Here is a 113,157-nt window from a genome sequence, read left to right as displayed (position 1 = left end):
ACAGGCCGGACAGGAACGTCGAGTGGGCGAGCCAGCTGCCGGCGCCCGTCACGGGCGACCTGAGCCAGCCGCTGCGCGCCGCGAAACCGGCCGCCTTGAGCCGGGCGTTCCCCTCGGCGAGCGTCGCGTCGATCTGCGGCGCCATCGCCGGATCGTCGATGGCCACCCGGCCGTAGCTCTCGATGAAGGTGAACATCACGTCCTTGCCGCGCAGCCCGGTCAGCAACTGGTCGGACGGGGTCTGGGCGAACTTGTCGACGTGCATCTGCTGGGCGAAGACCTTGGCGTCGCCCAGCCCGTCACGGACGTACTGCACACGGTGGGCGAGGAAGTCGCTGTAGCCCTTGGTCGCGAACGGGACACTGGCGAACTGCACGCTCAGCGAGAAGCAGGTGATCCACACCGTACCGAGGGCGAGCGTGGTGCCCGCCGCCACGGGGCGGTGCCGGGCCATGAGGTCGGCCAGCCGCAGCACCGCGAGCGCGCTCACCGCGATCACGGCGACGAGCAGGACCAGCACCCCGACCACCGCGAGCACCTCGCCGGCGCGCCCGAAGGAGTCCTTCATCCAGTCCGCCGCGTCGGTCAGCAGGGGCCAGTCGAAGACCAGGTCGAACGGCCGGGCCAGGGTCTGGTAGAAGCCCATGTCGACGAGCTTCAGGACGGTGGACAGCCCGAGGAACGTGCCCGCGACGACGGCCGCGATCCGCCGCGCCTTCGACGGCAGTGCGAGCAGCACGATCGCGAGGAAGATCGCCTCGACGGGAAGGCGGAGGACCGACTGCACGGTGAGCCGGTCGAGGCGGTCGGGCACGACGATCGCGACGATCACGAACGCACCGGCCAGGACACTGGTGCCCACCCGCACGGCGGCCGCGGTGCGGGGGTAACGACGGCGCCAGCCGAACCAGCCGGGTCGGCCGGATATGACGGCCTGGTCGGTGGGCCCGGTCTCGTCCCCGACCGCGGCGGGGTCCGCGTGCGACTCGTCGGCCTCGGCGTCTGTGTCGGTGTCGGCCTTCGCGTCGGCGTCGGCCTTGGCCTTGGCGTCGGTCTCGGCTTCGGCTTCGGCCTCGGCCTTGGTGTCGGTCTCGGCTTCGGCTTCGGCCTTGGTGTCGGTCTCGGCCTTCACGTCGGCGTCGTTCTCGGCGTCGGTGTCGTTCCCGGTGTCGGCCTTGGCGTCGTTCTCGGCATCGGCATCGGCCTTGGCGGCGCCGTCGGAGTCGTTCTCGGCCTCGGGCTTGGCGTCGGCGTCGGTGTCCTGGGGGCGGGCCCCTGCTGACGCCGGGGCCGGGGCGGTGTGTGGGGCGGCGGCCTCCGGGGTGCCTTCGTTGTCGGCGGCACCAGTGTGCGGGGCGGTGGACTCCTCGGCCGCCAGGCCGCGTTCCTCGTCGCCGGTCGCCTCGTCCGCCTGCTCCTCGGTGCCGGGGTTCGGGCTCGAGCCGGCCTCTTCGGCCGCCTCGGGACCTCTCCCCGGCTCGTTCGTCTCGGCCTCGTCGTCCGTCGGGCGTGCATCCGCCTCGGTGTTCGACCCGGCGCCGGGTTCCGCTGTTGCGGCCGATGCTCCCTCCGTCCGGTCCGCGGCCGGCGCGTCCGCGTCCGTGTCCAGCAGTTGGCGAGGGGGCGGGAGGTGCGACACCCGTACGTCCTTCCATGCGAAGCCCGGTGATGGCACGGCGACCGGACCCGCAGGCCAGGACCGCCAACCTCGCGTACGGCCCCACGTAACCCCACGTTCAACAGCCCAGGTCAACCGCGCGCAAAGAGTACGCCCGGCCGGTCCCGTGCTGCTCGCGAGGCCGCCCCTACCGGTCGGCGGCCACCGCCACCGCCCGCGCCCACCGGTAGTCCGCCTTCCCGCTCGGCGACCGCTGGACGGCCTCGGCGATCACCAGTTGACGGGGGACCTTGTACCCGGCCAGCCGGGAACGGCAGTGCGTCTGGACGTCGGAGAGGGAGAGCGGTGCAGCGCCCTCGCGCAGCTGCACCACGGCCGCCACATGGTTGCCCCACCTGGCGTCCGGCACCCCGGCCACCAGTGCGTCGTAGACGTCCGGGTGCGACTTCAGCGCCTGCTCGACCTCCTCCGGATACACCTTCTCGCCCCCGGTGTTGATGCACTGCGAGCCCCGCCCGAGCACGGTCACCACACCGTCCTCGTCGACGGTCGCCATGTCGCCGAGAAGGACCCAGCGGCGGCCGTCCTTCTCGAAGAAGGTCTCGGCGGTTTTCCCCGGGTCGTTGTAGTAGCCGAGCGGTACGTGTCCGCTCTGCGCGACCCGGCCGATCTCGCCCGTCGTCACCGGTTCATGGGTCGCCGGATCGACCACCTGCGTACGGGAGTTGACGCGGACGCGGAAGCCGCTGCCGGCCCCGGAGTCGTCGGTCGCGGTGCCGTTGAAGCCGGACTCGGAGGACCCGAAGTTGTTCAGCAGCATGGCGTTCGGGACGAGTTCGCTGAACTCGCGGCGGACGGTCTCGGAGAGGATCGCGCCCGAGGAGGAGACACTGAACATGGCGGAGCAGTCGGTGCCCTTCATCGGCCCCTTCAGGGCGTCGATCAGCGGACGCAGCATCGCGTCGCCGACCAGCGACATGCTGGTGACCCTCTCCTTCTCGACGGTCCGCAGTACTTCCTCGGGCACGAACTTGCGGTGGATCACCACGCGTTGCCCGAAGTTGAAACCGATGAGGGAGGTGAGCGTCGACGTGCCGTGCATCAGCGGGGGAGTGGGGAAGAAGGTGATCCCGGTCCCGCCCGCGGCCACCCGCTCGGCCAGCTCCGCCGGCCGCTTCACCGGCTCACCGGTCGGTGCGCCGCCGCCCAGCCCGGCGAAGAACAGGTCCTCCTGACGCCACATCACACCCTTGGGCATCCCCGTGGTGCCGCCGGTGTAGATGATGAACTGGTCGTCGCCCGAGCGCGCCGGGAACCCGCGCCCGGGTGACCCGGCGGCCTCGGCCTCCGCGAAGGACAGGGCTTTGAGGCCCGAGGCCGGCTCACCCACCCGCACCAGGTGCCGCAACTTCGTTGCCCTGGGCAGCGCCGCCGCCACCCGGTCGTCGAACTCCGCGTCGAAGACCAGCGCGACCAGGTCCGCGTCCCGGTAGAGGTACACCAACTCCTCTTCTACATAGCGGTAGTTGACGTTGACCGGCACGACCCGTGCCTTCAGGCAGCCGAACACGGTCTGGAGGTACTCGACCCCGTTGTAGAGGTGCAGCCCGAGATGCTCGCCGGGGCGGATCCCGCTGTCGATCAGGTGATGGCCGATCCGGTTGGCGGCGGCGTCCAGCTCCGCGTACGTCAGCCGGCGCTCCGCACCCGTGCCGGGGTGGTCGATGTACACGAGCGCCTCGCGGTCCGAGGCCACGTCGACGACCGACTCGAACAGATCGGCAAGGTTGTACTCCACCGCTCCTCCTGACCCCGGCAACCATGACGAAGAAAGGCGCAACTGTCGGTTCGCCGGTCATCAGAGCAAAGGGCGCGGCAAGTGGGAAGGGTTCGCGCGAAGAAATCTGACTGTCTGTCAGAAAACCCTTGAAGTGCCTCCCGCCCTACTGCAACCTGTTCTCGTTCTTTCAGAGGGGAGACGGTCCATGGGTGGGACAGAACACCTCACCGTGCGGCGCGAAGGCGCCACACTGGTGCTCACGCTCAACAGGCCCGAGGCCAAGAACGCGCTCTCGATCTCCATGCTCGTCGGCCTGTACGACGGCTGGATCGAGGCCGACGAGGACGACGGCATCCGCTCGATCGTGCTCACCGGGGCCGGGGGTGCCTTCTGCGCCGGGATGGACCTCAAGGCGCTGGCCGGAAAAGGCATGGAGGGAGAGCACCTGCGCGACCGGCTGAAGGCCGACCCGGATCTGCACTGGAAGGCGATGCTCCGCCACCATCGCCCGCGCAAACCGGTGATCGCCGCCGTCGAGGGGTACTGCGTCGCGGGTGGCACGGAGATCCTCCAGGGCACCGACATCCGGGTCGCCGGCGAGTCCGCGACGTTCGGTCTCTTCGAGGTCAGGCGCGGGCTGTTCCCGATCGGCGGCTCCACGGTCCGGCTGCAACGCCAGATCCCGCGCACCCATGCGCTGGAGATGTTGCTGACCGGGCGGCCGTACAGCGCGCGCGAGGCCGCCGACATCGGGCTGGTCGGGCATGTCGTCCCCGACGGTGGTGCGCTCGACAGGGCGCTGGAGATCGCCGAACAGATCAACGCGTGCGGGCCGCTGGCGGTCGAGGCGGTCAAGGCGTCGGTGTACGAGGCCGCGGAGCTGACGGAGACCGAAGGGCTTGCCGCTGAGCTGAAGAGGGGGTGGCCGATCTTCGATACGGCCGATGCGAAGGAAGGTGCTCGTGCCTTCGCGGAGAAGCGGGCGCCTGTCTACAAGCGTGCGTAGAGCTGCACCGGCCCAGGGCGGTCCGTTCGGTGCGGGTCGTAGGTGGGTGGTCGCGCCCACGCGGCGGTAGCCGCATATCCAACACAGCCCCGCGCCCCTTACAGGGCGCTACACACCGACCTTGCTCAGGAGGCAGCGCGGATGCCCGAAGTGCTCAAAGCCCCCCTCGTCGTCGAGTTCCCCTTCACCCGGTCCCTCGGCCCCGTCCAGAGCGCGTTCCTCACCGGGCTGCGCGAACGCGTCGTCCTCGGGGTGAAGACCGGCGACGGCCGTACCCTCGTCCCGCCCGTCGAGTACGACCCCGTCAGTGCCGAGGAGATCCGCGACCTCGTCGAGGTCGCCCCCACCGGCACGGTCACCACCTGGGCCTGGAACCACGACCCCCGCCGCGGCCAGCCACTCGACACCCCGTTCGCCTGGATCCTGGTCCGCCTCGACGGTGCCGACACCGCCCTGCTGCACGCCCTCGACGCACCCGGACCCGACGCCGTGCACACCGGCATGCGGGTCCGCATCCGCTGGGCCGAGGAGCGCACCGGCGCCATCACCGACATCGCCTGCTTCGAGCCCTACGACGGCGAAACCGTCGAACCCGGCGGGCACGACGGCGCGTTCGAGGACGCCGTCCACGGCATCGTCGCCCACGCCCGTCTCGACTACACCTACTCGCCCGGCCGCGCCCAGACCGCGTACATCAACGCCCTGTCGTCCCGGCGGACGTTCGGCGAGCGCTGCCCCTCCTGCCGGAAGGTGTACGTCCCGCCGAGGGGTGCGTGCCCCACATGTGGGGTGGCCACATCCGAACAGGTCGAGGTGGGGCCCGCGGGCACGGTCACCACCTTCTGCATCGTCAACATCAAGGCGAAGAACCTCGACATCGAGGTGCCGTACGTCTACGCCCACATCGCCCTCGACGGCGCCGGCCTCGCCCTGCACGGCCGGATCGGCGGCATCCCCTACGACCAGGTGCGGATGGGGCTGCGGGTGGAGCCGGTGTGGACCGAGGGGGCCCGCTACCCCGACCACTACCGGCCCACCGGCGAACCCGACGCGGACTACGACATGTACAAGGAGCTGCTGTGATGCGGGACATAGCACTGGTCGCCTTCGCGCAGACCGACCACCGGCGCACCAGCGAGGAGCTCTCCGAGGTGGAGATGCTCATGCCGGTGCTGCACGACGTGCTCGGACAGACCGGACTGAAGACCGCCGACATCGGCTTCACCTGCTCCGGCTCCAGCGACTACCTGGCCGGCCGCGCGTTCTCCTTCACCCTCGCCCTCGACGGCGTCGGCGCCTGGCCGCCGATCTCCGAGTCGCATGTCGAGATGGACGGCGCCTGGGCGCTGTACGAGGCCTGGACCAAGCTGCTCGCCGGGGACGCCGACACCGCGCTCGTCTACTCCTACGGCAAGTCCTCACCCGGCTCGGTGCGGGACGTGCTGACGCGGCAGCTCGACCCGTACTACGTGGCGCCCCTCTGGCCGGACTCCGTCGCCCTCGCCGCGCTCCAGGCGCAGGCCCTCGTCGACGCCGGGGAGACCGACGAGCCCGCGCTGGCCGCCGTCGGCGCCCGCAGCAGGGCGGATGCCGACTCCAACCCCCATGCACAGCTCAGGGGTTCGGTGGCGCAGGGGGACTACGTCGTACGTCCGCTCCGTACCGGTGACTGCCCGCCCATCGGGGACGGCGCCGCCGCCGTGATCCTCGCGGCGGGGGAGCGGGCCAGGGAACTGTGTGACCGCCCGGCCTGGATCCGGGGCATCGACCACCGTATCGAGGCGCACAGCCTGGGCGTCCGGGACCTCACCGACTCACCGTCCGCCCGGCTCGCGGCCGAGAAGGCCGGTGCCTTCGAACAGCCCGTCGACACGGCCGAGTTGCACGCGCCGTTCAGCTCCCAGGAGGTCGTGCTGCGCAAGGCGCTCCGGCTCGGCGACGAGGTCCGCGTGAACCCGTCCGGCGGGGCCCTCGCCGCCAACCCGATCATGGCCGCCGGGCTCATCCGCATCGGCGAGGCCGCCGCCCGTATCCACCGGGGCGAGTCCGACCGCGCCCTCGCCCACGCCACCTCAGGGCCCTGTCTGCAGCAGAACCTGGTCGCCGTACTCGAAGGGGATCCGCGATGAGCAAGGAGCCCGTGGCCGTCGTAGGGATCGGCCAGACCAAGCACGTGGCGGCCCGGCGGGACGTGTCGATCGCGGGGCTCGTGCGCGAGGCCGCGCGACGCGCGCTCGACGACGCCGAGTTGGGCTGGGCCGACATCGACGCCGTCGTCATCGGCAAGGCGCCCGACTTCTTCGAGGGCGTGATGATGCCCGAGCTCTACCTGGCGGACGCGCTGGGGGCGGTGGGCAAGCCCATGTTGCGGGTCCACACGGCGGGCTCGGTGGGCGGGTCGACCGCACTGGTCGCCGCCAACCTCGTCGCCTCCCGGGTCCACTCCACCGTGCTGACCCTCGCCTTCGAAAAGCAGTCCGAGTCCAACGCCATGTGGGGGCTGTCCCTGCCCATCCCCTTCCAGCAGCCGCTGCTGGCCGGCGCGGGCGGATTCTTCGCACCCCATGTGCGGGCCTACATGCGGCGCAGCGGCGCCCCCGACACGGTCGGCTCGCTCGTCGCCTACAAGGACCGGCGCAACGCGCTGAAGAACCCCTACGCCCACCTCCACGAGCACGACATCACCCTGGAGAAGGTCCAGGCGTCCCCCATGCTGTGGGACCCCATCCGCTACTCGGAGACCTGCCCCTCCTCCGACGGCGCCTGTGCCATGGTCCTCACCGACCGGGCGGGAGCCGCGCGCTCCCCGAAGCCCCCGGCCTGGATGCTGGGCGGTGCCATGCGCAGCGAGCCGACCCTGTTCGCCGGCAAGGACGCCGTGTCACCGCAGGCCGGAAAGGACTGTGCGGCGGACGTCTACCGGCAGGCCGGAATCGCCGACCCGCGCCGCGACATCGACGCGGTCGAGATGTATGTGCCGTTCTCCTGGTACGAGCCCATGTGGCTGGAGAACCTCGGCTTCGCCGAGGAGGGCGAGGGCTGGAAACTCACCGAATCGGGTGTCACCGAACTCGACGGTGACCTCCCCGTCAACATGTCGGGCGGAGTGCTCTCCACCAATCCGATCGGTGCCTCCGGGATGATCCGCTTCGCCGAGGCGGCCCTCCAGGTGCGCGGCCAGGCCGGAGAACACCAGGTGGACGGGGCCAGGAAGGTCCTCGGACACGCCTACGGCGGCGGTTCCCAGTTCTTCTCGATGTGGCTCGTCGGCGCCGCGGCCCCGGACTCCTGAAAGGACCGCTTCACGTGGCCTGTCGAGTGCCGTGACCGATCGCTAGGCTGGCCGCGGACGACGAGTCGGGAGGAGCACGGACGTGGCCGAGAGCACCATCCAGCAGCAGCCGGTACGGGGCTGGGAGAAGCCGGAGCTGGACCTCAGCGGGGCCGAGTGGCAGTCCAGCAGCCGTGGCCTGGGGGATGTCCAGATCGCCTTTGTCGAGGGATTCATCGCGATGCGCAACAGCGGCCGCGAGGAGAGCCCTTCCCTGATCTTCACCCCCGCCGAATGGGGTGCCTTCGTGTCGGGGGCCCGGGAGGGCGAGTTCGATCTGACCTGAGAGTTTCCCCGGTTCCGCGGCAGAGTGGTGAACCGGGGGGTGTTCCACAAGGATTTCCGGACACGTGACCAGCAGCGCCCTTCCGGGGCCGCCGCCTGAGACAGGCTGGCCCCGGACAGGGAAGGTCGTATTCCGGAGGTGAGCAACGATGAGCACTGCGCCGGTCATCGCCGCGGTGGACGGTTCGGACGACAGCCTGCGCGCCCTGGACTGGGCCGCCGACGCGGCCCGGCGCAGGGCCGCGACGCTGCGCGTGGTCCATGTGCGCCAGTACGCCGCCTGGGGACAGCCCGACGTCCTGGTCGCCGGGGAGCAGGCCCCCGCGGGTGACCCCGTGCTCGACGAGGTCCGCGACCGGCTGCACGCCGGTGAGGGCGGACTGACCGTCGAGTACGTCGCCCTGGAGGGCGCTCCGTCCGCGCTCCTGCCCGAACTGGGCTCCGACGCCCAGCTGCTGGTGCTCGGCTCCCGGGGCCGCGGCGGCTTCGCCAGCCTTCTGCTCGGGTCCAACGGGATGACCGCAGCTCGCGACGCCCGCTGCCCGGTGGTCGTCGTACCCCGGCCCGGCCGCCAGGTCGACGACGGGTTCCCCGCCGGGCCCGGGCCGCGGGTCGTCGTCGGGCTGGACGTGGACAGCCCCGACGAGGCGACCCTCACCTTCGCCTTCGCGCAGGCCGCGTCGCGCGGTGCCCGGCTCCAGGCGATCGCGGCCTACCCCTGGCCGCTGCAGTCCTGGGTCGCGGCCGGGGAGACGGTCCCGCCGGTCATCGACCAGGACGAGGTCGAGCAGGAGACCCGCACCCTCGCCGAGGGCTTCCTGGCCCCGCACCTCAAGGATCACCCGAACGTGCGAGCCGACGCCCTCGCGCTGCCCGGCGACGCGGCCGGTCTGCTGGTCGCCGCCTCCAAAGGCGCCGAGCTCGTCGTCGTCGGCCGGCACCGCCGGAGCCTGCTCGCCCCCGCCCGGATGCTGGGCTCCGTCACCCACGCCGTACTGCTGCACGCGGCCGCCCCGATCGCGGTGGTCCCGCCGACACCGTCCGAGGAGTGATGTCAAGGCCCTTGGACCAGTAACCCACAGTAGAGAGCGGATCACCCGCGTGGGGCGTACGCTGAGCTGCCTGCAAGCCACGGTGCGCGCCCGCTCCCCGCGCTCGCGCATCACCGTGGCAGGGGGTGGTCATGGGACAGCGGGTCCTGCGGAACCGACGGACACTGTACGAGCGCGAGAGTGAACTCACTGCCGTCGACGAGGCGTTGGACGAACTCACCGGCCTGAGCGCGGACGGGACGGTACCGGCCGACCGGCCGCTCGGCGCGCTGCTCGCCTTCGCCGGCCGCGCCGGAATCGGCAAGACCACCCTGCTCGCCGAGGTCCGACGCCGGGCCGCCGCCCTGGGCTGCACGGTGCTCTCCGCACGCGGCGGCGACCAGGAACAGCGCGTCGCCTTCCATGTCGCCCGCCAGCTCCTGCAACCCCGCCTCGCCGGCGCACCCGAGGCCGAACTCCGCGCCTCACTGGGCAGTTGGTACGACATCGTCGGCCCCGCCCTCGGCCTGTGCGCCCCCACCGAGGGCGCCCCGCCCGACCAGCAGGGCCTGCGCGACGGCCTCGACTGGGTACTCACCCACCTCGCCGTGCGCCGCGCCCCGATGGTCCTCGCCCTCGACGACGCCCACTGGGCCGACCCCGAATCCCTCGGCTGGCTCGCCGCGTTCGCACCCCGCGCCGAGCAACTCCCGCTGCTCATCGTCGTCGCGTACCGTCCCGACGAACTCCCTGACCACGCCGAGTCGTTGCGCGGACTGCCCGGCCGGGCCGGCGGCCGCCCGCACGACCTCGAACCGCTCAGCGCCGACGCCGTCGCCGGCCTGGTCCGCGAGAGCCTCGGCGAACACGCCGACGACGCCTTCTGCCACGAGTCCTGGGCCGTCACCTCCGGCAACCCCTTCGAGATCGTCGAACTCACCGCCAAGGTCCACGACCGGGGCCTGGACCCCACCGAGGCCGGCGCACCCCTGCTGCGCGACCTCGCCGCCGCCGTCAAGGGCAGCGGACTGATCGCCCGGCTCGAACGCCTCGGCCCCTCCGCCGTACGGTTCGCCTGGGCCTGCGCCGTCCTCGGCACCGAGATCCATCCCGCGCTCGCCGCCGCCGTCGCCGGTCTCGGCCACGAGGAGGCCGCCGACGCCGCCGACGCCCTGCGCGGCGCCCGCATCCTCACCGGGGCCGAGACCCTGGAGTTCGTCCACCCCCTGATCGCCACCGCCGTCTACCGGGCCATCCCGCCCGCCACCCGCGTCGCCCTGCACGGCCAGGCCGCCTGGTGCGTGATCGACGACGGGCAGGGTGCCACGGCCGCCGCCCGCCACCTCCTGGAGACCCACCCCGAGGGCGACGCCTGGGTCGTACAGCAGCTGCGCGCCGCCGCCGGCGAGACCCTCCGGGCCGGCGCCCCCGACACCGCCCGCAGCTACCTCGCCCGCGCCCTGCGCGAACCCCCGCCCGCCAGGGAACGCGCCGCCGTCCTCCACGAACTCGGCAGCGCCTCCCTGCTCACCGAACCCGCCACCACCGTCAACCATCTCCGCGCGGCCCTCCAGGAGCCCATCGCCGAGCCCGCCCTGCGCCACCACATCGTCTACCGGCTCTCCCAGGTCCTGGCCCACAGCGACCGCCTCGCCGAGGCCTCCGAGACCCTCGCCCACGAGATCCGGGTGACCGGCGACGCCCGGGTCCGGTTGCGGATGCTCTCCGAACAGTTCATGTGGGACGCGTTCCGCGCCGACGAACCCGACCACCCCTCCCGCTCCCGCCGGCTGGCCAGGCTCGCCGACCGCCTGCACGGCCGCGACCTCACCGAGCGGTACATCATCGGCCTGCGCACCTGGGACGCGATCCAGCGTGGCGAACCCGCCGACGTCGCCCTCTACCACGCCGAACGCGCCCTCGCCGGGGGGCTCGGCTGGGCCGAGGCCGACCGCGGTTTCGAGGTGCCCGTCCTGGTGTCCCTCGCGTTCATGTACGCCGACCGGCCCGACCGCACCGAGGAACTCTTCGCCGCCGGGATCGCCGACTACGAACGCCAGGGCTGGCGCGGTGGGCACCTCTCCTTCGCCTACACGCTCCTCGGCTACGTCCGCTACCGGCGCGGCCGGCTCGCCGAGGCGGAGGACCTGGTCCGCTCCGGACTGCGCCTCGCCGAACGCGTCGGACCCGGGACTCCCGCCTACTGGTACGCCCTCGGCACCCTCATCCAGACCCTCATCGCCCGCGGCCGCACCGAGGAGGCCACCCGGCTGGCCGAGGACCACTCCTTCCGTGAACCCTTCCCGGCGGCCGTGGTCTTCCCGGACGCCCAGACGGTCTACGGCGAACTGCTCCTCTCCCGCGGGCTCGCCAAGGCCGCGGCGGCCGAGCTCTCCGCGGCCGGCCGCCGCCTCGAACCACGCGGCATCCGCAACCCCGCGTGGTGCCCCTGGCAGCTCCACCTGGCCCGGGCCGAAGCCCACGACGCACCGGAACGCGCCCTGACGACGGCCCTGGAGGCGGTGACCCGCGCCCGCCAGTTCGGAGCCCCGTCGACGATCGGCCAGGCGCTGCGTACTGCGGCCGAAGTCTCGACGGGGTCGGCACGCGTGTCGTACCTGGAGGAGGCCGTGGCCCACCTGGACCGTTCCCCCGCGGCCTACGAACTGGCATGCGCGCTGGTGGCCCTGGGCACGGAACTCCACGACCCCGCCCACCTCCGCAGGGGCCTCGAAACGGCCGAGAAATGCGCGGCGGACGGCCTGGCGGCACAGGCCCGCGCCGAACTGGCCGCCACCGCGAAGCAAGCCGAGGGCGCAACCCCCTAGGGGCGCGGGGAACTGCGCGACGAGCCACACGGCGCCGCACCCGCCGAACAACCGCCACCCGCCACGGCGACATCCGCCCGGCAGGGCACCGCCGGACTCCACCGCCCGTGGCCGAGCGCCGTCGCGGCGGAGAAGAGCCGGACGGCGGAGAAAAGGGCGGCCGCAAGGAAGTCCGCCACGGAAAGAAGAAGCGGAGGGACGAAGGGGGCGCGAGAGGCGGACGGTGGAGAAGAGGGCGACTGCTCGGAAGCAGCCCGGCGTGGCAAGAAGAGGCGGAGTGAAGAGGCGGAGAAGGGGTGGGCGCGCGGTTGGTGCGGTGGCGGAAGAGCGTCGTCCCGCACTTGTCCGCCGGCGCTCACCCACACCCCGCGCTCACCCACACCGGCACTGATCCCCGCCCCACCACCGCGGCCCCGTACCATGGAGCGCATGTCGTTCCTCCGTCGCCGCAGCGCCACTCCCGCCGGCCCCGAATTCGACGTACTGGCCATGGACCCGGGTGACTGGCCCGGCAACCTCGGCGCCGGGCTGCTGCCCGCCCCCGACGGGACCTGCCAGGGCGTTTTCCTGCGCTACGACCTCTTCGGCGGCCGCGGCCCCGCGATGATCATCGGTAATCTCCCCGAGGGCTCTCCGGCCCGCGACGTGGAGGAGGGCGAGATCCCGTTCGAGGTCGGCCAGCTCCTCCTCGCGCTGGAGAACAACGAGGACGTCACCGTCGTGGGAACCGAGGACATGCCAGTCCTGCAGGGCGACAACCTGCTGATCGTGCGCCGGCTCAAGCTCTCCGAGAGCCGGATCTCCTGCGTCCAGTTCGACCGCAGCGACGGCGTCCTCGTGACCATCGCCGCCTGGGACCGCCCCATCACCGACGACCTGTACGCCCTGCTGAAGCCGCTCCCGGCGGAGCTTTTCCAGCAGGGCTGAGACCGGCTACCTCCGGTGGTGCCGTCCGCCCTTCGAGGACGGCACCACATCCACGTCCGCCGCGCGGACGAACTCGACCCGGTGGCCGTACTGGATCTCGTAGTACATGTCCTTGCCCACCACGACCCGGTGCGAGCCGGTGTCGAAGGTGACCGCGTAGAAGTACTCGCCCGGCACCTCGTCACCGACCACGTACTGCTGGCCCGCGGGGATCGTGTACGGCAGCGGGGAGATCGACTGCGCCGGTACTCCGGAGGGGTAGGCGGCTGCCTCGGGATAGGCGCGGCCGTACACCGGAATGCTGGTCAGGCCCGCCTTGGGCGTGATCACCAGCCCGGCCGCGCTCACCGCCGTCGGTGCCGTCGCCGGGTTCTTGAACCAGGCCTTCTGCCCCAGGTACCAGATCGCCGTCCAGTCGCCCCAGGTGTCCGCCACCGCGTACTGCTGACCGGTGGAGGCCCGCGAGGAGAGATCGTTCACGTCGGTCGTCGGGGCCGTACCGAGGCCGATGTCCTTGATCAGGGCCGAGCTCTCGTCGTGGTCGGAGTACAGCCGCACCTCGTCGGAACCGTGCGCGGCACACGGCTGCCCCTTGGTGACACAGCCGGTGTACGCCGGCTGGTTCGTGGCGTAGTCCGGCAGGATCGTGACCAGGCCGCCCTTCTTGCCCGCCGTGCGCTTGAGAGGGTGGTCCAGCAGCTCGAAGTAGTGCCGCCAGTCCCAGTACGGGCCCGGATCGGTGTGCATCCCGGGGATCGTGGAGGTGGTCGGGCCGGGCACGGTGTCGTGACCGAGGATGTGCTGCCGGTCCAGCGGGATGCCGTACTGGTCGGAGAGGTACTTCACCAGCCGGGCCGAGGACCGGTACATCGCCTCCGTGTACCAGGCGTCCGGCGAGGCGAGGAAGCCCTCGTGCTCGATGCCGATCGACTTGGAGTTGATGTACCAGTTGCCGGCATGCCAGGCCACGTCCTTCGCCTTGACATGCTGGGCGATCAGACCGTCGGTCGAGCGGATGGTGTAGTTCCAGGACACATAGGTCGGGTCCTGGACCAGCTTGATCGTCGTGTCCCAGGAACCCTCCGTGTCATGGATGACGATGTACTTGATGCTCTGGGAGGCCGGCCGGTCGCCGAGGTCGTGGTTGCCGTAGTCGTTGGTCCCGAACTGTGAGTACGGTGCCGGGATCCACTCGCACGACACCGTTGTCGGGCATTCGGTGTCGTTTGCCGCCACCGTGTGCAGCCCGGTGAGCTTCAGCTGCGCGGTGTCGGCCTTGAGGCCCGGCTGGGCGGCGAGCGCGACGAACTGTCCCTCGTCGGTGGTGCGCTCCTCGCCTGTGTGGAGGACGTCGAACACGTCGTTCGCGTACGCCGCCGCGGTCGCCGCGTCGTCGGCGCCGGAGAAGCGGGCGATCGCGCCGTACCAGTTGGCCGGCTCGGCGCTGAGGGGCTCGCCCAGGTCCTTCTGTGCTGCCGCGAGCAGGGCGGCGCCGCCGGCCACGTTGGCCGTCGCGTCGGTGCGCAGCTCCTCGGCCGGGATGCCGGTCAGCTCGGCGGCCTTCGGAAGCGTCCTGAGACGGGCCGGGAGCGCGGAGTCCGCCGGCACCTTGACACTGGGGTGCAGGGCGGGGCGGGCGCTGTCGCCGCGGGCGTCCTCGGTGCCGTCGGCGAAGTGCTCGGTCGCGGTGGCCAGCGCGGTGCGCGCGTCGGTCAGGTGCATCGGGCCGTAGCCGCCGGAGACGCTAGGCGCGCCGCCGTGCGTGTCCCAGCGGGACTGGAGATAGGAGACGGCCAGCAGAACGCTCTGCGGCACGTGGTACTCGGTGGCGGCGGACGCGAACGCGCGCTGGAGCAGTCCGGCGGAGGACTCGGTGGCGTTCGGGGGCGGAGCCGCGCCCAGCAACGGCAGCAACAGGGCCGCGGAGGCGACGGCACCGGCCGTCCTGCGCGTACGTCTGCCGCGGTGGGCGAAAGCCGGCTCGGTGACGGGTCCTCGCAATGCGGCCTCCTGGGGCGTTTTGAGCGCGGCGGGGCGTGCGGGGCTGAGCGTGGCTCAGTGGTACCCGGTTGCCGACGATCCGTCAATCATGCCCAGAAGGGGGTGTTTTCCTATGTCATACGATGATCGTGGGAGTTTCGCGCCGTAGGCGTCGGGCCCACGTGGACACACAAGAAATCCGCGGTGCGCTCATGCCCAGAGCGCACCGCGGATTCTCTGTCCCCGTCAGCGAGTGCCGACCGCCGCGCGTACGGCCCGGCGGGCCAGCTGGCAGTCGTCGTGCAGCCGCCGGAGCAGCAGCCGCTGTTCCTCGCCGGTCGGCGCGGCGCCCGGGTGGGCCGTACCCGGTGCCGCCGGGGTCGCGTCGTGCATCGAACGCTGCACGGCGGTCTCGTACGTCCGGATCTCCCGGGTGAGGACCAGCATCAGGTTCACCAGGAACGCGTCACGGGACGCGGGCCCCGCCGACTGCGCGATCTGGCTGATCTGACGGCGCGCCACCGGGGCGTCGCCGAGGACCGACCAGAGCGTGGCCAGGTCGTACCCCGGCAGATACCAGCCCGCGTGCTCCCAGTCCACCAGCACTGGACCGGCCGGTGACAACAGGATGTTCGAGAGCAGGGCGTCTCCGTGGCAGAACTGGCCCATCCCCTGGCGTCCCGCCGCGACCGCGATGCCGTGCAGCAGCTTCTGCAGGTCACCCATGTCCCGGTCGGTGAGCAGACCCAGCTCGTGGTAGCGGGAGATCCGGGCCGCGTAGTCGACCGGCGCGTCGAAGGTGCCCGCCGGTGGCCGCCATGCGTTCAGCCTGCAGATCGCGCCCAGGGCGGCCCGGATGTCCGCCCGGGGCGGGGCCTCCACCGGATGGCGCTGTATCGCCGCCACCCGGCCGGGCATCCGCTCGATCACCAGTGTGCAGTTGTCCGGATCCGCCGCGATCAGCCTCGGCACCCGGATCGGCGGCCGGTGCCGGACGAACGAGCGGTATGCGGCTATTTCGTGGCGGGTCCGCTCCGCCCAGGCGGGGGAGTGGTCCAGTAGACACTTCGCCACGGCCGTGCTGCGCCCCGTCGTCCCGACGAGGATCACGGACCGCCCGGTGCGGCGCAGCACCTGCACCGGAGCGAACTCCGGGCAGATCCGGTGCACCGACGCGATGGCGGTGCGCAACTGCGCGCCCTGGGGGCCGGAGAGGTCGAGTCTCCCGCTGAGGGGCTGGGTGCCGAGACCCGCGCCGCGCCGCTGCCGGCCCACGACCGGAACGGCGGCCCCCGTACGGGCGGGGTCTAGATAGGGTCCGCTGCCCGCCGGACGGGGGCGCAGCGGCCGGGGCGGGGCGGACACGGAGGACGATGCTGCGTACATGGGCGATACAGATCCCTTCGTGTACCTGCGGTGCCTGCCTGAGAAGTCCTGTGGAGAGGTTCTCGTGGCCAACCCGTCCCGGCCGCCCGGGCACACCCTGGGGAGTGTGCCCGTTCCGTGGCGACCGGGTCGGGGTGGCGCGTTCCTACCTGACACCCGTCGCCCAGTGGCACACCATCTGGCGCACCCTGGCGAACCGTGGCGAATAGTCGCCCGGCAACCGTCACGGGTCTACTGTCAACTCAGCCGAGAACCTGGGGGCTTGACGTGAGCGGACAACCCAACACCCGCCTCTCGGACCTGTTCGGCCTGGCCGGCTGGTCCAAAGGCGAACTCGCGAGGCTGGTCAACCGGCAGGCGGCGGCCATGGGCCACCCCCAGCTGTCGACCGACACCTCCCGGGTGCGGCGTTGGATCGACACGGGAGAGATCCCGCGCGATCCGGTGCCGCGGGTGCTGGCGGCCCTGTTCACCGAGCGTCTCGGCCGTGTCGTGACCATCGAGGACCTCGGTCTGGTACGGCACGGGCGTACGGGAAAACGGCCGGACGACGGGAACGTGGAACATCCCGACGGCATGCCGTGGGCGCCCGAACGAACCGCCGCGGTCCTCACCGAATTCACGGGAATGGACCTCATGCTCAACCGACGCGGCTTGGTGGGCGCGGGTGCCGCGCTCACCGCGGGATCCGTACTCAGCAGCGCCATGTACGACTGGCTGCACACCGACCCCACGCTCAAGGCCGACGCCCCCGTCCTCGACGACCCTCTGCACGCCGACCCCGCCGGGTTCGACCGCTATGAGGCCGCCCCCATCGGGTCCGAGGAGATCGAGGAACTGGAGCGCTCCGTCGAGGTGTTCCGCGCCTGGGACGCGGCCCGCGGCGGTGGGCTGCAGCGCAAGGCCGTGGTGGGACAGCTCAACGAAGTGGGCGGCATGCTCGCCTACCGCCACCCCGACCACCTCCAGCGGCGCCTGTGGGGCGTCGCCGCCAACCTCGCCGTCCTCGCGGGCTGGATGTCGCACGACGTCGGCCTGGAGCCCACGGCCCAGAAGTACTTCGTCATCGCCGCCCACGCGGCCCGTGAGGGCGGCGACCGGCCGCGTGCCGGGGAGGCGCTCTCACGGGCGGCTCGCCAGATGGTGCACCTCGGCCGGCCCGACGACGCGCTCGATCTGATGAAGCTCGCCAAGTCCGGTTCGGGCGACGAGGTGCTGCCGCGCACCAGGGCGATGCTGCACACCATCGAGGCCTGGGCACAGGCGTCGATGGGCAGGGGCCAGGCGATGCGCCGTACCCTCGGCCAGGCGGAGGACCTCTTCGTCTCCGACCGGGGCGACGTGCCGCCGCCGAGCTGGATGCAGATGTTCAAGGAAGAGGATCTGTACGGCATGCAGGCCCTGGCCTACCGCACCCTGGCCGAGCACGACCCGAGCGCGGCCACGCACGCCCAGCACTACGCGGAGAAGGCCCTGGCGCTGCGGGTCGACGGCCGGCAGCGGTCGAAGATCTTCGACTTCCTGTCCATGGCGTCCGCCTGCTTCATCGCGGACGACCCCGAACAGGCGGACCGGTACGCGCGGTTGGCACTGATGTCGATGGGGTCGAACTCGTCCCACCGCACCTGGGACCGGCTGCGCGAGATGTACCGGCTCACCGCCGAGTACGCCGGCTATCCGAGGATCCAGGAACTGCGGGAGGAGATCCAGCTCGCCCTGCCCAGGCCCAAGAGCAGGGGCGGCAGCAACAGCGCACAGGCCTAGGGGGCCCGTGCGCTCGACGTGCGCCGAACCGTCCGGCGAACGTTCCCGTCATGCGGGCCGTCCGGCGATGTCGGCTGCCCTTATTCACTCACCCTGGCGATGAGCACGCAGGCCTCGTCCTCGCGCCCGTTCTCGCCGAACTCCTCGACCACCGCCCGTACGCAGTCCTGAGCGGTGCCCGCCGTCCCGAACCGCGGGGCCAGGCCGAGGAGGCGGTCCAGGGAGTCCGCTCCGCTGTGCCCGGGCACCAGTCCGTCGGTGTGCAGCAGGAGCAGGTCGCCCGGTTCCAGGGTCAGTTCGGCCTGCCCGTAACCGGCTCCCGAGGTGGCGCCGAGCAGCACACCGTCCGGCGCGCTGAGCACGCACCCCGTCCCGTCGCGGTACAGCAGCGGGGCGGGGTGTCCTGCCTGCGCCCAGGTCAGGGTGCGGGTGGCGGGCCGGTAGCGGCAGCAGACGGCGCTGCCCAGCGCGGGTTGCACGGTGGCGTCGAGTAACTGGTTGAGCAGGGACATGAGATGCCCCGGCTGGGCACCGGCCATCGCCATCCCGCGTACGGCGCCCAGCAGCATCGTCATGCCCGAGGTGACGCCGACACCGTGCCCGGTGAGATCGCCGACGCTCAGCAGCGTGTCGCCGTCGGACAGCTCCAGCGCGTCGTACCAGTCGCCGCCGAGCAGGGTGTCGTTCCCGGACGGGAGATGGCGGGCGGCGAGCTCGAGCGTGCCCGGGCCCCGGTGCGGGAGCCGTAGCGCACCCCGCCCCGACGGCAGCACGGCCTCCTGCAGCTCGACGGCGAGCCGTTGCTCGGCCCGGGTCTGCCGGCGGTGGAGCTGCAGCGAGTCACGGCTCTCGCGCACCGTGTGCTGGCTGCGCCGCAGTTCGCTGACGTCCCGCAGCACGGCCCACATCGACGCGGTGCTGCCGTCGCCGCCGAGCACGGGCTCGCCCATCATGTGCACGGTCCGTACCCGCCCGTCGGGCCGTACGACGCGGAACTCGCCGTCGATCGGTCTGGCGTCGACCAGGCAGTCGGTGACCATCGTGGTCAGCCTGGGCCGGTCCTCGTCCAGTACCAGGGAAGGCATTTCGTCGAGCGTGAGCGCGGGAGTGGCCGGGTCGCGGCCGAGGATCTGGTAGAGCTCGCCGGACCAACCGGCCTCGTCCGTCAGGAGGTTCCACTCCGCGCTGCCGACCCGGCTGAGCAGCGAGTCGCGCGGGACGCCGGCCGGCTCCGGGCGGAGCTCCGCCGGGGACTCACCGTCGTCGGACGCGGCCGACAGCGGCGCCGGTCCGTCCCGGAGCTGGGCCAAGTGCTCGTCGAGGTCGTTGAGTTGATGCAGCGCCAGGTCGTAGAGCGCCCGCTGCCACCGCTCCTGGGGGTCCGAACCGTCGCTCCGGGTGTCCCGTCGTACGGCGTCCACGTCACCCTTGAGCCGTCGCGTCTGCGATATCAACGCCTCGACCGAGCCGCGTCCGGGCGGCTGGGCCGCGGGGTGGTCCGCGGAGACATGGGACGGCATGACGCACTCCGATGGGGACTGTACGGCCAAGGCGGACGGTGGGACCGGTTACGACTGTTGCACAGCCCGCGACGCCCTGTAAGGGATTTGGCAACACACGATACGGTGGTGCTTCTGGCATATGCCAGAGTCTTCACGGGCTGGTCGACCGCTATGAAAGACGTACGCGGCCGGGTGTGGCAAGTCGTAGGCGGACTACGCGACTTGGCCTACTTTTCGAGCTGTTCGTGTCGCGCTCGGGCGACTGTTCGACGTGCTCGTGTTCGCAGTGTGGTGGTCTCGGCCAACCGTGGCAACTCTGTCCGGATTTCGCGTCATGCGAAGCGGCCGAACGGAGTCCTACAGGCATGGACATCACCTTCGAGCAACCCGCACGCGCCCGGCTGATCACCGCCGAGGACCAGGAGGTCCCGGTTCCCGCCACGCTCCGCTACACGTCCGGCGATCCGCTGGCCGTGTTCGTCGACTTCCCCGCCGAGGTCACCCTGGGCGGCGAGGAGGTCACCTGGACCTTCGCCCGCTCCCTGCTGGACCAGGGTATCGGTGCCCCGGCCGGGCGCGGGGACGTGCACATCTGGCCCTGCGACCGGGGCCGTACGGCCGTGGAGTTCCACTCGCCGCACGGGCTGGCGCTGCTCCAGTTCGACACCCAGGCGCTGTTCCGCTTTCTGCAGCGCACCTACGAAGTCGTCTCCCCCGGGGAGGAGGACGTCGAGGCGGTCGTGGAGCGTGGCCTGAGCTCGCTGTTCGGGGGCGTGTGAGGCCGGCGGGGCGACCTGCCCGAACTTCGGCCTTTGTTCACTCGCGCCTCATCGCTTCGGCCCGGACTCCGATGACAGTCCTGGGCACCCTCTCGCGCGGTGTGTCACAGCGGCACACCGGTGACGAGGACGGGGCGAATGACACCGATCAGCCGAAGAGGCTTTGTGGGACTGGGCGCTTCCGTGGCGGCGGGCATGGCGGCGGGCGCCGCCGGCCCACGGCCGGTGGCCGCGGTCCGGAGCACGGCAGCCGCGGTGCAGAGCGCTGCGACCGGCACGATCTCGGACGTCAGGCACGTGGTGATCCTCATGCAGGAGAACCGCAGTTTCGACCACTACTTCGGGCGCCTCAAGGGCGTCCGCGGCTTCGCCGACCGCAGCGGAATCACCCTCGACGGCGGGTACCCGGTCTTCAACCAGCCCAACGGCTCCGGCCGGCAGTACCCGTGGAAGCTCAGCGCCACCCCCGACGCGGCAGGCAAGGACGGCGAGACCCTCGCCCAGTGCGACGGTGACCTGCCGCACTCCTGGTCCTCCCAGCACTCCGCCTGGAACAAGGGCCGCCTCGACAACTGGGTCGCGGGCGTCGGCAACGTCCGGTCCCTCGGCTACCTGGACCGCACCGACATCCCCTTCCACTACGCGCTCGCCGACAACTACACGATCTGCGACGCCTACTTCTGCTCCACCCTCAGCGCCACCGGCCCCAACCGCACCTATCTGTGGAGCGGCAAGGTCGACCCCGCCAGCTACGACGGCGGTGACGAGTCCGGCCTGACCTGGCAGAACTACGCCGAGGCGCTGCAGAACGCCGGAGTGACCTGGAAGGTCTACCAGAACGCCCAGGACAACTACGGGGACAACGGCTGCGCCTACTTCAAGAACTTCGCCGGTGCCAAGGCGGGCAACCCCCTGTACGACCGGGGCATGTCCTCCGTCCCGGCGGTGACCGGCTCCACCCCCGACGACATCGCGGCCGCCATCAGGGCCGACGTCGTCGCCGGCACGCTCCCGCAGGTCTCCTGGGTGGTCCCCGACCAGGCCTTCTCCGAACACCCCTACGCCCCGCCCGGCGACGGCGCGCACTTCGTCAACCTGGTCTACCAGGCCCTCGCCGCCGACCCCGACGTCTTCGACTCCACCGTCCTGTTCCTCAACTACGACGAGAACGACGGCTACTTCGACCACGTCCCGCCTCCGGCCCCGCCCGCCGGCACGGCCGGGGAGTTCCTGAACGGCGTACCCTACGGCTTCGGCTTCCGCGTCCCGATGATCGTCGTCTCGCCCTGGACACGCGGCGGCTGGGTCTCCTCGGAGGTCTTCGAACACACCTCGGTGCTGCGCTTCCTGGAGACCTGGACCGCGGCGCTGGGCACGCCGGCGAAGTGCCCCAACATCAGCGACTGGCGGCGCAGGGTCAGCGGCGACCTGACCGGCGTCTTCGACTTCGCCAACCCGGTCCACGGCGCCGTCCCCCTGCCCGCGACGAGCGTCATCGGTATCGCCACCTGCGGCCCGCTGCCCAACCCGGTGCCCACCACCAACACCCTGCCCGCACAGGAGACCGGCACCCGCCCGGCCCGCGCGCTGCCCTACCAGCCCAACGGCTACCTGGACCACCTGGAGTTCGGGACGGCCGGCGCGATCCGCGCCTGGTTCACCATGGCCAACCAGGGCACCCCGGCGACCCGGGCGGCGCACCTCTCCATCCACCCGGGCGCCTACCGGGACACCACCCCCTGGCAGTACACGGTCGACGCCGGGGGCACCGCCTCCGACTACTTCGACATCGGCACCGGGTACGGCAACGGAAAGTACGACCTCACCATGGTCGGCCCCAACCGCTTCCTGCGCCGCTTCCAGGGCGACGCCACCAAGGCCGGCAAGTCGGCCGAGGTGAGCACCCGTTACGCCGTGGAGCCGGGCACCGGCAAGCTCGCCGTCTGGTTCAGGATGGCCAACTCGGGCTCGGCGTCCGTGAAGTTCACCATCACCTCGAACAACTACCGCACCGACGGGCCCTGGACGTACACCGTCGCGGCCGGTGCCGCCAGCGAGGACTACTTCAACGCCGTTGCCTATCAGAGCGGCTGGTACGACTTCACGGTGGCGGTGGACTCCGACGCGACCTGGTCGCGCCGGTTCACCGGCCATCTGGAGACGGCCTCCGCGAGCGTCAGCGGCTGACGTCCGCGTACAGGTCCGGGCGCGGGGCGAGTCCGACGGTCATGCGGCCGCCGGACTCCAGCGCCCGGACCCCGGCCTCGGCGACGACGGAGGACGCGTAGCCGTCCCAGACGCTCGGCCCGGTGACCCGGCCCTGCCGGGTGGCGTCGACCCAGGACTGCACCTCGCGGTCGTAGGCGTCGGCGAACCGCACCAGATAGTCCTGGGCCACCTCCTCGCGGGCGCCGCCGGCCGTGGTGACCAGCATGCCGCGGTCCTCGCCGATCCGGGCGCTGCCCCGCTCGCAGACGGCCTCGCAGCGCACCTGGTAGCCGAAGCCGCAGTTGACGAAGACCTCGACGTCGACGAGGGCGCCGCCGTCGGTCTCGAAGAGCACGAACTGGGGGTCGAGCAGCCCCTCGGGGGCGTCCGAGGACGGCCGTGGCCGCAGCACGGTCACCGCGGTCAGCTCCTGGCCGAGCAGCCAGCGGGCCGCGTCGATCTCGTGCGAGACCGAGCTGTTGACCAGCATGGCACTGGTGAAGCCGGGCGGTGAGGAGACGTTGCGGTGGACGCAGTGCAGCATCAGCGGGCGGCCCAGGCCGCCGCCGTCCAGCAGGGACTTCAGACGCCGGTACTCGGCGTCGTAGCGCCGCATGAAACCGATCTGGGCCAGCCGCCGCCCGAGCCGGGCCTCGGCCTCCACCACCCGGAGCGCACCGGTGGAGTCCGGCACCATGGGTTTCTCGCACAGCACCGGCAGCCCGCGCTCGAAGGCCGCGAGCAGCGGCTCCTCGTGCGCCGGGCCGGGGGAGGCGATCAGCACGGCCTCGACACCGGGCGCGTCCAGCGCGGCCGACGGATCGGCGTGGACGGTGACGCCGTCCAGCCCCGCCACCGCCTCCTTGGCGCGGTCGAGGTCGAGGTCGGCCACGGCCGCCACCCGCGCACCGCTCACCACCTGGTCGAGCCGTCGTATGTGGTCGGCGCCCATGTGTCCGGCACCCAGTACCGCAACGCCCAGCAGCTCAGCCACGCTCGCACTCCCTCTCAGCCGACGCCGACGATCACTGCGTAGCGTAGACGTCGGCCGAGAGCGGTCTCATCAGTAGCGCAGCACGCCGGCGATGCCGTTCTCGTCGCCCAGGGTGCCGTCCGGGACGAAGCGGACCTCGGCCCCGGTCTCCAGGCACTGCTCGACGATCTCGTCCACGATGTCGTCGCGGGAGTCCAGGTCGCCGCTCACGGCCGGGACCAGGTGGTCGCCGTCGTCGCGGACCGTGGTGCGGTAGTTCTCCTCGACGGCCAGCAGCCGGACGCGGCCCTCACGGGCGTTCTGCCAGACCTCGTCGACACCGGCCGCGAACGTCTTGTGACCGCGCGCGGATTCGAGCTCGCGGGTCACCGACGAGGTGCTCCGGCGGGACTCCGCGTCGAGATGCGGCCGGATCGCCTGCCACACGGCCTCCGGACCGGACTGCGCGAGCCCGCCGTGCCGCACGGGAATGCTCTCCCTGGCGACGTTGCCGAGTTCGTCCCACAGGGCCAGGGCCGCCTGCTCGCCCGTGACGTAGAGCGGCCGCGGATCCTCGCGCAGCAGCGCGGCCATCGCCGTGTCGGCGTCCCGCAGGAAGTGCTTGGTGTCCTCGTCGCGGAAGGTGCTGGGCATGTCGCCGATCTGTTCCCGGCGCTCGGCGTCGAAGTTCTGCTGGCTGCGCGTCAGCGGGAACCCGCCGGCCCGGCTCTCGGTGACCCGGTCGACACCGCCGTTCCACAGCGTGATGCGGTCGGCCGACACCGACAGCACCCAGAACGGCCGCTCGGCCGCGTGCGCCGAGACCAGGTTCCGGGTCAGGAAGGTGTCCGAGAGCACCACGCGCTCGGGCACGCTGCGGGCCAGTGACCACACCTGGTGCTCGCCCGGCGCGGCGAAGATCACCAGACCGTCCTCGGCATGGGCCAGATCGACCTCGGCGAGGGCCCGGTCGAGCTGGTCGACGACATCGGAACGCCGCTCCCGGGTGACCGAGGGATCGGCTTCCAGTTGCTTCTTCGCCTCGGCCACGACATTGCGCAGCCGGACGGGATCCTGGGCGTTGTCCGGCTCGCGGCGGTGCGTCGGCGTCAGCACGGAGACGGCCGGGTAGAGACGCGGGCGGCGCAGCTCGGCGAGGGACGTTGGACTGAGTGCGTGCTCCATATCAGCACCATAGGGCCGATTCACGACGGGGGCATTTGGGGTAATTCTCTTGCGAGTGGAGGAGGTGGCTGCGATGGCCCGGCTGACCGTGGACGACGGCGAGGTCGTCGTCCGTCTGAGCGGGCCGGAGATGCTGCTCGCCCACCGCCGCCGGGTGCGGGTGCCGCTCGCACAGGTGCGCTCGGCCTCGGTGGAGCCCGACTGGTGGCGGGTGCTGCGCGGCGAGCCGCACCACGGCCACTGGCTGCCCGACCGGTTCTGCGTCGGCGCGTGGGAGTACCCCGGCGGCCGGGACTTCGTCGCCGTCCATGAACACGGCCCGGTCGTCCTGGTCGACCTGGCGAGGTCCGCGCCCTTCGCCCGGCTCGCGGTGTCCGACGACGACGCCGAGGCCGCCGTACAGGCCATCCGGCGCACTCTGTAACCCTGTTGAGGCCGACTTCCCGGTGACGGCAGGCGATGCGGCCGGTTAGCGTACCCGGCAGTAACCGGATCGTGCCCCAGGAGGCCCCCATGCCGCAGCTCGAAGTCGACGGAGCGGCGCTGACCTACGACGACGAGGGTCCCCGTGACGGTGCTGCCGCGCCCCTGGTGTTCATCCACGGCTGGACCGCGAACCGGCACCGCTGGGACCACCAGATCGCGCACTTCGCCGGGCACCGCCGGGTGATCCGCCTCGACCTGCGCGGCCACGGCGAGAGCACCGGGGCCGGCGTGAAGACGGTCGCCGAGCTGGCCCGGGACGTCGTCGCCCTCCTCGATCATCTGGAGGTGGATCGTTTCGTCCCCGTCGGTCACTCCATGGGCGGCATGATCTCCCAGACCCTCGCGCTCACCCACCCCGAGCGGGTCGAGCGGATGGTGCTGGTCAACTCCATCGGCCGGATGACATACAGCCGCGGCCGCGGTCTGCTGATGGCCGCCTCGACCCTGGTGCCGTACAAGATGTTCGTCGCCACCAACATCCAGCGGGCCTTCGCCCCCGGACATCCCCGCGAGGAGATACGCGAGTACATCCGCGCCTCCGCCGCCACCCCGCGCGAGGTCGTCATGACGCTGTACGGCGCCATGCGGGCCTTCGACGTCCTCGACAGGGCCGCTGAGATCACCGCCCCGACCCTGATGGTGCACGGTTACCACGACATCCAGCTGCCGGTGGGGCAGATGCTGCGGATGGCCAAGGCCTACCCGGACGCGGAGGTCCGGATCATCGACGCGGGACACGAGCTCCCGGTGGAGCGGCCGGCCGAGCTGACGGCGACGATCGACCGGTTCGTGACGGCGAAGTGACGGCGAGTTACAGCGAAGTGACGGGGGAAGCGTAGGGCGAGGCGGTGGCAGCGGCAGGTGACCGGCGCCGGGCGGAAAGCCCGGCGCCGGTTTGCTTGGGGAACATTTTGCGCTTGGCCGGTTCCGGGCGGGCCGGGCCCGATGCGGAGCACGGCCGTGGCCCTCGCGCATGCAAAGCGCGGCCGAAAGAGTGAGGGGGATCGGCCGTCCGTGTTACGTCCAGGTTGACCGGCCGGGGTCCCGGGCGCACGCTCGATATATAGGTGCCGAATACAAGTGGTTAGCTCGGGCAATCGAACTCCCGGTGGAAGCCCAGGTGACGTCCGCGCCCGGCCGACCGGCAGCAGGAGGTAACGCATGTGTGGCATCACCGGCTGGGTCTCCTTCGACCGTGACCTCACCACCGAGACACGCGCATTGGATGCGATGACCGAGACCATGGCCTACCGCGGCCCCGACGACCGGGGCACCTGGAGCGAGGGGCCCGCCGCCCTCGGGCACCGCCGGCTCGCGATCATCGACCTGCCCGGCGGCCGCCAGCCCATGAGCGTGCGCACCCCGGACGGCTCCGTCGCGATGGTCTACTCCGGCGAGGCGTACAACTTCACCGAACTGCGCCGCGAACTCGCCGACCGCGGCCATGGGTTCACCACCGACTCCGACACCGAGGTGGTGCTGCACGGCTATCTGGAGTGGGGCGACACCGTCGCCGAGCGACTCAACGGCATGTACGCGTTCGCCGTCTGGGACGGCCGCCACGACAAGCTCGTGATGATCCGCGACCGCATGGGCATCAAGCCCTTCTACATGTACCCGACCCCCGACGGCGTCCTGTTCGGCTCCGAACCCAAGGCGATCCTGGCGAACCCGCTGGTCCGTCCCAGGGTCGGTCTGGACGGCCTGCGCGAGCTGTTCACCATGGTCAAGACCCCGGGCAGCGCCGTGTGGGAGGGCATGCGCGAGGTCGAGCCCGGCACGGTCGTCACCGTCGACCGCTCCGGTCTGCACACCCGCGTCTACTGGCGCCTGGAGACCCGCCCGCACCCCGACGACCGCGACACCACGGTCGCCACCGTCCGCGAGCTCCTCGACGACATCGTGCGCCGCCAGCTGGTCGCCGACGTGCCCCGCTGCACCCTGCTCTCCGGCGGCCTCGACTCCTCCGCGATGACCGCCCTGGCCGCCCAGCAGCTCGCCGCACAGGGCGAGAAGGTCCGCAGCTTCGCCGTCGACTTCGTCGGCCAGACCGACAACTTCGTCGCCGACGAACTGCGCGGCACCCCCGACACGCCCTTCGTGCACGACGTGGCCCGGCTCGCCCGCACCGACCACCAGGACATCGTCCTCGACTCGGGCAGCCTCGCCGACCCCGCCGTCCGCGAGCGAGTGATCCGGGCCCGCGACCTGCCGACCGGGTTCGGCGACATGGACGCCTCGCTGCTGCTGCTGTTCCGGGCCGTCCGCGACCAGTCCACCGTCGCGCTCTCCGGCGAGTCCGCCGACGAAGTGTTCGGCGGCTACCTGCAGTTCTTCGACGAGCAGGCCCGCAACGCCGACACCTTTCCCTGGCTGGTCCAGTTCGCCCGGCACTTCGGCGACGACGCCGACGTACTGCGCGCGGACCTCGCCAAGAACCTCGACCTGGAGTCGTACATCTCCGAGTCCTACCGCTCCGCCCTCACCGGCCTCCGGCGCCTCGACGGCGAGAGCGACTTCGAGTACCGCATGCGCCGCATGAGCTATCTGCACCTCACCCGGTTCGTACGCATCCTGCTCGACCGCAAGGACCGGACGAGCATGGCCGTCGGCCTGGAGGTCCGGGTGCCGTTCTGCGACCACCGGCTCGTCGAGTACGTCTACAACGCGCCCTGGGCCCTCAAGTCCTTCGACGGCCGCGAGAAGACCCTGCTGCGGGAGGCCGCCAAGGACGTCCTCCCGCAGTCCGTGTACGACCGGGTCAAGAGCCCCTACCCGTCCACCCAGGACCCGGAGTACGGCCGCGCCCTCCAAGTGCAGGTCAAGGACCTGCTGGCCCGACCCGACCACCGGGTCTTCGACATCGTCGACCGGGAGAAGGTGAACCGGGCCGCCCACCGGACCGAGCTGAGCACCCAGGCCGCCCGGCGCGGCCTGGAACGCACCCTCGACCTGGCCCACTGGCTCGACCTCTACACCCCCGAACTGACCCTCGCCTGAACCTCAGTCCGGCGAGTCGGTGACGGAGCCGCGGTCGTCGTCCGCCGGACAGGAGCTGCCGTCGGCCGGCAGCGTGCCGTACAGCAGGAAGTCGTCGACCTTGCCGTGCACGCACCTGGAGGACGAGTACCCGGTGTGGCCGTCGCCCCTGTTGTCCAGCACCACGGCCGACGGCCCGAGCCGCTTCGCCGTCTCGATCGTCCAGGCGTACGGCGTCGCAGGGTCCCCGCGCGTGCCCACCAGGAGCATCCGCGCGGAGTCCACGTCCTTCACCTTGTCGCGGATGAAGTCCGTGCCGCGCGGCCGGCCGTAACAGAGCATCACCTGGGTGAGCCGGAGCCGGCCGAAGACCGGCGACGCCCGCTGGTACGCCTCGTTCAGCCGGGCGACGTCCCGGGTGAGCTGCTCCGCACTCGGCCGGTCCGGGTCGTCGGCGCAGTTGATCGCCATCAGGGCCGCCGACAGGTTGTCCGCGGGGATGTCCGCGCTGCCGACCAGGCCGCCGTTGTGCGGCGGCCCGAGCGGGACGGCGTAGCCGCCGGACGCGAAGTTCTGCACCCCCCGGGTGTCCCCGTCCTCGATCAGCGAGGCCAGCGCCCGTTCCAGCCGGGGCCACAGCTCCTTGCCGTACAGCCCCTGCCCGAGGGCACCCACCAGGTCCTGACCGGAGAAGGGGCCGCCGAAGTCCGACACGACCGGGTGCTCGTCGAGCGAGCGCACCAGCCGGACGACGGCGTCCCCGGCCTTGCGCCGGTCCTGCCCGAACGGACATGCCACGTCGGTGACACACCAGTCCAGGAAGTCGTCCAGCGCCGTCTGCTGTCCGCGGGCGCCCGCCATCCCCTGCTCGGCCGGCGACTCGGTCAGCGTGTCCACGCCGTCCAGCGCCATCCGGCCCACCTTGTGGGGGAACTGCGCCGCGTACACCGCGCCGAGCCTGGTGCCGTAGGAGAAACCCAGGTAGTTCAGCTTCTCGTCACCGAGGGCCTGGCGGATGACGTCCAGGTCCCGGGAGGCGTTCACGGTGCCTATGTGGGAGAGCACGGGGCCGGAGTGTGCGGCGCACCGGACCGTCAGCTGCTTCAGCGCCTTCAGCAGGGCCTGCGGACGGCCGGCGTCGGGTATGTCGTCCGCGCTCCCGCCGTCGTCCGTGCTTCCAGCGTCCGTGCTTCCGTCGTCCGCGCCCCCGCCGGTGCCCTCTCCGCAGCTCACGGGGGAGGAGCGGCCGACCCCGCGCGGGTCGAAGCCGACCACGTCGTAGCCGTTGGTCAGGCTCATGAAGTCCTTGCCGGCCAGCCCGAGCTGGCTGACGCCCGAGCCGCCGGGGCCGCCGAAGTTCAGCAGCACCGAGCCCCGTGACCTCCCGGTCGCCCGGTAGCGGGACAGCGCGAGGTCGATGGTGCCCTCGGCGGGTCTCGCGTAGTCGAGCGGGACGGTCACCTTGGCGCACTGCATGTCCTTGGGCAGCTCCACGTCCTTGCACACCACCCACCGGGCCTTCTGCCGGTAGAACCGGGTCAGGTCCGGCTCACCGCCGCCGGCCGCCGCGGCCGCGGGCAGCCCCGCGCCGAGCAGGGTCAGGGCGACGGCTCCGGCACCGGCACAGCGTCGCACGGCGGGCCGGGTTCGGGGATTGGCCGGCATCGAGGGCCTCCATGGACGCTCCGTGACCGGGGCTTTCGATCACCATAAGCGGGCCCCGGGGAGCACGCCTCCCGGCGAGCGGACCGGGCCGGGGCGCCATACTGAGCCGCCGGTCACCCGCTCGGTCAACCCCTCGGTCAACCCCTCGGTCAACCGCTTCGGATCCCTTGCACAGTTTTGCTCCCGGTTCGAGAACAGTGTCGCTCGATGGGGTGAAAGAGGGACAAGCCATAACTCAGATGGTTCGTCTGCGTTTTAACCGTTGCGGGCGAGCGCCCGCAATCATGTCTGGAAGGCAGGGAACCTATGAAACGGGTTACCCGAAACGGTGTGATCGCCGTAGCCGCCGCCTCCGGGGCGATGGCCGTGGCGGTCCCGGCCTGGGCCGACTCCGGCGCGAACGGCATCGCGGCCGGTTCGCCCGGGGTGATCTCCGGCAACGGCATCCAGTTGCCGGTGCACGTCCCGGTGAACGTGTGCGGTAACACCGTGAACGTGGTGGGGCTGCTCAACCCGGCGGCCGGCAACACCTGTGTGAACAAGGGCGGCGGCGCCGCTCACGACACGTCCGGCTACGGGTCCACGCCCGGTGACTCGGCCGTGTCCGGTGACTCGGCCGTGTCCGGTGGCTCGGCCACGTCCGGCGGCGCGTCCGCGCAGGGCGTCGAGAAGGACTCGCCAGGGGTGCTCTCCGGCAACGGCATCCAGTTGCCGGTACAGGTCCCGGTGAACGTGTGCGGTAACACCGTGAACGCGCCGGGGCTGCTCAACCCGGCGGCCGGCAACACCTGCGTGAACACCTCCGGCGACCACCCGAGTCCGCCGGAGACCCATGTCCCGCAGCCGCCTCCCGTGCAGCCGCCCCCCTCCCAGCCGCCCGCTCCCGAGCCGCCGGCCCCGGTCAGGACCCACCCCGGGCCGAAGACCCAGCCCCCCGCCGCACCGCCCACCACGTCCACCCTCGCCCACACCGGCACGGACCTCGCGGGTCCCGCCGTCGCGGGCAGCGCGGCACTCCTGCTCACCGGGACCGCCCTGCACCGGCGCTTCCGGCCCGGCCGGAAGCGCTGACCGGCAGCCGTGATAGCCGAGGCGGGGCGCCGCCGTTCTCATGGACAAGGCCCCATCGGACCCCGACCGGTGGGGCCTTCGCCATGTCCGGGTCCGGCAGCCCTGGGCCGTGTCGGGTCAACGAGCGCCCTGAAACAGCTTGTTGGGCACACCGGCGGCTTGATCCAGGCGTGGCGCCGCGCCCGGTGATCGGGAAGGATGCTGCGGGCGCGGTGCCGGTCGCCGCGCCGCCCGACCCAGCCACACAAGGGAGCGCATCGATGACCTCTCCGGCCCCCGCGGACCTCGTCGTCACCCGGGCCACGCTCGACGACTGGCCGGTGATCAGCGGCTGGGCCGCGGACGAGGGCTGGAATCCGGGTGTGTCGGACGGCCCCGCCTTCTTCGCGCAGGATCCCGACGGGTTCTTCATCGGCCGTGTCGACGGGGAACCGGTCTCGGCGATCTCCGTCGTCAACTACGGCGCCGACTACGCCTTTCTGGGCTGCTACCTGGTCCGCCCCGACCTGCGCGGCCACGGCCACGGGCTGACCACCTGGAAGACCGCCCTCGCCCACGCCGGCAACCGCACCGTGGGCCTGGACGGCGTGGTGGCCCAGCAGGACAACTACCGCCAGTCCGGCTTCGAACTCGCCTACCGCACGATACGGTTCACGGGCGCCGCGCCGGCCGTCGAGCCCCCGTCGGGCATCCGCCCGGTGCATCCCGCCGACGTCGCGGACATCACGGCGTACGACAGCGCCTGCCACCCGGCCGACCGGCCGCGCTTTCTCGCCGCCTGGCTGACCGGCACCGGTCACAAGGCGTTCGTACGCCACGACGGCGACCGCCTCACCGGCTACGGCGTGCTCCGCCCCGGCCGCGACACCCTGCGCATCGGCCCCCTCTTCGCCGACACCGCAGAGGACGCCCGCGCCCTGTTCGCCGCCCTCACCGCCGAGGCGGCCGACGGTCAGGTCGCCATCGACGTGCCCGAGACCAGCGCGGCGGGTGTCGCCCTCGCCGAAGAGGCCGGATTCACCGCCTCGTTCGAGACCGCCCGTATGTACACCGGCCCGGTCCGCGACCACGCCCGCGAGCGGGTCTTCGGGGTCACGACACTCGAACTCGGCTGACCCTTCGTAAATGCGTTGCCGCCGCGGGGCGGGGATGCTGAAGTGCCGGTATGGATCATCAAGCAGTGCTCGCCCTGTACGACCGTGACATGCGCGAGGGCGCCCGGCCCGACGGCCCCGGTGCCCGTGTGGAACGCGTCGGCGGGGTGGTGCGACAGGTCGCGGACGCCGAAGGGTGGAACGGGGTCCTCTGGTCGGGCCTGGACGAGACGACCGCGGATGGTGCCATCGCCGAGCAGATCGACCACTTCGGCGGGCTGGGCCTCGAGTTCGAGTGGAAGCTCTACGGCCATGATCTCCCGTATGACCTCGGCGCGCGGCTCGTCGCGGCAGGGCTGCGGCCGGAGCCCGAGGAGACGCTGATGATCGCCGAGGCCGCCGGGCAGACCGTCGACAGGGCTGAACTTCCCAACGGCGTACGGGTGGTAGCCGCCACGGATGCGGCAGGCGTCGATCTCGTGGTGGACGTCCACGAGAAGGCCTTCGGCACCGACGGGTCCGGGCTGCGGCACCGGTTGCTGGCGCAGCTGGCCGAGCGGCCCGACACCGTCGTCGCCGTCGTGGCGCTGGCCGGGGACGAGCCGGTGAGCGCCGCGCGTATGGAGCTGGTGCCGGGGACGCGGTTCGCCGGCCTGTGGGGCGGCGGCACGGTGGAGGGGTGGCGGGGGCGCGGGGTGTACCGCGCCCTGGTCGCTCACCGTGCGCGTGTCGCCGCGGACCACGGGTACCGGTATCTGCAGGTGGATGCGTTGCCGATGAGCCGGCCGATTCTCGAGCGGCTCGGTTTCCATGCGTTGAGTACGACCACGCCGTACATCTACGCCGTGTGAGCGGCCGCGGGTCGTGGGTGGTTGCTCGCGCAGTTCCTCCCCCGGCCTTCGGCCGGGGGTACCCCCAGCGCCCCTGACGGGGCGCTCTGAAGTCACCGGCGTGATTTGGCCCGGTCCAGGGCCGACACGCCTACCGCCGCCAGCGCGATCTGGATGAACCACTCGATCCAGTCGGGGCCCTTCGTGTCGGCCACGCCGAAGCCCGCCGCTATCGCCGAGCCCAGCAGCGCCGCCACGATGCCGACGACGATCGTCCACAGCAGGCCGATGTGCTGGCGGCCGGGGACGACCAGGCGCCCCAGGACACCGATGATGGCGCCGATGATGATGGCACTGATGATGCCCGAGATCTCCATTTCCGCCCCTCTTCGTCGGTACCCCGCTGCAGTCCAATCTGCCCGCTCAGGCCGGAGCCAGTCCCGTCCGGTTGTTACGGCGGTTTTCTGTTCACCGACCGGACATGCCATGTACCTTTCAATGAGTTGACGCGTGTAGAAATCTCAAGCCTGTTCTACGCGCGCAGAGTTGGCGCCCGCACCGCCTCTTCCCCACCCCTCATGGAGGTTCGCCGGATGCTTGGATCCAGCAGATCCCGCCACAGACTCACCACCGCCCTGGCCGGGTTCGCACTGCTCTTCTCGGGAGCCGCCCTCCAGGTCGGCACCGCCGCCACGCCCGCTCACGCGGCCACCACCTACCGTGTCCTGTTCGACGACGGCCATGCCGAGGAGGCAGGCAACGCGGACTGGATCATCTCCACCAGCAAGCCCGACCCGCTGGCCGAGAACTCCTCCCCGTCCGCGGAGACGGACTGGACCGGTGCGCTGTCGTCGTGGGGCGTCGCCCTGCAGAAGACCGGCAGCTACAGTCTGAAGACCGCCACCAGCGCCCTCACGTACGGCGGTTCGTCCACGACCGACCTGTCGAACTTCGACGCGCTGGTCCTGCCCGAGCCCAACACGCTGTTCACGACGGCCGAGAAGACGGCCATCATGAACTTCGTGAACAACGGCGGCGGGCTGTTCATGATCTCCGACCACACCGGCGCCGACCGCAACAACGACGGCTACGACGCGGTCGAGATCCTCAACGACCTGATGACCAACAACAGCGTCGACTCGTCCGACCCGTTCGGCTTCTCCATCGACTCGCTGAACATCAGCTCCGGTTACCCGGCCGCCATCAGCGACAGCACCGACCCGGTGCTGAACGGCTCCTTCGGCACCGTCACCAAGAGCCTGATCGCCAACGGCACGACCGCGACCCTCACGCCCTCCGACAACTCGAACGTCAAGGGGCTGCTGTACCGCAGCGGTTACTCCGGCAACACCGGCGCCTTCTTCCTGACCAGCACCTTCGGCAGCGGGCGGGTCGCCTTCTGGGGCGACAGCTCGCCGATCGACGACGGCACCGGCCAGTCCGGCAACACCCTGTACGACGGCTGGAACGACTCCGGCGCCACCAACGCCGCCCTCGCCCTCAACGCCACCGCCTGGCTCGCCGGTGCGAGCGGCAGCAGCAGCGGAGGCGGCGGTGGCGGCACCGGTACCTGCACCTCCGCCCAACTCCTCGGCAACAACGGCTTCGAGTCCGGCAACACCACCTGGAGCGCTACCAGCGGTGTCATCACCAACTCCAGCAGTGAGTCGGCCCGTACCGGTTCGTACTACGCCTGGCTGGACGGCTACGGCTCCTCCCACACCGACACGCTCTCCCAGTCGGTGACCATCCCGTCCGCCTGCACCACCGCCGCACTGAGCTTCTATCTGCACATCGACACGGCGGAGACCTCCACCAGCACGGCGTACGACACGCTCAAGGTCCAGGTCCTCAACAGCTCGGGCACCGTACTGGGCACCCTGGCGACCTACTCCAACCTCAACGCCGCCAGCGGCTACACCCAGCGCAGCTTCAGCCTGGCGAGCTACGCGGGCCAGACCGTGACGCTCAAGTTCACCGGCGCCGAGGGATCCACCCTGCAGACGTCCTTCGTGATCGACGACACGGCCCTCAACGTGAGCTGAGGGATAGGGGCCCGGCCGGATCTCTCGGCCGGGCCCGTCCGCTCATCGGGCCGCGTACGTCCGCTCCCGCGCGTTCCAGCCGGAGACCCGCACCCGGGGTGCGGAGCCGTGCAGGTCGGCGGTGCGGTAGGTGGCCGTCAGGGTCGCGGACTCGCCCGGCCACAGACTGACCTCGTTGTCCGACCAGCGCACCGGCAGCACTGGCCTGCCCTGCGCGTCGACGAGATGGACGTCCGTCAGCAGGGACGGGGTCCTGCCCGTGCCCGTGTTGCGGATCGTGACCGTGGTCGTGGACGTGCCGTCCGAGTCCGTCGTCGAGGCCGTCGCCGTGACCGGGACCTCGGCCATCGACGACAGCCCCGTCAGGTCCGCGAAGCCCGTCGTCGGTGTGTGGTACCAGTCGCTCTTCGCCCAGTCCAGGGTGTCGGGCCTGGTGGAGAGCCAGTAGACGTTGCGGCTCACCTCCCTGCCGTCCGCGTCGGTCAGGACCAGTCGCGCCAGATACGTCGACGACAGCCCGCTCACCGACGCCGGCAGCGTGAGAGCGGTGGTGTGCGCTCCGCCGCCGGTGACGGAGAGGCCCGAGACGCTCCTGTCGTACAGCTGGGTGCCGTCCGGGTTGAACAGGGTCGCCCGTGCGGTGAGCCCGGACGCCGGGGCGGGCCGGTTGCCGACCACCTCGACCGCGCGGTTGTCGTAGGAGTACTGGATGTGCAGGGGCTCGTTGGCCTTCTTCGCGCCGAAGTAGGCGCCGCCCTGGTCGAGGTAACGGTCCATCAGCTGCCAGTGCAGGGACGTCCAGCCGCTGTTGAACATCCAGTAGACGACCCCGGTGGACGGCTTCGAGGCGTCGGTCTGGTTGCGTCCGTACGCCTCGTACTGGGCGCGGACGTTCTCGTACTGGGCGAGCTGCGCCTTGCGGACGTAGTCGGTCAGGCCCGTCGGGGCGCCGTAGCGGCCGGTGAGCGCGGCGTCGTAGATCTTCAGGGTGCCGAAGGTCGCGGACGGCGAGCGGTGGTACTGCTTGGCGTCCGGGTCCTTCCAGAGGGTGTCGAGTTCGGCCGGGGTCATCATCCGGCGCAGGGTGTCGAGGGTGGGGATGTCCGGGCCCGCGCTGGTCTCGGAGTTGAAGCCGGTGGCGCCGCCCTCGCGCTTGGCGTACCAGTAGCCCGGCGGGACCCAGTCGTAGGGGCCGGTCATCTTCATGCCCGAACTGCCGAGCTGGGGAGCCGACTTGTCGGAGGCGGCGGGGACCACCGGGACGGCCCAGTCGGCGGCGTCCAGGGCGTCCAGATAGTTCTTCTCGATCTTCGCGTCGGGCGCGGCGTCGCTGCCGATCAGGAAGGAGACCACGCTCGGGTGGTCACGCAGCCGGGCGGCCTCGGCGGCCATCGAGTCCTGGGCGACCGGGTAGTCGGCGGCGGTCCACTTCTGGCCGCTCTCGCCGGGGTTGGTCTGCCCCTCCCACTTGTCGCAGCACTCCCAGCCGGGCAGGGTGAGGACGCCGAGGCGGTCGGCGAGGCCGAAGAACTCGTCGGGCTCGATGTGGCCTTCCAGCCGGATGGCGTTCAGGCCCAGGTCGAGGGCGTACTTCAGGCGGTCCTCGGCATAGGTGCGGTCCCAGCGCAGGAACTCGTCCGGTGACCAGCCGCCGCCCTTGATCAGCAGCCGGCGGCCGTTGATCGAGTACTGGCGGGCGCCGTCGGAGTTCAGGGGGGCCCGGACGTCCCGGACGCCGAAGCTCTCGTGGGCGGTGTCCGAGGCCGTGCCGGCGACGGACGCGGTGAGGTCGAGGTCGTAGAGGGGCTGGCCGCCCATACCCGCGGGCCACCACACCTTCGGGGAGGTCAGGTGCAGACCGGGGGTGTCGGCGGGGGTGAAGGTGACGGTCTTGGTCTGGTGGGCGGCGAGCGCGACCGACCTGGTGAGGGTGACCCCGGCGACGGTGCCGGAGACCTCGGCGGCGACCGGCGTGTCCGAGTCGTTGCGGACCCGCGCCTTCACCGCCAGGTCGGCCGTCGCCAGGGACGGCACCGCGAGCTTCGTCACCACGTGCGCGTCGCGCAGCGCGACCGGGCCGCCGCGCCGGACCAGGACGTCACGGACGATGCCCATGTTCTGGTCGGGCGGCGGCTGCAGCCAGTCGAGCCAGCCCATGGTGAGGTTCTTGTTCGGATCGTTCGGCTGGATGCGGAAGGCGACCGTGTTCGTCCCGGACCTCACCAGTGAGGTGACGTCCAGTTCGTGGTGGGTGTAGCCGCCGGCGATGTCCGCGGCCGTCGCGACCCGGTGGCCGTTGACGTACACGTCGGCCGCCGAGATCACCCCGCTGAAGTCCAGGTAGGTGCGCTGCGCGGTGTCCTTCACCGTGAAGTCGCTGCGGTACCACCACGGCACCTGGAAGGGGGACTTGGGGATCTTCTGCAGATTGGTGGAGACGAACGGGTCGTCGTACACCCCGTCGGCGAGGAGCGCGGCCAGGACCGTGGAGCGGGACCCGGCCGGATACCAGCCCTTCGCCGGATAGCCGGGGGAGGAGACCGCCGACGCGGAGTCGCCCACCTTCGCCGTCGACTGGATCGCGAAGCCCGACAGCGGGGTCCCGGACCCGGCGACCGACGGCACACGGGTGATCCGGGCGTGCCCGTGGGCCGGGTCGCGGGCACCTGCCCAGGCGCTGGTGTTGAGTGAACCGAGCAGGCCGAGGGTCACGGCGGCCGCGCCGAGGCGGTATCCGGGGGCGGGGCGAGGGAACACGATGGTCTCCAGGCTCGTAAAGTTAGGAAACTTTACTAACCTGGCTCAAGCTAGGGTCCCGAGAGGGACGTGTCAATCACCGTGGCGCCCGGGCGAGTTGGCGGCGCCGGATTCAGGAGGCGGCCGACCGGCGCTCGAAGACCAGGTCACGGGCGGTCCCCAGGGCCGTGGCCACCGCGCCGAGCAGCACCGCGTCCTCCCCCAGCCGGCTGGGCGCGAGCTTCGGGCGCAGCGGGGTGAGAGTGCGCAGGTGATCCCGTACCGGGCGCAGCAGCAGGTCGACGCTGTGGCCGACCCCGCCGCCCAGCACCACCAGGTCCGGATCGAGCACGGCCGCGGCCGCCGCCACCGTGTGCGCGATCCGCTCGCCCTCAAGGCGTACCGCCTCGACAGCCGCCTGATCACCCTGACGTGCCGCGTCGAACACGGACTTCGCGGTGAGCTGCCCGGTCATCCCGAGCCGCCGCGCCGTCTCGACCACGGCCACCCCCGACACGGCGTCCTCCAGCCGCTCGGGTTTGCGCTGCTGTCCGGGCCAGGGCAGGAAGCCGATCTCCCCGGCGAGCCCGTGAGCCCCGGTGAACAGCCGGCCCTCGCTGACCACCCCCATCCCCAGACCGGTGCCGATCATGATGTACGCGAACAGCCGACTGCCCGCACCGACGCCGTACGTGTACTCGCCCAGCGCCGCGAGATTGGCGTCGTTGTGCACCTCCAGCGGAACGCCCAGCTCCGCGCGCATCCGGTCGAACAGCCCCGCCCGGCCCCAGCCCGGCAGATGCATGGCGTACCGCACCCGCCGCTGCCGCTCGTCGTACACCCCCGGCGTGCCCACCACCCCGTGCACCACCTCGGCCGGGTCCACCCCCGAGTTGGCGACGACCTGCCGTGCGGTGCCGACCAGCAGGTCGGCCATGGCACCCGAGCCGCGGGCCCGGTTGCGCACGTCGGAGCGGGCGACCAGGGTGCCGTCCAGGTCGGCGACCGCCACCCGCAGCCAGCCGCGGCCGACGTCGATGCCGAGTGCGTACCCAGCCGCCGGGTCCGGCGCGTACAGCACGGCCGTGCGGCCGCGCTCCGGGGCGTGGGTGCCGACCTCGTGGACCAGCCCCGCCGACTCCAGTGACGCCAGCGCACTCGACACGGTCGGCTTCGACAGCCCTGTCTCGCGGGCCAGTTGGGCCCGGGACGCGGAGCCGAGCGCGCGCAGCCGGTCCAGCAGCAGCCGCTCGTTGGTGCTGCGCAGGCGCTGCCGGCTCCAGGGCTGTTCCTGCTGCTCTACGACATCGCTGGCGGCCATCGGACCATTCTCACCGATTCCTGTCGCATACTTGACGCATCTAGTAAGGCTCCTTAACTTTATCGGCCATCCCGCCCTGTCGGCCGACGCCTGCTCCTCCTCGTTCTCCTTGTCCTTGTCGTCCTTCTCGTCCGTCTCGTCCTCCTCGCCCCGTCCCTGCCTCAGGAGCCCCGCCATGTCCGGTAGCCCTGGTAGTCCCGGTAGTCCCGGTAGTCCCGGTAGTCCCGGTAGTCCCCTCGGTCCTGGTAGTCCGCCGTCCGAAGGCGGCTTCGTCCGGCGCGTCGGCCTGTTCCAGGCCACCGCCATCAACATGAGCCAGATGTGCGGCATCGGCCCGTTCGTGACCATCCCGCTGATGGTCGCCGCGTTCGGCGGCCCCCAGGCGGTGATCGGGTTCGTCGCGGGCGCGGTGCTCGCCCTCTGCGACGGCCTGGTCTGGGCCGAACTCGGCGCCGCGATGCCCGGGTCCGGCGGCAGTTACGTCTATCTGCGCCAGGCCTTCCAGTACCGCACCGGACGCCTGATGCCGTTCCTGTTCGTGTGGACGGCGATGCTCTTCATCCCGCTGATCATGTCCACCGGTGTGGTCGGCTTCGTGCAGTACCTGGGCTACCTAGCCCCCGGCCTCGGCCAGACCTCCGGCGACCTGATCGGGCTCGGCGTCATCGCCCTGGTGGTGCTCCTGCTCTGGCGCGGTATCGAGCACATCGCCCGGATCACCGCCGTGATGTGGGCGGTGATGATCGCCTCGGTGCTGCTGGTGATCGTCGCCGCCGCGAGCGACTTCAGCCCGCACCTGGCCTTCACCTACCCGGCGCACGCCTTCGACCTGACCAGCGACCACTTCTGGCTCGGCTTCGCCGCGGGCCTGACCATCGGCATCTACGACTACCTCGGCTACAACACCACCGCCTACATGGGCGCCGAGATCAAGGACCCCGGCCGTGTCCTGCCGCGGTCCATCCTCTTCTCGATCCTCGGCATCATGGCGATCTACCTGCTGCTCCAGATCGGCACCCTCGGTGTCATCGACTGGCACCGTATGACGAACCCGGCCGACATCGCGTCGACTTCCGTGGCCTCGGCGGTCCTCGAGAAGACCTGGGGCAAGGGGGCCGCCGACACGGTCACCGTCCTGATCCTGATCACGGCCTTCGCCTCGGTCTTCACCGGCCTGCTCGGCGGCTCCCGGGTGCCCTACGACGCGGCCCGCGACCGGGTCTTCTTCCGGCCGTACGAGAAGCTCCACCCCAAGCACCGCTTCCCCATGCTGGGCCTCGCGACCATGGGCGTGATCACCGCCGTCGGCTTCCTGATCGGCCGTCACACCGACCTGGCCACGCTCATCCAGCTCCTCACCACCGTGATGGTGATCGTCCAGGCGCTGGCCCAGATCGTGGCGCTCACGGTGCTGCGCCGCCGGCAGTCGGAGCTGAAGCGGCCGTACCGGATGTGGCTCTACCCCGTGCCGAGCATCCTGGCCTTCGCCGGCTGGTGCGTGATCTACGGCTACGCCGACAAGAACTCCCCGGGCCGCCATCCCATCGAGTGGTCCCTGGCCTGGCTCGCCCTCGGCTGCGTGGCGTTCTTCATCTGGGCGCGGCTGGAGAAGGTGTGGCCGTTCGGGGAGCGGGAGATCGAGGAGGACTATCTGACACCCGAGAGCGCTGTTGTGGGGTAAGCTCACCGGCACACGTCCGCCTCGTCCGGCGCGGTCAACTCCCGCTGGACGAGGCTTTTTTCATGACCGAGATCACTGCGTCGGACGTGTCCGTCCGCCCCGCCGTCCCCGAGGACCGCCCTGCCGTCGAACGGCTGTGGCTCATGTTCCGTCACGACCTGTCGGAGTTCCGGGACATCCTGCCGAACCCCGACGGGACCTTCCGTAACGAGCGCGTCCAGGACGCCTTCTCCTCACCGGACTCGGCCTGCTACCTGCTCGTCAGCGGCGAGCGCCCGGTCGGCCTCGCGTTCGTCCGCGGGCTGACCGGGCCGGTGCGGGTGCTCAACAGCTTCTTCGTGGTGCGCGGCGCCCGACGGGCCGGCATCGGGCTGCGCGGGGTCCGCGAGGTCCTCGCTCGGCATCCGGGCCACTGGGAGATCGCGTTCCAGTACGAGAACCCCGGCGCGGTCGCCTTCTGGCGACGCGTCGCGGCGGAGGTCGCCGGGGACGCCTGGACCGAGGAGCCCCGCCCGGTGCCGGACCGGCCGGAGCTGCCGCCGGACGTGTGGATCTCCTTCGAGGTGACGGGCTGAGGACCGGCCGTCGAGGTGAGGGCCGGGCGCGCTAGGCGTCGCGCAGGCGCAGCGCCAGCCCGCCGGTCAGGAGTGCCGCGGTGGCCCATCCGGCGGTGACGCCGAGGCCGGGCCAGGGGCCGATGGGCAGGCTGTGGATGTCGGTGGTGGCCTGGACGGCCAGCCCGGCGCTCATCGGCCCGATCCGCTGGAGCAGGCGCTGCCAGTGCGGATCACCGATCGTCGCGGAGACGACGGGGACCGGGTGGAGCAGGCCGAGGACGATTCCGATACCGGCCGCCGAGTCACGTACGACGGTGTCGATGCCGAGGCTGAGCAGGGCGATCAGGGTCAGGTAGAGGACCGACCCGACGGCCGCACGGAGCGTGGGGCCGTCGGTCGGGGACAGGGGCGGGTGGCCGGGGGCGGCCGTGAAGGCACGGCCGGGCAGGAGGAGCCGCCCGGCCGCCAGCGAGCCGAGAACCGCGACGGTCCCGGCCGCGGCCACGATCCCGGTGAGCGTGACGGCCTTGGCCGCCAGGACGGTGGCGCGACGCGGCATCGCCGTCAGGGTGGTGTGGATCATGCCCGTGCCGTACTCACCCGCGACGACCAGTACGGCCAGGACGACGACCGGCGCCTGGCCCAGTCGGACGCCGACGAGGCTGAGCCTGGTCATGTCACCGCAGCCGGCGGACCCGCAGCTCACCACCGAGCATGCGCAGGCGCTCAGGGCCACGGTCGCCGCGACCGTACCGAGCAGCAGCCACAGCGGGCCGCTGACGGTCCGTGTCTTCGTCCATTCCGCACGCAGGGCCTGTCTCATGCGTCCCTCCGCCGGAGAAGGAGGGCGGCCGCGGCCAGGCTCGCCACCGTGTAGCCGGCCGGGACGGCGAGCCCGGCCCACGGGGCCAGCGGGTAATAGCCGTCGTACGGCGTGTAGTTGCTCGTGACCTGGTGATACCGCACGAGCGTCTGCTGTACGGCGAAGGCCGCGACCGGGGGCACCCGGGCCAGCCAGTTCGCCACGCTCGCGGGCATGAACGGGTTGGCGATCAGGACGTAGGGCAGTACGACGGCCACGGTCACCGTGGTCACCGCGCCGGCGCTGTGCCGGAAGAGAGTTCCGACGGCGAGGGCCGGCACCGAGGCGGCCGCGAGCAGCGCCGCCACCCCGAACTCCACCCGCAGTTCGGCCGAAGTCGTCACCGGGAAGACGTACCCGCCGTGGGACCGGGCGAGCCGTTCGCCGAGCGGAACCTCGACGGCCGCTCCCGCCAGCCCGGCGACGAAGGTGACGCCCCCCAGCACCGCCGCCTTGGCCAGCAGCACCCGGCTCCGTGCGGGGGCGGCGGCGAGCGTCACCCGGATCAGGTTCTCCCGGTATCCCGTGGCGATGAACAGCGCCCCGACGACGACCACCACGATCAGCGCGGCGAACGTGCCGGTGAGGAGGTCGCCGAGGGTGCCACCGGTGGGCAGGGTCTCGCGAACGGCGGGTGCCATGTCGCGGCGCCGGTCACCGTGAGACGGCCGGCGGATCCCGTGAACGAACCCGATGTGTTGCGCGGGTACCCGGCGAAGGCGGGGGATTCGGGCCCCACCTGGGTGCCGGCCCAGTCACCACCGGCCCAGTTCCCCCGGACCCGGAGATCCCCGAAGACGGCCGTGGACACACTGCCGCGGGTGCCCCTGCCGTCCACGGCGGGCGGGGACGCGACGAACAGCCCGCCTTGCACGGTCGGTCCGAGCCCGCTCATGTGCACGGTGCCCACCTTGGTCCAGTGCGTGCCGTCGGCGGAGGCGTAGCCGGTGATCGCGTCTCCCGAGCGGTCCAGCCGCAGCCGGCGGACGGTCGCGGCGGAGGCGGGGCCGGGAGGACCGGCCGTGTCGTCGACGTAGTCGTGCTGCATCCGTACGCCGTGGCCGCTGGTCACCATGATCGCCGCATAGGGCGATCCCTGACGGGTGCTCTGCCTGATGACGAGCCCGGCCTTCGCCCACGGCACGGTGCCGGGTTCCAGGTCCGCCGGTCCGCTCGGGATGCTGCTGCTGAGCGCGGAGACGGAGACGGTGATACCGCCGTCTCCCGTCAGCGGCCGGTGCACGAAGTAGAAGCTGTCGGTGACCGGCTCGCCGCCCGGTCCGACCGGAACGGTCTGCGATCCTCTCTGATCGCTGCTGACCCCGGTCAGCACGGCCACCAGCACCGGCAACAGCGCCGCGACCACCGTGCCGATCACCCAGCCGCGGACGGTCCTCGCGCAGTTCGCCCTCGTCGTTGAGGTCCTCGTGGGTGACGGTGAGCTTGACGATGTCGGCGTGCGGCCGGATGTCGAAGGTGACCCGGGAGTGCTTTTGCCGGTCGCCCTCGTTCTCGGGCGCGGCCCAGGTGGTGACCAGGCGGGTCGGGCGCTCGCTCTCGACGACGGTGCCGACCACGTCGGCGATGCCGGAGCCGTCGGTGCGCCGGTGCTCCCAGCGGGAGCCGGGCCGCCAGTCGGAGACATTGGCGTGGCCCCAGTAGGCGGCGGTCAGGTCGGCGTCCGTGAGAGCGTCCCAGACCTTCTCCGGGGTGCCGGCGATATAGGTGACGTAGACATAGCTGGGCTGGTCGGCCATGGCTTCCTCGGCTCGTCGCTTCAGGTCGCCGAGCGCGCGCAGGCGCGGGCGCTCGAACTTGTCGATCCACCGCTCCTGGACCTCGTGGAGCGGCACGACCGGCAGCCCGCTCCCGCAGGAGCCCTGGCTGGTGCCCGGCCGCTGACCGTGCGGCGGGGCCGGTCCGTCGTCACCGGACCGGCCCCGCGTCCTCCCTTCAAGGGGGCGCTCGATGTGCCTACGTCATGGGCGTTCGCCTGGCCGTCGTGACGGCGCACAGCAGCCCGAGGCAGAGGGCGATGGCGCCGATGACGATGTTGTTGATGATGACGCCCTTGTCCGGGCTGCTGCCGACGATCCAGGGCGCGATGATCAGCCAGACACCCATGGCGCACATGGCCCAGCTCAGGCCGTACATGCGCTCCGGGGCCCTGCTGAACCCGAGTGCCAGCAGGCCGATCGCTATGCCCATGATCAGGTTGTGGGTCGTGAGCGCGGGCTGGCTCGCCGCGTAGTGGACGATCCACGGGGACGCCGCGCAGTACAGACCGAGCAGGAACACCGGTCCGTCCACGAGTGCCACATCGCGACCGCCGAGCATGCGGGCGTAGCGTTCCCGCATTTCGGTCACATCAGGGTGGCTTGTTATGTCACTTCTGCCGTGCGAGACGTTGGCCATGACTCGTCTCCTTTGACTTGCAGGCCTGACCGCGTCTGAAGCGTGCGGTATGCGCCGCTTACTATCATTCTGCTCTTATTTCCTCTTTATGTGTAGCTCTGTGCGTGGCTCGCAGGTGTGCTCAGCCGCGTTCCCGAGCCCGTCGGAAGCGGTCCAGACCGTCCGCCAGGTCGATGATCGGCTCCGGGTATCCGAGCTCCGCCCGCTCCGGGGCGGGCGCCTTCCACGGCTCATGGACCGCCGAGCCCGCCAGCCGCTCCAGCTCGGGTACCCAGCGCCGCACATACGTACCGTCGGGGTCGTACCGCTTCGCCTGGACGAGCGGATTGAGGACGCGGTTGGGGCGGGTGTCCGTGCCGGTGCCCGCCACCCACTGCCAGTTCAGCTGGTTGTTGGCCACGTCCCCGTCGACCAGCTGCTCCAGGAAGTGCCGGGCGCCCACCCGCCAGTCGACGTACAGCGTCTTGGCCAGGAAGCTCGCCGTCAGCAGCCGGCCGCGGTTGTGCATCCAGCCCTCGTGGAGCAGCTGGCGCATCGCCGCGTCGACGACCGGATAGCCGGTACGGCCCGTGCACCACGCCTCGATGTCCTCGGCGGCGGTCTGCTCGGTGCGCCAACGGTCGTGCTTCGTACGGTAGTCGGCCGTGGCCGCCGCCGGCCGTGCGGCGAGCACCTGCCGGTGGAAGTCCCGCCAGGCGAGCTGCCGTACGAACGCCTCGGCACCCGGGCCGCCCGCCCGCCGGGCCCTGTGCGCCAGCTCGATCGGGGAGAGCGTGCCGAAGTGCAGATGCGGCGAGAGCCGGGACGTCGCGTCCCCGGCCAGATCGTCGTGACGCTCCTCGTACGAGGCGATGCCCGTCCGCAGCCAGGCCGCGAGCCGCCTGCGGCCCTCCGTCTCGCCCCCGGCGGCCAGGCCCCGCGAGACCCCGGACAGCCGGTCGCGGCCGGGCAGCGGCTCGGATCCGACGCCGTCCGGGACCCGTACCGTGCGTGGCGCGGCCACCGCATCCCGCAGCGGCTGCCGCGACCACTGCCGGAAGTACGGCGTGAACACCGCGTAGTGGTCCGACGCGGCAGGCGTCACCGCACCCGCCGGGACCGCCGCGGTCACCGCGTCGTGCACCTGCAGCCGCCGGCCGTCCGCCTCCAGGGCCCGCCGCAGCCGCTCCTCCCGGCGCTGCGCAAGCCCGCTGACATCCGCCGCCAGATGCACGGCACCGGCGTCCGCCTCGGCGGCCACCTTGCACACCTCCTCCACCAGGTCGCCCGAGCGGATCACCAGCCGGCCGCCGCGCTCGCGCAGCCCCGCGTCCAGGTCGCGCAGACAGTCGGCGAGGAACGCCAGCCGGTTCGGCACGGCGAATCCGGCCCGGTCCACCGCACGGTCCCGTACGAACAGCGGCACGATCTCGCGCGCGCCGTCGAGGGCCGCCCGCAGCGGCGGATGGTCGTGCAGGCGCAGATCGGCGGTGAACAGGACGACCGAGGCGTTCATGATGTGACTCCGGGAGCGGTACGGCGGGGTACGACCCCCCACGCTCCCACTCCGCCGGGTCCGTGCCACGGACCGGCCACCGGCGCTCTTCCCGCGTTTCGGGCATGTCCGCGTCGATGCGGGGCAGCCGCAGGATACGACGGACACCGATCCGGGAGGTGACGGGCCACTATGGGCGCGAGGGTGCTGGAGCGATTTCCCGCCGGGGCTCCCCGGGGGTCCTGGCCTGCCGAGGAGTACGCGGCGAAGCGCCGTGCCGAGGGCGAGTCGGCGACCGTGGTGATGGACCTGAACACGGACGCCTTCCTGGTCGTGGTCCCCGGCCCGGACGACGACTGACCCCTCGTCGGCCCGGCCGTGCGCGCGTCAGCCGGACAGCGGCTGCTCGGCCCAGATGGTCTTGCCCCGTTCGCCGTACCGCGTCCCCCAGTTCTGGGCGAGCTGGGTGATGAGGTAGAGGCCGCGTCCGCCCTCGTCCGTGTCCTGGGCGCGCCGCACGTGCGGGGAGGTGCTGCTGCCGTCCGACACCTCGCAGATCAGGTTCCGGTCCCGGATCAGGCGCAGGGTGATCGGCTCGCCGCCGTAGCGCAGCGCGTTCGTCACCAGCTCGCTGACGATCAGCTCGGTGGTGAAGGACTCCTCCGCCAGCCCCCACGACGCCAGCTGCCGTGCCGTCAGCTCCCGCGCCCGGCCGACCATCCGCTCCTGCGCCTCGATCTCCCAGGTCACATACGAGTCCGGGGCCAGGCCGCTCACCCGGGCCACCAGCACGGCCACGTCGTCCTGGCGCCCCGGCGGCAGCAGCTCGCGGACCAGCATGTCGCACACCTCCTGCGGGGCGGCCGACGCGGGGGTGCGGGAGAGGGCGCCGCGCAGCCGGCGCAGCCCGGTGTCGACGTCCTGCGCGCGTGACTCCAGCAGTCCGTCGGTGTAGAGGACCAGCAGATCCCCGTCGTCCAGGGCGATCTCGCGCTCCTCGAACATGACACCGCCCAGGCCGAGGGGCGGACCGCCGGCCAGGTCGACGAAGTCGACACCGCCGTCCGCCGACACCACCGCCGGGGGCGGATGACCGGCGCGGGCCAGCCGGCAGCGGCGCGACACCGGGTCGTACACCGCGTACAGACAGGTCGCTCCCGTCACCAGGGACACTTCGTCGGCGCGCTCGTCGAGGGCGCGGTTCATCTGGTCGTCCAGGTGGGTCAGGAGCTCGCCGGGGGAGAGATCGAGATCCGCGAGGGTGCGTACGGCGCCGCGCAGCCGGCCCATGACCACGGCCGACTGCAGACCGTGTCCGACCACGTCGCCCACCACCAGCGCCACCCGGGTACCGGACAGCGGGATCACGTCGAACCAGTCCCCGCCCAGCCCGGTGTGCTCGCTGGCCGGCTGATAGCTGGACGCCGTCCGAACCGCCGAGGGCGACGGCAGTCGCTGGGGGAGCAGGCTGCGCCGCAGGGTCCGTGCCGTCGTCCGCTCCCGGTGGTACCGGCTGGCGTTGTCGACGCACGCCGCCGTGCGGTTCACGATCTGCTCGGCCAGCAGCACGTCGTCGGGCTCGAACCGGCGGGGAGAGCGGGAGCGCATGAAGACGGCGGTGCCGAGCACGGCACCCCGGGCGAGCATGGGGACGAGAAGCCAGGAGTGGACGTCCGGCCCGCCGTCGCGCAGGGCGTCCGGACAGGCACGCACCCCCTCGTCCGTGAGGAGGACGGACTCGCCCTTCTCCAGGGCGTCGAGGAACGGCGAGCCGGGCGCCGTCGCCGCCGTGTCGAGGTCGCCGACCCGCACCGTCCCGGCTCCGCCCGGACCCGGGTCGGCGGCCGGCCCGCTGGACGCCGCCCGGCGCAGCAGCGGGGTCCGCGGCTGTGCGTCCTCGGTCGGCTCGTCGTCGGAGAAGACCGAGTCCAGCAGGTCGACCCGGCAGCTGTCGGCGAAGCCCGGCACCGCGACCTCGGCCAGCTCACGGGCCGTCTGCCAGAGGTCCAGGGTGGTGCCGATGCGGGCGCCGGCCTGGTTCGCCAGGACCAGCCGCTCGCGCGAGCGCACCTGCTGGGTCACGTCGGAGACCACATGGGCCAGGGCGATCAGCGTCCCGGACGGGTCCCTGAGGGGCAGGATGGACTCCGACCACACGTACTCATCCGGCGAACCGGGTACGGGGTGCCCGTCGACCTCGGTGTTGATCAGGGCCCGGCCCGTCTCCAGCACCCGCCGCTGCCGTGCCTCCAGGGCGTCGAGGTCCAGCAGTCCGGGCGGCGCCATCTCGCGCATCGTGTGCCCGGCGTATCCGGTCCCCCGGAACACCCCGGCGCGGCGCTCCGTGAGGTTCTGGGCGATGAACCGCATCCGCGTGTCGAAGAGGTCGATGTGGAAGGGGGTGTCGGTGAACAGCGCCTGCAACAGGGCACGCCCGAATGCGTAGGTGTGGTACGTCCGTGCGGCGGACGCCTGCACGAGCCACTGGCGTTCACCGCGCTCCGAGGTGAGGGGGCGCGCCCAGACCTCGGCCTCCAGGGGTTCCCCGGCACGCCGTCGCAGCAGCAGTGATGCCTGACGCGTGCCTTCTTCCCAGCGCCGCAGGAGATCCGCCGTGTCGGCGGAGCCGTGCAGCAGTTCGTCCGCGCGACGGCCGAGGACCTCCCGCGCCGGGTGGCCGAGCAGCCGCTGGGCTCCCGGCCCCCAGGCGACCACTCGGGCGTGGGCGTCCAGCAGCGCCTCCGCCTCGCCCCCGGGATCCGGGAGCTCACCGCCGCCGCGGAAGGTGATGTCGCGCATCCTCACCTCGAGCACATCCGTGCCGGACTAGGGATGTGGGAGCTATGTGATATTTGCGTAATAAATGATACCTACGTCAGTGCGACCACAAGCGGATCGGTGATGCGACAGATTCTTGACCGGCGCTTCGGCCTCCGCGATGCTGTGTTGCGTTACACGAGATGCGTGTCATATTGGGCAACATCTCGCCACCTCTGTCAGCCGAGGAGTGGCCATGTCTCAGCAGGTCCGTGCTGTCGTCGCGCGGAGCAAGGGCGCCCCCGTCAGTCTGGAAACGATCGTCGTGCCCGATCCCGGGCCGGGCGAGGCAGTGGTCAAGATAGAGGCCTGCGGGGTCTGCCACACCGACCTTCACTACCGCGAGGGCGGGATCAGCGACGACTTCCCCTTCCTGCTGGGGCATGAGGCCGCGGGAGTGGTCGAGGCGGTCGGCGACGGAGTCACCGACGTGGCACCCGGTGACTTCGTGATCCTCAACTGGCGTGCCGTGTGCGGGAACTGCCGGGCCTGTCTGCGCGGACGGCCGTGGTACTGCTTCAACACCCACAACGCCAAGCAGAAGATGACCCTGGCCGACGGCACGGAACTCTCCCCGGCTCTCGGTATCGGCGCCTTCGCGGAGAAGACGCTGGTCGCCGCCGGGCAGTGCACCAAGGTCGACCGGGCCGCGTCGGCGGCCGCCGCCGGACTGCTGGGCTGCGGGGTGATGGCCGGCCTGGGCGCCGCCATCAACACCGGCAACGTGGGGCGCGGGGACAGTGTCGCCGTCATCGGCTGCGGAGGCGTGGGCGCCGCGGCGATCCTCGGCTCGAACCTGGCCGGCGCGGCGAAGATCGTCGCGGTGGACATCGACGACCGCAAGCTGGAGACGGCGCGCAAGCTCGGCGCGACGCACACGGTCAACTCCAAGGAGACCGACGCGGTCGACGCGGTGCGCGAACTCACCGGCGGCTTCGGCGCCGACGTCGTCATCGAGGCCGTGGGCCGCCCGGAGACCTACAAGCAGGCCTTCTACGCCCGGGATCTCGCCGGCACGGTCGTCCTGGTCGGCGTGCCGACCCCCGAGATGAAGCTGGAGCTGCCGCTCCTGGACGTCTTCGGCCGGGGCGGGGCGCTCAAGTCCTCCTGGTACGGCGACTGTCTGCCCTCCCGCGACTTCCCGATGCTCATCGACCTCCATCTCCAGGGCCGCCTCGACCTGGACGCCTTCGTCACCGAGACCATCGCCCTGGACGAGGTCGAGAAGGCCTTCGAGCGCATGCACCACGGAGACGTCCTGCGCTCGGTGGTGATCCTGTGACGGGTGGCGCCCGCATCGAACACCTCGTCACCTCGGGGACGTTCTCGCTGGACGGCGGCACCTGGGACGTCGACAACAACGTGTGGATCGTGGGCGACGACCACGAAGCCGTCGTCATCGACGCCGCCCATGACGCCGACGCGATCCTCGCGGCCCTCGGTGGACGTCGGCTGCGCGCGATCGTGTGCACCCACGCGCACAACGACCACATCGACGCCGCGCCCGATCTCGCCGCCCGCACCGGCGCCCCGATCCTGCTGCACCCCGACGACCTGCCGCTGTGGAAGCAGACCCACCCCGACCGACTGCCCGACGCCGAACTGGCCGACGGGCAGCGCATCGAGGTGGCGGGCACCGAGCTGACCGTGCTGCACACCCCGGGCCATGCCCCCGGAGCCGTCTGCCTCCACGCCCCGCACCTCTCCGCGCTCTTCAGCGGCGACACGCTGTTCGCCGGCGGGCCGGGGGCGACGGGACGCTCGTACAGCGACTTCCCCACCATCGTCGAGTCGATCCGGGAACGCCTCCTCACACTCCCGGAGGACACCGTCGTACACACCGGACACGGGGACACCACCACCGTCGGCGCCGAGGCGCCGCATCTCCAGGAGTGGCTCGACCGCGGTTTCTGACCGCCCCGCGACGCAGCGGCCCTGCCCCGGTGACACCACCGGGGCAGGGCCGTCGCGGCATCCGAAGAGAGGTCGTTTCCCCTGTTCACCGGCGCTGTAGTGGGCAGTTCGGCGTGCCCGGACGACCCCCGTCGCGGCCCGCGTAAACCGGCGGGTGAACTCCTTGACAACGCTTCGGAGCGGCCCCCAAACTGACGTTGCGCTAATCGCAATCCGTTTCGCTATACGCACCGAGGTGTCATGATGATTCCCGCGTGCCGTCTCTCGGATCTGCCGAGAGGCGAGGCCCACCGGCTCGACATCGACCCGCCCGTGTCGGTGTTCCACACCGACGACGGCGAGCTCTTCGCCATCGACGACACCTGCACCCACCAGGACGCCTCGCTCGCCGACGGCTGGCTGGAGGGCTGCGAGGTGGAATGCCCCCTGCACGCCTCCAAGTTCGACCTCAGGACCGGTGCCGTGGACGCACCCCCGGCCAAGCTCCCGGTCCGCACCCACGAGGTCGTTGTCGAGGACGGCATGGTCTACGTCCGGCTCTCCGCCGACGCCCCCAACCTGCCGCCGTGCATCAGCGCCCGCCTCGCCGGAGGCGCCGCGTGAGGACCGTGGCCGTGGTGGGCGCCTCGCTGGCCGGGCTGTCGGCCGCGCGCTCGCTGCGGCAGCGCGGGTACGACGGCCGACTGGTCGTCATCGGCGAGGAGTCCCACCGCCCTTACGACAGGCCGCCGCTGTCCAAGGAGTTCCTGGCCGGCACCATCGGCGAGGCGGACCTCGCGCTGGAGCGGGACGAGGAGGAACTCCACGTGGAGTGGCTGCTCGGCGCCCGCGCCACCGGGCTCGACCGCACCGCGCGGGCGATCCGGCTCGCCGACGGCCGGGAGGTCGGCGCCGACGGCGTGGTCATCGCGACCGGCGCCGCCGCCCGTACCCTGCCCGGCGCCGACGGCCTCGCCGGGGTCCATGTGCTGCGCACCCTCGACGACGCCCGCGCCCTGCGCGAGGACCTCGCCCGGGGCGGCCGTCTGGTGGTGATCGGCGGCGGGTTCGTCGGCGCCGAGGTCGCCTCCACGGCGTACGCGCTCGGCCTCGACGTCACCGTGATCGAGGCGGCGCCGACGCCGCTGGCCGGACCGCTCGGCGAGACCATGGGCGCCGTCGTCTCCGCCCTCCACACCGACCACGGCGTACGGCTGTTGTGCGGGGTGGGGGTCAAGGGGCTGAGCGGTGAGCGCCAGGTGGAGGCCGTGCTGCTGGAGGACGGCCGCAGCGTGCCCGCAGACACCGTCGTCGTCGGCGTGGGCGCGCGCCCCTGTGTCGACTGGCTCGAAGGTTCCGGCATCGCGCTCGACAACGGCGTGAAGTGCGGCGCCGACGGCCGTACCAGCCTGGCCGGGGTGGTCGCCGTCGGCGACTGCGCCAACTGGTACGACCCGCACACCGGGACCCACCGCAGGGTCGAGCACTGGACCGGCGCGCTGGAACGGCCGGCCGCAGCCGTCGCCGCCCTGCTCGCCCACGGTGCGACCGAACCCGGCGTCCCCAAGGCCCCGTACTTCTGGTCCGACCAGTACGGCGTGAAGATCCAGTTCGTCGGCCAGGCCGCCGGGGCCGACAGCGTGACGGTCGAGGAGGGCTCCACCGACGACCGCAGCTTCCTCGCCGTCTACCGGCGGGCAGGCCGGCAGGTCGCCGTGCTCGGCATGAACCAGCCGCGGCTGTTCACCCGCGCGCGCAAGCAGTTCGGCACCGCCGCGTCCTGACCCGGCGTCCGCGCCACCCCACCGATCCACGACGTTCTCCGAGGAGTGCACCGTGACCTCGACCAGCCTGCCGGACAGCCTGATCGCCACCCTGCCCGGTTCCGCCTACACGGACCCCGGGATCTTCGCGCAGGAACAGGAGCGCATCTTCGAGACGATGTGGTTCTGCGTCGCCCGCGCCGCCGACCTGCCGAAGCCGGGTGCGTTCCGCACGGTCGACGTGGGCCGCGAGTCCATCCTCGTCACCCGAGCCCGGGACCACTCGATCCGCGCCTACTTCAACGTCTGCCGGCACCGCGGCGCCAAGCTCTGCACCGAGGAGACCGGCGAGGTCAGGCGCGCCTTCCAGTGCCCGTACCACGCCTGGACCTACGACCTGGAAGGCAAACTGGTCGCGGCCCCCAACCTCACCAAGATGCCCGACGTCGGCCGCACCGAGTACGGCCTGGTGGGCGTGGCCGTGCGCGAGTGGCTCGGCTATGTGTGGGTGTGCCTCGCCGAGAACCCGCCCTCCTTCGAGGAGGACGTGATCGGGGCGGCGGTCGAACGCCTCGGCGACGTCGAGTCGATCGAGCGCTACGGCGTCGAGAACCTCTCCGTCGGCAAGCGGATCGTCTATGACGTCAAGGCGAACTGGAAGCTCATCATCGAGAACTTCATGGAGTGCTACCACTGCGCCACGATCCACCCCGAACTGACCGAGGTGCTGCCCGAGTTCGCCGACGGCTACGCCGCCCAGTACTACGTGGGCCACGGCGCCGAGTTCGGCACGGACATCCAGGGCTTCACCGTCGACGGCTCCGAGGGCCTCGACCGCATCCCCGGAGTCTCCGAGGACCAGGACCGGCGTTACTACGCGATCACCGTCAAACCGCAGGTGTTCATCAACCTGGTGCCCGACCACGTGATCTTCCACCGGATGTACCCGGTGGCCGCCGACCGGACCATCGTCGAGTGCGACTGGCTCTACCTTCCGCACGTCGTGGAGAGCGGCAAGGACGTCAGCCGGTCCGTGGAGCTCTTCGACCGGGTCAACCGGCAGGACTTCGACGCCTGCGAGCGCACTCAGCCCGGGATGAGCTCACGGCTGTACGCCAAGGGCGGGGTGCTGGTGCCCAGCGAGCACCACATCGGTGCCTTCCACGACTGGGTGCACGAGCGGCTCGGTACCCGGCAGCCGGAGTGACGCGGGGGAGGGGCGCCCGTGGCCCGCGCGGGATGCGGACGCGGGCCCTACGGCGGTCGTCCTGCGGGCGCTCGGCCCACGCACTGCTCAGCCCAGGTATCCCATGCGGTGGCTGATCTCCTCCGCGCCCTTGACCAGCACCGGAGCCAGCTCGTGCATACGCTCCTCGGTGAACCGGTAGGAGGGCCCGGAGGCGCTGATCGACGCGATGACCACGCCGTCCCGGTCGCGGATCGGCGCGGCCATGGCGTGCAGCCCGATCTCCAGCTCCTCCAGAGTCCAGGCGTACCCGCGCTCCCGGGCCTCGGCGAGGTTCTTCTCCAGCTTCGCCTTCGTGGAGATGGTGTGCGGGGTGAGCTTCTTCAGACCGCCGTCCGAGATCAGCGCGGCGCGCTCCGTGGCGGGCAGGTGGGCCAGCATGATCTTGCCGCTGGAGGTCGCGTGCAGCGGGGTCAGCTGGCCGACCCAGTTGTGCGCGGTGACGGCGGCCGTACCCCGCACCTGGTACAGGTTGATCGCGTAGTGCTCCTGCATCACCGCGATGTTGACCGTCTCGCCGATCTCCTCGGCCAGTCGCTCGCACACCTGCCGGCCCTGCTGGGTGACATCGATGCGTCCCGTGACGGCGCCGGCCAGGCGTACGATGCCGAAGCCGAGCATGTACTTGCCCCGCTCGCCCGACTGCTCCACGAGACCGCGCGCCTCCAGGGCGCCGAGCAGGCGGAACGCGGTCGACTTGTGAACATCGATCTCGGCGGCCACCTCGCTCACGCCCGCCTCGCCGCGCTGGGCGAGGATCTCCAGGACGCTGATGGCGCGGTCGACGGACTGCACGCCGCCAGAAGATGAGCCGTTAGTTTCGGTATCCGGACTGTAGTTGCTCATAGCGAAACTATACGCGCAGTAAACAACGCACTCCAAGTAACGCGATGTGAACAAAGATCTTACAGGTTGCGTTGTTCGCAACCTGGTGCGTATAGCGATACCCGTACTAGCATGCCGCGCACATCGACGGCGCGAGCGAGACGAGGCACCATGGCTCCCTTGCAGTACGACTTCGTCATCGTCGGCGGCGGATCGGCCGGCAGTGCACTGGCGAACCGGCTCTCGGCCGACCCCGGCAACCGGGTCCTGGTACTGGAGGCGGGCCGCCCCGACTACCCGTGGGACGTCTTCATCCACATGCCCGCGGCGCTGACCTACCCCATCGGCAGCCGGTTCTACGACTGGAAGTACGAGTCCGAGCCCGAGCCCCACATGGGCGGCCGCCGGGTCTACCACGCCCGCGGCAAGGTGCTCGGCGGTTCCAGCAGCATCAACGGCATGATCTTCCAGCGCGGCAACCCGATGGACTACGAGCGCTGGGCCGCCGATCCCGGCATGGAGAGCTGGGACTACGCCCACTGCCTGCCGTACTTCCGCCGGATGGAGAACTGCCTCGCGGCCGACCCGGACGACGAGTTCCGCGGCCACGACGGCCCCCTCGTCCTGGAGCGCGGCCCGGCCGCCAACCCGCTCTTCTCCGCCTTCCTGAAGGCGACCGAGGAGGCGGGCTACGCGCCCACCGACGACGTCAACGGCTTCCGGCAGGAGGGCTTCGCCAAGTTCGACCGCAACGTCCACCGCGGCCGGCGCCTGTCGGCGTCCAAGGCGTACCTCAAGCCCGCCCGGAAGCGCCCCAACCTCACCGTGAAGACCCGCGCCCTGGTCACCCGCGTCCTCTTCGAGGGCAAGAAGGCCGTCGGCGTCGAGTACCGGCGCGGCAGGGGCGCCCTCCAGCAGGTCCACGCCAAGGAGGTCATCCTCTGTGGCGGCGCGATCAACTCACCGCAGCTGCTCCAGCTCTCCGGCGTCGGCAACGCCGAGGAACTGCGCGCCCTCGGCATCGACGTCGTCCACGACCTGCCTGGCGTCGGCGAGAACCTCCAGGACCACCTTGAGGTGTACATCCAGTACGGCTGCAAGCAGCCCGTCTCGATGCAGCCGTACCTGGCGAAGTGGCGGGCCCCCTTCATCGGCCTGCAGTGGCTCTTCCGCAAGGGGCCGGCCGCCACGAACCACTTCGAGGCCGGCGGCTTCTGCCGCAGCAACGAGGACGTCGACTACCCCAACCTGATGTTCCACTTCCTGCCCATCGCGGTCCGCTACGACGGCTCGGTGCCCGCCGGCGGCCACGGCTACCAGGTCCACGTGGGCCCCATGTACTCCGACGCCCTCGGCTCGGTGAAGATCAAGAGCAAGGACCCGGACGAACACCCGGCACTGCGCTTCAACTACCTCTCCACCGAGCAGGACCGCCGGGAGTGGGTCGAGGCGATCCGGGTCGCCCGCAACCTCCTCAACCAGCCCGCGCTCGCCCCCTACAACGACGGCGAGATCTCGCCCGGCCCGTCCGTCGCGACGGACGAGGAGATCCTCGACTGGGTCGCCAAGGACGGCGAGACCGCCCTGCACCCCTCCTGCACCTGCAAGATGGGCACCGACGAGATGTCCGTCGTCGACCCGGCGAGCATGCGTGTGCACGGCGTGGACGGGCTGCGGGTCGTCGACGCGTCGGTGATGCCGTACGTCACCAACGGCAACATCTACGCGCCGGTGATGATGATCGCCGAGAAGGCCGCCGACCTGATCCTCGGCAAGGAGCCGCTGGAGCCCTCCAAGGCCGTCTACTACCGGCACCGCGACGCCCAGAAGCAGGCCGGGTAGCGGACATGGGGGCCGAGGCCCTGCGGGCGCTGCTCGCCCGCGTCCGCTACGAGGTGCTGCCGGCGAAGGCGACCGAGGAGAAGGTCCTCGCCCAGGTGCCCCGCGACGTCGTGGTCACGGTCACGGCATCGCCGGCCAAGGGCCTGGAACCGACGCTCGCGCTCACCGAGCGGCTCACTGCGCACGGGTACCGGGTCGTCCCGCACGTCCCCGCCCGCCTGTTGCGGGACGACACCCACCTGAAGGACGTCACCGAGCGGCTGCTCACGGCGGGCGTCGACGACGTCTTCGTCCCGGCGGGCGACGCCGATCCGCCCGCCGGGCCGTACGACGGGGCGCTGCCGGTGCTGCGCCGGCTGACCGAACTGGGCAGCCCCTTCGCCGAGACGGGCATCACCGGCTATCCGGAGAGCCATCCGCTCATCCATGACGACCTCACCATCCAGGCGATGTGGGACAAGCGGGCGCACGCCACCTACATCGTCAGCAACCTCTGCTTCGACGCGCGCGTGCTCGGCGACTGGATCACCCGGATCCGGGCCCGTGACGTCACCCTGCCCGTATACATCGGCGTCGCCGGGCCCGTGCAGCGCGCCAAGCTGCTGGCCATGGCGACGAAGATCGGGGTGGGGGAGTCGACCCGCTTCCTCACCAAACACGCGTCCTGGTTCCTGCGCTTCGCGGCGCCCGGCGGCTACGACCCGGACCGGCTCCTCGCACGCGGCGCGGAGGCGTTCACCGGGCCGTCGGCGGGCGTGGCGGGCCTGCATCTGTTCACCTTCAACCAGGTCGCCGAGACGGAGCGATGGCGCCGTGCCCTGCTGGACCGGCTGGGCGGCTGACAGCCCATGAGGGGGCGTCGATTCCGCGGCCGAATCGGGACCCGCGAACCCCTTGACGTGCATCAGTCCATTCGGCCAGGGTGTTCCACCACAAGCAATCCAATGCACAATGCGCAACGATTTCGGGCTCGAAGGGCGCGGCCGTGGCAGATCTGTACATGGATGGAAAATGGCGCGCCGCGGTGGCCGGCGGCCGGCGCGAGATCCGCTGTCCGTCGGACGGCACCCTCGTCGCGACGGTCTCGGAGGCCGGCCGCCCCGACACCGAGGCCGCGATCGCCGCGGCCCGGCAAGCCTTCGACGAGGGCCCCTGGCCGCACACCCCGGAGCGGGAGCGCGGCGCGCTGCTGCTGCGCACCGCCGACATCATCGAGCGGGACGCCAAGGACTTCGCCCGTGCCGAGTCCCTGGACAGCGGCAAGCGCCTGGTGGAGAGCGAGTACGACATCGCCGACGTCGTCTCCTGCTTCCGCTACTACGGCGGCATCGCCGGCACCAGCGCGGGACGCGTGGTCGACACCGGCCGTGACGACGCGCTCAGCCGGGTCACCTACGAACCCGTCGGCGTCTGCGGACTGATCACCCCCTGGAACTACCCGCTGCTGCAGGCGAGTTGGAAGGTCGCCCCGGCCCTGCTCGCCGGCAACACGGTGATCCTCAAGCCCAGCGAGCTCACCCCCTCCACCTCGATCCTCCTGATGAAGGCCCTGGAGGAGGCCGGGCTCCCGGCCGGCGCCGCCAACCTGGTGCTGGGCGCCGGGGCCGAGGCGGGCGCGCCGCTGGCCGACCACCCGGACGTCGACATGGTGTCCTTCACCGGCGGCCTGCACACCGGCCGGCACATCATGGCCACCGCCGCCGCCACGGTGAAGAAGGTCGCCCTCGAACTCGGCGGCAAGAACCCGAACGTGGTCTTCGCCGACGCCGACTTCGAGACCGCCGTCGACTTCGCGCTCACCGCCGTCTTCCTGCACTCCGGGCAGGTCTGCTCGGCCGGCGCCCGGCTGATCGTCGAGGACTCGATCCACGACGCCTTCGTCGACGAGGTCGTACGCCGTGCCCGGCTCATCCGGCTCGGCGGCCCCTTCGACCCCGAGGCCGAGACCGGCGCGCTGATCTCCGCACAGCACCGCGAGAAGGTCGAGGCGTATGTCGCCGCCGGGATCGCCGAGGGCGCCGTACTGCGCTGCGGCGGTGCGCGCCCCGACGATCCCGCGCTGGCGAACGGCTTCTACTACCCGCCCACCGTCCTCGACGAGTGCCGGCAGGACATGCGTGTGGTGCACGAGGAGTCCTTCGGGCCCGTGCTCACCGTCGAGCGGTTCCGGGACGAGGACGACGCCGTCCGCATCGCCAACGACACGGAGTACGGCCTCGCCGGAGCCGTCTGGACACAGGACGCGGGCAGGGCGCAGCGGGTCGCGCGCAGGCTGCGCCACGGCACCGTGTGGATCAACGACTACCACCCCTATGTGCCGCAAGCGGAATGGGGTGGCTTCGGGCACTCGGGCGTGGGCCGGGAGCTGGGACCGACCGGCCTGGACGAGTACCGAGAGCCCAAACACATCTGGCAGAACATCCAACCCCGGCCGCAGCGCTGGTTCAGCGGCTGACGCCGAAAAGAGGCCGATCATGACCCCAGCCACCGAGGTGTCGCAGCGGCGCGGCACGTCCCAGGACCCTCAGGATCGCACCCCGGTCATCTCCGTGCGCCGGCTGTGGAAGGTGTTCGGACCCAAGGCCGACGAGGTGCCGGGATCCGAGGAACTGTGCGGGCTCACCCGCCGCGAACTCATGGACCGCACCGGCTGCACCGCCGCCGTGCGGGACGTGAACTTCGAGGTGTCGAACGGCGAGGTGTTCGTCGTGATGGGCCTGTCCGGGTCCGGCAAGTCCACGCTGGTGCGATGTCTCACCCGGCTGATCGAACCCACCGCCGGCGAGATCGTCTTCGAGGGCGAGGACATCCGGGGCGCCGACGCCCGGCGGCTGCGCGAACTGCGGCGCAGCAAGTTCTCCATGGTCTTCCAGCACTTCGGTCTGCTGCCGCACCGCAAGGTCGTCGACAACGTGGCGTTCGGCCTGGAGATCCGGGGCATGAGCAAGGCCGAACGCATGAAACGGGCGATGGAGACCGTCGAACTGGTGGGCCTCGCCGGCTACGAGAACTCCTACCCCGACCAGCTCTCCGGCGGTATGCAGCAGCGCGTCGGCCTCGCCCGTGCCCTGGCCGGCGACCCCGACGTCCTCTTCTTCGACGAGCCGTTCTCCGCACTCGACCCGCTGATCCGCCGCGACATGCAGAGCGAGGTCATCCGCCTGCACCACGAGGTCGGCAAGACCATGGTGTTCATCACCCACGACCTCTCCGAGGCCCTCAAGCTGGGCGACCGCATCCTGATCATGCGGGACGGCAAGATGGTCCAGTGCGGCACCGGCGACGAACTCGTGGGCGCCCCGGCGGACGACTACGTGCGGGACTTCGTCAAGGACGTGCCGCGCGGTGACGTGCTCACCCTGCGCTGGATCATGCGCCCGCCGGCGGACGGCGACGAACTGGACGGGCCCGAGCTCGGCCCCGACGTCGTCGTGCGCGAGGCCACCCGGGCGGTGCTCGCCGCCGAGAAGCCGGTCAAGGTCGTCGAGAACGGCAAGCTGCTCGGCATCGTCGGCGACGAGGAGATCCTCTCCGTCGTGGCCGGACAGGAAGGCGGCGCCTGATGGCCGCCGTCGCCGACGCCACCGCGCCGGTCGCGTCGATACGGCAGAAGGTCAGCCGCCCGATGGTGGTGGCCGCGATCCTGGTCCTGTGGCTGCTGCTGTTCGCCGTGCTGCGCGGCCGGCAGACGCTGACCCTGGCCGCGGCCGACCTGACCGGTCTGCACCGCTGGCTGAACGACGTCAACGACAGCATCGGCGCCAACCGCAACTCCAACCCGGTCTTCCTGTACTTCTTCAACGAGATCCGGCTGGTCATCGACAACCTGGTGACCTTCGTCCAGTCGCTCATCTCCCAGCCCAGCGGCTCCCGCCCGGTCCCGCAGATCGGCTGGCTCGGCGTCGTCGGACTCACCGGTTACGTCTCCTGGGCCGTGGGCAACTGGCGGGTGGCGCTGCTGGCCGTGGCCGGCTTCACCTTCTTCGGGCTGCAGGGCCTGTGGCAGGAGAGCATGGACACCCTGGCGCTGACCCTGTCGGCGGTGCTCGTGGCGCTGGTCATCGGGATCCCGCTGGGCGTCTGGGCCGGGCTCTCCGACCGGGTCAACCGGATCATGACGCCCTTCCTGGACTTCATGCAGACGATGCCGACCTTCGTCTACCTCGCCCCGCTGACCCTGATCTTCCTCATCGGCGGCGCCTCCGCCGTGATCACCACGGTCATCTACGCGGCCCCGCCCGCCATCCGCATCACCGCGTACGCCATCCGCTCGGTCCCCGAGACCACCGTCGAGGCGGCCGACTCACTCGGCGCCACCCGCGCGCAGCAACTGGTGAAGGTGCTGCTGCCGATGTCGAGGCGCACGGTCGTCGTGGGGGTCAACCAGACCATCATGGCCGCCCTGGCCATGGTCACCATCGCGGCCCTGATCGACGCGCCCGGCCTCGGCAAGACCGTCGTCCAGGCTCTCCAGTCGCTCGACGTCGGCACCGCCTTCAACGCCGGCCTCGCCATCGTCGTCATGGCCATCGTGCTGGACCGGGTCACCACGGCGGCGGCCGTACGCACCGAGACCCGCCGTACGGGCGAGGGCCGGTTCGCCAAGTGGCGCCGCCCGCTGCTGGGGGCGGGCGGGGTCGCGGCCCTCGTCCTGGTCTACCTCTCCCACACCTACGTCTGGGCGGCCGAGTTCCCCGGCGACGGCACCGTCGGCAGCCACATGGCGAGCGCTGCCGACACCACGTCCACGTGGCTGCAGGACCATCTCTTCGGCCTCACCAACGCCCTGCGGGACGCCGTCACCAACGGCCTGCTCAACCCCTTCCAGACCCTGCTCACCGACTCCCCGTGGTGGCTGGTCGGCGCTGTCCTGGTCGCGCTCGGCGCGGTCCTCGGCGGCTGGCGGGCCGGGGTGACGGCGGCCGTGTGCGTCGGGCTGCTGGTCGGTACCGGACTCTGGTCGGACAGCATGACCACCCTCGCCTCGACCGTCGTGGCCACGATCCTGACGATGCTGGCCGGCGTCGTCTTCGGCGTGTGGATGGGCCGCAGCACGCTGGCGGACCGGCTGATCCGGCCCACTCTGGACGCCGCGCAGGTCATGCCGCCGTTCGTCTATCTCGTGCCGTTCCTGGCGCTGTTCGGCGCCACCCGCTTCACCGCGATCATCGCGGGCGTCGTCTACGCGGCCCCCGTCGCCATCAAGATCATCGCGGACGGGGTGCGGAACGTCTCCGAGTCCACCGTGGAGGCGGCCACCTCGGCCGGGTGCAACTCCTGGCAGATCATCACCAAGGTCCAGCTGCCGATGGCACGCAGCGCCCTGACCCTCGCGACCAACCAGGGCCTGATCTACGTGCTGTCGATGGTTGTGTTGGGCGGCCTGGTTGGCGCAGGCGCTCTCGGCTACGACGTCGTGGCCGGTTTCTCGCAGGGCGAGCTGTACGGCAAGGGGCTGGCGGCAGGGCTCGCCATCGTACTGCTCGGAGTCATGTTCGACCGGATCACTCAGGCTGCGGCGCGACGCACCAGGGCATAAGGAGCGCGACACCATGTCAAGACACTGGCGAGCCGGCGCGGCCGGCCTGGCCGTCCTCGGCCTCACTCTCACGGCGTGCGGCGGCGCGAAGGTCGGCGACAGCTCCTCCGCGGGCTCGAAGAGCTCCGGGGGGAAGTGCGGCACCTTCAACCTGGCCGTCAACCCGTGGGTCGGCTACGAGGCGGACGCGGCGGTCGTCGCGTACGTCGCACAGCACGACCTCGGCTGCACGGTCAACAAGAAGGACCTGAAGGAGGAGATCGCCTGGCAGGGCTTCGGGACCGGCGAGGTCGACGCCGTCCTGGAGAACTGGGGCCACGACGACCTGAAGAAGAAGTACATCACCGGCCAGAAGACGGCCGTCGAGGCGGGCTCCACCGGCAACAAGGGCATCATCGGCTGGTACGTGCCGCCGTGGCTGGCCAAGGCGCACCCCGACATCACCAACTGGGAGAACCTGAACAAGTACGCCGCCAGCTTCAAGACGTCCGAGTCGGGCGGCAAGGGCCAACTCCTCGACGGCGACCCGTCGTACGTCACGAACGACGCCGCCCTGGTCACCAACCTGAAGCTGAACTTCAAGGTGGTGTACGCGGGCAGCGAGACCGCGCTCATCCAGGCCTTCCGGACGGCCGAGAAGAACAAGCAGTGGCTGATCGGCTACTTCTACGAACCGCAGTGGTTCCTGTCCGAGGTGCCGCTGGTGAAGGTGAACCTGCCCAAGTACACGACGGGTTGCGACGCCGACGCGGCGAAGGTCGCCTGCGACTACCCCGTCTACGACCTGGACAAGATCGTCAGCTCGAGCTTCGCCAAGTCGGACAGTCCGGCGTACAAGCTGGTGAAGAACTTCAACTGGACCAACGACGACCAGAACACCGTGGCCAAGTACATCGCCCAGGACAAGCTGTCGGACGACGCGGCGGCGAAGAAGTGGGTCGACGCCAACAAGGACAAGGTCGACGCCTGGCTGAAGTAGCGGCAACCGAGCTCTGGAACAGGCCGGTCAGAACGCCCGGCGGGCGGTGCGCAGCTGGTGCGCACCGCCCGCCGGGCGTTGCCGTTCCCCGGGTCTTCGTGCGACGTCACCGCCCCCTTGACACCTCTCCTCGGTGACGGGCACATTGAGTTGCGCAACCTGAATCAAGTTGCGTACACAGCAACTGCACCGGTCTCAAGTTCGGAGGTTGGGCGATGGCGGGACCCCGAGTGGTCATCATCGGAGCGGGTGTCGTGGGGGCGGCCCTAGCGGACGAGATCTCCGCACGCGGCTGGACCGAGGTGACCGTGGTCGACCAGGGCCCCCTCCCGGCCACCGGAGGCTCGTCCTCGCACGCGCCGGGCCTGGTCTTCCAGACGAACCCCTCGAAGACCATGACGGAGCTGGCGCGCTACACCGTCGAGAAGTTCTGCTCCCTCGACGTCGACGGCAAGCCCTGCTTCCTCCAGGTCGGCGGCCTCGAAGTGGCGACCAGCCCCGAGCGCCTCGCCGAACTCCACCGCCGCCACGGCTGGATCACCGCCTGGGGCATCGAGGCCCGTCTGCTGACCCCGGACGAGTGCGTCGAGCAGCACCCACTGGTCAACCGCGACCGGGTCCTCGGCGGCCTCCTGGTCCCCACCGACGGCCTCGCCAAGGCCGTCCTCGCCGTCGAGGCGCAGATCCGCCGGGCCACCGAGCGCGGTGTGCGCTTCCTCGCCCGCCACGAGGTCCTCGACGTCCGGCAGAGCGAGGGCCGCGTCACCGGCGTGCTGACCGACCAGGGCGAGCTCCCCGCCGACATCGTCGTGTGCTGCGCCGGCATCTGGGGCCCGCGGATCGCCCGCATGGTCGGCATGAACCTCCCGCTCACCCCGCTCGGCCACCAACTCGCCTGGACCGGCCCGGTCCCCGCCCTCGCCGGCCAGACCGAGGAGGCCGTCCGCCCGATCCTGCGCCACCAGGACGCCGACCTCTACTACCGCGACCGCTTCGACGGCATCGGCATCGGCTACTACGGCCACCGCCCCATGCCGATCTCCGCCGACGACATCCTGTCCGTCGACGAGGCCGACCAGATGCCCTCGGTCCTCAAGTTCACCGAGGAGGACTTCGAGGACGCCTGGACCGAGACGCAGTCCCTGCTCCCCGCGACCCGCGAGGCGAAGGTCGAGGAGGGCATCAACGGCCTGTTCTCCTTCACCACCGACGGCTACCCGCTGCTCGGCGAGTCCCCGGACGTCAAGGGCTTCTGGGTCGCCGAGGCCGTCTGGGTCACCCACTCCGCGGGCGTCGGCCGCGCGGTCGCCGAATGGCTGGTCGACGGCCACTGCTCGTCCTTCGACCTCCACGAGTGCGACGTCAACCGCTTCGAGCCGCACCAGCTCGCCCCGGAGTACGTCCTGGCCCGCGACTGCCAGAACTTCGTCGAGGTCTACGACATCCTTCACCCGCTGCAGCCGTCCGGGAAGCCGCGCCCGATCCGCACCAGCCCCTTCCACACCCGCCAGCAGGAACACGGCGCGTTCTTCCTGGAGGCGAACGGCTGGGAACGCCCCCAGTGGTACGAGGCGAACGCGGGCCTGGTCGAAGGCCGTTCGATCCCCACCCCCAACGACTGGGCGGCCCGCTACTGGTCGCCGATCGTCGGCGCCGAGGCCCAGGCCACCCGCGAGACCGTCGCGATGTACGACATGACCGCCCTCAAGCGCCTTGAGGTGAGCGGCCCCGGCGCCGCGGACTTCCTGGAGGGCCTGGTCACCGGCAAGGTCGCCAAGTCCGTCGGCTCGGTCACCTACACGCTGCTGCTGGACCACGACGGCGGCATCCGCAGCGACATCACCGTCGCCCGCCTCGCCCGCGACCTCTTCCAGGTCGGCGCCAACGGCAACCTGGACCTCGACTGGTTCAGCCGTCACCTCCCGGCCGGGGGCACGGTCCAGGTCCGCGACATCACCCCGGGCACCTGCTGCATCGGTCTGTGGGGCCCCCTTGCACGCGAGGTCCTCCAGCCGCTCACCGACGAGGACTTCTCCAACGACGGCCTCAAGTACTTCCGCGCCAAGCGCGCCTACATCGGCTCGGTGCCCGTCACCGCGATGCGGTTGTCGTACGTCGGCGAACTCGGCTGGGAGCTGTACACCACCGCCGACCAGGGCGCGAAACTCTGGGACACCCTCTGGCAGGCCGCCGAGCCGCTCGGCGGCGTCATCGCCGGCCGGGGCGCCTTCAACAGCCTGCGCCTGGAGAAGGGTTACCGCTCCTTCGGCACCGACATGACCTACGAGCACGACCCCTACGAGGCCGGGGTCGGCTTCGCCGTCAAGCTCGACAAGGGCGACTTCGTCGGCAAGGCCGCGCTGGAGCGGCGCAAGCGCGAGGTACGGCGCCGGCTGAGCTGCCTGACCATCGACGACCCGCGGGCCGTCGTGATGGGCAAGGAGCCGGTGTACGACGGTGAGCGGGCCGTCGGGTACGTGACCAGCGCGGCGTACGGCTACACGGTCGGCAAGGGGATCGCTTACGCGTGGCTGCCGGAGGAGTTGGCGGTGCCTGGTACGTCGGTGCAGATCGGCTACTTCGATCAGCGTGTCGAGGCGGTCGTCGCCGAAGAGCCGTTGTTCGACCCGGCGATGTCTCCTCTTCGTGGGTGAGCGTTCCGAGGGCGGTGCCGCGATGTGTCGTTGTCCGGGTGCGGCCGCTTCGTGGCTGGTCGCGCAGTTCCTCCCCCAGCCTTCGGCCGGGGGTACCCCCAGCGCCCCTGACGGGGCGCTGTGGTTCAGCCGCTGGGAAGGAGAACCTCCGGTGACCGCACAAGTGCTGGACGGGAAGGCGACCGCCGCCCTCATTCGTCGTGAACTCGCCGAGCGCGTTGCCAAGTTGACCGCCGGCGGTGGTCGTCCGCCGGGGCTCGGTACCGTGCTCGTCGGCGACGACCCCGGCAGTCACGCCTACGTCGCCGGCAAGCACCGGGACTGTGCGCAGGTCGGTATCGCCTCCCTGCGCCGGGAACTCCCCGCCGACGCCTCGCAACAGCAGGTCGAGGACGTCGTCGACGAGCTCAACGCCGACCCGGACTGCACCGGCTACATCGTCCAACTGCCGCTCCCGCGCCACCTGGACGCCAACGCCGTGCTGGAGCGCATGGACCCGGCCAAGGACGCCGACGGACTGCACCCCGTCAACCTCGGTCGGCTGGTGCTGGGTGTCGAGGCGCCCCTGCCGTGCACCCCGCGCGGCATCGTCGAACTGCTCCGTCGCCATGAGGTGCCGATCGCCGGAGCGCGGGTCTGCGTGATCGGCCGGGGCATCACCGTCGGGCGGCCGCTCGGGCTGCTCCTCACCCGCCGCTCCGAGAACGCCACCGTCACCCTCTGCCACACCGGCACCAAGGGCCTGGCCTGGCATGTCCGCGAGGCGGACATCGTCGTCGCGGCCGCCGGCTCGCCCGGACTCATCACCAAGGACATGCTGCGTCCCGGCGCTGCCGTCCTGGACGTCGGCATCACCCGCACCGAGCACGGCCTCGCGGGCGACGTCCACCCGGAGGCCGCTCAAGTCGCGGGCTGGGTGGCGCCCATGCCGGGAGGAGTGGGCCCCATGACCCGGGCGATGCTGCTCGCCAACGTCGTCGAGGCCGCCGAGAGGAACGCGGACCCCGCTCGAACCCGCTGAGCGTGCCCCTGGCGGAGAACGGCCCCGAGCCCACGCCGTTCTCCGCCCGCGGAAAGCGGTGGTTCCGGTCCTGGCCCCGGTGGGTCAGCGGGGTCGCTCGGCGAGCCGCTTCAGATGTGCCGTGCGTGATTCGCCGGTCTGGCCCTGGACCAGGAGGAACAGGCCCTCCCTGGCGAGGCGTTGGGCGCGGTTGCCCAGGGACATGGCGCGGCCGCCTCCGGTGACCAGGGCCGCCGTCGTGGCCGTACGCATCAGCGTGAACGCCTCTTCCCGGAGCGCCAGGCGTTCCTCCGTATGCTCGTGCGGCACCGGATGATCGGCCAGTGTGTAGGCCCGGTGCCGGATCTCCTCCAGGCGGAGCCGCAGCGGAGCGGCGTACTCCTCCTCCACCAGTTCCAGTGCCGCCGACGTGATGCCGAAGACCGCCGGGTTGGCGTTGCGGGTCTTCGGGCGGTCCATCGCCGCCCAGTCCCCGAACGGCAGCCGGAGCGCCACCGCCTCCTCCGGCACCCGCAGGCCGTCCAGGCGCACGGAGACCGTCCGGGAGGCGGTGAGCGCCGCCAGCCGCATCGGCTCCGACACGGCCAGGCCCGGCTGCTCCCGTGCGTCGGTGAAGGCGAACAGCGCCTCGTCGTCCTCGGTCACCCCGGCCAGCAGCATCACGTCGTTCAGGCCCCAGCCGGTGTACCAGGGGACCGTTCCCCGGAAGTGCCAGCCGTCCGCCTGCCGCCTCACCCGCACGGGGAGCCGCGGATACGAGCGCAGATGCGCGTACGCCACCCCGGACAGCAGCTCACCGCGCGCCAGCGGGCCCAGCAGGCGTTCCCGCACCGGCAGTCCGGTCGCCGTCAGGGTCGTCACCGGCGTGTGGTGCTGGGTCTGCACGAACCAGGTCGAGCAGCACGCCCCGGCCAGGATCTCCGACGTCTCGCGTACGACGGCCACGGGTGCCGCCGAGCCGCCGTACTCCACCGGCGCGTTCAATCCGAGCAGGCCCGAGCGCCTGATCGCCTCGATGTGGCTCGCCGGCACCCCGTCCTGGTCGACGCGTTCCGCGGCGGGGGCGAGCAGGCCGTCGGCGAGTTCCCGGGCGCGGGTGACGAGCGGATGTGCGGTGACGGTCATGGACAGGATTCTTTCGGTTTCCCCGGGTGAGGTGTCGATCCGCGGGTCTTCCGTTCGTGTAGAAGGCGAAAACACCCCCGACGACACCCCCGATGACATCCCATGACGACCGAGGAGAACATCATGAAGCACTACCTGCTCAGTGTGGTCCAGCCGGCCGACGGCACCCCGCCCTCGCCCGACGCGCTCGCCGCGATCATGCGCGACGTCGAGGCGTTCAACGACGAGCTGCGCGCCGCCGGCGCCTGGGTGTTCGCGGACGGTCTGCACGGCCCGGAGACGGCCACCGTGCTGCGGCCCAAGGACGGCGACGTGCTGATCACCGACGGGCCCTATGCCGAGGGCAAGGAATACCTGGGCGGGATCTGCCTGATCCGCGCGGAGGACCTGGACGCCGCCCTGGAGTGGGGCCGCAAGTGCGCCCTCGCCACCACCCTCCCCATCGAGGTGCGGCCCTTCATGGGGCAGTACTGATGGCGGACCCCGCCGACGTCGAGGCCGTCTTCCGTACCGAGTACGGGCGCGCGGTCTCGGTCCTGGTCCGCTTCCTCGGCGACATCGACCTCGCCGAGGAAGCGGTCCAGGACGCCTTCACCACGGCACTGGACAGATGGCCGGAGAGCGGGGTGCCGCCCAGCCCGGCCGGCTGGATCATCACCACCGCCCGCAACCGCGCGCTCGACCGGCTGCGCCGCGAGTCCTCCCGGGACGCCCGGCACGCCGAGGCCGCCCGGCTGTACGCGCCCGTCCCACCGGCCGAGGAGGGCCCCGTGCGCGACGAACGGCTCCGTCTGATCTTCACCTGCTGCCATCCCGCGCTCGCCCTCCAGTCCCGGGTCGCCCTCACCCTGCGCCTGCTCGGCGGGCTCAGCACCGCCCGGATCGCCCGCGCCTTCCTGGTCCCCGAGGCCACCCTCGCGCAGCGCCTGGTGCGCGCCAAGGCCAAGATCCGCGACGCGGGCATCCCGTACCGGGTACCGAAGGACGCCGACCTGCCCGACCGCCTGAGCGGGGTGCTGGCCGTCGTCTACCTGATCTTCAACGAGGGGTACGGCGGTGATCCCGCCCTGTGCGCCGAGGCCGTCCGGCTGGGGCGGCTGCTGTACGGGCTGATGCCGGACGAGCCCGAGGTCGCCGGGCTGCTCGCGCTGATGCTGCTCGTCGAGGCCCGCCGGCCCGCCCGGGAGCCGGACGGGGGCGAGCTGGTGGCGCTGCCCGAGCAGGACCGCGGCCGGTGGGACCGGGAACTGATCGAGGAGGGGCAGGACCTGGTCCGGCGGTGTCTGCGCCGCAACCGCCCCGGCCCGTACCAGATCCAGGCCGCGATCAACGCCGTACACAGCGACGCACCGGCCGCCGAGGCCACCGACTGGGGACAGATCCTGCGGCTGTACGACCAGCTCACGGCCGTCGCCCCGAGCCCGGTCGTCGCGCTGAACCGGGCGGTCGCGGTGGCCGAGGTCCAGGGCCCGGGCCCGGCCCTGGAGCTGGTCGACGCGCTCGATCTCGCCGGGTACCACGTGCTGCACGCCGTCCGCGCCGACCTGCTGCGCCGCCTCGGCCGGGACGCCGAGGCGGTGGCCGAGTACGACGCGGCCATCGGTCTCGCGGACAGCCTGCCCGAACGGGCACACCTCGCCCGGCGGCGGTCCGAACTCGCCGGTTGAGCGGATGTGACCTTCGTCAAGCGACGTGGTTTCGACGCGCCGGAATTTACTTCGGCCCATGAATGGTTGCAATATGCATCTTACTGTCGAGACCGCAGTCGGGCCGCAAGGCCCGTGCGCACCACCAGCGAGGCATCCGTGAACCAGTCCACCCCCGAGCAGCCCGCCGACATCGCGGCCCGGCTGCGCGCCACCTTCCGCACCGGCCGCACCAGGCCCGTCGAGTGGCGCACCGGCCAGCTGCGCCGGCTGCGCGCCATGCTCACGGAGCGCGGCGAGGAGCTGGCCGCCGCCCTCCACGCGGACCTGGGCAAGAGTTCCGGCGAGGCCTACCGTACGGAGATCGACTTCACCGTCCGGGAGATCGACCACACCCTCGACCACCTGGAGGAGTGGCTGCGCCCCGAGCCCGCCCCGGTCCCGGCGCACCTGGGCGCGGACGCGACCGCCTGGACGCAGTACGACCCGCTCGGCGTCGCCCTCGTCATCGCGCCGTGGAACTACCCGGCCCAGCTGCTGCTCTGCCCGCTGGCCGGTGCCCTCGCCGCAGGCAACGCGGTGGTCGTCAAGCCCAGTGAGCTGGCCCCGGCGACCTCGGCCGCGCTGGCCCGGCTGCTCCCGGACTACCTCGACACCGACGCCGTCGCCGTCGTCGAGGGCGGCGTCCCGGAGACCACGGCCCTGCTCGCCGAGCGCTTCGACCACATCTTCTACACCGGCAACGGCGCGGTCGGCCGCATCGTCATGCGCGCCGCCGCCGAGCACCTCACCCCGGTCGCCCTCGAACTCGGCGGCAAGTCCCCGGCGTTCGTCGACCGCGGCACCGACCTCGCGGTGGTCGCGGACCGGCTGGCGCGCGGCAAGTTCCTCAACGCCGGGCAGACCTGCGTGGCCCCCGACTACGTCCTGACCGACCCCGAGACGGCCGCCGCCCTGGAACCCGCCCTGGCCAAGGCGATCGAGGCGCTGTACGGAGCCGAGCCGAAGGAGTCCGGCGAGTACGGGCGGATCGTCAACGAGCGGCACTTCGACCGGCTCAGCGGACTGCTCGGCTCGGGCCGGGTGGCCGTCGGCGGCGACAGCGACCGCGCGGCCAAGTACATCGCGCCCACCGTGCTCGCCGACGTCGACCCCGAGTCCCCGGTGATGCGGGAGGAGATCTTCGGCCCGATCCTGCCCGTCGTCACCGTCGCGGACCTGGACGACGCGATCGGGTTCATCAACGACCGTGACAAGCCTCTCGCCCTCTACGTCTTCAGCGAGTCCGCGGACACCCGGGAGCGGATCGCCGCCGAGACCTCCTCCGGCGGCCTGGGCCACGGCCTCCCGGTCGCCCATCTCACCGTCTCCGACCTGCCGTTCGGCGGGGTGGGGGAGAGCGGCATGGGCAGCTACCACGGCCGCTACTCCATCGAGACGTTCAGCCACCGCAAGGCGGTCCTGGCGAAGCCGCTGAGCTGATCCGCCGACACCCGCCGGGCCCGGCCGCGTTGTGGCGCGACCGGGCCCGACGGCTGTCCGGGGCGGGTCCGACTTCTCTGTTTCCGACCGCAACCGGGAGAGACCCGGATCGGGGGCCGACGCCCGAATGACTGGTCTACACCCTTGACTGGTACAGACCAAAGCAGTTGAGTGTGCCTCACACCCCCCACCGCGGCCGCTCCCCCTTCCAGGGGTGCGGCCGTGCTCCGCAAAGGAGTTGATCCATGTCGAGGCGCCGTATCGCCGCACTCCTGACCTCGCTCGCCATAGGCAGCTCCGTCCTGGTGCTCCAGGCGGCCCCCTCGGCCTCCGCCGCCGGCTTCGTCGTCAGCGAGGCGCAGTTCAACCAGATGTTCCCGAACCGGAATTCCTTCTACAGCTACAGCGGTCTCACCGCCGCGCTCAGCGCCTACCCGGCCTTCGCCAACACCGGCAGCGCCACCGTCAAGAAGCAGGAGGCCGCCGCCTTCCTCGCCAACGTCAGCCACGAGACCGGCGGGCTGGTCTACATCGTCGAGCAGAACACCGCCAACTACTCGCACTACTGCGACCGGAGCCAGTGGTACGGCTGTCCCGCCGGGCAGTCCGCCTACTACGGGCGCGGCCCCATCCAGCTCAGCTGGAACTTCAACTACAAGGCCGCAGGCGACGCGCTCGGCATCGACCTGCTCAACAACCCCTGGCAGGTGCAGAATAACTCCGCCGTCGCCTGGAAGACCGGCCTGTGGTACTGGAACACCCAGACCGGCCCCGGCACCATGACCGGCCACAACGCCATGGTCAACCAGGCCGGCTTCGGCCAGACCATCCGCAGCATCAACGGCTCCCTGGAGTGCGACGGCAAGAACCCGGCGCAGGTGCAGAGCCGGGTCAGCGCCTACCAGAAGTTCACCCGGATCCTCGGCGTACCGACCGGCAACAACCTCTATTGCTGACCCCTGCGCCGAGGCCGTGTGCCAGACTCCGCCGATGACCTCCGAAACGATCACCGCGGACGCCTCCGGCACCTGGAAACTCGGCGACCTGCCCGTCCGCCGCCTCGGCTTCGGCGCGATGCGGCTGACGGGCAGCGCCGCCTTCCACCACGGCACCCCCAGCGACCGCGACCGCTCGATCGCCGTACTGCGCAAGGCCGTCGAGCTCGGCGTGAACCACATCGACACGGCGGCCTTCTACTTCTCGGCCCTGCGCTCCGCCAACGAACTCATCAACACCGCGCTGTCCCCGTACCCCGACGACCTCGTGATCGTCACCAAGGTCGGCCCGTACCGGGACTACTCGGGGGAGTGGGGCACTCCCGCCCGGCCGGACCAGCTGCGCGGGCATGTCGAGGAGAACCTGCGCCAGCTCGGCCGCGACCACCTCGACGTCGTCAACCTCCGTCGGATGCGGCAGGACTCGATCGCCGAGCACTTCGGCGCCCTCGCCGAGCTGCGCGAGGCGGGCCTGATCCGGCACCTCGGCGTCTCCGACGTCGAACCGCGCCACCTCGACGAGGCGCTGGCCATCGCCCCCGTGGTGTGCGTGCAGAACCGCTGGGGACTCGACGCGACGAACCCGGTGACCGACGAAGTGGTCCGTATCTGCGGCGAACGCGGCATCGCCTTCGTGCCGTTCTTCGCCGTCGCGGGCGACGCCGGAGCGCACGGTGCCACCGACGACCACGACGACGAGGTCCTCGCCGTAGCCCGGGCGCACGACGCCACCCCCGCCCAGATCCGCCTCGCCTGGACCTTGCACCAGGGCCCGCACGTCCTCGCCATCCCCGGCACCGGCAACCCCGACCATCTGACCGAGAACGTGGCGGCGGGCGCCGTCCGGCTCACCGACGAGGAGCTGGCGCGGCTCGACGCCCTGCACACCAAGGCGGGCTGACGGTCCGGGTCAGACCACCCACACCCCGTTCCGCATCAGGTGCCGGCCGCGCAGCTCGCGCTCCCCGTGCCAGGCCTGCACCGCGTCCGGCCGGATCCGGAAGAAGGCGTACGACGGGCTGTCCCCGCTCGGGTCCCAGCCCGTCTTCGCCCGCAGCGCCCCGGCCGCCGCCTGCGGCACGTCGGCCGGGGTGAAGACGGTCACCTCCCCGTCGAGCAGGACGACGTCGAGGGTGTCCCCGAGCGCGAGCCGGGCCCGGCCCCCGTCCCGCAGATTGCGGCCGGTCGGACTGGTGATCCGGGTCGACAGCCACACCGCCTCCCCATACCAGACGAACCAGAGCGGCACGAGACACGGCAGCCCGGCGTCGTCGGCCGTGGCCACCCAGATGTCGGTCTCCCGCTCCAGCCGGGACAGCACGTCGTCCTTGCGCCGCTCGGCGGAACGGGGCGGCTCCGTGATCTTCATGGCCGCGAAACTACCGGCCAGGCCCGTCCCGCACCTCGGGCCCGCGCCCTAGGTCTCCGGTACCGGTCAGGGTGGGACATCTCATCCGCCGGTGACGGCGGCCCCTCCCATAATGGGCTCACGGGCGGTGGCCGCCGCCCGGTTGACTACACTGCCGTAGACGGTCTGCCGGACTCGACGAAGAAGGGGTGAGGAACCTTCCATGGCCGACGCGAAGGACGAACGCAGGCCCGCCGGCGAACTCGAGGCGAGCGTGATGGCGGCACTGTGGGCCGCCGGTGCGCCCCAGACCCCCGGACAGGTGCAGCGCAGCCTCGGCACGGACCTGGCCCGTACGACCGTGACGACGATCCTCTCCCGGCTGCACGACAAGGGCGTGGTCCACCGGCACCGGCAGGGGCGCGGCTTCGCCTACGTCCCCGTCCAGGACGCACAGGGCCTGACCGCGAAGCGGATGCACAGTGAACTCGACCGGGACAGCGACCGGGAGACCGTGCTGGCCCGCTTCGTCGCCCAGCTCGGCCCCGCCGACGAGCGCATCCTGCGGGAGCTGCTCGAAGCCGACGAGCAACCCGGTGGATGATGACCGCGCTGCTGATCCTGCCGCTCCTCGTGCCGTTCGCCCTGCCGGCGCTGGCCCGGCGGGCCCTCGACCGGCTGACGCCCACGGTCGCGCTCTGGGCGGTCACCGGCTCGGCCGTCGCCCTTGCGGGGTGCACCCTGGCCGCGCTCGGCGCGTTCGTCCTCACCGGGCTGTTCCAGCTGTCCTTCTTCGCCACGCTGGGTGAGCTGATCCGGCCGCTGCACACCGCCTCCGACCGCTTCGTGCTGCCGCTGGCGGCCGTGTCGGTCGGCGGCCTCGCCGTGTGCGCCTGGACCTGCACGCGGTCGGCGCTCCGGCAGATCCGTGCGTTCCGGGCGGCCCGCACAGCGGCCGGGCGGGGGCCCGCCGCGGGTGACCTGTGCGTGGTCGACTCCCCGGGCGCGGACGCGTACGCGCTGCCCGGACGGCCGCACCGGATCGTGGTCACCACGGGGATGCTGCGCAGCCTGGACGGGGCCGAGCGGGAGGCGCTGTTCGCCCACGAACGGGCCCACAACGCCGGCGGTCACCATTACTTCCTCGCGGCGGCCGAGCTCGCCGCGCACTGCCATCCGGCGCTTCGGCGGGTGCGGGACGTCATCCGGCTGGCCGTGGAGCGGGTCGCCGACGAGGCCGCGGCGAGCGCGGTGGGGGACCGGCGGCTGACGGCCCGCGCGATCGCCCGCGCCGCGCTGGCGGGGCGGGGCGGGGCGATCGAGCGGCCGGCGTTCGTGCCGGGGGCGGTGTCCGGGCCGGTGCCGCGGCGGGTCGAGGCGTTGCTGACCGTGCCGGCGGCGGGGCGGCGGCGGGCCGGGGCATGGGTCGCGGTGCTGCTCGCGGCCTGCGCCGCGGTGTCGTGTGTCGCTTCGGCGACCGGGGTGATCGACTTTCACCATCGGGTGGAGGTCGCGCAGGGGGAAGCGGAGCGATAGGGCGGGCGCCGTTCGAGGGTGCGGGCTCGTGGGGGCTGGTCGCGCAGTTCCTCCCCCAGCCTTCGGCCGAGGGTACCTCCAGCGCCCCTTACAGGGCGCTGCAGGCACCCTTGGGAAAAGGCGGCTGGCATCCGTTACGTTTTACGTATAACCTCTCCCGCTAACCGCCCCCACCGAAAGGCCCCCATGCGACGCGTCGCCCTGGTCACCCTCGTCGTCGGCGACTACGACGAGGCGATCCGCTTCTACACCGAGGCCCTGGGGTTCCGGCTGGTCGAGGACGAGCCCCGCCCGGACGGGTCCCGCTGGGTCGTCGTGGAACCCGGCGCCCAGGGCCACGGCACCGGACTGCTGCTCGCCCGGGCCAAGGACGGGGACCAGCGTGCCCGCGTCGGCGACCAGACCGGCGGGCGTGTCGGGTTCTTCCTGCACACCGACGACTTCGCCCGCGACCACGCCCGGATGGCCGCCGCCGGTGTGACCTTCCTGGAGGAGCCGCGGCACGAGCCGTACGGCACCGTCGCCGTCTTCCAGGACCTCTACGGCAACCGCTGGGACCTGCTCCAGCCCGCCGCCTGACCGAACACCCCGAACCAGTTGCCGAGGAAAGCTCCACCATGACCGCTACGCGCGTAGACGCAGATCTGATCCGCCGCCTCCCCAAGGCCGTCCTGCACGACCACCTCGACGGCGGCCTGCGCCCCGCCACCCTCGTCGAGCTCGCGGCCGAGATCGGGCACACCCTGCCCACCACCGACCCCGACGAGCTGGCCGCCTGGTACTTCGAGGCCGCCAACTCCGGCGACCTGGTCCGCTACATAGCCACCTTCGAGCACACCCTCGCCGTGATGCAGACCGAGGAAGGGCTGCGGCGCGTCGCCGAGGAGTACGTCCTCGACCTCGCCGCCGACGGTGTCGTGTACGGCGAGGTGCGCTACGCGCCCGAGCTGAACGTCAACGGTGGGCTGACGCCGAACGAGGTCGTGGAGGCCGTCCAGGAGGGCCTCGCGGCCGGTATGGCGAAGGCGGCCGCCGCCGGGACGCCCGTCCGCGTCGGTACCCTGCTCTGCGGCATGCGCATGTTCGACCGGGTCCGCGAGGCCGCCGAGCTGGCCGTGACCTACCGGGACGCCGGTGTCGTCGGCTTCGACATCGCCGGCGCCGAGGACGGCTACCCGGCCGTCGGCTACCTGGACGCCTTCGAGTACCTGCGCGGCGAGAGCGTGCCCTTCACCATCCACGCCGGTGAGGCGTTCGGGCTGCCCAGCATCCACCAGGCGGTCCAGGCGTGCGGTGCCCAGCGCATCGGACACGGCGTGCGGATCACCGAGGACATCGTCGACGGCAAGCTCGGCCGCCTCGCGAGCTGGGTGCGCGACCGGCGTATCGCCCTGGAGATGTGCCCCACCTCCAACCTCCAGACCGGCTGCGCCACCTCGATCGCCGAGCACCCGATCACCGCGCTGAAGGAGCTGGGCTTCCGGGTCACCCTCAACACCGACAACCGGCTGGTCTCGGGGACGACGATGACCCGGGAGATGTCCCTTCTCGTGGCGGAGGCGGGCTGGACCGTCGAGGACCTGCGCACGGTCACCGTGAACGCCCTGAAGAGCGCGTTCATCCCGTTCGACGAGCGCAAGGCCCTCATCGAGGACGTCGTCCTGCCGGGCTACGCCTCCGCGCTCTGAAGCAGCCCCCGCAGATAGGCCGCCTGTCCGGCGTGCTGAAGATCGTCGGACAGGACGCTCACCAGCCGTACGCCCAGGGTGACCGGCGGATCCCAGCGGACGTCCACGATCCGTTCGAGATCCGTCGCGGGGAGGTCGCGCAGCACCCTCAGGGTCTGCTCGTGCACCGCGTCGAAGTAGCCGGTCAGCAGGTCGGCGGAGTCCACCGTGACCTTGGCGACCTGCTCGGAGGTGTGGCCGTACCCGTGGTCATGGGGTGGCAGGTCGAGGCCGAAACGCTTCTCCCAGCCATGGGTGAGCCACACCTGGTCCAGGTCGAAGGCGTCGGCGATGTGGTCGTCCTGGATCCGGGTGAGGTGCCAGACCAGCCAGGTGACGGAGTTGGCGTCGGGGGCCGGGCGCCGGTTGAGCAGGTCGGGGTCGAGGCCGTCGAGGGCGGCATGGACTTCTTCCTGGATGCGGCCGAAGCCGTCGATGAGGATGTCCCTTGCATGCATGCGACCACGATCGCGCATCGCCGGTCGTCCTGCGTGCGGAATCCGGCATCCGTCGTCCGTGAGGCGACGACGGGGCGCCGTTCGAGAGTGCCCGGATGCGGCTCGCCCCGGGCCTGTACCGTGAGCGCCGCAGACCTCGGTGACGGATTGAGCGGGTGCCCATGCAGGTGATCAGGCGTGTCGTTGCCGGTGTATTCCTGCTGAGCGGATCATTGCTCTGCGCGCGGGAACTCCCGCGGCAGGCTTCCGGCCGCAGCGGGAGCAAGAGCCTGCTGGGGCTTGCGTTCGCCCTGTGCGCAGCCGGTGTGCTGATCAGCCAGGCATAGCGGATGCGCAAGGCCGTCACCCGTTGCGGGCCCCTGGTCCTACTGAGTCTCGTCCCTCTCTGTCTTGCCGGCTGCAACCCGGATCCGACCGACCCCGAGAACGTCGCCCCGATCACCCTGACGAACGGCACGTCCGACGCCGTGCGCGTCTTCTGGTGTGCCGGCGACGGGGACGACGAATGCTCGGAGCAGGAGAGCCTGGGAGTCGTCGCAGCGGGCGGCACTCGCCGCGTACGGATTTCGTCCTACGAAGTGCTGCTGCGGATCAAGCCTTCCTCGGGTCCAGGGGGATACGTCTGCGAAGACGACGCCCCGGGCAACCGGATAGCCCTGAGCACGTCGTATCCCTCGGCGGAGTCCGCATACGACCACTGCGCCGACGGATCGTCCGCGAGCCCGATGGGCTGAGCGTCACCTGGGGTCAGGAGGGGCAGGCCCCGTCCGGAGGCGTGGCCAGGTCCCCGGTTTCGAGGAGGGTGATCAGGGCCCGGGCCGCCGGGCTGGTGGCCGTCTCGGGCGGCAGCAGGGCGACCGTCTGGTAGGCGGCCTCGTCCGTGCCTTTCAGGGCGAGCGCCGTGAGCGAGGGCCGCTTGTGGCGGAAGTGCCGGGGTACGACGGCTATGCCGAGGTTCTCGTCCACCAGGTCCAGCAGGCTGTGCACATCGTTGACCTCCAGGGCGACCGTGCGCCGGGTGCCGGTCGAGGCGAAGGCCGCGTCGGTCGTGCGGCGCGGGCCCCAGTCCGGGTGGAAGTCGACGAACACCTCCCCGTCGAGATCCTCCGGGGTCACGGCCGCGCCGGCCGTGGCGAGCCGGTGGCTGGGATGGCACAGCACCGTCATCGGCTCGCCGGTCAGGGACACCGAGCGCAGCTGGTCGGTGTCGTCCTGGGTGCGGTAGGCGAAGGCCAGGTCGAGCCGGCCCGCCGCCACCTCCTCGGCCAGCGCACCCGAACCCGCCTGCCGCAGCCGGATCTCCACGTCCGGATGCCGGCGCCGGAACGCGGCAAGCAGCCCCGCCACATGCACCCCGGCGATGCACTGCTCGGTGCCCAGCGCCAGCGTCCCGCGCAGCACCCCCTGCACCGCCGCCACCGCCTCGTGCGCCGACCGCACCTGGGCCAGGATGCGCTCCGCCTCGCCGAGCAGCGCCCGGCCCGCCTCGGTGAGGGTCACCCGGCGGGTCGTCCGCACGAAGAGCGGAGCCCGCAGCTCGCGCTCCAGGGCGCGGATGGAGGCGGACAGGCCCGACTGGGACACCAGCAGCCGTTCGGCGGCCCGGGTGAAGTGCTGGTCCTCGGCGACCGCGACGAAATGCTGGAGGTGGCGCAGTTCCATGATTGAGAAGCGTAGCCGCTCAATTCCATCGGATTCTTCTGTTGGACCGCTGCCCGCGGCTCGGGAAAGAGTGGCATTGGTAGATCTTGTGCCCACCCCCCTGGAGTCGCGTTGTACACCGCACACCCCGACCGCTACGCCGACATGCCGTACCGCCGCACCGGCCGCAGCGGCCTGAAGCTCCCCGCGCTGTCGCTCGGCCTGTGGCACAACTTCGGGCCCGACCGGCCCGTGACGACCCAGCGCGCCATCCTGCGCCGCGCCTTCGACCTCGGCGTCACCCACTTCGACCTGGCCAACAACTACGGCCCGCCGCCCGGCGCCGCCGAGTCCGCGTTCGGCGAGGCGCTCAGGGCCGACTTCGCGGCCTACCGGGACGAGCTGATCATCTCCACCAAGGCCGGCTATCTGATGTGGCCCGGCCCGTACGGCGAGTGGGGCTCGCGCAAGTACCTGATGTCGTCCCTCGACCAGTCCCTCAAGAGGATGGGCCTGGACTACGTCGACATCTTCTACTCGCACCGCCCGGACCCGGAGACTCCCCTGGAGGAGACGATGGGCGCCCTGCACTCGGCGGTCCAGCAGGGCAAGGCGCTCTATGTCGGCATCTCCAACTACTCGGCGGAGCAGACCCGGGAGGCCGCCCGCATCCTGGGCGAACTCGGCACCCCGCTGCTGATCCACCAGCCGCGCTACTCGATGCTCGACCGCCGCCCGGAGACCGAGGGCCTCCTCGACGCGCTGGACGAGCTCCAGGTCGGCTCCATCGTCTTCTCCCCGCTGGAGCAGGGCCTGCTGACCGGCCGCTACCTCGACGGCATCCCCGAGGGCTCGCGGGCCGCGAGCGACAGCCCGTTCCTGAACTCGGACGCGGTCACCGAGGACCTGGTCGGCAGGCTGCGCGCCCTCGACGAGATCGCCAAGGGCCGTGGTCAGACCCTGGCGCAGCTCGCCCTGTCCTGGGTGCTGCGCGGCGGCCGGGTGACCTCGGCGCTGATCGGTGCCAGCAGCCCGCAGCAGGTCGAGGACTGCGTCGGCGCCATCGGCAACCTCGACTTCGACACCGAGGAACTGGCCCGGATCGACGAGATCGTCAACCCCTGAAGTGTCCGGTGAGGCGGACGCACACCGTGTCCGCCTGCCGGTCCTGAACCCGCGGTGGTCTCCAGTTCTTGTCCTCAGGAGACCACCGCGAGGGCACCGATCCGTCGGCCGCCGGCTCAGGCCCCGGCCGGAACCCGGTCCAGGAAGCCCAGCACCTGCCGGATCCGGCCCTCCTCGTTGAGCGTGACCACGTCAAATCCGGCCACCGGGGCCGAGTCGTCGGCCTCGTTCACCAGTTCCCAGCCGAAGCGGGCGGTGTCGTGGTGGCCGTCGACGGCCCCGAGGGGACGGAACACGAAACCCGGGAACTGCTCGTGCACCGCCGCGATCACGGCCGTGATCTGCGCGTGTCCGGAGACATCCGCGAGCGGGTCGGTGTAGCCGCCCTCCGGAGCCCAGGCCTCGGCGACCGCCTTGCCCAGCGCCTCGGGCCCGGTGGCGTTCCAGGCCTCGAAGTAGCGGGCAGCGGCGGTCTGGTAACGGTCGGTGTTCACGGACATGGCGAATCAGCCTCCATCGAGGGTCGTCACTGCTGGTCAGGGGGTGGATCGCGGCTTGCGGCGATCCGTTGGCACCACCATGCCCGGATCCGGGTGACGGGTCGATTACCCCTCGGGTAATGAAGGCTGGCCGGTACAGCTCGCGCATTTCGGCCAATTCGCGAGGGGAATATGCCAAGAGACTGGCCGGAAAGGCGTGGTGACAGTGTTTCGAAAGTGAACATACTCGAATCTCGGGAGCACTTCACCGCACAGGAGCCGCACGGAAACCGGCCCGCGACGGCACACCGGCGAGCTACGGGGGAGTGATCGTGCACGACGAATTCCTGTGCCATGTGACGGCATACGGCATCTGCGGCGGACAGCGCATCGGCGTACCGCTCGGCACCTACCGCGCGCCGACCCTGGCACTGGCGCTGTGGTGGTTACGGGACCGGGCGTCCTGGATCGCGGAGCGGCTCGACCCCTTACCCGAGAACCCCAGATTCCCGCAGGGGGCGCTCGTCCCGGTCGGGGAGACCGTCTCCGACGTCCCCGGGATGCTCCGCGCCTGGTGCGCCGACGTGGTCCGGCAGGAGCTGGTCGCCGACGAGCTGGCCGGCGGACGCCTGGTACGGATCGCCCTCCAGGACGACACCACCGAGTACGAACTGCTCGCCGAGTCCGTCGACGCCCTCCGTATGCAGCGCACCATCCCGGCACTCGTGGTACCCGTCGCCTGACACGTGACAGCCGCCGTCCGCGCGGAACACGGCCGGGCGCACAAGCAGACAGATCGGTAGAATTCTGCCCATGGCGGAGTGGCCGGTCGCCGAGACCGCGCCCGAACTCGTCCTGGAGACCGACACCGGCTCCACGGTGATGAGCCCGGGCCGCGACTACCACGTCGGGCGTGACCCGTACAGCGACATCGTCATCGACGATGCCCGGGTCTCGTGGCACCACGCGGTGCTACGGCCCGAGGACGGCCACTGGACGCTGGCCGACGAGAACAGCACCAACGGCACCTACGCCGACGGCCGCCGCATCCGGGAGTGGGAGGTCGGACCGGGCACGGTGATCCGCTTCGGCAGTCCCGCCGACGGCCCGAGCGCCGTCCTGGTGGGCCGCGCACCACCCGCCGGGGACCGTCCCTCCGCCGTCTCGATGCCCAGCCGGACCGGCACCTTCCGGCAGCCCTCCTCGGTACGACGGCTGCAGGCCCGCACGGTCCGCATCGGCCGCGCCGGCGACAACGACGTCGTCGTGGACGACCTGGTCGTCTCCCGCCACCACGCCGAACTGCGCGCCCACCCCGACGGCAGCTACGAGATCGTCGACCTCGACAGCCACAACGGCACCTTCCTCAACGGCCGCACGATCACCCGCGCCCCCGTCGGCCCCCGCGACGTCGTGGGCATCGGACACTCGGCGTTCTGCCTGGTCGACGGCCAGCTGCAGGAGTACGTCGACACCGGTGAGGTCTCCCTCGACGTCCAGGACCTCACCGTCACCGCCGGCCGCGACCGCAGGATCCTGCTGGACCACGTCTCCTTCCCGGTGGGCGAGAAATGCCTGCTCGCCGTCGTCGGACCGAGCGGCGCGGGCAAGTCCACGCTGCTCGGTGCCCTCACCGGACAGCGCCCCGCCGAACACGGCACCGTCCTCTACGACGGCCGCGACCTCTACCGCGACTACGCCGAGCTGCGCCAGCGCATCGGCCTGGTCCCGCAGGACGACATCCTGCATGTCCAGCTGACCGTGCGCAGCGCCCTCACCTACGCCGCCGAACTGCGCTTCCCCGAGGACACCGCGAAGGCCGAGCGCCGGGAACGGGTCGAGGAGGTCATCAGGGAACTCGGCCTCGAACAGCGCGCCGAGCAGCGCGTGCACAGCCTCTCCGGCGGGCAGCGCAAACGGGTGAGCGTGGCCCTGGAACTGCTGACCAAGCCGTCACTGCTCTTCCTCGACGAGCCGACCTCGGGACTCGATCCCGGCATGGACCGTTCGGTGATGAACATGCTGCGCGGCCTCGCGGACGACGGCCGTACCGTCATCGTCGTCACCCACAGCGTGCTCAGCCTGGACGTCTGCGACCGGCTCCTGGTCCTTGCGCCCGGCGGCCGGACCGCCTACTTCGGGCCGCCCGGCGAGGCCCTCGCCTTCTTCGGGTTCGACGAGTGGCCCGAGGCCTTCGAGGCGTTCGAGCGGGACACCGACCGGGACTGGGCGGGGGAGTACCGCGCCTCGTCGTACCACCGGAAGTACATCGTGAACGCCAGCGCGCAGCCGGTGCTGCCGCGCAGCGGCCCGGTCGCCCCGGCCCCGCCGCCGCGACCGCGCAGCTGGGGCGCCCAGTTCTCCACACTGGTGCGCCGCTACACGGCCGCGCTCGCCGCCGACCGGACCTTCCTCGCCATCATGATCGCGCTGCCGTTCGTCATGGGCGCGATGGCCCGGGCCGTCGCCGGCAGCAGGCTCACCCTCGACACCGCGACCAACGTGCTGCTCATCCTGTGCGTGGGCGGCGTGCTGATCGGCGCGGCCAACGCCGTCCGCGAACTGGTCAAGGAACGCACCGTCTACCAGCGGGAGAGAGCCGTCGGCCTGCCCAGGTCGGCGTACGTGATGTCGAAGGTCGTCGTCCTCGGCACGATCACCGTCCTCCAGGCGATCGTGCTCACCCAGGTGGGCCTGGCCGGCGTCGCCCTCGACGCGCCCGGTGGCAAAGGGGTGCTGATGCCGCCCCTGCTGGAGATCACCGTCGCCGTGGCCGTGCTCTCCTTCACCGCGATGATGCTCGGCCTGCTGATCTCCGCGCTGGTCCGCAAGGAGGAGGTGACGATGCCGTTGCTGGTGCTGCTCACCATCGTCCAGGTCGTCTTCTGCGGGACCGTGCTGAAGGTGAACGGCGTGCCCGGAATCGAACAGATCGCCTGGCTGGTGCCCGCACGGTGGGCGCTCGCCGCCATGGCCGGCACCGTCGACCTGCACCGCATCGTGCCCGGCAGCCTCACCGCGGACCCGCTCTTCCGGCACTCGGCGAGCGTGTGGCTGCGCAACATGGTCATGCTGGTCGTGCTGGCGCTCGTCTTCGGGCTGGTGCTGTCCCGGCTGCTGCGCCGGCACGAACCCGCCGTGATGCGGAAGTAGGCGACGCGGTCATGCGGAAGGAGGCGAGGCGATGACGACGACCACCCCGGGATTCCGGCCCACCCACGTCGTTCCGGCCGACGGCATGCCGGCCTGGGAGGCCCCCGACCCGGGCCGGCCCACCGTACCCCTCGACCCGCTGCTGCCGGTGCAGCTCGTGGAACGACGCGGCGACTGGGCCCACATCAGCTGCGCCAACGGCTGGGCCGCCTGGGTCGACGGCCGCTACCTCGTCGCCGTACCCCATGACCCGCCCCTCCCCGGCGGACCGGCCACCGAGGCCACCGACCCGCGCCCCCTGCTGGCCCGCGCCCAATACGCCCTCGCCGACTACCGGGCCGCCGTCGAGGACCTCGCGGGCGGCGGTCTCGATGGGGAGTCCTTCCGGGGCCGGACCCACGGGCTGCGCATCGGGGTGGTCGTCGACGGGGAGTCCATGTGGCTGTACGACCCGGCCCAGGGACGCTGGCTGTACGGCGACGGACGGCGGCTGTCGACATACGTCACCGACCGGCCACAGCCGGGCCACGACGGCCCCGGTCACGATCCGACCCGGGTGGTCACCCCCGAGGGCTAGGCCGGTGTCACCTCGCCCGGCCGGTGCACCGGACGGGCCGGCAGGGCGCCCAGGAATCCGGCGACCAGCCCCCACAGGGCGCCCAGGCCCACCGCCGACCACAGCTCCGGGTCCAGCAGCAGTTGACCGGACAGGTTGCCGCCCAGGTCGCCGATGCCGAGCAGGGAGAGGCCGTAGTGGGCGGAGATCCGGCCGGTCAGACAGAGGGTCAGCATCGTCAGCGCGAGGGCGATCGCGAGATGCAGGGCGTGTTGCCAGGGGCGGATCCGGGCCGGGGAGCGCACCGTCATCAGGAACGCCACCGCGAGCAGCAGCACCGCGGCCACCCCGGCGAGCCACCACCAGCGGCCGTCGTGGGCGGTGATCGTGCGCAGGTTCAGGGCCGAGACGTCCGGGGTGCGCAGCACCTCCGCGAGCACATGCGGTACCGGCAGACCGAACGGGCCGTCGACCCTGCCGTGCCAGGTGGCGCCCAGACCGAGTGTGAGGGCCAGCCACGCCAGGTTGGGCAGCCCGAGCAGGACGACCGCGAGGGTCTCCCTGGCATGCCCGCGCGTCACCATCGCGACCAGCGCGGCCACCAGGGCCAGACCGACGTACGCCAGCAGGAGCACGACCATCGCGTACGCCGCCGGGCGCACCGACGCCTGGAAGCGCAGCAGCCGCCCCGGCAGCGGTGCCCCGGGCGACACCAGCAGCGCCAGCAGCAGGATCCCGGCGAGCCACAGCACGCCGAGCACCACCGTCAACGGCACGTCCGTCGTGAACCCCACCCTCGGGGAGGCGTCCAGCAGGCCGGCGAGGTCGCTGAGCGTGCCGCTGCCCACGTCCAAGGCGAAAGTGTGCCGGGCACCGAGAGCGAACCCGAGCAGCGCCAGCACCCACAGCACCGCGATCCGGGCCGCCCACCCGGCCAGCTCCCGGACACCGGCCACCGCCCGGTGCCGCAGCGGCCGCAGAAAGCCCCCCGCGACCGTCAGCGCTCCGACCAGCGTCACCGACAGCGGTACGACGGTCAGCCCGGCGTTGGTCCGGGCCAGATCGCCCGCGTTGCCCGACAGCTCGACGGTGCCGCCGACCGCCGTCACCACGGTCGCCAGCACCACCGGCAGGAACGCGCCCTTCGGAAGGTCCGACGCGCCCGCCGCCCACAGCCCCACGGCGGCCACCACGACCATGGCGGCCAGCGCCGCCACCACCGCGGCCAGGGCCGGCGGCCAGCCGTGCCGGGCCACGGACCGGCCGGCCGGCGCGGCCGCCGGCCGCGCGGAGGCGATTCGCGGGCTCACGCTGTCACGCTAAGCAACACCCGGACACCCCGCCCGCCGAGTGGGCCGTACGCGTCGGCTTGCGGGCGGTACCGGACCGGCGCACATTGGGCTCGCTGTGCATTGAATGAGGCATTTATCGCAAATGCCGTTTAACGCCACGGGGAGATGAGCGCGTGAGCGTCGAACCGCCGTCGTCCGGCCGCCCCGCCGGGCCTCCCTCCGGACCGCTGTCCGGGCCCTCGGGTCCGCCCGCCGGACCCCCCTCGCAGCCACCGGGCGGTGGCGGTCAGGAGGAAGGGCCGCACCGGCCGTGGTGGAGGTCCGCGCCCCGGATCGCGATGCTCACCACCGCGGTGGTGGTCGCCGCGGCCCTGGCCGTGGTCCTCACCCGGGTGGGCGGCGGCTCCGGCAGGCACGGCGAGGTCTTCCTCCAGGCCGCGAGCAGCGCCGGCCAGGACCCGTTCACCGAGTCCAGCGCCGAGAAGAGCTCCGTCGCACCGGTGACCCCCGCCCCGGCCGCGTCCGCGGCGCCGGCCGACCAGTTGCGCGGGGTGGACGGCGGGGCGCCCGGCCTCTACAGCGGCACCCGGTACACGAGCAGCTGCGACGTCGAGAAACAGATCAAGTACTTCCAGGACTCGCCCCCGCGCAACAAGGCGTTCGCCTCGCAGGTCGGCGTCCGGCCCGCAGGCGTCCCCGCCTACCTGCGCTCGCTCACCCCCGTACAACTGCGCGCGGACACCCGGGTCACCAACCACGGCTACCGCGACGGCAACACGACCGCCTACCAGTCCGTCCTCCAGACCGGCACCGCCGTCCTCGTCGACGGACACGGCATGCCCCGGGTGCGCTGCGCCTGCGGCAACCCGCTGACCCCGCCGGTCGCACAGCAGAGCACCCCCACGGCCATGGGCACCGCATGGCCGGCGTACCGGCCCTCGAACGTGGTCGTCGTCACACCCGCCGCGCAGATCATCGACGTCTTCGTCATCTTCGACCACGAGCGCGACGACTGGTTCGGCCGCGACCGGGGCGACGGCACCGGGCGCCACGACCGCCCGGCGAAACCCCCGGCCGACCCGAACCCGATGTACCCGCCGCCCCAGCCCGGCTGCCCGCCCACACCAGGGCAGAGCGGCGCGGCCGGCACCACGCCGTGCCCGCCGGCCCCCACCGGCCCGTCGCGGCCGTCCGGCCCCGGCACGGCGCCGAAGTCCCCGCCGTCGAACTCGCCGTCCGCGCAGTCACCGGGCTCCAAGTCACCCTCGTCCGAGTCCCCGTCCTCGAAGTCCCCGTCCTCCGAGTCCCCGCCTTCCGGGTCGCCGCCGACTGAGTCCCCGAAGAGCGAGTCGCCGTCGGCCGAATCGCCGAACACCGAATCGCCGTCCACCGAGGGCCCGTCCTCCGCGCAGCCGGTGTCCCCGGCGTCGTCCGGTCCCCAGTCGTCGCTGTCCTCGCCCGGCTCGGTCTCCGAGGGCCCCGGTTCTCCGCAGGTGTGAGCCATGTGACGCCCTTGTGCGCGGTCCGCGAACATTCCCGGGGACTGCCGGACCGCAGCCGGGGTACGAGCATGGGTGCAACAGCCACCGGCCGGACCGGCCTCCGAGAGAGACACGCATGATCGAACACCTGGGCGGGGCAGTGATACCGACTGGCTTCGACGTACCCGTGGAGCCGCTGCGGCGGGCGGCGCACTACACCGGCGAACCCGGCTGCATCGCGGATGCCCGCGACTTCGCGGCCCGCTTCCTGGAGCAGCTCAGGACCGAGTGGTGCGCCGCGATCGACCCGCGGGCCGACGGTGAGCTGCTGCTGGTCGTGAGCGAGCTGATCACCAACGCGGACCGGCACAGCAACGGTCCGTACATCCTCGAACTGGAGGGCACGGACAGCGCGGTCCTGGTCTCCGTGTACGACAGCAGCGCCGCCCTGCCCCGGCGCTTCCCCAAGGACCCCGAGCGGGTCGGCCGGCACGGTCTGGAGATAGTGCACGCCCTGGCCACCGAGGTCACCGTGGAGCGGGTGCCGGTCGGCAAGCGGGTGCGCGCGCTGCTCCACCTCCCGCAGTGACACCCGTTCCCCGGCGACCGCCGTTCCGACGGCGGCATGCCGCGGGCGCCGCCCCGCGCGCCGGTGCGGGGCAGCGCCCTGGGGCCCGCCGTCTCAGGCGCAGCCGAGTTCGCCCAGCATCCCCTGGCGCAGACGTGTGATGATCCGCTTGATCAGACGGGAGACATGCATCTGGGAGCAGCCGAGCCGCTCGCCGATCTCCGCCTGGGTGGCCTCCTCCACGAACCGCAGATGGATGATCTCCCGGTCGCGTTCGCTCAGTTCGGCCATGAGGGGGGCCAGCGACTGGAAGTCCTCGACGAGCCGCAGGCCCTCCTCCTCGACACCGATGAAGTCGGCCAGCACCGACTCGCCGTCCTCGGGGCCGTCCCCGGTGAGCGCGGCGTCCAGGGAGGAGGAGTTGTAGCCGTTGGAGGCGAGCTGCCCCTCGACCACCTCGTTCTGGGAGATGTTCATGAGTGTGGCGAGCTCCGCGACCGTCGGCTCCCGGTCGAGCCGGCTGGAGAGCTCCTCACGGGCCTTGGCCAGCTCGACACGGAGTTCCTGGAGCCGACGGGGTACGTGCACCGCCCAGGTGGTGTCCCGGAAGAACCGCTTGATCTCGCCGACGATGTACGGCAGCGCGAAGGAGGTGAACTCGACCTCGCGCGACAGTTCGAACCGGTCGATGGCCTTGATCAGGCCGATCATTCCGGTCTGGACGATGTCCTCCATGTCGTCGCCCCGGTTGCGGAACCGTCCGGCCGCGAACCGTACCAACGACATGTTCATCTCGATGAGCGTGTTCCGGGCGTACTGGAACTCGGGAGTGCCTTCTTCCACCTCAGCGAGCCGTTGGAAGAACTGGCGGGACAATTCCCGCGCGTCACGCGGCGCGACGGTCTTCGGGTCCTCGATTCCTGGCAGTGCCCCCTCGGCTGTCCACTCCTCGGCGGGGTGCGCTGTGTCCACTGCTTCCGACCGGATCCCGGCGGTGTTCATGTGCCTCTCCCACGTAAGTCACGGTTCGGCGTCTGCCTCTTCGGCCTGTGCCGTTCCGGCCCTGTCCAGGTTTTGCCCTGGCCCGGGTACCCGGAATCGGACGTCCCATGCGTGCCTTGACGGTTCGGGTACCCGGGGTGACGCGGCGCATGCGTCCTGTCCCCCCGGGTGGCGGAAAACAGTCGCCGACGTCGGTCACGGTCCGTGGCGCAGGACCTCAGTCCCCGACGCGCACGGCGGTGATCAGCTCGTGCCAGTAGCGCTTGGTGACGGCACCGTCGTAGCCCGACTCGATCAGCTCGCGGATGTCCGCCAGCAGCCCGTTCCTGGCGGGCTCGGGTAGCGCGCGGTGGTTCGAGTACGTGAGGAGCACGTCCAGGTAGGTGTCGGCCGTGTATGTGATCTCCTGTGCGTGGCCGTGCACGGTGACGTCGGTGAAGTACGGGGAACCGGTGAACTCGCCCGTGTCGGTCGCGATGTCCGATTCCCGGGTCTGGCGCAGCCCGGGCGGGGTGGCCGGATCCCAGCGCTCGTAGCACTCCTGGACCTCGGCGAAGAAGTCCTCGGTGCCGCCCGCCACATGGTGGGTGGCGACCACGCCGAACAGTCCGCCGCGGCGTAGCGCCCGGGCCGCCTTGGGTACCCGGACCGCCGGGTCGAGCCAGTGGAACGCGGTCGCGCAGACCACCGCGTCGAACGGCTCCGGCGGCAGCTCCCACTGTTCGAAGGCCGCGACCACCACGTCCGCTTCGGGAAACCCCGCCAGCCGCCGACGGGCCACGGCGGCCATCCGCGGGCCGATCTCCACGCCGGTGACCGAACAGCCGGACCCGGCCAGATCGACGGTGAGTTTGCCGGTGCCCGGGGCGATCTCCAGTACCCGTACCCCTGGCCCGGCCCCCGTGACCCGCACCAACTCCTCGATCAGGGAGGCTGGATAGCGGGGGCGCGCCCGCTCGTACAGCTCGGCGTCCTGGTCGAAGATGTCCCGCAACCCCGGCTCAGGTGTCATGAAGTCCAATGCGTCCACCCAAGGCAGAATGCCGATCCTGCCCTCCCGCGGGCCAATGCTTTTAGGCTGAGGGGGTGAGCAGCCAACCGCCGAACCACGCCCGCGTCGCGCCCGTCATCCCCCTGCGTCCGCAGGAGCCGGCCGCCGAGCCCCGGGAGCCGCTCTGGCGCGACCTGGTCGGAGACGTCCTGCGCCGGGAGCGGCTGGACCAGGAACGCACCCTCAAGGACGTCGCCGACGCGGCCCGGATCTCCCTGCCGTATCTGTCGGAGATCGAGCGCGGCCGCAAGGAGGCCTCCTCGGAGGTCCTCGCGGCCGCGGCCCACGCACTCGGCCTCGACCTGGGCGGTCTGCTGTCCCTGGTCCAGACCGAGTTCACCCGGAAGGCCGCCGTCGGCCGGCCGGTGTCGGGGCCCTGCAACGGCCTGTGCCTGGTGGCCTGACGGGGCTCAGGCTCCGCTCTCCTCGCGCAACTGCCGGAAGAACGCCCGGACATCGCCCACCAGCAGGTCCGGCTCCTCCATCGCCGCGAAGTGCCCGCCCCGGTCGAACTCCGTCCAGCGCACGATGTTCTCCGTGCGCTCGGCACGGTGCCGCAGCGGACGCTGGATCTCGGCCGGGAACACGGCGACGGCGGTCGGTGCCGTCGAAGGCTCGGTGGGCCTCGCGGTGCGGGGGCCGGTGGCATGCGCCCGCTCGTAGTACAGCCGGGCGGACGACGCGGCCGTGCCGGTCAGCCAGTACAGCATCACGTCGGTCAGGAGGCGGTCCCGGTCCACCGCCTCCTCCGGCAGCTCGTCGCAGTCCGTCCAGGCCTGGAACTTCTCGGCGATCCAGGCGAGTTGCCCCACCGGTGAGTCCGTCAGCGCGTACCCGAGGGTGTGCGGGCGGGTGCTCTGCAGAGCCGAGTACCCGGTGCCCTCCCTCGTCCATCGCTCCCAACGGTGCCATGACTCGAGGACGTCGGCCCGCTCCTCGGGGCCGAGCGCGGCCAGTTCCCCGTCCGTGGGCTCGGTGTTCTGCTGCGCGCCCGGCAGCAGATTGAGGTGCACACCGATGATCCGCCCGGCGTGGGCGCGGCCCAGCTCGCGGGAGATCATCGCGCCCCAGTCACCGCCCTGGGCGCCGAACCGCTCATAGCCCAGCCGGTGCATCAGCTCGACCCAGGCGCCCGCGATCCGTCCTGCCTCCCAGCCGGGCTCGGTCGTCGGACCGGAGAAGCCGTAGCCGGGGATGCCGGGCAGTACCACGTGGAAGGCGTCGGCCGGATCCCCACCGTGCGCCGCCGGGTCGGTGAGCGGCCCCACGATGTCCAGGAACTCCACGACGGAGCCCGGCCAGCCATGGGTGACGACCAGCGGGGTGGCGTCCGGCTCGGGGGAGCGGATGTGGGCGAAGTGCACGTTCGCGCCGTCGATCGTGGTGGTGAACTGGGGCCACGCGTTGAGCTCCGCCTCGGCCGCGCGCCAGTCGTACTCGTGCCGCCAGTAGCGCGCGAGGTCCCGCAGATACGGCGTCGGCACGCCGTACGCCCAGCCTGCGCCGGGGAGCTCGGCCGGCCAGCGGGTGCGGTCCAGGCGGTCGTGCAGGTCGTCGAGGTCGCTCTGCGGGATCGAGATGCGGAAGGGACGGATACCTGACGAAGAGGTCATGGTCCGGATGGTAGGGGCGGCGACCGATGAGTTTCCCGGTGCGCGCCGGTCGGTACAGATGACCGCGTTCCACGCTCCAGGAGGTGTCCATGACCACCGACGGATTCACCACGTGTCTCTGGTTCGACGGGCAGGCCGAGGCGGCCGCCCACTACTACGTGTCGATCTTCAAGAACTCCAGTATCGGGAAGGTCGGCCGGTACAACGAGGCCGGACCGGGGGAGCCGGGTTCCGTGCTGGCCGTCGACTTCACGGCCAACGGGCAGAAGTTCGTCGCCATCAACGGCGGCCCGCAGTTCAGGTTCAGCGAGGCGATCTCCTTCCAGATCTACTGCGACGGCCAGGAGGAGGTCGACCACTACTGGGCCAAGCTCACCGAGAACGGCGGCGAGCCCGGCCCCTGCGGCTGGCTCAAGGACAGGTACGGCGTGTCCTGGCAGGTCATCCCGGACGGGCTGATCGAGATGATCGGCGACTCCGACCCGGAGAAGGCCGCGCGCACCACCCGGGCCATGTACTCCATGGGCAAGCTGGACATCGCCGCGCTGCGCAAGGCGTACGCGGGGGAGTGAGCCGTACGGGGACGGGGGCGGTGTCCGCGGACACCGCCCCCTCGTGGCACCGCCGCCGGGTCAGACCCGGTCGGCCACGATCAGCAGATACTGGAAGCTGCCGTTCTTGTACGCGGTGAGGAACGCGTCCTCGACCCCCGTCACCAGGTGCTCGGCCTGCTTGCGCAGTTCCCAGTATGGGATCGTCGCCTGGGTGAGGTCCTCCACATGGACCGGCACCAGCCGGTTCTTCGCCATCGCCCGGAAGTACTCCGACCGCGGGTGGATGTCGCAGATGTAGTGCGCGTTGATCAGGGACACCTCGCGAGAGGCCTGCCCGTAGGTGTTGTTGTAGCAGCCGGTGATGGTGACGTAGCGGCCGCCGCGGCGCAGCAGCCGGGCGTGCTCGGCGAACAGCAGGTCCAGCTCGACGTACATCGTGGACTCGTTGTTCCACGAGGCGGCGTACGCGCCCGTCTCGAAGCCGGTGTCCAGCATGTTGCGGTGGTGGTAGCGGACCCTGTCGCCGACCTCCCGTTTGCGGGCCATGTCGTTGGCGAAGTCGGCCTGCTTGGCGGAGATGGTGACCCCGTCGGAGCGGCAGCCGTAGCGCAGGTTGGCCACGATGCTGCCGCCGCCCCGGCCGCAGCCGGCGTCGAAGACCCGGTCGGCCGGCGTGAGCGCGCCGAGGTGGGAGGCGAGCAGTTCGGCCTGGGCGTGCTCCAGGCGGTGCAGTTCGCCGGTGATCCGCTCCTTGCGCAGAGCGGGGTCGGTCTCGTCGAGCACCGACCAGTCGGCCTCACCGATGCCGTAGTGGTGGTGGTACAGGTCGTCGATCTTTCCGAGTTCGAGGTTGACCGGGTTCTCCTCGGCGTTCCAGTAGTCCGCGACGCTGTTCTGGTACCTGGACTGGGTCGGCACCGGGGCTGACGTGGTGGTCTTCCGAGCGACAGGGGCGGTGGTCAACAGTTGCTCCTCGAAGTGGTTCTGACGGTGTTCCGGGTTGGTCGTGGGCTACCAGTAGTCGGGCAGGTGGTAGCGGTTGGTGTTGGTGGAGTGCCACTCGTGGTTGCCCGAGACCCAGGCGGCCAGGCTCTCCGCGTAGCGCGCGACGACGGGCGAGGTGGCGGCCAGAGCGGCCGACTCCTCCTCGAAGGCCTCCATGATCCGGTTGTGGATGCCGACGGACTTCAGATAGGCCGACTTCAGCCCGTGCCCGTCGTTGGCGGCCACCACCTGGGGCAGATTCAGGTGGTCCGGATCGCTCGCCAGCTCCTTGGTGAAGGAGTACAGGTCGTTCATGATCGTGGTGGCGTTGCAGGCCAGGGCCGTGATCCGCTGGATCTCCGGGCGGGCGTAGACCGGTTCGGGCAGCTCGTAGCCGTCCACCGCGTCGACGATCGACAGACAGGGCCGGAAGTTGTTGTACTGCCGCATCACCAGGTACTCCCAGACCCGTGGCGTGTACCCGGTCTCCATCCAGGCCGCCTCGCCGAGATAGCCGAGGTGCAGCCGGGCCATGTCGTGCACGAACCGGTCGGTCTGGCTCGGTGTGGCGAAGGCGGCGAAGTCCGTGAGGGCGAAGTGGTACGAGCGCAGCGGACCGTCGGCCCCGATGCCCGCGCGCCACTCCTCCTCCAGCTCCGGGACGCCGTGGAAGGGGTCGAGAGCCGACTGGGCGATGATCAGCGGGCCGCCGAGCCCGCGCCGCGATCCGCCCCGCCCCTCGTCCTCCTCGCAGTAGCAGGAGTCCACGATGTTCTCGGCGAGCAGCAGCTTGCCGGCGACGGTCAGGCGGTCCAGGTCGAGCCCGCCCGGATGCTGGAGTACGACGGCCCGGCCGAACTGGAAGTCCGAGAAGTCCCCCTTCCACGCCTCGGGGAACAGGTCGAGCTCACGGGCCCAGGTCTCCAGGCGGTCGTCCAGCTCGGTGGCCTTCGCCGGGTCGGCGGGCACGGCCGGCCGGTAGTGGAGTCCGGGGATCGCCCCGGTGCGTCTGGCCGGGCGCAGGCTCTGCGCGAGGTTCGGCGGCCCTGGCAGGACGTAGGAGGTGGTGGCTGTGCTCATGGATGTGCTCCAGGCCGTCAGTCGGCGGTGCGGCCGAGCTGGACGTTCTCCAGGATCCCGGCCGCGTCGGGGACCAGGATCGCCATCGAGTAGTAGGCGGTGACCAGGTAGTTGACGACGGCCTGCTCGTTGATGCCCATGAAGCGGACGTTGAGACCCGGCTGGAACTCCTCCGGGATGCCGGTTTGGTAGAGGCCTACGACACCCTGGTCGGCCTCGCCGGTGCGCAGCGCGATGATGCTGCTGGTGTGGTCGTCACTGATCGGGATCTTGCTGCAGGGATAGATCGGGACCCCGCGCCAGGCCGGGATCTCGTGCCCGTCCACGTTCACGCTCGGGGGCACAAGACCGCGCCGGTTGCACTGCCGGAAGAAGGCCGCGATCGCTTTGGGATGGGCCAGGATCACCTTGGTCTTGCGGCGCATGGAGATCAGCTCGTCCATGTCGTCCGGGGTGGGCGGCCCGGTGAAGGAGCTGATCCGCTGCCCGTAGTCGATGTTGTGCAGCAGCCCGAACTCCCGGTTGTTGACCAGCTCCCACTCCTGGCGCTCGCGGATCTCCTCGACCGTGAGGCGCAGCTGCTGCTGGGTCTGGTCCATCGGGTGGTTGTAGAGGTCGGCCACCCGGGAGTGCACCCGCAGCACGGTCTGGGTGAGCGACAGCTCGTACTCGCGCGGCGCGAGGTCGTAGTCCACGAAGCCGCCCTGCAGCGTCGGCTCGCCGCTGTGGCCCGCCTGCACCGGTACCTCGGCCTCGCCCTTGCGGTTCATCGGGAGGCGCTGCCGGTCCACATAGGCCTGGAGATGGGCGCCCAGCGACGGCACCCGTTCCATGATCTCCTCGGCTACCGACCAGGGCAGCGCCAGCACGACCCCGGCGGTCTCCGCCCGGACCGAGGTGAGCCACAGCGGGTCGGTCTGGCCGACCGCCTCGTCGCCCATCTGGTCGCCGTCGGTGACGACTCCGACGACCTCCTCCTCGCCGTACTTGCCGGCCGCGTACCGGGTGAAGCGGCCGTGCACCACCAGGTAGGTCTCGGTGACCGGCTGCCCGGCCTCGAACAGCACCTGCCCGGCGCGCACCTCGCGGGGCTGGAAACGGCCGGCGAGCTCGGTCAGTGCGTCCGGGTCGTCGTAACCGCGCAGGATCGGCAGTTCGGTGAGGGTCTGCGGGATGACCCGGATGTCGTTCCCGCCGTTCTGCTCGAAGCTCACCCGGCCGCGCCCGGTGCGCAGTTGGAGGCGCCGGTTGACCCGGTAGGTGCCGCCCCTGACGTCCACCCACGGCAGTGTCCTCAGCAGCCACCGGGAGGTGATGGCCTGCATCTGCGGTTCGGACTTGGTGGTCGTGGCGAGCTGGCGTGCCGCCCGGGTGCTCAGACTGGTGAGCTGCCCGTCGGCGGTCGGATCCGGCTCGGGCTCGTCGACGGCGGAACCGATGACGCTGTCCGGTGTGGACACATTCCCTCCAGCAGAGCGGTGAACACAGGTGACCCGAAAGGTCGGTGGTGTGCGAGGTGGTGGTGCGCACCGACAAGCCAAACAGTCCGGGTGATCTCCGGGTACGGCGCAAATGGGGCGGTTGTCTGCCTTGGTTGCGCAAACACCTTGCCCGGTGCGGAAAGGGGCGCGTCGCATGATCACGCGCCGGTCGCCCGCTCTTGTGCCCGGGCGGGCGGAGGATTGGATTCAGGAAAGGTCGTTCACCAGCACCGCAGCCCCGTCGAAGCGCCCGGCCTTGAGGTCTTGCAGGGCTTTCGGGGCTTCGGAGAGCGGATACGTGTGGGTGGTCGCGTGCACTCCGTACCGCTCGGCGAGGTCCAGGAACTCCCGCCCGTCGGCACGGGTGTTCGAGGTGACACTGCGCAGCTCGCGTTCGTAAAACAGTTCGCGTTCGTAATTCATCGGGGGTACGTCGCTGAGGTGGATGCCCGCGACCGCCAGCACCCCGCCGCGGTCCAGGGCGCGCAGCGCCACCGGGACCAGGTCGCCGACCGGCGCGAACAGGATCGCGCTGTCCAGCGGTTCGGGCGGCTGCTCGTAGGCGTCCCGAGCCGAGGCCGCGCCGAGCTCCAGGGCCAGCCGCCGGGCCTCGGCACCCCGGGTCAGCACATGCACGGTCGCGCCCTGGGCGAGGGCCACCTGGGCGCAGAGATGGGCGCTGCCCCCGAAGCCGTACAGGCCGAGCCGGCCGCCCGGCGGGAGCGAGGCCCGGCGCAGCGCCCGGTAGCCGATGATCCCGGCGCACAGCAGCGGTGCGAGTGCCGTGTCGTCGAGGCCGCCGGGCAGCCGGTAGGCGAAACCGGCCGGCACCGTCGTGTACTCCGCGTAACCGCCGTCGGCGTCCCAGCCGGTGTACTCCGAGTGCGGGCACAGGTTCTCCGCGGCCCGCCGGCAGTACCCGCACTCCCCGTCCGTGCGCCGCAGCCAGGCCACCCCGACCCGGTCGCCGACCGTGAAGTCCGCCACCTCGGCGCCCATGCCCGCGACCTCGCCGACCACCTCGTGCCCCGGTGTCACCCCGGCCCTGTGCACCGGCAGATCGCCCTCCGCGACATGCAGATCGGTACGGCACACCCCGCAGGCCAGCACCCGGACCAGCAGCTCGTCGGCCCCGGGCACCGGCACCGGCCGCTCCACGAGCCGGAGCAGCTCCGCCTCCACCAGCGCGGGCCGTACCACCGACCATGCCCGCATCACGTCCGCCATACCGCGCCCCGTCCGCCGAAGGCCGTGGACCCCCTCCCAGTGTCCGCCGGAGTCCACCGTTCGGCGCGCGGGCGGACCGCCGGATGGATAGCGTGAGGAACCGGGAGAATCCGCTCGATCGGAAGGGCCGCGGCCATGGCCGTACAACCTGAAGGCACCCCCTGTTGGACCGACGCGATGTTCAGCGACCTGGAGGGCGCCAAGGCCTTCTACGGCGAGGTGCTCGGCTGGACGTTCGGCGAGTCGTCCTCCGAGTACGGCAACTACACCCAGGCCTACGCGGACGGCAGGGCCGTCGCCGCCGTCGTACCGCCCATGCCCGGCCAGGAGGGGCAGTCGCAGTGGTGCCTGTACTTCGCCTCGCCGAACGCGGCGGCCGCCGCCGAGCGGATCCGGGAGCACGGCGGCGAGGTGCTGATGGAGCCGATGCAGGTCGGCGAGTTCGGCACGATGTGCCTGGCCCGGGAGCCCGGCGGCGCGGTGTTCGGCATCTGGCAGGGCGGTGTCCACGAGGGCTTCGAGGCGACGGCGGTGCCCGGCGCCTACTGCTGGGCGGAGGTCTTCACCCGTGAGCCCGAGAAGACCGACCCCTTCCTCGGTGCCCTCTTCCCCTACACGTCCAAGCAGATCGAGGACGACAACGTCGACTTCCGCATGTTCGACCTCGGCGAGCAGACCGTCCTCGGCCGGATGCGGATGACCGACGACTTCCCGCCCGAGGTGCCCTCCTACATCAACGTGTACTTCACCGTCGCCGACTGCGACGAGGCGGTCGCCAAGGCCACCAAGCTCGGCGCGGTGCTCCGCTTCGGTCCGATGAGCAGCCCCTTCGGCCGGTTCGCGGCGCTCAGCGACCCGCAGGGCGCCAACTTCTCGGTGATCGACATCACCACCACCGAGGGTGACATGCCTCAGGTCAAGGACGTCTGACCAGGGCGGATGCGGACCACGGCCGGGCACCCCGCCCGGCCGTGGCATGATCGGGCCCATGCGTGAACGAGTGGTGGCCGCGTGCGACGGGGCTTCTAAGGGAAACCCGGGACCGGCAGGCTGGGCCTGGGTGGTGTCCGACGACGCGGCGACTCCGGCCCGCTGGGAGGCGGGCCCGCTCGGCAAGGCCACCAACAACGTGGCCGAACTGACTGCCCTGGAACGGCTGCTCGCGGCCACCGACCCGGACGTGCCCCTCGAGGTGCGGATGGACTCGCAGTACGCGATGAAGGCGGTCACCACCTGGCTGCCCGGCTGGAAGCGCAACGGCTGGAAAACCTCCGCGGGCAAGCCGGTCGCCAACCAGGACCTGGTCGTCCGCATCGACGAACTCCTCGGCGGCCGCACCGTCGACTTCCGCTACGTTCCCGCCCACCAGGTCGACGGCGACCCGCTGAACGACTTCGCCGACCGTGCGGCCAGCCAGGCGGCGACGGTCCAGGAGGCCGCGGGCAGTGTCCTCGGCTCGCCGGTACCGCCGCCGTCGCCCACGTCCGCCGCCTCCGGTGCGGCCCCGCGCCGCAAGGCGGCACCCCGCAAGACGGCGGCCGGCAAGGTGGCGGCCGGCTCCTCCTCCCGCACCATCAAGGCCAAGTTCGCCGGGCGCTGCCTGTGCGGCCGCTCCTACGCGGCGGGCGAGTCCATCGCCAAGAACGGGCAGGGCTGGGGCCACCCGGAGTGCCGTACCGCGGAGGCCTGATCAGGCCTCCAGGGTGTCGAACGTGTAGAACTTCGTGTGGTCGAGCAGATCGGCCGGCCGCACGTCGTTCCACGGCTTCATGGTCTCGTCCAGGTCCACCACGTCCGGTGTCCCGCCGCCCGGCACATAGGCCGCCCCGGGGTGCCGGCGCTGCCACTGGGCCCACAGCTTGTCGATGAAGGCGTGGTGCAGCCAGAACACCGGGTCGTTGGGGGAGACCCCGGTGGCCATCTGCCCGCCGACCCAGACATGGACCCGGTTGTGCAGATTGACCCCGCGCCAGCCCTCCAGATGGTTCCGGAAGCCGTCCGAGGCGCTGTTCCAGGGCGCCATGTCGTACGTCGCGATACCCAGCACGGAGTCGACCTCGGCCCGGGTCGGCAGCTCGCGCACGCTCGTCCCGAGCGACCTGCGCAGATAAGTACGGCCGTCCACCCGGACGTTGAGCGGCCAGTTGCCGCCCGCCGCGGCGAACGGCCCGTCCATCACCCGCCCGTCCGAGCTGCGTCCGGCGCCGCCCAGGAAGTCCGGCGCCCACAGCGAGGCACGCAGGGTGCGGTCGGCGCTCCAGTCCCAGTAGGGGAGGGCGACGGAGGGGTCCACCGACTGCAGCGCCTGCTCGAAGTCGAGCAGGAATCTGCGGTGCCAGGGCAGGAACGACGGCGAACGATGGCCCGTGCGTTCGGAGTCGTCGGTGTCGGACATGATGAAGGCGTTGTGCGTGCGGACGAAGTCGTCGTAACGCCCGCCGCGCTTCAGCTCGATGACGGCGGCGACGAACCGCCGCTTCTCGTCGGCGGTCAGAGCGGCCTGGTTCTTGCGTACGGTCATGTGCTTCGAGGCTCCGGAAGTCCTTGCGGGGGCGGTCAGTTGGCCGGGAACGGCAGCAGCGCGGCGCCCTGCAGCTCGTCGACCGCGGCACGGGCGGCGGCGCGCGGAGTGGGCACCGGGTCGTAGTGACTGACCACGCTGATCCAGCTGCCGTCCGCGTTCCGCATCACGTGCAGCTCGACGCCGTCGACGAACACCGCGTATCCGGTGCCGTGTTGATGGTGGTGACCACCGCCCATGCCGGCCATGCCGCCCATGTCGTCGGACGGACGGCCCTGTATCCGGCGGCCCTTGTAGACCTCGTCGAAGGGTTCGAGGGATCCCCCGTGCCGGTGATCCGCTGCGGCGGCACCGGGTGCGACGAGTGCCTGGGTGCCGGCCGTGGCGGCGATGGCGGCCGCCGCGGTGAGCGCGCGACGGCGGGTGAGTTCGGGCATACGGATGCCTCCTGTGGTGGGTGCGGGTGATGACCCCGTATGCCTATCCGCCGGTTCCGGAGCGGGAGAAATCGCCCGGATCGGGTTGGCTACGATCAGGACAATTGACTACATGTCATACAAGATTGAACAAAGATGATCTTGCTGTCATGGTGTCGTCGCCGCTTCCCGGGCGGGAAGATCCGCGCTCGGGGCCGGGATTTCCGGTGATCTTTTGCGGTGGTCCGCCGACCGGGTGGCGTGGCTCACGACGTCAAACTGGCGCGATTCGCAAACCCGGCCGGGTGCACGCGCGCTGCTACCCTGCGGTGCCAATTGACCACGTTCGGTGATTCTTAGGGGTGTGTGCGTGAAGGTCGTCTGCGTCGGAGGCGGGCCCGCCGGCCTGTATCTCGCGATCCTGCTCAAACGGCAGAGCCCGTCCCACGACATCACCGTCCACGAACGCAACCCCGAGGGCTCCACCTACGGCTGGGGCGTCACCTACTGGCGGGCCCTGCTCGACAGGCTGCACACCTACGACCCCGAGTCGGCCCGCGCCATCGAGGAGAGCTCGGTGCGCTGGCACCAGGGCGTCGCCCACGTCCGCGGCCAGGTCACCCGGCAGCCCGGCGATCCCGGCCACGGCATCGGCCGCCACCGCCTCCTGGAGATCCTCGCCGAGCGGGCCCGATCCCTCGGGGTGCGGCTGGAGTTCGAGGACGAGATCGCGCCCGGGAGCCTCCCCGAGGCCGACCTGGTCGTGGCGGCGGACGGCATCCACAGCGCCCTGCGCACCCGGCACGGCGACGACTTCGGCACGCAGCTCGCCGAGGGCCGCAACCACTACGTCTGGCTCGGCACCACCAGGGTCTTCGACTCCTTCACCTTCGCCTTCGCCGAGACGGAGCACGGCTGGGTCTGGTGCTACGGCTACCCCTTCGACGGCGCGAACAGCACCTGCGTCATCGAGTGCGCCCCGGAGACGCTCACCGGCCTCGGCCTGGACGCGATGGACGAGGGCGGCCAACTCGGCGTGCTGGAGAAGCTGTTCGCCGACATCCTCGACGGCCACGCCCTGATCGGCGGCTCCTCGGCGGCCTGGCCCACCTTCCGCACCCTCACCAACCGCACCTGGCACCACGGCAATCTCGTCCTGCTCGGCGACGCCGCGCACACCACCCACTACTCCATCGGCGCCGGCACCACCCTCGCCCTGGAGGACGCCATGTGCCTCGCCGACGTCCTGCGCCGGCACGGCGCCCTGCCCCAGGCCCTCGCCGCCTACGAGCGGCAGCGCAAGGCCGAACTGCTCTCCGCCCAGAGCGCCGCCCGCCTCAGCGCCCGGTGGTACGAGAGCCTGCCCCGCTACATCGACCTGCCCCCGCACCGTATGTTCGCCCTGCTCGGCCAGCGGCACTCACCGCTGCTCCCGTACGTACCGCCGCAGCTCTACTACGGCCTGGACAAGGCGGCGGGGCGGCTGGAGGTGCTGCGCCGGATCAAGCGGTGGCTCGGACCGCGGGCGGCGCGGGCTCTGCACGTGCGTTCGTAGGCGTCGCGTGGCGGTGGAACGGCGTTGGTGAAAGGTAATTCACCCGATAGGGTGAATTCACATTCACCTTCCTTTCCGTGCCGCCCGCAGGAGTGCCGATGGACCAGCCCGCCCCGACCGTCAGCCCCGTGGGCCCGCCTGCCGCACCGCCCCGGCTGCGGCAGCGGCTGACCATCCCGGTACTGGCCTTCGGCGGGATCCTGATGGCCGTCATGCAGACGGTGGTCGTCCCCCTGCTGCCGGACCTGCCCCGGCTCACCCACTCCTCGGCCGGCGCCGTCTCCTGGACGGTCACGGCCACCCTGCTCTCCGGGGCCGTCCTCACCCCCGTGCTCGGCCGGGCCGGTGACATGTACGGAAAGCGCCGGGTACTCACCGGGGCCCTCGCCCTGATGACCGTGGGCTCGGTGATGTGCGCCCTGTCGTCGGACATCGCCGTGCTCATCGCCGCCCGCGCGCTCCAGGGCGCCGCGGCCTCCGTCGTACCGCTGTCGATCAGCATCCTGCGCGACGAACTGCCGGCCGAGCGCCGGGGGTCGGCGGTGGCGCTGATGAGCTCCACCGTCGGCATCGGGGCCGCGCTCGGCCTGCCGCTCGCCGCGCTGGTGGTGCAGTACTACGACTGGCACACCATGTTCTGGCTGACCAGCCTCCTCGGAGCGCTCGGCGTGGCGGGCGTGTGGTGGGCGATCAGGGAGTCACCGGTGCGCGAGCCGGGCCGGTTCGACGTGCTCGGCGCGCTCGGGCTGGCCGTCGGCCTGACCTGTCTGCTGCTCGGCGTCTCCCAGGGCGGCCAGTGGGGCTGGGGCAGCCCGCGCGTCCTGGCACTGTTCGCCGCCGCGGCCCTCGTCCTGGTCCTGTGGTGGTGGCAGCAGCTGCGGACCGAGCGGCCCCTGGTCGACCTGCACCTCGTCACCCGCCCCCGGGTCGGCCTGTCCCATGTCGCCGCCCTGCTGACCGGGTTCGCCTTCTACGCCAACTCCCTGGTGACCGCCCAGCTGGTACAGGCACCGAAGGCCACCGGCTACGGTCTCGGCCTGTCCATCGTGGCCACCGGCCTCTGCCTGCTGCCCGGTGGCGTCACCATGCTGCTGTTCTCCCCGGTCTCCGCCCGGATCTCGGCATCCCGGGGCCCGCGCGTCACCCTCGCCCTCGGCGCCGCCGTCATCGCCTGCGGATACGTGGTGCGCATCGCCGACAGCCGCGACCTCTGGATGATCATCCTGGGCGCCACCGTCGTCGCCACCGGCACCACTCTCGCCTACTCCGCGCTGCCCACGCTGATCCTGCGGGCCGTCCCGGCGAGCCAGACCGCCTCCGCCAACGGCGTCAACGTCCTCATGCGCACCATCGGCCAGGCCACCTCCAGCGCTGCTGTGGCCGCCGTACTCACCCACCACACCAGCCTCGTCGGCGGCGCATCCATCCCCACGCTGCACGGCTACCTCCTGGCCTTCGCCATGGCCTGCGCCGTCGCGCTCGCGGCCAGCGCGGCGGCCCTGTCCATACCCGGCGACAAGGCCCCGGACGACGCCCCGCGCGCCCGGGGCCGCACCCAGGGCGCCCGGGACGACGCGCTGGAGGGAGCATGAGTGCCGTGAGCACCCGAACCGGCACCGCCGCCGCGCCCGCCCGCCGGGACGCGGAGGCCACCAAGGCGGCCATCCTCAAGGCCGCCCGCCACCTTCTCGCCCGGCACGCCCACGCCGACATCACCCTCAAGGACGTCGCCGAACGCGCCGGCGTCAGCGCGCCGCTGATCCTCAAGTACTTCGGCAACAAGGACGGCCTGTTCGCCCGGGTGATGTCCTTCGACACCGACGCGGCCGCCCTCCTGGACGCCCCCCTGGACGAGCTCGGCCGCCACATGGTCCGGCACGTCCTGGAGAGCCAGCGCGACCGCGGTGCCGACCCGCTGCTGCGGATCGTCTTCGCACCCCTGCACGGCGACCACGGGGACGTGCTGCGCGCCAACTTCCGCGCCCATGTGGTCGAGGCCCTCGCCGCCCGGCTCACCGGCCCCGATCCCGGCCTGCGCGCCGAACTGGCCGTCGCCCAGCTCATCGGCCTCGGCGTGATGTACGGCATCGCCCGTGGCCCACGCCTGCGCGAATCGGCGATCACCGACATCGCCGACCGCTACGGCCCGGCGGTCCAGGCCCAGTTGACGCCCTAGACGATTGAGTCCAAGGGCTCGTAGCCGTAGGCCGCCAGCGAGCGGTGTCGCAGTCGCTGCCATCGCTCGCCCAGCACGTGCAAGGCGTGCCCGTTTCATCCTGGCGGTCAGCGGAGAGCGCGCAACGCATGCTCCAGCAACTCGGAGGACGTCTCGTGGTCGGGCCCTGCTTGGGAATGGCCTTGAGTCTCCAGTGACTGGAGACAGCAGAGTTGGGGACATGGACGTTACGACCCTCTACTCGATCGGGGAGCTTTCCCGGCGGACCGGCTTGTCTGTGAGGACCATCCGGTTCTACTCCGATTCGGGGGTGGTAGCGCCGACCACCCGTAGCCCCGCCGGTTACCGGCTCTACGACCTCGACGCACTGCTTCGTCTGGAACTCCTCCGCACACTGCGCGAGCTGGGCATGGACCTGGCCACTATTCAACGGGTACTGGACCGCGAGCTTTCGGTGGCGGAAGTCGCCACGGCGCACGCCGACGCCATGGACGTCCAGATCCGGGTGCTGCAACTGCGTCGGAGCGTTCTGCGAGTCGTGGCCAGACGCGGGTCCAGTCCTGAGGAGACCACACTCATGCACAGGCTCACACAGTTGTCCGGCGAGGAACGCCGACGTTTGATCGACGATTTCGTGGATGGCACCTTCGGCACAGTGGATGCCGACCCGACCGCGGTGGCCATGGTTCGCGCTGCCACTCCCGACCTCCCCGATGATCCGACCAGCGAGCAGGTCGCCGCGTGGGTGGAGCTCGCCGAACTGGTCGGCGACGAGGATTTCCGTGCCCGGATGCGCCGGACGGCCGTACGTCAGGCCGCCGGACGCCCGCTCGACATCGAATGCGATGCCGGCGCGGAACTGATGGAATTCACCCGTCAGAAGGTGGCCGAGGCCATGGAGTCGGGCATCGACCCGCTCAGCGACAGGGGCACACCCGTCATCGACGACCTCGTGCACCGCTTCGCCGAGGTGCTCGCGCGCACCCCTGACACGGAATTCCGGGACTGGATGGCCCAGCAGTTCGAAGAAGCGCACGATCCCCGGGTAGACCGATACTGGCGGCTGGTGTGGATCGTCAACGGCTGGCAGGTAGTACCGAACCTGATCCCGGTGTACCCCTGGCTCATCCAGGCCCTGCGAAATGACCGTGCCGCATAGTCACTGCAGTGGGCACGCCCCGGATCCCTGAATGAGTCCAGGGGATCGCCTGCGGACATGAGACAAGGGCGTCCAACGTCGATGTGTGACTGACGACCTGGACACCCTCGCAACGGCACTCTATGCCCGGATCGACGACGAGTTGAAGGCTTCGCCGTGGCTGGCGCCGTGGCGGCCTGCCGTCGGAATCACGCCCACGCTCAGTGACGCCGAGCTGATCACGCTCGCGGTCATGTCGGCGCTGCCCGGATACACCTCTGAGCGGCGCTGGCTTCGCCGCGTCGGGCGGGACTTCGGCCACCTGTTTCCCTACGTGCCCCAGCAGTCCGGCTACAACAAGCGGCTGCGCGCCGCGTTCTCACTGCTCACCAGCATGATCCGGATCGTGGCCCGCGATACCTCACTGTGGAGCGACGATGTGTGGCTGGTCGACTCCACACCGGTCGGTTGCGGTTGCTCCCGTGAGACGGCCAAACGCTCGGACCTGGCAGGCTGGGCCCAGTACGGCTACTGCGGATCACACTCGCGATACTCCTGGAGGCTGCGTCTGCACCTGGTGTGCACACTCGGCGGACTGCCGGTCCTGTTCGCACTCACCGGGGCCAAGGCGGACGAGCGCGAAACACTGCGCGACATGCTCGATACCGCGCCAGACGTCCTCGCCGTTCACCCCGGGCAGACGATCATCGGGGACAAGAACTACTTCGGCCGCGAGTTCGAGCACGGCCTTGCCGGGCGTCACCTGAAGTTGCTGCGGCCAGCCCGCAAGGGGGAAGCCGAGCGGGCCGGGGCGCACCTGTTCAAACCGCTGCGGCAGGTCATCGAGTCGATCAATCAGACCTTCAAGGGGCAGCTCGACCTGGAACGACACGGCGGCAAGAGCGCTGCAGGGGTGTCAGCCCGGGTCTTGTGCCGGATCCTCGCACTCACAGCGGCGATCTGGCACAACGACCAAACTGGACAGCCCATCAAGCGATCACTCACGGCCTGCGATCACTGACCGCAACAACACCCCGTGGACTCATTCATCTAGACGAATGAGTCCGGTGTCGGGGCCGGTGGCTCGGACGACGGTGGTCAGCGCTTCTCGCGTCGGCTGCGGATGCTCAGGGCGATGACGGAGACAAGGAACCAGAAGGCACCGAAGGCCGAGTATCCGGCGACGGTGGACAGGCTGCTCGTCGCCGAGGCGGACATGGCCGCGAAGGAGGCACCGGCGAGGACGGACTGTCCACCGCTGATGACCATGGGCCACTGGGCACCGACGGTGCGTCGGCGCCGGATGGCCACGACGAGCTGGATCGCTCCGGCAAGGAGGGCCCAGATGCCGAACACGAGCAGGGCTGTCCCGATGGTGAAGAAGACGGCGATGATCATCCCGGCGGCGGTGGCGAGGCCGAGAGCCATGTTGGTGGTACCGACGCGGTCCGTGGCGCCGGTGCCGGCCATGCGACGCTCGAGGACCGTGGCGATGACGTCCCACAGGGGGTAGATGACCAGCAGCACGGCCGCGATCACTGTGGGCCTGTCCGTCGACACGAGCGAGGCCGAGGTCGTGACGACGAGTGTCACCCAGATCAGGGAGAAGGCGACTCGGATCAGGTGGAGAGATCGGAGCCCGGAGGGCGTGGTCCCGGTCGTGGTCGTGTTCGACGTCATGGTGGTCTGCGTCATCGGGTGTCCCGTATGTGATCGTGATGGCCTGAGACGGTTGCCTCGATGAGGAGTCTCAGCGGCCTCGGGACGGGCGGTGTACTTCGAACGAAGTAGTTCTGACATCCACTTCGGATCGAACCAGTTCTGCCGTCTCCATGGCCCGGACCGGGCCGTCTACATCATTCGAAGTACACGGCTGCAGCACACGTGGACGAGAATCAGGCCATGGTCAAGGCGCAGAACAATCCGGACGGGCCCGTGGCACCCCTGTGGGTCCGCCGCCCCGAGGCGCTGCATGTCGTCGCCTATTCGGTGGCCGCGCTGGTGTTCACCGGCCAGATCGTGGCAGTGATCCTGCGAGGGTCGGACTGGCCGACGGCCCTCTCCGTGCTCCTCGCCGGTGGCGGTGTCGCCCTCTCATGGTGGATGCCGTGGGCAGGACTGGTCGTGGCGAGCACGGCGTCCTTCGCCGTCACAGCGGTGGGCCACGACCCCCTGTCGGTGTGGATGATGGCGGTGCTCGTGCTGTTCTCGGTCACCCTCAGGGGGAAGCAGCCGCTGGCCGGAACCGGCATCGTGGCGGTGTTCTTCCTGGGGGCGTTCATGACGCTGGGAGGATTCCGTGGCGGCGCTGTCGTGGGAGCCGCCGCACTCTTCTCAGCCGTGGCAGGAGGTGCGACAGGAGCCGCGCTGCGCATCCATCGAGAGCACTGGCGCACCTTGGAGGAACGGGCCGAAAGCGCCATCGCCACCCGCGAGATCGAAGCCACTCGACGGGTGACCGAGGAACGGCTCCGCATCGCCCGGGACCTCCACGACGTCATCGGCCACCAGGTCGCGATGCTGAGCATGCATCTCGGCGCCGCGGAGATCGGGCTGCCCGAAGACGCCGAGTCCTCCCGGCAGGCCCTGGTCTCGGCCAGGTCCAGCGCCCGCACCGTCGTCGTCGAGACGCAACGGATCCTCGCGCTCCTCCGCCTCGGAGACGACATCTCCGACGACGAGGCGCTCCGGCCCACCCCGGCGCTCAGCGGCCTGGAAGGCCTTGTCGCATCTTTCGAGAGCATCGGCCTCGACGTCCGGCCCTCCATCGACATCCCCGCCGGTTTCGTGGAGCCCAGCGTCGGCGTGACGGTCTACCGGGTCGTTCAGGAAGCACTCACGAATGCCTACCGGCATGGAGAGGGGGCGGCAACGGTGGATGTCCACGAGCGTGACGGCAGGATCTGCGTCACCGTGGAGAACCGTGTCGGTCACTCACTGCGCGGCTCCGGCTCGGGCAGCGGATTCGGGCTGGTGGGGATGCGCGAACGCGTCGAGTCCTCCCATGGGCGGCTGACGATCGTCAGTGACAACGGGCGATTCCGGGTCCATGCGGAGTTCAGCCCCCTGGGAGCCGTCGTATGAACACGCGGATTCTGATCGTCGACGACCAGGAGGAGATAAGGGCCGGCATCAAAGCGATGCTCCGGCTCGACCCCGGTCTCGTCGTTGTGGGTGATCTCTCCGATGGACTCCAGGTCGTCCCGTTTCTCCGGGACCACCCGGTCGACCTGGTCCTGATGGACATCCGGATGCCCGGCATCGACGGTGTCGAAGCCACCCGCCGGATCCGCAAAGAGCACCCACCCGAAAAGCTGCGGGTGATCGTGCTGACCACTTTCGACCAGGACGACATCGTTCTCGCCGCCCTTCGCGCGGGCGCCAACGGTTTCCTGAGCAAGACCGTGAGCCCCGCTGAACTCGTCGCCGGAATCACCGAGGTCGTCGGCGGTGGCGGTGCGCTGTCGGCCGCCGCGACGGCCGCGCTCATCGGTCACATGACCGACAGCCCGCCCCCGGTGATCGACCAGGAACTCCTGCGACGCTTCGACGCCCTGACACCCAGGGAGCGAGACGTGGTCGTTCTCGTCGCGAGCGGTCTCGGCAACGACGAGATCGCGGCCCAGATGTCGGTGTCGCCGCTCACCGTGAAGACGCATGCGGTGCGGGCCATGACGAAGGTCGGTGCACGTGATCGAGCCCAACTCGTCTCGTTCACCTTCCGGGCCGGCCTCTACCCCTGAGCCTGCCGAGCAGTGAGGCGGGCCCGGACCTGTACCTGCCGACCAGCGGTCGGCAGGCCCTCGTCCCACCGGCCCTGCTCGGCCGAGGCCGCGGCTTTTGGACCATGCCGCCAGGTGAGCGGGTGACTGCCTCCGGCCCGTCCGTGGAGGGGCGTTGGTGCCGTGGATGGTGTCGGTCACCACGGTCGGAGGCCCCAGGCCCCAGCCTGCCGGCGTGTCGAGCATGCCCGGGGCAAGGCGCCACTCCTCGCGGTGTGTGATGTCCGCCGGGATGCGGGCGAGGCCCCGGCGAGCGGTGTCCGACGCCCAGTTCTCAGGCAGGAACAGCCGCCACTGCAGCGCCATCGGATCCCACGTCGACTGGTTCACGAACTGCTGCAGGTTCTGCTCATCGCAGTCCGGCAATCGCGAGGCCGTGACCAGCCCCCACCGCCCCGCAGATCTCAGCGACGCACAAGCACCCCGTCCAGGAACCCGTTCCCGAAAACACCGTGCGGGTCGAGGCGATCGAGTTCATCGACCGCCGCATTCCACACCGCGCCCCCGAACGAACCCGGAATCCTCGTGCCGATCACCTCCTCGTCACTCCACACACCGGACTCGGTATAAGCCCACCCCTTGGACCACTCCACCCGAGTCCCCTCGAACCTCTCGAACAGAAACGTCTCCAACTCCCGCAAGAACGCCTCCGCATAAGGCGTCCCCGGCAACGTCAGCACATCCAGCCACACAGCCGTATCGGCGGTCCCACCCTCCGGTCGCAGCGCGGACAGCAACGGCACCTGGGCGCCGGCCACCCCGGCATCCCCCGGGTCGTCCAGTCCCGTCACCCGTATCTCCACCGACCCGTTCACGGGGAACCGCCCCAACGCCGCGTAAGCGGTGAGTCGTTCGCGATAGAAGGAGGTGAACTCGGCCACCACCCGCTGTACTTCGGCGCGCTCGGTCAGCACCGCGTACCCGTTCGCGTTGATCCGCAGCGTCGTCGGCCTCACATACAGCAGTGTGTTCTTCGACGGCCCCCAGATGTCCGCGGACAGTGTCGCGACCAACCCGGCCGTGGCCACGTCCAGTTGCGCGTTGCCCAGTACCGGCGCCAGATACCAGGCCGCGTCGGACACCATCCGCCCCACCAGGTCGGCGACCACCGTCGGGACGTTGTCGGAGAACGGGTAGTTGTACGGCGAGGTGACGTGCCGCGAGGTCAGCGGCCTGGTCGGCGTGACGCTCCACTCCTTCAGCCACGGGTACTCGGTGAAGGCGAACCAGATCGCCTCGATGCGCCCGGACCGCCTGAGGAAGGTGTCGAGGGTCCGCCCGCCGGAACCGGGCGCCGCGAAGAGTTCGGCGGCCGGGATGTCGGTCCGGCTGACACACCGCAGATCGCTGTCGGCCCCGACCCGCAGCACGACCTCGGTCACCAGGGTCCGGCCGAGGTGTGTGAGCAGGGCCGCGCAGTCCGCCTCGTCGCGGCGGAACGTCCGCAGGACGTACGTCCCCGTGCCCTCGTCCCACACGACCGCCGTCAGCGACAGCACCAGATTGCTCAGCGAGCCGTAGGTGTGTCCGGACAGCGGCTCCTCCCCGTCGGCCGGTACGGCGGTGCCGTGCGCGTCGATCGCCAGTGCGCCGCCGAGCGTCAGGTCGCCGGGCGCGGGTGCGGCGGTGAGCCCGAGACCGTGGTCCGCCAGGAAGGTGAGCAGCGCTTCCAGGGTGACCCCGGTCCCCGCCCGTACCGCCGAGCCACCCGAACCGGACTCCACGGAGAGCCCCGTGAGATGTGTCGCGGTGTCGACGAGCAGCACCTTGTCGTCGGCCGTGGTCCCCTCCGTGACGGTCAGCGGCGACCACCCGTGCGAGGAGCCACGCGCGCGTACCCGCCGGGCGTTGCGCCAGGCCCAGTCGACGACCGCGAGCACCTCACCGGCGTCGGCCGGGGCACAGGCCCACAGCCCGTCCGCCGTGATCTCGCCGACCCAGTTGCGGTAAGCCGACCGGTACAGGGCGACATCCGCCGGGAAGCCGGGCAGTTCGGCGGCGGCCACGGCCGGATCCGCCGCGAGCAGCACCGGGACGGCGGTCAGCGCGGCGGCCGACCGGAGGAAACCACGGCGGCTCCAGCCGTCGTTCCAGGACTTGTTGTTCTCTGAACCATCAGTCACGCCGACACGCTAGGTGTCCGGTTGACGCACATCCGATTTCTGTCGAACACAATCACCCGTGTGAGTGAAGGATTCATAGGTGGGCGGGGTCGGACCGCCCCATGACAGCGTTGTCGGCGGCGGATGACAGACTGGCGCCATGGACGAACGTGTAATCGACAGGTCGGGACAGCGGGCATCTGTCGTCGGCCTCGGCACCTGGCAGCTCGGCGCCGACTGGGGCGATGTCGACGAGAAGGACGCCCTCGCCGTCCTGGAGACGGCGGCCGAGTCTGGGGTGACCTTCTTCGACACCGCCGACGTGTACGGCGACGGACGCAGCGAGCAGACCATCGCGGGCTTCCTGAGCGGCAGGCCGGACCTGCATGTGCTGGTGGCCACCAAGATGGGCCGCCGGGTCGACCAGATCCCGGAGAACTACGTCCTGGACAACTTCCGCGCGTGGAACGACCGCTCGCGCCGCAACCTCGGCGTGGACCGCCTGGACCTGGTCCAGCTGCACTGCCCGCCGACCCCCGTCTACTCCTCCGACGAGGTGTACGACGCCCTCGACACGCTGGTCGAGGAGGAGCGGATCGCCGCCTACGGGGTCAGCGTCGAGACCTGCGAGGAGGCGCTGACCGCGATCGCCCGCCCGGGCGTGGCCAGCGTCCAGATCATCCTCAACCCGTTCCGGATGAAGCCGCTGCGCGAGGTGCTCCCGGCGGCCCGGGAAGCCGGCGTCGGCATCATCGCGCGCGTGCCGCTCGCCTCCGGTCTGCTGTCCGGCAAGTACACCAAGGACACCGTCTTCGCGGCCGACGACCACCGCACCTACAACCGGCACGGCGAGGCCTTCGACCAGGGCGAGACCTTCTCCGGCGTGGACTACACGACGGGCGTCGAGGCCGCCGCCGAGTTCGCCGCCCTCGCCCCCGAGGGATACACCCCGGCCCAGCTCGCCCTGCGCTGGATCATCGACCAGCCGGGTGTCACCACGGTGATCCCGGGCGCCCGCAACCCGGAGCAGGCCCGCGCCAACGCGGCCGCCGCCAAGCTCCCGGAGCTGCCCGCGGAGACGGTCACCGCGATCCGAGAGCTCTACGACCGCCGGATCAAGGACCAGGTCGAGAACCGCTGGTAGACCATCCGCCGGGAGCGGTACGCACACCACCGCTCCCGGCCGTCCGGCCCCTGCCCCCCCCGTTTGAACGATCTTCCGCGCGGTTACCCGCACCGCATGAGCGAGCCAGCGCGGCGGACCGGCCGCGACGAGACGGAGGAGGAGCGCGCCGACCGGATGTGGACCGAGCTCATCCAGGAGGTGCGCGTCGCCCAGACCGGTGTGCAGATCCTCTTCGGCTTCCTGCTCACCGTGGTCTTCCAGCAGAAGTACACGGAGCTGTCCCACACCGACAAGACGATCTACATCGGCACCGTGGTCCTCGGCGCCTCCGCCACGGGAGCCCTCATCGGTCCCGTGTCCCTGCACCGGCTGGTCGCGGGCCGGAGGGTGAAGCCGCAGGCGGTACGGCTGGCCGCCCGGCTGACCTCGGTAGGCCTGTTCCTGCTGCTGGCCACCATGGCCGCCTCCCTGGTGCTGATCCTCCGGGTGGCCACCGACGGCAGCCTTGTCACCTGGGTGGTCGCGGTCGTCGTGGTCTGGTACCTGGTGTGCTGGTACGGCCTGCCGCTGTGGTCCCGGCGCCGTCACACCACCCGCTGAGCCGCCTCCAGCGCATGCACCTGACGGTCGTGCACCCCGCTGAGCAGCAGCAGTGACGCCGTCGCCCCGATCAGCGCGCAGAACATGTCCCACTGGGTGTCCCACACATCGCCCTGCGTGGCCAGGAAGGCGTCCGCTCCGTGTCCGCCGATCTCCGCCGCCAGCCACTCCAGCAGCTCGAAGAACACGCTGAACGCGAGGCACGCGCACACGGTCAGCGGGGCCAGCCAGCGGCTGCCGCGCAGCGGAGAGGTACGGGTGAGCAGCTCCCGGACCAGGATCGCCGGCACGAAACCCTGCATGAGGTGGCCGAAGCGGTCGTACGGATTGCGGGCCAGGCCGAAGGTGTCACGCACCCAGTCGCCCACCGGCACCTCGGCATAGGTGTAGTGACCGCCGACGGCGAGCACCAGCGCATGCGCCGCGAGCAGCCCGGCCAGCAGTCCGGTGAGCGGGAAGCGCCGCCGGGCCAGCACCACCAGCGGCAGTCCGACCAGCACCCACACCGTCTCCAGGAACCAGGTCGTACGGTCCCGGGCGCCCCACGCGGACACGGCCATGCCGGCCACGACCACTGCGGCGAGCGCGGCGGGCGGGACACGGCGCGCGACCCGGTGCGGAAACGGGCGCGGGTCGGGGTGGACTGCGGTCATGGCGGACTCCTTCTCGTGGGAGCCCCATCGTGGCCGCAGCGCTCGGGCGGAACATGAGTACGGCTACTCAGCCGGTGGCGAGGATCTCCGCGAGTACGTCGTCCACGCGGACCTCTTCCCGGCCGGGCGGCACCGCCATGTACGTGTCGCTCAGGAAGGCGGCGAGCGCCGGAGCCCACACGAACACCACCGCATGGTGCCGCTCGCCGCCAGGCAGCCTCTCGCCGAGGAAATCCATCCGCACTTCCCTCCAGCGCCCCTGCCGTACGGGGCGCAGCCGTACGTCCCCGACCCCGACCGGCTCTCTCAGAGCGTCGTTCAGCATCTCCCGGTCCAGCCGCCACCGGGCGAGTACCCTGCCGTCCAGGGCGAACACCGCGGTGACGGCGAACGGGTCGTCGGCGTCGTACGCCAGATGGGCCAGGACGGGGCACCGGCCCGTCCCGTCCGCGCGGAGCTGTACCACCAGGGTCCTGTGCACGACGGGGTTCACGCGAGAGGCCTCCGAGAACGATCGGCTTGGTGCCCTCTAGTACCCCTCCCACGTGGAAAATGCTCAATCCGGAGCGGAATTGCCCCACGGGGCCCGGGAGACCGGCGCGATCCGCGGGGCCCGGCCCACTTACGCGCCCTCCGTGCCCTTCGTACCGCGCAGCGCGGCCAGGCAGGAGCCGATGGCCTGCTGGAGGTCCTCCAGGCGCTGGACCATGTCGTCCTCGTAGAAGTCCTGGGCGTCGTCGAAGGTCAGCTCCTCGAACGCCTTGGTCGCCTTCTGCAGGCTGCTGTAGAACTTGGTGCGCTTTTCCTGGACACGCAGTTCCGGGTCGGCCTCGACCGCCTCGACGACCAGGTTCTTCATGGTGTCGTAGGCGTCGGTCGCCCACTCGCCGGTGTCCTCGTCCTCGTCCAGTTCGTCGAGGAGCGACAGATGGCGTTCGGCCTCCTGACGCAGCTCGACGGGGGCGTCGACGGTCTGCCCGGCCGGGGTCTTGATCTGGCCGGACTCGGCGATCTGCCGGACATAGCCGATGCGGTCCGCCGAGCGGCTCTCGGTGGCCACGGCCTTCTTCAGGTCGGCGGTGCGCACCACGTCCCGGGCCAGCACG

101 protein-coding genes and 2 pseudogenes (2 of these 103 running past the window's edge) are annotated in these 113,157 nt (G+C 71.1%); 63 read left to right on the top strand and 40 right to left on the bottom strand.

The genetic code is table 11. The features are described from left to right. Together ACIRR9_RS28425 and ACIRR9_RS28420 are read right to left on the bottom strand one after the other, a co-directional pair. Positions 1 to 1,132, bottom strand: partial view of a sulfatase gene (locus tag ACIRR9_RS28425; protein WP_403757492.1) — the 5' portion only. The gene continues 734 nt to the left of window position 1, outside the view; only the first 1,132 of its 1,866 coding nucleotides appear in the window; its start codon is at positions 1,130 to 1,132; the stop codon falls past the left edge of the window. A gap of 673 nt (positions 1,133 to 1,805) precedes the next feature. Beyond that, the gene (locus ACIRR9_RS28420) at positions 1,806 to 3,416 is read right to left on the bottom strand and encodes an acyl-CoA synthetase (RefSeq protein WP_403757311.1); all 1,611 of its coding nucleotides are present in this window, start codon (positions 3,414 to 3,416) and stop codon (positions 1,806 to 1,808) included. Between the two features lie 187 nt (positions 3,417 to 3,603). Between ACIRR9_RS28420 and ACIRR9_RS28415 the strand changes: the two genes are divergently transcribed. From ACIRR9_RS28415 to ACIRR9_RS28380, 8 genes are all read left to right on the top strand, one after another. Next, entirely contained in the window at positions 3,604 to 4,404 is an 801-nt protein-coding gene (locus ACIRR9_RS28415) for a crotonase/enoyl-CoA hydratase family protein (RefSeq protein ID WP_403757309.1), read from the top strand. Positions 4,405 to 4,545: 141 nt separating this feature from the next. Continuing rightward, entirely contained in the window at positions 4,546 to 5,487 is a 942-nt protein-coding gene (locus tag ACIRR9_RS28410; RefSeq protein WP_403757306.1) for a Zn-ribbon domain-containing OB-fold protein, read from the top strand. Further along, on the top strand, positions 5,487 to 6,533 hold the full coding sequence (locus tag ACIRR9_RS28405) for a thiolase domain-containing protein (RefSeq protein WP_403757303.1): 1,047 nt from the start codon (positions 5,487 to 5,489) through the stop codon (positions 6,531 to 6,533). The genes ACIRR9_RS28410 and ACIRR9_RS28405 overlap by 1 nt, the downstream gene beginning before the upstream one ends. After that, on the top strand, positions 6,530 to 7,696 hold the full coding sequence (locus ACIRR9_RS28400; RefSeq protein ID WP_384560495.1) for a thiolase domain-containing protein: 1,167 nt from the start codon (positions 6,530 to 6,532) through the stop codon (positions 7,694 to 7,696). Before ACIRR9_RS28405 ends, ACIRR9_RS28400 begins: the two co-directional genes overlap by 4 nt. Before the next feature lie 82 nt (positions 7,697 to 7,778). Then, complete coding sequence (locus tag ACIRR9_RS28395; protein ID WP_403757300.1) at positions 7,779 to 8,021, top strand: DUF397 domain-containing protein; 243 nt, start codon at positions 7,779 to 7,781, stop codon at positions 8,019 to 8,021. A gap of 148 nt (positions 8,022 to 8,169) precedes the next feature. Continuing rightward, on the top strand, positions 8,170 to 9,072 hold the full coding sequence (locus tag ACIRR9_RS28390; RefSeq protein WP_403757297.1) for a universal stress protein: 903 nt from the start codon (positions 8,170 to 8,172) through the stop codon (positions 9,070 to 9,072). Positions 9,073 to 9,203: 131 nt separating this feature from the next. Next, positions 9,204 to 11,879 carry an ATP-binding protein gene (locus ACIRR9_RS28385; protein WP_403757294.1) on the top strand — a complete coding sequence of 892 codons (2,676 nt, stop codon included), beginning with the start codon at positions 9,204 to 9,206 and terminating at the stop codon, positions 11,877 to 11,879. Positions 11,880 to 12,308: 429 nt separating this feature from the next. After that, on the top strand, positions 12,309 to 12,806 hold the full coding sequence (locus tag ACIRR9_RS28380; RefSeq protein WP_403757291.1) for a hypothetical protein: 498 nt from the start codon (positions 12,309 to 12,311) through the stop codon (positions 12,804 to 12,806). Positions 12,807 to 12,812: 6 nt separating this feature from the next. Here the strand turns inward: ACIRR9_RS28380 and ACIRR9_RS28375 are convergent, their stop codons facing one another. Continuing rightward, the gene (locus ACIRR9_RS28375; RefSeq protein WP_403757288.1) at positions 12,813 to 14,807 is read right to left on the bottom strand and encodes an N-acetylmuramoyl-L-alanine amidase; all 1,995 of its coding nucleotides are present in this window, start codon (positions 14,805 to 14,807) and stop codon (positions 12,813 to 12,815) included. Between the two features lie 225 nt (positions 14,808 to 15,032). After that, on the bottom strand, positions 15,033 to 16,172 hold the full coding sequence (locus ACIRR9_RS28370) for an aminoglycoside phosphotransferase family protein (RefSeq protein ID WP_365340791.1): 1,140 nt from the start codon (positions 16,170 to 16,172) through the stop codon (positions 15,033 to 15,035). A gap of 267 nt (positions 16,173 to 16,439) precedes the next feature. On the opposite strand from ACIRR9_RS28370, the gene ACIRR9_RS28365 reads away from it, so the two are divergent. Beyond that, positions 16,440 to 17,936 carry a hypothetical protein gene (locus ACIRR9_RS28365; protein WP_403757286.1) on the top strand — a complete coding sequence of 499 codons (1,497 nt, stop codon included), beginning with the start codon at positions 16,440 to 16,442 and terminating at the stop codon, positions 17,934 to 17,936. An 80-nt stretch (positions 17,937 to 18,016) separates the two neighbouring features. On the opposite strand, the gene ACIRR9_RS28360 is transcribed toward ACIRR9_RS28365, so the two are convergent. After that, positions 18,017 to 19,456 carry a PP2C family protein-serine/threonine phosphatase gene (locus ACIRR9_RS28360; protein WP_403757283.1) on the bottom strand — a complete coding sequence of 480 codons (1,440 nt, stop codon included), beginning with the start codon at positions 19,454 to 19,456 and terminating at the stop codon, positions 18,017 to 18,019. A gap of 347 nt (positions 19,457 to 19,803) precedes the next feature. Between ACIRR9_RS28360 and ACIRR9_RS28355 the strand changes: the two genes are divergently transcribed. Both ACIRR9_RS28355 and ACIRR9_RS28350 read left to right on the top strand, forming a co-directional pair. Further along, entirely contained in the window at positions 19,804 to 20,217 is a 414-nt protein-coding gene (locus ACIRR9_RS28355) for an SsgA family sporulation/cell division regulator (RefSeq protein ID WP_403757280.1), read from the top strand. Positions 20,218 to 20,355: 138 nt separating this feature from the next. After that, on the top strand, positions 20,356 to 22,404 hold the full coding sequence (locus ACIRR9_RS28350; RefSeq protein WP_403757277.1) for a phosphocholine-specific phospholipase C: 2,049 nt from the start codon (positions 20,356 to 20,358) through the stop codon (positions 22,402 to 22,404). On the opposite strand, the gene ACIRR9_RS28345 is transcribed toward ACIRR9_RS28350, so the two are convergent. Both ACIRR9_RS28345 and ACIRR9_RS28340 read right to left on the bottom strand, forming a co-directional pair. Next, on the bottom strand, positions 22,394 to 23,419 hold the full coding sequence (locus ACIRR9_RS28345; RefSeq protein WP_403757274.1) for a Gfo/Idh/MocA family protein: 1,026 nt from the start codon (positions 23,417 to 23,419) through the stop codon (positions 22,394 to 22,396). The genes ACIRR9_RS28350 and ACIRR9_RS28345 overlap by 11 nt on opposite strands. Positions 23,420 to 23,488: 69 nt before the next feature. Continuing rightward, positions 23,489 to 24,583 (bottom strand): chemotaxis protein, encoded by a 1,095-nt coding sequence (locus ACIRR9_RS28340; RefSeq protein WP_403757272.1) that lies wholly within the window; start codon positions 24,581 to 24,583, stop codon positions 23,489 to 23,491. Between the two features lie 73 nt (positions 24,584 to 24,656). Here ACIRR9_RS28340 and ACIRR9_RS28335 point away from each other — a divergent pair, with 73 nt between their 5' ends. From ACIRR9_RS28335 to asnB, 3 genes are all read left to right on the top strand, one after another. After that, positions 24,657 to 25,007, top strand: a complete 351-nt coding sequence (locus tag ACIRR9_RS28335; RefSeq protein ID WP_123971572.1) for a hypothetical protein — start codon at positions 24,657 to 24,659, stop codon at positions 25,005 to 25,007. Positions 25,008 to 25,096: 89 nt separating this feature from the next. Continuing rightward, positions 25,097 to 25,873, top strand: coding sequence for an alpha/beta fold hydrolase (locus ACIRR9_RS28330; protein WP_403757269.1), 777 nt, complete (start codon positions 25,097 to 25,099; stop codon positions 25,871 to 25,873). A 357-nt stretch (positions 25,874 to 26,230) separates the two neighbouring features. Then, positions 26,231 to 28,069: an asparagine synthase (glutamine-hydrolyzing) gene (gene asnB / locus ACIRR9_RS28325; protein ID WP_403757267.1), complete on the top strand. Its 1,839-nt coding sequence runs from the start codon at positions 26,231 to 26,233 to the stop codon at positions 28,067 to 28,069. 3 nt (positions 28,070 to 28,072) lie between these two features. On the opposite strand, the gene ACIRR9_RS28320 is transcribed toward asnB, so the two are convergent. Then, a complete protein-coding gene (locus ACIRR9_RS28320; protein ID WP_403757265.1) occupies positions 28,073 to 29,713 on the bottom strand; it encodes an alpha/beta hydrolase in 1,641 nt (546 codons plus the stop codon). A gap of 306 nt (positions 29,714 to 30,019) precedes the next feature. Here ACIRR9_RS28320 and ACIRR9_RS28315 point away from each other — a divergent pair, with 306 nt between their 5' ends. The 3 genes from ACIRR9_RS28315 to ACIRR9_RS28305 all read left to right on the top strand — a co-directional run bounded on the left by ACIRR9_RS28315 (position 30,020) and on the right by ACIRR9_RS28305 (position 32,729). Beyond that, positions 30,020 to 30,784, top strand: a complete 765-nt coding sequence (locus ACIRR9_RS28315; protein ID WP_403757263.1) for a chaplin — start codon at positions 30,020 to 30,022, stop codon at positions 30,782 to 30,784. A gap of 260 nt (positions 30,785 to 31,044) precedes the next feature. After that, positions 31,045 to 31,899 carry a GNAT family N-acetyltransferase gene (locus ACIRR9_RS28310; protein WP_403757261.1) on the top strand — a complete coding sequence of 285 codons (855 nt, stop codon included), beginning with the start codon at positions 31,045 to 31,047 and terminating at the stop codon, positions 31,897 to 31,899. A gap of 50 nt (positions 31,900 to 31,949) precedes the next feature. Then, positions 31,950 to 32,729 carry a GNAT family N-acetyltransferase gene (locus tag ACIRR9_RS28305; protein WP_403757258.1) on the top strand — a complete coding sequence of 260 codons (780 nt, stop codon included), beginning with the start codon at positions 31,950 to 31,952 and terminating at the stop codon, positions 32,727 to 32,729. 92 nt (positions 32,730 to 32,821) lie between these two features. Here ACIRR9_RS28305 and ACIRR9_RS28300 read toward each other — a convergent pair whose 3' ends face one another. Next, complete coding sequence (locus ACIRR9_RS28300; protein ID WP_365340765.1) at positions 32,822 to 33,085, bottom strand: GlsB/YeaQ/YmgE family stress response membrane protein; 264 nt, start codon at positions 33,083 to 33,085, stop codon at positions 32,822 to 32,824. Positions 33,086 to 33,301: 216 nt separating this feature from the next. On the opposite strand from ACIRR9_RS28300, the gene ACIRR9_RS28295 reads away from it, so the two are divergent. Continuing rightward, positions 33,302 to 34,753, top strand: coding sequence for a hydrolase (locus ACIRR9_RS28295; RefSeq protein ID WP_403757255.1), 1,452 nt, complete (start codon positions 33,302 to 33,304; stop codon positions 34,751 to 34,753). A 42-nt stretch (positions 34,754 to 34,795) separates the two neighbouring features. On the opposite strand, the gene ACIRR9_RS28290 is transcribed toward ACIRR9_RS28295, so the two are convergent. Continuing rightward, positions 34,796 to 37,510, bottom strand: coding sequence for a glycosyl hydrolase 2 galactose-binding domain-containing protein (locus ACIRR9_RS28290; protein WP_403757252.1), 2,715 nt, complete (start codon positions 37,508 to 37,510; stop codon positions 34,796 to 34,798). A 112-nt stretch (positions 37,511 to 37,622) separates the two neighbouring features. Beyond that, positions 37,623 to 38,810, bottom strand: coding sequence for an ROK family protein (locus tag ACIRR9_RS28285; protein ID WP_403757249.1), 1,188 nt, complete (start codon positions 38,808 to 38,810; stop codon positions 37,623 to 37,625). Positions 38,811 to 39,096: 286 nt separating this feature from the next. On the opposite strand from ACIRR9_RS28285, the gene ACIRR9_RS28280 reads away from it, so the two are divergent. Next, on the top strand, positions 39,097 to 40,491 hold the full coding sequence (locus ACIRR9_RS28280; protein ID WP_403757489.1) for an APC family permease: 1,395 nt from the start codon (positions 39,097 to 39,099) through the stop codon (positions 40,489 to 40,491). A 62-nt stretch (positions 40,492 to 40,553) separates the two neighbouring features. Continuing rightward, the gene (locus ACIRR9_RS28275; protein ID WP_403757246.1) at positions 40,554 to 41,066 is read left to right on the top strand and encodes a GNAT family N-acetyltransferase; all 513 of its coding nucleotides are present in this window, start codon (positions 40,554 to 40,556) and stop codon (positions 41,064 to 41,066) included. A 31-nt stretch (positions 41,067 to 41,097) separates the two neighbouring features. Here ACIRR9_RS28275 and ACIRR9_RS28270 read toward each other — a convergent pair whose 3' ends face one another. From ACIRR9_RS28270 to ACIRR9_RS28245, 6 genes and pseudogenes are all read right to left on the bottom strand, one after another. Beyond that, the gene (locus tag ACIRR9_RS28270) at positions 41,098 to 41,871 is read right to left on the bottom strand and encodes an ABC transporter permease (RefSeq protein ID WP_403757243.1); all 774 of its coding nucleotides are present in this window, start codon (positions 41,869 to 41,871) and stop codon (positions 41,098 to 41,100) included. Then, positions 41,868 to 42,551 (bottom strand): hypothetical protein, encoded by a 684-nt coding sequence (locus ACIRR9_RS28265; protein ID WP_403757240.1) that lies wholly within the window; start codon positions 42,549 to 42,551, stop codon positions 41,868 to 41,870. The genes ACIRR9_RS28270 and ACIRR9_RS28265 overlap by 4 nt, the downstream gene beginning before the upstream one ends. After that, positions 42,473 to 43,288 (bottom strand): hypothetical protein, encoded by an 816-nt coding sequence (locus tag ACIRR9_RS28260; RefSeq protein ID WP_403757497.1) that lies wholly within the window; start codon positions 43,286 to 43,288, stop codon positions 42,473 to 42,475. Before ACIRR9_RS28260 ends, ACIRR9_RS28265 begins: the two co-directional genes overlap by 79 nt. Positions 43,289 to 43,304: 16 nt before the next feature. Then, positions 43,305 to 43,763 (bottom strand): annotated as a pseudogene (locus ACIRR9_RS28255) (SRPBCC family protein); the annotation flags it as partial. 121 nt (positions 43,764 to 43,884) lie between these two features. Beyond that, complete coding sequence (locus ACIRR9_RS28250; protein WP_403757238.1) at positions 43,885 to 44,325, bottom strand: SPW repeat protein; 441 nt, start codon at positions 44,323 to 44,325, stop codon at positions 43,885 to 43,887. Positions 44,326 to 44,446: 121 nt separating this feature from the next. Continuing rightward, positions 44,447 to 45,820, bottom strand: coding sequence for a cryptochrome/photolyase family protein (locus ACIRR9_RS28245; protein WP_403757235.1), 1,374 nt, complete (start codon positions 45,818 to 45,820; stop codon positions 44,447 to 44,449). 171 nt (positions 45,821 to 45,991) lie between these two features. Here ACIRR9_RS28245 and ACIRR9_RS28240 point away from each other — a divergent pair, with 171 nt between their 5' ends. Then, complete coding sequence (locus tag ACIRR9_RS28240) at positions 45,992 to 46,159, top strand: hypothetical protein (RefSeq protein WP_365339023.1); 168 nt, start codon at positions 45,992 to 45,994, stop codon at positions 46,157 to 46,159. A 27-nt stretch (positions 46,160 to 46,186) separates the two neighbouring features. On the opposite strand, the gene ACIRR9_RS28235 is transcribed toward ACIRR9_RS28240, so the two are convergent. After that, positions 46,187 to 48,598, bottom strand: coding sequence for a SpoIIE family protein phosphatase (locus tag ACIRR9_RS28235; RefSeq protein WP_403757232.1), 2,412 nt, complete (start codon positions 48,596 to 48,598; stop codon positions 46,187 to 46,189). A 214-nt stretch (positions 48,599 to 48,812) separates the two neighbouring features. Here ACIRR9_RS28235 and ACIRR9_RS28230 point away from each other — a divergent pair, with 214 nt between their 5' ends. From ACIRR9_RS28230 to ACIRR9_RS28210, 5 genes are all read left to right on the top strand, one after another. Beyond that, entirely contained in the window at positions 48,813 to 49,898 is a 1,086-nt protein-coding gene (locus tag ACIRR9_RS28230; protein WP_403757229.1) for an S-(hydroxymethyl)mycothiol dehydrogenase, read from the top strand. Next, positions 49,895 to 50,530 carry an MBL fold metallo-hydrolase gene (locus tag ACIRR9_RS28225; RefSeq protein ID WP_403757226.1) on the top strand — a complete coding sequence of 212 codons (636 nt, stop codon included), beginning with the start codon at positions 49,895 to 49,897 and terminating at the stop codon, positions 50,528 to 50,530. Before ACIRR9_RS28230 ends, ACIRR9_RS28225 begins: the two co-directional genes overlap by 4 nt. 240 nt (positions 50,531 to 50,770) lie before the next feature. After that, positions 50,771 to 51,133, top strand: coding sequence for a bifunctional 3-phenylpropionate/cinnamic acid dioxygenase ferredoxin subunit (locus tag ACIRR9_RS28220; RefSeq protein ID WP_365339015.1), 363 nt, complete (start codon positions 50,771 to 50,773; stop codon positions 51,131 to 51,133). Continuing rightward, the gene (locus ACIRR9_RS28215) at positions 51,130 to 52,293 is read left to right on the top strand and encodes an NAD(P)/FAD-dependent oxidoreductase (RefSeq protein ID WP_403757223.1); all 1,164 of its coding nucleotides are present in this window, start codon (positions 51,130 to 51,132) and stop codon (positions 52,291 to 52,293) included. Before ACIRR9_RS28220 ends, ACIRR9_RS28215 begins: the two co-directional genes overlap by 4 nt. A 52-nt stretch (positions 52,294 to 52,345) precedes the next feature. After that, positions 52,346 to 53,479, top strand: a complete 1,134-nt coding sequence (locus ACIRR9_RS28210) for an aromatic ring-hydroxylating dioxygenase subunit alpha (RefSeq protein ID WP_403757220.1) — start codon at positions 52,346 to 52,348, stop codon at positions 53,477 to 53,479. 87 nt (positions 53,480 to 53,566) lie between these two features. On the opposite strand, the gene ACIRR9_RS28205 is transcribed toward ACIRR9_RS28210, so the two are convergent. Continuing rightward, a complete protein-coding gene (locus ACIRR9_RS28205; RefSeq protein WP_403757219.1) occupies positions 53,567 to 54,364 on the bottom strand; it encodes an IclR family transcriptional regulator in 798 nt (265 codons plus the stop codon). Positions 54,365 to 54,514: 150 nt separating this feature from the next. Between ACIRR9_RS28205 and betA the strand changes: the two genes are divergently transcribed. The 8 genes from betA to ACIRR9_RS28165 all read left to right on the top strand — a co-directional run bounded on the left by betA (position 54,515) and on the right by ACIRR9_RS28165 (position 66,378). Further along, positions 54,515 to 56,185 carry a choline dehydrogenase gene (gene betA / locus ACIRR9_RS28200; RefSeq protein WP_403757217.1) on the top strand — a complete coding sequence of 557 codons (1,671 nt, stop codon included), beginning with the start codon at positions 54,515 to 54,517 and terminating at the stop codon, positions 56,183 to 56,185. 5 nt (positions 56,186 to 56,190) lie between these two features. Then, entirely contained in the window at positions 56,191 to 57,027 is an 837-nt protein-coding gene (locus tag ACIRR9_RS28195) for a 5,10-methylenetetrahydrofolate reductase (protein WP_403757214.1), read from the top strand. A gap of 143 nt (positions 57,028 to 57,170) precedes the next feature. Next, positions 57,171 to 58,640 carry an aldehyde dehydrogenase family protein gene (locus ACIRR9_RS28190; protein ID WP_403757212.1) on the top strand — a complete coding sequence of 490 codons (1,470 nt, stop codon included), beginning with the start codon at positions 57,171 to 57,173 and terminating at the stop codon, positions 58,638 to 58,640. Positions 58,641 to 58,659: 19 nt separating this feature from the next. Beyond that, positions 58,660 to 59,748, top strand: a complete 1,089-nt coding sequence (locus tag ACIRR9_RS28185; RefSeq protein ID WP_403757209.1) for a glycine betaine/L-proline ABC transporter ATP-binding protein — start codon at positions 58,660 to 58,662, stop codon at positions 59,746 to 59,748. After that, positions 59,748 to 61,724: an ABC transporter permease gene (locus ACIRR9_RS28180; RefSeq protein ID WP_403757207.1), complete on the top strand. Its 1,977-nt coding sequence runs from the start codon at positions 59,748 to 59,750 to the stop codon at positions 61,722 to 61,724. The genes ACIRR9_RS28185 and ACIRR9_RS28180 overlap by 1 nt, the downstream gene beginning before the upstream one ends. A gap of 13 nt (positions 61,725 to 61,737) precedes the next feature. Further along, a complete protein-coding gene (locus ACIRR9_RS28175; protein ID WP_365338999.1) occupies positions 61,738 to 62,703 on the top strand; it encodes an ABC transporter substrate-binding protein in 966 nt (321 codons plus the stop codon). A 215-nt stretch (positions 62,704 to 62,918) separates the two neighbouring features. After that, on the top strand, positions 62,919 to 65,357 hold the full coding sequence (locus ACIRR9_RS28170) for an FAD-dependent oxidoreductase (RefSeq protein WP_403757204.1): 2,439 nt from the start codon (positions 62,919 to 62,921) through the stop codon (positions 65,355 to 65,357). Positions 65,358 to 65,508: 151 nt separating this feature from the next. Beyond that, positions 65,509 to 66,378, top strand: coding sequence for a bifunctional methylenetetrahydrofolate dehydrogenase/methenyltetrahydrofolate cyclohydrolase (locus ACIRR9_RS28165; RefSeq protein ID WP_403757201.1), 870 nt, complete (start codon positions 65,509 to 65,511; stop codon positions 66,376 to 66,378). A gap of 84 nt (positions 66,379 to 66,462) precedes the next feature. On the opposite strand, the gene ACIRR9_RS28160 is transcribed toward ACIRR9_RS28165, so the two are convergent. After that, positions 66,463 to 67,503 carry an acyl-CoA dehydrogenase family protein gene (locus ACIRR9_RS28160; RefSeq protein WP_403757198.1) on the bottom strand — a complete coding sequence of 347 codons (1,041 nt, stop codon included), beginning with the start codon at positions 67,501 to 67,503 and terminating at the stop codon, positions 66,463 to 66,465. A 123-nt stretch (positions 67,504 to 67,626) separates the two neighbouring features. Between ACIRR9_RS28160 and ACIRR9_RS28155 the strand changes: the two genes are divergently transcribed. The 5 genes from ACIRR9_RS28155 to ACIRR9_RS28135 all read left to right on the top strand — a co-directional run bounded on the left by ACIRR9_RS28155 (position 67,627) and on the right by ACIRR9_RS28135 (position 72,527). After that, a complete protein-coding gene (locus ACIRR9_RS28155; protein ID WP_403757486.1) occupies positions 67,627 to 67,977 on the top strand; it encodes a YciI family protein in 351 nt (116 codons plus the stop codon). Beyond that, positions 67,977 to 69,170: an RNA polymerase sigma factor gene (locus ACIRR9_RS28150; protein WP_403757195.1), complete on the top strand. Its 1,194-nt coding sequence runs from the start codon at positions 67,977 to 67,979 to the stop codon at positions 69,168 to 69,170. Before ACIRR9_RS28155 ends, ACIRR9_RS28150 begins: the two co-directional genes overlap by 1 nt. Positions 69,171 to 69,284: 114 nt before the next feature. Then, positions 69,285 to 70,631 carry an aldehyde dehydrogenase family protein gene (locus ACIRR9_RS28145; RefSeq protein ID WP_403757192.1) on the top strand — a complete coding sequence of 449 codons (1,347 nt, stop codon included), beginning with the start codon at positions 69,285 to 69,287 and terminating at the stop codon, positions 70,629 to 70,631. Between the two features lie 245 nt (positions 70,632 to 70,876). Next, positions 70,877 to 71,587, top strand: a complete 711-nt coding sequence (locus ACIRR9_RS28140; protein WP_403757190.1) for a chitinase — start codon at positions 70,877 to 70,879, stop codon at positions 71,585 to 71,587. A 34-nt stretch (positions 71,588 to 71,621) separates the two neighbouring features. Continuing rightward, positions 71,622 to 72,527 carry an aldo/keto reductase gene (locus ACIRR9_RS28135; protein WP_403757187.1) on the top strand — a complete coding sequence of 302 codons (906 nt, stop codon included), beginning with the start codon at positions 71,622 to 71,624 and terminating at the stop codon, positions 72,525 to 72,527. 9 nt (positions 72,528 to 72,536) lie between these two features. Here ACIRR9_RS28135 and ACIRR9_RS28130 read toward each other — a convergent pair whose 3' ends face one another. Further along, entirely contained in the window at positions 72,537 to 72,995 is a 459-nt protein-coding gene (locus tag ACIRR9_RS28130) for a pyridoxamine 5'-phosphate oxidase family protein (RefSeq protein WP_403757184.1), read from the bottom strand. 202 nt (positions 72,996 to 73,197) lie between these two features. On the opposite strand from ACIRR9_RS28130, the gene ACIRR9_RS28125 reads away from it, so the two are divergent. From ACIRR9_RS28125 to ACIRR9_RS28110, 4 genes are all read left to right on the top strand, one after another. Continuing rightward, on the top strand, positions 73,198 to 73,578 hold the full coding sequence (locus ACIRR9_RS28125; RefSeq protein WP_403757182.1) for a BlaI/MecI/CopY family transcriptional regulator: 381 nt from the start codon (positions 73,198 to 73,200) through the stop codon (positions 73,576 to 73,578). Next, positions 73,578 to 74,510: a M56 family metallopeptidase gene (locus ACIRR9_RS28120; protein WP_403757483.1), complete on the top strand. Its 933-nt coding sequence runs from the start codon at positions 73,578 to 73,580 to the stop codon at positions 74,508 to 74,510. The genes ACIRR9_RS28125 and ACIRR9_RS28120 overlap by 1 nt, the downstream gene beginning before the upstream one ends. Before the next feature lie 186 nt (positions 74,511 to 74,696). After that, complete coding sequence (locus ACIRR9_RS28115) at positions 74,697 to 75,089, top strand: VOC family protein (RefSeq protein ID WP_403256160.1); 393 nt, start codon at positions 74,697 to 74,699, stop codon at positions 75,087 to 75,089. 38 nt (positions 75,090 to 75,127) lie between these two features. After that, a complete protein-coding gene (locus ACIRR9_RS28110) occupies positions 75,128 to 76,198 on the top strand; it encodes an adenosine deaminase (protein ID WP_403757178.1) in 1,071 nt (356 codons plus the stop codon). Here the strand turns inward: ACIRR9_RS28110 and ACIRR9_RS28105 are convergent. Next, entirely contained in the window at positions 76,180 to 76,695 is a 516-nt protein-coding gene (locus tag ACIRR9_RS28105) for a DUF664 domain-containing protein (RefSeq protein ID WP_316767368.1), read from the bottom strand. The two genes, ACIRR9_RS28110 and ACIRR9_RS28105, sit on opposite strands and share 19 nt — an antisense overlap. 329 nt (positions 76,696 to 77,024) lie before the next feature. Between ACIRR9_RS28105 and ACIRR9_RS28100 the strand changes: the two genes are divergently transcribed. Further along, the gene (locus ACIRR9_RS28100; RefSeq protein ID WP_403757175.1) at positions 77,025 to 77,429 is read left to right on the top strand and encodes a hypothetical protein; all 405 of its coding nucleotides are present in this window, start codon (positions 77,025 to 77,027) and stop codon (positions 77,427 to 77,429) included. Positions 77,430 to 77,442: 13 nt separating this feature from the next. Here ACIRR9_RS28100 and ACIRR9_RS28095 read toward each other — a convergent pair whose 3' ends face one another. Next, on the bottom strand, positions 77,443 to 78,357 hold the full coding sequence (locus ACIRR9_RS28095; RefSeq protein ID WP_316767373.1) for a LysR substrate-binding domain-containing protein: 915 nt from the start codon (positions 78,355 to 78,357) through the stop codon (positions 77,443 to 77,445). A 111-nt stretch (positions 78,358 to 78,468) separates the two neighbouring features. Between ACIRR9_RS28095 and mgrA the strand changes: the two genes are divergently transcribed. Continuing rightward, the gene (mgrA, locus tag ACIRR9_RS28090) at positions 78,469 to 79,461 is read left to right on the top strand and encodes an L-glyceraldehyde 3-phosphate reductase (protein WP_403757172.1); all 993 of its coding nucleotides are present in this window, start codon (positions 78,469 to 78,471) and stop codon (positions 79,459 to 79,461) included. A 116-nt stretch (positions 79,462 to 79,577) separates the two neighbouring features. On the opposite strand, the gene ACIRR9_RS28085 is transcribed toward mgrA, so the two are convergent. After that, positions 79,578 to 79,961 (bottom strand): nuclear transport factor 2 family protein, encoded by a 384-nt coding sequence (locus ACIRR9_RS28085; protein ID WP_403757170.1) that lies wholly within the window; start codon positions 79,959 to 79,961, stop codon positions 79,578 to 79,580. A 311-nt stretch (positions 79,962 to 80,272) separates the two neighbouring features. Here ACIRR9_RS28085 and ACIRR9_RS28080 point away from each other — a divergent pair, with 311 nt between their 5' ends. From ACIRR9_RS28080 to ACIRR9_RS28070, 3 genes are all read left to right on the top strand, one after another. After that, the gene (locus ACIRR9_RS28080; RefSeq protein ID WP_403757167.1) at positions 80,273 to 80,683 is read left to right on the top strand and encodes a hypothetical protein; all 411 of its coding nucleotides are present in this window, start codon (positions 80,273 to 80,275) and stop codon (positions 80,681 to 80,683) included. A 70-nt stretch (positions 80,684 to 80,753) separates the two neighbouring features. Then, complete coding sequence (locus ACIRR9_RS28075; RefSeq protein WP_403757164.1) at positions 80,754 to 83,093, top strand: FHA domain-containing protein; 2,340 nt, start codon at positions 80,754 to 80,756, stop codon at positions 83,091 to 83,093. 31 nt (positions 83,094 to 83,124) lie between these two features. Continuing rightward, on the top strand, positions 83,125 to 83,670 hold the full coding sequence (locus ACIRR9_RS28070; RefSeq protein ID WP_403757161.1) for a hypothetical protein: 546 nt from the start codon (positions 83,125 to 83,127) through the stop codon (positions 83,668 to 83,670). Here ACIRR9_RS28070 and ACIRR9_RS28065 read toward each other — a convergent pair. Further along, on the bottom strand, positions 83,667 to 84,959 hold the full coding sequence (locus ACIRR9_RS28065; RefSeq protein WP_403757158.1) for a streptophobe family protein: 1,293 nt from the start codon (positions 84,957 to 84,959) through the stop codon (positions 83,667 to 83,669). The genes ACIRR9_RS28070 and ACIRR9_RS28065 overlap by 4 nt on opposite strands. 155 nt (positions 84,960 to 85,114) lie before the next feature. Here ACIRR9_RS28065 and ACIRR9_RS28060 point away from each other — a divergent pair, with 155 nt between their 5' ends. Next, complete coding sequence (locus tag ACIRR9_RS28060; RefSeq protein WP_403757155.1) at positions 85,115 to 86,440, top strand: DUF6777 domain-containing protein; 1,326 nt, start codon at positions 85,115 to 85,117, stop codon at positions 86,438 to 86,440. Between the two features lie 118 nt (positions 86,441 to 86,558). Continuing rightward, positions 86,559 to 87,011, top strand: coding sequence for an ATP-binding protein (locus ACIRR9_RS28055; RefSeq protein ID WP_403757153.1), 453 nt, complete (start codon positions 86,559 to 86,561; stop codon positions 87,009 to 87,011). A gap of 93 nt (positions 87,012 to 87,104) precedes the next feature. Here ACIRR9_RS28055 and ACIRR9_RS28050 read toward each other — a convergent pair whose 3' ends face one another. Further along, positions 87,105 to 87,992, bottom strand: a complete 888-nt coding sequence (locus ACIRR9_RS28050; protein WP_403757150.1) for an RNA polymerase sigma factor SigF — start codon at positions 87,990 to 87,992, stop codon at positions 87,105 to 87,107. Between the two features lie 217 nt (positions 87,993 to 88,209). Then, entirely contained in the window at positions 88,210 to 89,004 is a 795-nt protein-coding gene (locus ACIRR9_RS28045; protein WP_403757480.1) for a class I SAM-dependent methyltransferase, read from the bottom strand. Between the two features lie 74 nt (positions 89,005 to 89,078). Here ACIRR9_RS28045 and ACIRR9_RS28040 point away from each other — a divergent pair, with 74 nt between their 5' ends. Continuing rightward, complete coding sequence (locus ACIRR9_RS28040; protein ID WP_403757147.1) at positions 89,079 to 89,447, top strand: helix-turn-helix domain-containing protein; 369 nt, start codon at positions 89,079 to 89,081, stop codon at positions 89,445 to 89,447. 6 nt (positions 89,448 to 89,453) lie between these two features. On the opposite strand, the gene ACIRR9_RS28035 is transcribed toward ACIRR9_RS28040, so the two are convergent. Then, positions 89,454 to 90,656 (bottom strand): epoxide hydrolase family protein, encoded by a 1,203-nt coding sequence (locus ACIRR9_RS28035; protein ID WP_403757144.1) that lies wholly within the window; start codon positions 90,654 to 90,656, stop codon positions 89,454 to 89,456. An 89-nt stretch (positions 90,657 to 90,745) separates the two neighbouring features. Here ACIRR9_RS28035 and ACIRR9_RS28030 point away from each other — a divergent pair, with 89 nt between their 5' ends. Further along, positions 90,746 to 91,228 (top strand): VOC family protein, encoded by a 483-nt coding sequence (locus ACIRR9_RS28030; protein WP_365338947.1) that lies wholly within the window; start codon positions 90,746 to 90,748, stop codon positions 91,226 to 91,228. Positions 91,229 to 91,288: 60 nt separating this feature from the next. Here the strand turns inward: ACIRR9_RS28030 and ACIRR9_RS28025 are convergent, their stop codons facing one another. The 4 genes from ACIRR9_RS28025 to ACIRR9_RS28010 form a co-directional block, all read right to left on the bottom strand. Further along, complete coding sequence (locus ACIRR9_RS28025) at positions 91,289 to 92,173, bottom strand: geranyl diphosphate 2-C-methyltransferase (RefSeq protein WP_403757141.1); 885 nt, start codon at positions 92,171 to 92,173, stop codon at positions 91,289 to 91,291. Positions 92,174 to 92,221: 48 nt separating this feature from the next. Then, on the bottom strand, positions 92,222 to 93,274 hold the full coding sequence (locus ACIRR9_RS28020) for a family 2 encapsulin nanocompartment cargo protein terpene cyclase (RefSeq protein ID WP_403757138.1): 1,053 nt from the start codon (positions 93,272 to 93,274) through the stop codon (positions 92,222 to 92,224). Positions 93,275 to 93,291: 17 nt separating this feature from the next. Further along, entirely contained in the window at positions 93,292 to 94,734 is a 1,443-nt protein-coding gene (locus ACIRR9_RS28015) for a family 2B encapsulin nanocompartment shell protein (protein WP_403757135.1), read from the bottom strand. Between the two features lie 228 nt (positions 94,735 to 94,962). Further along, positions 94,963 to 95,970, bottom strand: coding sequence for a zinc-binding alcohol dehydrogenase family protein (locus ACIRR9_RS28010; protein WP_403757479.1), 1,008 nt, complete (start codon positions 95,968 to 95,970; stop codon positions 94,963 to 94,965). A 147-nt stretch (positions 95,971 to 96,117) separates the two neighbouring features. Between ACIRR9_RS28010 and ACIRR9_RS28005 the strand changes: the two genes are divergently transcribed. After that, the gene (locus ACIRR9_RS28005; protein WP_403757132.1) at positions 96,118 to 96,912 is read left to right on the top strand and encodes a VOC family protein; all 795 of its coding nucleotides are present in this window, start codon (positions 96,118 to 96,120) and stop codon (positions 96,910 to 96,912) included. A gap of 46 nt (positions 96,913 to 96,958) precedes the next feature. After that, on the top strand, positions 96,959 to 97,672 hold the full coding sequence (locus ACIRR9_RS28000; protein ID WP_403757129.1) for a ribonuclease H: 714 nt from the start codon (positions 96,959 to 96,961) through the stop codon (positions 97,670 to 97,672). On the opposite strand, the gene ACIRR9_RS27995 is transcribed toward ACIRR9_RS28000, so the two are convergent. Together ACIRR9_RS27995 and ACIRR9_RS27990 are read right to left on the bottom strand one after the other, a co-directional pair. Beyond that, positions 97,673 to 98,503 (bottom strand): tyrosinase family protein, encoded by an 831-nt coding sequence (locus ACIRR9_RS27995; RefSeq protein ID WP_403757126.1) that lies wholly within the window; start codon positions 98,501 to 98,503, stop codon positions 97,673 to 97,675. A gap of 35 nt (positions 98,504 to 98,538) precedes the next feature. Next, a complete protein-coding gene (locus tag ACIRR9_RS27990; protein WP_403757123.1) occupies positions 98,539 to 98,940 on the bottom strand; it encodes a tyrosinase cofactor in 402 nt (133 codons plus the stop codon). 343 nt (positions 98,941 to 99,283) lie between these two features. Here ACIRR9_RS27990 and ACIRR9_RS27985 point away from each other — a divergent pair, with 343 nt between their 5' ends. The 5 genes from ACIRR9_RS27985 to ACIRR9_RS27965 all read left to right on the top strand — a co-directional run bounded on the left by ACIRR9_RS27985 (position 99,284) and on the right by ACIRR9_RS27965 (position 104,809). Next, on the top strand, positions 99,284 to 100,474 hold the full coding sequence (locus ACIRR9_RS27985; protein ID WP_403757120.1) for an FAD-dependent monooxygenase: 1,191 nt from the start codon (positions 99,284 to 99,286) through the stop codon (positions 100,472 to 100,474). A 98-nt stretch (positions 100,475 to 100,572) separates the two neighbouring features. Beyond that, positions 100,573 to 102,066, top strand: coding sequence for an MFS transporter (locus ACIRR9_RS27980; RefSeq protein ID WP_403757117.1), 1,494 nt, complete (start codon positions 100,573 to 100,575; stop codon positions 102,064 to 102,066). After that, positions 102,063 to 102,650 carry a TetR family transcriptional regulator gene (locus tag ACIRR9_RS27975; protein ID WP_403757114.1) on the top strand — a complete coding sequence of 196 codons (588 nt, stop codon included), beginning with the start codon at positions 102,063 to 102,065 and terminating at the stop codon, positions 102,648 to 102,650. The genes ACIRR9_RS27980 and ACIRR9_RS27975 overlap by 4 nt, the downstream gene beginning before the upstream one ends. Positions 102,651 to 102,870: 220 nt before the next feature. Further along, positions 102,871 to 103,809, top strand: a complete 939-nt coding sequence (locus ACIRR9_RS27970) for a MerR family transcriptional regulator (protein ID WP_403757111.1) — start codon at positions 102,871 to 102,873, stop codon at positions 103,807 to 103,809. 85 nt (positions 103,810 to 103,894) lie between these two features. Continuing rightward, positions 103,895 to 104,809: an IS982 family transposase gene (locus ACIRR9_RS27965; RefSeq protein WP_403757108.1), complete on the top strand. Its 915-nt coding sequence runs from the start codon at positions 103,895 to 103,897 to the stop codon at positions 104,807 to 104,809. Between the two features lie 77 nt (positions 104,810 to 104,886). Here ACIRR9_RS27965 and ACIRR9_RS27960 read toward each other — a convergent pair whose 3' ends face one another. After that, complete coding sequence (locus ACIRR9_RS27960; RefSeq protein ID WP_403757105.1) at positions 104,887 to 105,483, bottom strand: hypothetical protein; 597 nt, start codon at positions 105,481 to 105,483, stop codon at positions 104,887 to 104,889. A 189-nt stretch (positions 105,484 to 105,672) separates the two neighbouring features. Between ACIRR9_RS27960 and ACIRR9_RS27955 the strand changes: the two genes are divergently transcribed. Together ACIRR9_RS27955 and ACIRR9_RS27950 are read left to right on the top strand one after the other, a co-directional pair. Beyond that, the gene (locus ACIRR9_RS27955; protein WP_403757103.1) at positions 105,673 to 106,872 is read left to right on the top strand and encodes a sensor histidine kinase; all 1,200 of its coding nucleotides are present in this window, start codon (positions 105,673 to 105,675) and stop codon (positions 106,870 to 106,872) included. Continuing rightward, on the top strand, positions 106,869 to 107,531 hold the full coding sequence (locus ACIRR9_RS27950; RefSeq protein WP_403757101.1) for a response regulator: 663 nt from the start codon (positions 106,869 to 106,871) through the stop codon (positions 107,529 to 107,531). Before ACIRR9_RS27955 ends, ACIRR9_RS27950 begins: the two co-directional genes overlap by 4 nt. A 120-nt stretch (positions 107,532 to 107,651) precedes the next feature. Here the strand turns inward: ACIRR9_RS27950 and ACIRR9_RS27945 are convergent. Together ACIRR9_RS27945 and ACIRR9_RS27940 are read right to left on the bottom strand one after the other, a co-directional pair. After that, positions 107,652 to 107,945, bottom strand: a pseudogene (locus ACIRR9_RS27945) (transposase); the annotation flags it as partial. Positions 107,946 to 107,974: 29 nt separating this feature from the next. Beyond that, the gene (locus tag ACIRR9_RS27940; protein ID WP_403757098.1) at positions 107,975 to 109,693 is read right to left on the bottom strand and encodes a cholesterol oxidase substrate-binding domain-containing protein; all 1,719 of its coding nucleotides are present in this window, start codon (positions 109,691 to 109,693) and stop codon (positions 107,975 to 107,977) included. A gap of 139 nt (positions 109,694 to 109,832) precedes the next feature. On the opposite strand from ACIRR9_RS27940, the gene ACIRR9_RS27935 reads away from it, so the two are divergent. Both ACIRR9_RS27935 and ACIRR9_RS27930 read left to right on the top strand, forming a co-directional pair. Further along, positions 109,833 to 110,816 carry an aldo/keto reductase gene (locus ACIRR9_RS27935; protein ID WP_403757095.1) on the top strand — a complete coding sequence of 328 codons (984 nt, stop codon included), beginning with the start codon at positions 109,833 to 109,835 and terminating at the stop codon, positions 110,814 to 110,816. 96 nt (positions 110,817 to 110,912) lie between these two features. Then, on the top strand, positions 110,913 to 111,398 hold the full coding sequence (locus tag ACIRR9_RS27930) for a DUF6328 family protein (protein ID WP_403757092.1): 486 nt from the start codon (positions 110,913 to 110,915) through the stop codon (positions 111,396 to 111,398). On the opposite strand, the gene ACIRR9_RS27925 is transcribed toward ACIRR9_RS27930, so the two are convergent. The 3 genes from ACIRR9_RS27925 to ACIRR9_RS27915 all read right to left on the bottom strand — a co-directional run. Continuing rightward, positions 111,383 to 112,051: a DUF2238 domain-containing protein gene (locus tag ACIRR9_RS27925; RefSeq protein ID WP_403757089.1), complete on the bottom strand. Its 669-nt coding sequence runs from the start codon at positions 112,049 to 112,051 to the stop codon at positions 111,383 to 111,385. The two genes, ACIRR9_RS27930 and ACIRR9_RS27925, sit on opposite strands and share 16 nt — an antisense overlap. Positions 112,052 to 112,118: 67 nt before the next feature. After that, positions 112,119 to 112,544: an SsgA family sporulation/cell division regulator gene (locus tag ACIRR9_RS27920; protein WP_403757086.1), complete on the bottom strand. Its 426-nt coding sequence runs from the start codon at positions 112,542 to 112,544 to the stop codon at positions 112,119 to 112,121. Positions 112,545 to 112,673: 129 nt separating this feature from the next. Then, on the bottom strand, positions 112,674 to 113,157 hold the final stretch of the coding sequence (locus ACIRR9_RS27915; RefSeq protein WP_403757083.1) for a hypothetical protein. It continues 554 nt past the right edge of the window; 484 of the gene's 1,038 nt are visible here — the last part of the coding sequence; the start codon falls outside the window, past its right edge — the gene reads right to left on this strand; the stop codon is at positions 112,674 to 112,676.

This window comes from Streptomyces sp. NPDC101234 (genome assembly GCF_044767525.1).
GTDB lineage: Bacteria > Actinomycetota > Actinomycetes > Streptomycetales > Streptomycetaceae > Streptomyces > Streptomyces sasae.
This window is presented reverse-complemented; position numbering and strand designations above follow the sequence as displayed.

Coding starts and splice junctions, on each gene's coding strand:
- ACIRR9_RS28275 (WP_403757246.1), top strand. CDS start 40,554: ATGACCGAGATCACTGCGTCGGACGTGTCCGTCCGCCCCGCCGTCCCC.
- ACIRR9_RS27975 (WP_403757114.1), top strand. CDS start 102,063: ATGAGTGCCGTGAGCACCCGAACCGGCACCGCCGCCGCGCCCGCCCGC.
- ACIRR9_RS28360 (WP_403757283.1), bottom strand. CDS start 19,456: ATGCCGTCCCATGTCTCCGCGGACCACCCCGCGGCCCAGCCGCCCGGA.
- ACIRR9_RS28385 (WP_403757294.1), top strand. CDS start 9,204: ATGGGACAGCGGGTCCTGCGGAACCGACGGACACTGTACGAGCGCGAG.
- ACIRR9_RS28320 (WP_403757265.1), bottom strand. CDS start 29,713: ATGCCGGCCAATCCCCGAACCCGGCCCGCCGTGCGACGCTGTGCCGGT.
- ACIRR9_RS28370 (WP_365340791.1), bottom strand. CDS start 16,172: ATGTACGCAGCATCGTCCTCCGTGTCCGCCCCGCCCCGGCCGCTGCGC.
- ACIRR9_RS28005 (WP_403757132.1), top strand. CDS start 96,118: ATGGCCGTACAACCTGAAGGCACCCCCTGTTGGACCGACGCGATGTTC.
- ACIRR9_RS28415 (WP_403757309.1), top strand. CDS start 3,604: ATGGGTGGGACAGAACACCTCACCGTGCGGCGCGAAGGCGCCACACTG.
- ACIRR9_RS27970 (WP_403757111.1), top strand. CDS start 102,871: ATGGACGTTACGACCCTCTACTCGATCGGGGAGCTTTCCCGGCGGACC.
- ACIRR9_RS28295 (WP_403757255.1), top strand. CDS start 33,302: ATGCTTGGATCCAGCAGATCCCGCCACAGACTCACCACCGCCCTGGCC.
- ACIRR9_RS28030 (WP_365338947.1), top strand. CDS start 90,746: ATGACCACCGACGGATTCACCACGTGTCTCTGGTTCGACGGGCAGGCC.
- ACIRR9_RS27925 (WP_403757089.1), bottom strand. CDS start 112,051: ATGACCGCAGTCCACCCCGACCCGCGCCCGTTTCCGCACCGGGTCGCG.
- ACIRR9_RS28310 (WP_403757261.1), top strand. CDS start 31,045: ATGACCTCTCCGGCCCCCGCGGACCTCGTCGTCACCCGGGCCACGCTC.
- ACIRR9_RS27995 (WP_403757126.1), bottom strand. CDS start 98,503: ATGACCGTACGCAAGAACCAGGCCGCTCTGACCGCCGACGAGAAGCGG.
- ACIRR9_RS28140 (WP_403757190.1), top strand. CDS start 70,877: ATGTCGAGGCGCCGTATCGCCGCACTCCTGACCTCGCTCGCCATAGGC.
- ACIRR9_RS27930 (WP_403757092.1), top strand. CDS start 110,913: ATGAGCGAGCCAGCGCGGCGGACCGGCCGCGACGAGACGGAGGAGGAG.
- ACIRR9_RS28055 (WP_403757153.1), top strand. CDS start 86,559: ATGATCGAACACCTGGGCGGGGCAGTGATACCGACTGGCTTCGACGTA.
- ACIRR9_RS28100 (WP_403757175.1), top strand. CDS start 77,025: ATGCGCAAGGCCGTCACCCGTTGCGGGCCCCTGGTCCTACTGAGTCTC.
- ACIRR9_RS28160 (WP_403757198.1), bottom strand. CDS start 67,503: ATGACCGTCACCGCACATCCGCTCGTCACCCGCGCCCGGGAACTCGCC.
- ACIRR9_RS28220 (WP_365339015.1), top strand. CDS start 50,771: ATGATGATTCCCGCGTGCCGTCTCTCGGATCTGCCGAGAGGCGAGGCC.
- ACIRR9_RS28355 (WP_403757280.1), top strand. CDS start 19,804: ATGGACATCACCTTCGAGCAACCCGCACGCGCCCGGCTGATCACCGCC.
- ACIRR9_RS28340 (WP_403757272.1), bottom strand. CDS start 24,583: ATGGAGCACGCACTCAGTCCAACGTCCCTCGCCGAGCTGCGCCGCCCG.
- ACIRR9_RS28195 (WP_403757214.1), top strand. CDS start 56,191: ATGGGGGCCGAGGCCCTGCGGGCGCTGCTCGCCCGCGTCCGCTACGAG.
- ACIRR9_RS28350 (WP_403757277.1), top strand. CDS start 20,356: ATGACACCGATCAGCCGAAGAGGCTTTGTGGGACTGGGCGCTTCCGTG.
- ACIRR9_RS28240 (WP_365339023.1), top strand. CDS start 45,992: ATGGGCGCGAGGGTGCTGGAGCGATTTCCCGCCGGGGCTCCCCGGGGG.
- ACIRR9_RS28265 (WP_403757240.1), bottom strand. CDS start 42,551: ATGGCACCCGCCGTTCGCGAGACCCTGCCCACCGGTGGCACCCTCGGC.
- ACIRR9_RS28020 (WP_403757138.1), bottom strand. CDS start 93,274: ATGAGCACAGCCACCACCTCCTACGTCCTGCCAGGGCCGCCGAACCTC.
- ACIRR9_RS27950 (WP_403757101.1), top strand. CDS start 106,869: ATGAACACGCGGATTCTGATCGTCGACGACCAGGAGGAGATAAGGGCC.
- ACIRR9_RS28305 (WP_403757258.1), top strand. CDS start 31,950: ATGGATCATCAAGCAGTGCTCGCCCTGTACGACCGTGACATGCGCGAG.
- betA (WP_403757217.1), top strand. CDS start 54,515: ATGGCTCCCTTGCAGTACGACTTCGTCATCGTCGGCGGCGGATCGGCC.
- ACIRR9_RS28070 (WP_403757161.1), top strand. CDS start 83,125: ATGACGACGACCACCCCGGGATTCCGGCCCACCCACGTCGTTCCGGCC.
- ACIRR9_RS28135 (WP_403757187.1), top strand. CDS start 71,622: ATGACCTCCGAAACGATCACCGCGGACGCCTCCGGCACCTGGAAACTC.
- ACIRR9_RS28410 (WP_403757306.1), top strand. CDS start 4,546: ATGCCCGAAGTGCTCAAAGCCCCCCTCGTCGTCGAGTTCCCCTTCACC.
- ACIRR9_RS28035 (WP_403757144.1), bottom strand. CDS start 90,656: ATGACCTCTTCGTCAGGTATCCGTCCCTTCCGCATCTCGATCCCGCAG.
- ACIRR9_RS27935 (WP_403757095.1), top strand. CDS start 109,833: ATGGACGAACGTGTAATCGACAGGTCGGGACAGCGGGCATCTGTCGTC.
- ACIRR9_RS28000 (WP_403757129.1), top strand. CDS start 96,959: ATGATCGGGCCCATGCGTGAACGAGTGGTGGCCGCGTGCGACGGGGCT.
- ACIRR9_RS28245 (WP_403757235.1), bottom strand. CDS start 45,820: ATGAACGCCTCGGTCGTCCTGTTCACCGCCGATCTGCGCCTGCACGAC.
- ACIRR9_RS28175 (WP_365338999.1), top strand. CDS start 61,738: ATGTCAAGACACTGGCGAGCCGGCGCGGCCGGCCTGGCCGTCCTCGGC.
- ACIRR9_RS28130 (WP_403757184.1), bottom strand. CDS start 72,995: ATGAAGATCACGGAGCCGCCCCGTTCCGCCGAGCGGCGCAAGGACGAC.
- ACIRR9_RS28185 (WP_403757209.1), top strand. CDS start 58,660: ATGACCCCAGCCACCGAGGTGTCGCAGCGGCGCGGCACGTCCCAGGAC.
- ACIRR9_RS28050 (WP_403757150.1), bottom strand. CDS start 87,992: ATGAACACCGCCGGGATCCGGTCGGAAGCAGTGGACACAGCGCACCCC.
- ACIRR9_RS28250 (WP_403757238.1), bottom strand. CDS start 44,325: ATGGCCAACGTCTCGCACGGCAGAAGTGACATAACAAGCCACCCTGAT.
- ACIRR9_RS28110 (WP_403757178.1), top strand. CDS start 75,128: ATGACCGCTACGCGCGTAGACGCAGATCTGATCCGCCGCCTCCCCAAG.
- ACIRR9_RS28380 (WP_403757291.1), top strand. CDS start 12,309: ATGTCGTTCCTCCGTCGCCGCAGCGCCACTCCCGCCGGCCCCGAATTC.
- ACIRR9_RS28300 (WP_365340765.1), bottom strand. CDS start 33,085: ATGGAGATCTCGGGCATCATCAGTGCCATCATCATCGGCGCCATCATC.
- ACIRR9_RS28075 (WP_403757164.1), top strand. CDS start 80,754: ATGGCGGAGTGGCCGGTCGCCGAGACCGCGCCCGAACTCGTCCTGGAG.
- ACIRR9_RS28405 (WP_403757303.1), top strand. CDS start 5,487: ATGCGGGACATAGCACTGGTCGCCTTCGCGCAGACCGACCACCGGCGC.
- ACIRR9_RS28095 (WP_316767373.1), bottom strand. CDS start 78,357: ATGGAACTGCGCCACCTCCAGCATTTCGTCGCGGTCGCCGAGGACCAG.
- ACIRR9_RS27990 (WP_403757123.1), bottom strand. CDS start 98,940: ATGCCCGAACTCACCCGCCGTCGCGCGCTCACCGCGGCGGCCGCCATC.
- ACIRR9_RS28180 (WP_403757207.1), top strand. CDS start 59,748: ATGGCCGCCGTCGCCGACGCCACCGCGCCGGTCGCGTCGATACGGCAG.
- ACIRR9_RS28235 (WP_403757232.1), bottom strand. CDS start 48,598: ATGCGCGACATCACCTTCCGCGGCGGCGGTGAGCTCCCGGATCCCGGG.
- ACIRR9_RS28010 (WP_403757479.1), bottom strand. CDS start 95,970: ATGCGGGCATGGTCGGTGGTACGGCCCGCGCTGGTGGAGGCGGAGCTG.
- ACIRR9_RS28085 (WP_403757170.1), bottom strand. CDS start 79,961: ATGTCCGTGAACACCGACCGTTACCAGACCGCCGCTGCCCGCTACTTC.
- ACIRR9_RS28170 (WP_403757204.1), top strand. CDS start 62,919: ATGGCGGGACCCCGAGTGGTCATCATCGGAGCGGGTGTCGTGGGGGCG.
- ACIRR9_RS28150 (WP_403757195.1), top strand. CDS start 67,977: ATGGCGGACCCCGCCGACGTCGAGGCCGTCTTCCGTACCGAGTACGGG.
- ACIRR9_RS28125 (WP_403757182.1), top strand. CDS start 73,198: ATGGCCGACGCGAAGGACGAACGCAGGCCCGCCGGCGAACTCGAGGCG.
- ACIRR9_RS28285 (WP_403757249.1), bottom strand. CDS start 38,810: ATGGCCGCCAGCGATGTCGTAGAGCAGCAGGAACAGCCCTGGAGCCGG.
- ACIRR9_RS28205 (WP_403757219.1), bottom strand. CDS start 54,364: ATGAGCAACTACAGTCCGGATACCGAAACTAACGGCTCATCTTCTGGC.
- ACIRR9_RS28315 (WP_403757263.1), top strand. CDS start 30,020: ATGAAACGGGTTACCCGAAACGGTGTGATCGCCGTAGCCGCCGCCTCC.
- ACIRR9_RS28400 (WP_384560495.1), top strand. CDS start 6,530: ATGAGCAAGGAGCCCGTGGCCGTCGTAGGGATCGGCCAGACCAAGCAC.
- ACIRR9_RS28120 (WP_403757483.1), top strand. CDS start 73,578: ATGACCGCGCTGCTGATCCTGCCGCTCCTCGTGCCGTTCGCCCTGCCG.
- ACIRR9_RS28105 (WP_316767368.1), bottom strand. CDS start 76,695: ATGCATGCAAGGGACATCCTCATCGACGGCTTCGGCCGCATCCAGGAA.
- ACIRR9_RS28335 (WP_123971572.1), top strand. CDS start 24,657: ATGGCCCGGCTGACCGTGGACGACGGCGAGGTCGTCGTCCGTCTGAGC.
- ACIRR9_RS28115 (WP_403256160.1), top strand. CDS start 74,697: ATGCGACGCGTCGCCCTGGTCACCCTCGTCGTCGGCGACTACGACGAG.
- ACIRR9_RS28330 (WP_403757269.1), top strand. CDS start 25,097: ATGCCGCAGCTCGAAGTCGACGGAGCGGCGCTGACCTACGACGACGAG.
- ACIRR9_RS28155 (WP_403757486.1), top strand. CDS start 67,627: ATGAAGCACTACCTGCTCAGTGTGGTCCAGCCGGCCGACGGCACCCCG.
- ACIRR9_RS27980 (WP_403757117.1), top strand. CDS start 100,573: ATGGACCAGCCCGCCCCGACCGTCAGCCCCGTGGGCCCGCCTGCCGCA.
- ACIRR9_RS28390 (WP_403757297.1), top strand. CDS start 8,170: ATGAGCACTGCGCCGGTCATCGCCGCGGTGGACGGTTCGGACGACAGC.
- ACIRR9_RS28045 (WP_403757480.1), bottom strand. CDS start 89,004: ATGACACCTGAGCCGGGGTTGCGGGACATCTTCGACCAGGACGCCGAG.
- asnB (WP_403757267.1), top strand. CDS start 26,231: ATGTGTGGCATCACCGGCTGGGTCTCCTTCGACCGTGACCTCACCACC.
- ACIRR9_RS27960 (WP_403757105.1), bottom strand. CDS start 105,483: ATGACGCAGACCACCATGACGTCGAACACGACCACGACCGGGACCACG.
- ACIRR9_RS28270 (WP_403757243.1), bottom strand. CDS start 41,871: ATGAGACAGGCCCTGCGTGCGGAATGGACGAAGACACGGACCGTCAGC.
- ACIRR9_RS28230 (WP_403757229.1), top strand. CDS start 48,813: ATGTCTCAGCAGGTCCGTGCTGTCGTCGCGCGGAGCAAGGGCGCCCCC.